Annotated in this window: 103 protein-coding genes and 1 other RNA gene (1 of these 104 only partly in view); 33 read left to right on the forward strand and 71 right to left on the reverse strand. The window is 64.7% G+C overall.

The genetic code is table 11. The features are described 5' to 3' along the window. Positions 1–684, forward strand: partial view of an NAD(P)/FAD-dependent oxidoreductase gene (locus tag QQS38_RS03285; protein ID WP_479643920.1) — the 3' portion only. Its footprint begins 489 nt before the window's first position; only the last 684 of its 1173 coding nucleotides appear in the window; its start codon lies beyond the left edge, outside the window; the stop codon is at positions 682–684. A gap of 82 nt (positions 685–766) precedes the next feature. Here the strand turns inward: QQS38_RS03285 and QQS38_RS03290 are convergent, their stop codons facing one another. Then, the gene (locus QQS38_RS03290) at positions 767–1681 is read right to left on the reverse strand and encodes a LysR substrate-binding domain-containing protein (protein WP_479643921.1); all 915 of its coding nucleotides are present in this window, start codon (positions 1679–1681) and stop codon (positions 767–769) included. A gap of 161 nt (positions 1682–1842) precedes the next feature. Between QQS38_RS03290 and QQS38_RS03295 the strand changes: the two genes are divergently transcribed. Together QQS38_RS03295 and QQS38_RS03300 are read left to right on the forward strand one after the other, a co-directional pair. Then, complete coding sequence (locus QQS38_RS03295; protein ID WP_479644096.1) at positions 1843–2493, forward strand: glutathione S-transferase family protein; 651 nt, start codon at positions 1843–1845, stop codon at positions 2491–2493. Positions 2494–2736: 243 nt separating this feature from the next. Continuing rightward, complete coding sequence (locus QQS38_RS03300) at positions 2737–4776, forward strand: alkaline phosphatase family protein (RefSeq protein WP_479643922.1); 2040 nt, start codon at positions 2737–2739, stop codon at positions 4774–4776. Here the strand turns inward: QQS38_RS03300 and QQS38_RS03305 are convergent, their stop codons facing one another. Next, positions 4777–6696 (reverse strand): DUF3857 domain-containing transglutaminase family protein, encoded by a 1920-nt coding sequence (locus QQS38_RS03305; protein ID WP_479643923.1) that lies wholly within the window; start codon positions 6694–6696, stop codon positions 4777–4779. Positions 6697–6788: 92 nt separating this feature from the next. Further along, positions 6789–7703, reverse strand: coding sequence for a helix-turn-helix domain-containing protein (locus QQS38_RS03310; RefSeq protein WP_479643924.1), 915 nt, complete (start codon positions 7701–7703; stop codon positions 6789–6791). A 101-nt stretch (positions 7704–7804) separates the two neighbouring features. On the opposite strand from QQS38_RS03310, the gene QQS38_RS03315 reads away from it, so the two are divergent. Beyond that, positions 7805–8365, forward strand: a complete 561-nt coding sequence (locus tag QQS38_RS03315) for a hypothetical protein (protein WP_479643925.1) — start codon at positions 7805–7807, stop codon at positions 8363–8365. A gap of 56 nt (positions 8366–8421) precedes the next feature. Here QQS38_RS03315 and QQS38_RS03320 read toward each other — a convergent pair whose 3' ends face one another. After that, positions 8422–9642: an aspartate aminotransferase type Ic gene (locus QQS38_RS03320; protein ID WP_479643926.1), complete on the reverse strand. Its 1221-nt coding sequence runs from the start codon at positions 9640–9642 to the stop codon at positions 8422–8424. 122 nt (positions 9643–9764) lie between these two features. Here QQS38_RS03320 and QQS38_RS03325 point away from each other — a divergent pair, with 122 nt between their 5' ends. After that, the gene (locus QQS38_RS03325) at positions 9765–10625 is read left to right on the forward strand and encodes a LysR substrate-binding domain-containing protein (RefSeq protein ID WP_479643927.1); all 861 of its coding nucleotides are present in this window, start codon (positions 9765–9767) and stop codon (positions 10623–10625) included. Between the two features lie 32 nt (positions 10626–10657). Here the strand turns inward: QQS38_RS03325 and QQS38_RS03330 are convergent, their stop codons facing one another. From QQS38_RS03330 to hutH, 8 genes are all read right to left on the reverse strand, one after another. Continuing rightward, a complete protein-coding gene (locus tag QQS38_RS03330; RefSeq protein ID WP_479643928.1) occupies positions 10658–10963 on the reverse strand; it encodes a HigA family addiction module antitoxin in 306 nt (101 codons plus the stop codon). Positions 10964–11159: 196 nt separating this feature from the next. Next, entirely contained in the window at positions 11160–11963 is an 804-nt protein-coding gene (gene hutG, locus QQS38_RS03335) for an N-formylglutamate deformylase (RefSeq protein WP_479643929.1), read from the reverse strand. A 133-nt stretch (positions 11964–12096) separates the two neighbouring features. Further along, positions 12097–13488, reverse strand: coding sequence for a formimidoylglutamate deiminase (locus tag QQS38_RS03340; protein ID WP_479643930.1), 1392 nt, complete (start codon positions 13486–13488; stop codon positions 12097–12099). Position 13489: 1 nt separating this feature from the next. After that, complete coding sequence (gene hutI, locus QQS38_RS03345) at positions 13490–14755, reverse strand: imidazolonepropionase (RefSeq protein WP_479643931.1); 1266 nt, start codon at positions 14753–14755, stop codon at positions 13490–13492. Between the two features lie 38 nt (positions 14756–14793). Next, positions 14794–15471, reverse strand: a complete 678-nt coding sequence (locus QQS38_RS03350; RefSeq protein ID WP_479643932.1) for a HutD/Ves family protein — start codon at positions 15469–15471, stop codon at positions 14794–14796. 5 nt (positions 15472–15476) lie between these two features. Further along, entirely contained in the window at positions 15477–17165 is a 1689-nt protein-coding gene (gene hutU, locus QQS38_RS03355) for a urocanate hydratase (protein ID WP_479643933.1), read from the reverse strand. Between the two features lie 72 nt (positions 17166–17237). After that, positions 17238–17939, reverse strand: coding sequence for a histidine utilization repressor (gene hutC, locus QQS38_RS03360; RefSeq protein ID WP_479644097.1), 702 nt, complete (start codon positions 17937–17939; stop codon positions 17238–17240). A gap of 21 nt (positions 17940–17960) precedes the next feature. Next, entirely contained in the window at positions 17961–19496 is a 1536-nt protein-coding gene (hutH, locus tag QQS38_RS03365) for a histidine ammonia-lyase (protein ID WP_479643934.1), read from the reverse strand. A 569-nt stretch (positions 19497–20065) separates the two neighbouring features. Here hutH and QQS38_RS03370 point away from each other — a divergent pair. From QQS38_RS03370 to QQS38_RS03380, 3 genes are all read left to right on the forward strand, one after another. Next, a complete protein-coding gene (locus QQS38_RS03370; protein ID WP_479643935.1) occupies positions 20066–20242 on the forward strand; it encodes a hypothetical protein in 177 nt (58 codons plus the stop codon). 491 nt (positions 20243–20733) lie between these two features. After that, positions 20734–21801 carry a LysR substrate-binding domain-containing protein gene (locus QQS38_RS03375; protein ID WP_479643936.1) on the forward strand — a complete coding sequence of 356 codons (1068 nt, stop codon included), beginning with the start codon at positions 20734–20736 and terminating at the stop codon, positions 21799–21801. 133 nt (positions 21802–21934) lie between these two features. After that, positions 21935–22639, forward strand: coding sequence for an ABC transporter ATP-binding protein (locus tag QQS38_RS03380; protein ID WP_479643937.1), 705 nt, complete (start codon positions 21935–21937; stop codon positions 22637–22639). A gap of 325 nt (positions 22640–22964) precedes the next feature. Here the strand turns inward: QQS38_RS03380 and QQS38_RS03385 are convergent, their stop codons facing one another. Next, on the reverse strand, positions 22965–23678 hold the full coding sequence (locus QQS38_RS03385; protein ID WP_479643938.1) for an autoinducer binding domain-containing protein: 714 nt from the start codon (positions 23676–23678) through the stop codon (positions 22965–22967). Positions 23679–24552: 874 nt separating this feature from the next. Here QQS38_RS03385 and QQS38_RS03390 point away from each other — a divergent pair. Then, positions 24553–27684, forward strand: coding sequence for a transglycosylase domain-containing protein (locus tag QQS38_RS03390; RefSeq protein WP_479643939.1), 3132 nt, complete (start codon positions 24553–24555; stop codon positions 27682–27684). Positions 27685–27829: 145 nt separating this feature from the next. Beyond that, positions 27830–28036: a CsbD family protein gene (locus QQS38_RS03395; RefSeq protein ID WP_479643940.1), complete on the forward strand. Its 207-nt coding sequence runs from the start codon at positions 27830–27832 to the stop codon at positions 28034–28036. Positions 28037–28136: 100 nt separating this feature from the next. On the opposite strand, the gene QQS38_RS03400 is transcribed toward QQS38_RS03395, so the two are convergent. Then, complete coding sequence (locus QQS38_RS03400) at positions 28137–29039, reverse strand: LysR family transcriptional regulator (protein ID WP_479643941.1); 903 nt, start codon at positions 29037–29039, stop codon at positions 28137–28139. 144 nt (positions 29040–29183) lie between these two features. Here QQS38_RS03400 and QQS38_RS03405 point away from each other — a divergent pair, with 144 nt between their 5' ends. From QQS38_RS03405 to QQS38_RS03420, 4 genes are read left to right on the forward strand one after another with little or no spacing between them, the layout of a single operon-like run. Continuing rightward, positions 29184–31313, forward strand: a complete 2130-nt coding sequence (locus tag QQS38_RS03405; protein ID WP_479643942.1) for a 3-hydroxyacyl-CoA dehydrogenase NAD-binding domain-containing protein — start codon at positions 29184–29186, stop codon at positions 31311–31313. 38 nt (positions 31314–31351) lie between these two features. Next, a complete protein-coding gene (locus QQS38_RS03410; RefSeq protein ID WP_479643943.1) occupies positions 31352–32560 on the forward strand; it encodes an acyl-CoA dehydrogenase family protein in 1209 nt (402 codons plus the stop codon). A 12-nt stretch (positions 32561–32572) separates the two neighbouring features. Further along, complete coding sequence (locus tag QQS38_RS03415; RefSeq protein ID WP_479643944.1) at positions 32573–33715, forward strand: acyl-CoA dehydrogenase family protein; 1143 nt, start codon at positions 32573–32575, stop codon at positions 33713–33715. A 16-nt stretch (positions 33716–33731) separates the two neighbouring features. After that, entirely contained in the window at positions 33732–34952 is a 1221-nt protein-coding gene (locus tag QQS38_RS03420) for a CaiB/BaiF CoA transferase family protein (protein WP_479643945.1), read from the forward strand. A 110-nt stretch (positions 34953–35062) separates the two neighbouring features. Here the strand turns inward: QQS38_RS03420 and QQS38_RS03425 are convergent, their stop codons facing one another. Continuing rightward, a complete protein-coding gene (locus tag QQS38_RS03425) occupies positions 35063–35932 on the reverse strand; it encodes a helix-turn-helix domain-containing protein (RefSeq protein ID WP_479643946.1) in 870 nt (289 codons plus the stop codon). Positions 35933–36119: 187 nt separating this feature from the next. Here QQS38_RS03425 and QQS38_RS03430 point away from each other — a divergent pair, with 187 nt between their 5' ends. Further along, positions 36120–36488 carry a nuclear transport factor 2 family protein gene (locus QQS38_RS03430; RefSeq protein ID WP_479643947.1) on the forward strand — a complete coding sequence of 123 codons (369 nt, stop codon included), beginning with the start codon at positions 36120–36122 and terminating at the stop codon, positions 36486–36488. Positions 36489–36714: 226 nt separating this feature from the next. On the opposite strand, the gene QQS38_RS03435 is transcribed toward QQS38_RS03430, so the two are convergent. After that, complete coding sequence (locus QQS38_RS03435) at positions 36715–37203, reverse strand: Lrp/AsnC ligand binding domain-containing protein (protein WP_479643948.1); 489 nt, start codon at positions 37201–37203, stop codon at positions 36715–36717. A gap of 100 nt (positions 37204–37303) precedes the next feature. On the opposite strand from QQS38_RS03435, the gene QQS38_RS03440 reads away from it, so the two are divergent. Then, positions 37304–38590: a D-amino acid dehydrogenase gene (locus QQS38_RS03440; protein ID WP_325338447.1), complete on the forward strand. Its 1287-nt coding sequence runs from the start codon at positions 37304–37306 to the stop codon at positions 38588–38590. 192 nt (positions 38591–38782) lie between these two features. Here the strand turns inward: QQS38_RS03440 and QQS38_RS03445 are convergent, their stop codons facing one another. The 4 genes from QQS38_RS03445 to QQS38_RS03460 all read right to left on the reverse strand — a co-directional run bounded on the left by QQS38_RS03445 (position 38783) and on the right by QQS38_RS03460 (position 42474). Beyond that, positions 38783–39718: an electron transfer flavoprotein subunit alpha/FixB family protein gene (locus QQS38_RS03445; protein ID WP_479643949.1), complete on the reverse strand. Its 936-nt coding sequence runs from the start codon at positions 39716–39718 to the stop codon at positions 38783–38785. A gap of 16 nt (positions 39719–39734) precedes the next feature. Beyond that, positions 39735–40484: an electron transfer flavoprotein subunit beta/FixA family protein gene (locus QQS38_RS03450; protein WP_479643950.1), complete on the reverse strand. Its 750-nt coding sequence runs from the start codon at positions 40482–40484 to the stop codon at positions 39735–39737. A 312-nt stretch (positions 40485–40796) separates the two neighbouring features. Beyond that, complete coding sequence (locus tag QQS38_RS03455; protein WP_479643951.1) at positions 40797–41450, reverse strand: methionine ABC transporter permease; 654 nt, start codon at positions 41448–41450, stop codon at positions 40797–40799. Next, on the reverse strand, positions 41440–42474 hold the full coding sequence (locus QQS38_RS03460) for a methionine ABC transporter ATP-binding protein (protein WP_479643952.1): 1035 nt from the start codon (positions 42472–42474) through the stop codon (positions 41440–41442). Before QQS38_RS03460 ends, QQS38_RS03455 begins: the two co-directional genes overlap by 11 nt. Before the next feature lie 241 nt (positions 42475–42715). Here QQS38_RS03460 and QQS38_RS03465 point away from each other — a divergent pair, with 241 nt between their 5' ends. Then, entirely contained in the window at positions 42716–43636 is a 921-nt protein-coding gene (locus tag QQS38_RS03465; RefSeq protein ID WP_479643953.1) for a lysophospholipase, read from the forward strand. Between the two features lie 57 nt (positions 43637–43693). On the opposite strand, the gene QQS38_RS03470 is transcribed toward QQS38_RS03465, so the two are convergent. Both QQS38_RS03470 and QQS38_RS03475 read right to left on the reverse strand, forming a co-directional pair. Then, the gene (locus QQS38_RS03470; protein WP_479643954.1) at positions 43694–44509 is read right to left on the reverse strand and encodes an enoyl-CoA hydratase; all 816 of its coding nucleotides are present in this window, start codon (positions 44507–44509) and stop codon (positions 43694–43696) included. A gap of 97 nt (positions 44510–44606) precedes the next feature. Next, positions 44607–45530 carry a histone deacetylase family protein gene (locus tag QQS38_RS03475; RefSeq protein WP_479643955.1) on the reverse strand — a complete coding sequence of 308 codons (924 nt, stop codon included), beginning with the start codon at positions 45528–45530 and terminating at the stop codon, positions 44607–44609. Between the two features lie 301 nt (positions 45531–45831). Here QQS38_RS03475 and mltB point away from each other — a divergent pair, with 301 nt between their 5' ends. Then, positions 45832–47262, forward strand: a complete 1431-nt coding sequence (mltB, locus tag QQS38_RS03480) for a lytic murein transglycosylase B (RefSeq protein WP_479643956.1) — start codon at positions 45832–45834, stop codon at positions 47260–47262. A 205-nt stretch (positions 47263–47467) separates the two neighbouring features. Here mltB and QQS38_RS03485 read toward each other — a convergent pair whose 3' ends face one another. The 18 genes from QQS38_RS03485 to gyrA all read right to left on the reverse strand — a co-directional run bounded on the left by QQS38_RS03485 (position 47468) and on the right by gyrA (position 67810). After that, complete coding sequence (locus tag QQS38_RS03485) at positions 47468–48499, reverse strand: hypothetical protein (RefSeq protein WP_479643957.1); 1032 nt, start codon at positions 48497–48499, stop codon at positions 47468–47470. Positions 48500–48660: 161 nt separating this feature from the next. Further along, the gene (cysM, locus tag QQS38_RS03490; RefSeq protein WP_479643958.1) at positions 48661–49563 is read right to left on the reverse strand and encodes a cysteine synthase CysM; all 903 of its coding nucleotides are present in this window, start codon (positions 49561–49563) and stop codon (positions 48661–48663) included. A gap of 209 nt (positions 49564–49772) precedes the next feature. Next, positions 49773–50162, reverse strand: coding sequence for a ComEA family DNA-binding protein (locus tag QQS38_RS03495; protein ID WP_479643959.1), 390 nt, complete (start codon positions 50160–50162; stop codon positions 49773–49775). A gap of 73 nt (positions 50163–50235) precedes the next feature. Then, entirely contained in the window at positions 50236–51228 is a 993-nt protein-coding gene (gene rfaD / locus QQS38_RS03500) for an ADP-glyceromanno-heptose 6-epimerase (RefSeq protein ID WP_479643960.1), read from the reverse strand. Positions 51229–51299: 71 nt separating this feature from the next. Next, on the reverse strand, positions 51300–52295 hold the full coding sequence (rfaE1, locus tag QQS38_RS03505; RefSeq protein WP_479644098.1) for a D-glycero-beta-D-manno-heptose-7-phosphate kinase: 996 nt from the start codon (positions 52293–52295) through the stop codon (positions 51300–51302). Then, the gene (locus QQS38_RS03510; protein ID WP_479643961.1) at positions 52282–53688 is read right to left on the reverse strand and encodes a UDP-glucose dehydrogenase family protein; all 1407 of its coding nucleotides are present in this window, start codon (positions 53686–53688) and stop codon (positions 52282–52284) included. The genes rfaE1 and QQS38_RS03510 overlap by 14 nt, the downstream gene beginning before the upstream one ends. 22 nt (positions 53689–53710) lie before the next feature. Continuing rightward, positions 53711–54886 (reverse strand): lipopolysaccharide assembly protein LapB, encoded by a 1176-nt coding sequence (gene lapB / locus QQS38_RS03515; protein ID WP_479643962.1) that lies wholly within the window; start codon positions 54884–54886, stop codon positions 53711–53713. Between the two features lie 48 nt (positions 54887–54934). Further along, positions 54935–55228 (reverse strand): lipopolysaccharide assembly protein LapA domain-containing protein, encoded by a 294-nt coding sequence (locus QQS38_RS03520; protein ID WP_479643963.1) that lies wholly within the window; start codon positions 55226–55228, stop codon positions 54935–54937. A gap of 343 nt (positions 55229–55571) precedes the next feature. After that, positions 55572–55895 carry an integration host factor subunit beta gene (locus QQS38_RS03525; protein WP_277430924.1) on the reverse strand — a complete coding sequence of 108 codons (324 nt, stop codon included), beginning with the start codon at positions 55893–55895 and terminating at the stop codon, positions 55572–55574. Between the two features lie 23 nt (positions 55896–55918). After that, entirely contained in the window at positions 55919–57631 is a 1713-nt protein-coding gene (gene rpsA, locus QQS38_RS03530; RefSeq protein ID WP_277430925.1) for a 30S ribosomal protein S1, read from the reverse strand. A 134-nt stretch (positions 57632–57765) separates the two neighbouring features. Continuing rightward, complete coding sequence (gene cmk, locus QQS38_RS03535; protein WP_479643964.1) at positions 57766–58440, reverse strand: (d)CMP kinase; 675 nt, start codon at positions 58438–58440, stop codon at positions 57766–57768. Positions 58441–58454: 14 nt separating this feature from the next. Beyond that, positions 58455–59759 (reverse strand): 3-phosphoshikimate 1-carboxyvinyltransferase, encoded by a 1305-nt coding sequence (gene aroA / locus QQS38_RS03540; protein WP_479643965.1) that lies wholly within the window; start codon positions 59757–59759, stop codon positions 58455–58457. Positions 59760–59770: 11 nt separating this feature from the next. Continuing rightward, complete coding sequence (locus QQS38_RS03545; protein ID WP_479643966.1) at positions 59771–60706, reverse strand: prephenate dehydrogenase; 936 nt, start codon at positions 60704–60706, stop codon at positions 59771–59773. 38 nt (positions 60707–60744) lie between these two features. Next, the gene (gene hisC, locus QQS38_RS03550; RefSeq protein ID WP_479643967.1) at positions 60745–61857 is read right to left on the reverse strand and encodes a histidinol-phosphate transaminase; all 1113 of its coding nucleotides are present in this window, start codon (positions 61855–61857) and stop codon (positions 60745–60747) included. A gap of 117 nt (positions 61858–61974) precedes the next feature. Further along, a complete protein-coding gene (gene pheA / locus QQS38_RS03555) occupies positions 61975–63057 on the reverse strand; it encodes a prephenate dehydratase (RefSeq protein ID WP_479644099.1) in 1083 nt (360 codons plus the stop codon). A 55-nt stretch (positions 63058–63112) separates the two neighbouring features. Further along, entirely contained in the window at positions 63113–64195 is a 1083-nt protein-coding gene (gene serC, locus QQS38_RS03560; protein ID WP_479643968.1) for a 3-phosphoserine/phosphohydroxythreonine transaminase, read from the reverse strand. A gap of 196 nt (positions 64196–64391) precedes the next feature. Further along, entirely contained in the window at positions 64392–64994 is a 603-nt protein-coding gene (locus tag QQS38_RS03565; protein ID WP_479643969.1) for a DUF2059 domain-containing protein, read from the reverse strand. Positions 64995–65182: 188 nt separating this feature from the next. Continuing rightward, positions 65183–67810 carry a DNA gyrase subunit A gene (gene gyrA, locus QQS38_RS03570; RefSeq protein ID WP_479643970.1) on the reverse strand — a complete coding sequence of 876 codons (2628 nt, stop codon included), beginning with the start codon at positions 67808–67810 and terminating at the stop codon, positions 65183–65185. A 497-nt stretch (positions 67811–68307) separates the two neighbouring features. Here gyrA and ompA point away from each other — a divergent pair, with 497 nt between their 5' ends. The 5 genes from ompA (at position 68308) to QQS38_RS03595 (ending at position 71646) form a co-directional block, all read left to right on the forward strand. Continuing rightward, a complete protein-coding gene (ompA, locus tag QQS38_RS03575) occupies positions 68308–68964 on the forward strand; it encodes an outer membrane protein OmpA (protein ID WP_479643971.1) in 657 nt (218 codons plus the stop codon). Positions 68965–69205: 241 nt separating this feature from the next. Next, a complete protein-coding gene (ubiG, locus tag QQS38_RS03580; protein ID WP_479643972.1) occupies positions 69206–69904 on the forward strand; it encodes a bifunctional 2-polyprenyl-6-hydroxyphenol methylase/3-demethylubiquinol 3-O-methyltransferase UbiG in 699 nt (232 codons plus the stop codon). 86 nt (positions 69905–69990) lie between these two features. Then, the gene (gene gph, locus QQS38_RS03585; protein WP_479643973.1) at positions 69991–70704 is read left to right on the forward strand and encodes a phosphoglycolate phosphatase; all 714 of its coding nucleotides are present in this window, start codon (positions 69991–69993) and stop codon (positions 70702–70704) included. A 119-nt stretch (positions 70705–70823) separates the two neighbouring features. Then, positions 70824–71181, forward strand: a transfer-messenger RNA (tmRNA) gene (gene ssrA / locus QQS38_RS03590). A gap of 102 nt (positions 71182–71283) precedes the next feature. After that, positions 71284–71646 (forward strand): hypothetical protein, encoded by a 363-nt coding sequence (locus QQS38_RS03595; RefSeq protein ID WP_479643974.1) that lies wholly within the window; start codon positions 71284–71286, stop codon positions 71644–71646. A gap of 133 nt (positions 71647–71779) precedes the next feature. Here QQS38_RS03595 and QQS38_RS03600 read toward each other — a convergent pair whose 3' ends face one another. After that, positions 71780–72046 (reverse strand): hypothetical protein, encoded by a 267-nt coding sequence (locus QQS38_RS03600; protein ID WP_479643975.1) that lies wholly within the window; start codon positions 72044–72046, stop codon positions 71780–71782. Between the two features lie 147 nt (positions 72047–72193). Then, complete coding sequence (locus tag QQS38_RS03605; protein ID WP_479643976.1) at positions 72194–73297, reverse strand: substrate-binding domain-containing protein; 1104 nt, start codon at positions 73295–73297, stop codon at positions 72194–72196. A 150-nt stretch (positions 73298–73447) separates the two neighbouring features. Here QQS38_RS03605 and QQS38_RS03610 point away from each other — a divergent pair, with 150 nt between their 5' ends. Genes QQS38_RS03610 through QQS38_RS03625 form a run of 4 tightly spaced genes read left to right on the forward strand, consistent with a single transcriptional unit; the run spans position 73448 to position 78798 of the window. After that, positions 73448–73975: an NAD(P)H-dependent oxidoreductase subunit E gene (locus QQS38_RS03610; protein WP_479643977.1), complete on the forward strand. Its 528-nt coding sequence runs from the start codon at positions 73448–73450 to the stop codon at positions 73973–73975. Beyond that, entirely contained in the window at positions 73972–75534 is a 1563-nt protein-coding gene (locus QQS38_RS03615; RefSeq protein WP_479643978.1) for a formate dehydrogenase beta subunit, read from the forward strand. The genes QQS38_RS03610 and QQS38_RS03615 overlap by 4 nt, the downstream gene beginning before the upstream one ends. A gap of 14 nt (positions 75535–75548) precedes the next feature. Beyond that, positions 75549–78503, forward strand: coding sequence for a formate dehydrogenase subunit alpha (gene fdhF, locus QQS38_RS03620; RefSeq protein ID WP_479643979.1), 2955 nt, complete (start codon positions 75549–75551; stop codon positions 78501–78503). Positions 78504–78555: 52 nt separating this feature from the next. Further along, complete coding sequence (locus QQS38_RS03625; protein ID WP_479643980.1) at positions 78556–78798, forward strand: formate dehydrogenase subunit delta; 243 nt, start codon at positions 78556–78558, stop codon at positions 78796–78798. A 19-nt stretch (positions 78799–78817) separates the two neighbouring features. Here QQS38_RS03625 and QQS38_RS03630 read toward each other — a convergent pair whose 3' ends face one another. Then, entirely contained in the window at positions 78818–80650 is a 1833-nt protein-coding gene (locus QQS38_RS03630; RefSeq protein ID WP_479643981.1) for an FAD-dependent monooxygenase, read from the reverse strand. A gap of 198 nt (positions 80651–80848) precedes the next feature. Here QQS38_RS03630 and QQS38_RS03635 point away from each other — a divergent pair, with 198 nt between their 5' ends. After that, positions 80849–82738, forward strand: coding sequence for a tetratricopeptide repeat protein (locus QQS38_RS03635; RefSeq protein ID WP_479643982.1), 1890 nt, complete (start codon positions 80849–80851; stop codon positions 82736–82738). Between the two features lie 37 nt (positions 82739–82775). Here QQS38_RS03635 and pgsA read toward each other — a convergent pair whose 3' ends face one another. Then, positions 82776–83369, reverse strand: coding sequence for a CDP-diacylglycerol--glycerol-3-phosphate 3-phosphatidyltransferase (gene pgsA, locus QQS38_RS03640; protein ID WP_479643983.1), 594 nt, complete (start codon positions 83367–83369; stop codon positions 82776–82778). A gap of 183 nt (positions 83370–83552) precedes the next feature. Then, entirely contained in the window at positions 83553–85694 is a 2142-nt protein-coding gene (gene uvrC / locus QQS38_RS03645; RefSeq protein ID WP_479643984.1) for an excinuclease ABC subunit UvrC, read from the reverse strand. A gap of 151 nt (positions 85695–85845) precedes the next feature. Here uvrC and earP point away from each other — a divergent pair, with 151 nt between their 5' ends. From earP to QQS38_RS03660, 3 genes are all read left to right on the forward strand, one after another. After that, entirely contained in the window at positions 85846–87012 is a 1167-nt protein-coding gene (earP, locus tag QQS38_RS03650) for an elongation factor P maturation arginine rhamnosyltransferase EarP (RefSeq protein WP_479643985.1), read from the forward strand. A gap of 130 nt (positions 87013–87142) precedes the next feature. Beyond that, positions 87143–87700, forward strand: coding sequence for an elongation factor P (gene efp / locus QQS38_RS03655; protein ID WP_479643986.1), 558 nt, complete (start codon positions 87143–87145; stop codon positions 87698–87700). Between the two features lie 320 nt (positions 87701–88020). Continuing rightward, on the forward strand, positions 88021–89400 hold the full coding sequence (locus QQS38_RS03660) for a sigma-54-dependent transcriptional regulator (RefSeq protein ID WP_479643987.1): 1380 nt from the start codon (positions 88021–88023) through the stop codon (positions 89398–89400). A gap of 121 nt (positions 89401–89521) precedes the next feature. Here QQS38_RS03660 and nagZ read toward each other — a convergent pair whose 3' ends face one another. The 22 genes from nagZ to QQS38_RS03770 form a co-directional block, all read right to left on the reverse strand. Continuing rightward, positions 89522–90550 (reverse strand): beta-N-acetylhexosaminidase, encoded by a 1029-nt coding sequence (nagZ, locus tag QQS38_RS03665; RefSeq protein ID WP_479643988.1) that lies wholly within the window; start codon positions 90548–90550, stop codon positions 89522–89524. Positions 90551–90629: 79 nt separating this feature from the next. After that, positions 90630–91043: a holo-ACP synthase gene (acpS, locus tag QQS38_RS03670; RefSeq protein ID WP_479643989.1), complete on the reverse strand. Its 414-nt coding sequence runs from the start codon at positions 91041–91043 to the stop codon at positions 90630–90632. A 17-nt stretch (positions 91044–91060) separates the two neighbouring features. Further along, positions 91061–91825 (reverse strand): pyridoxine 5'-phosphate synthase, encoded by a 765-nt coding sequence (pdxJ, locus tag QQS38_RS03675; RefSeq protein WP_479643990.1) that lies wholly within the window; start codon positions 91823–91825, stop codon positions 91061–91063. Further along, positions 91822–92763 (reverse strand): DNA repair protein RecO, encoded by a 942-nt coding sequence (gene recO / locus QQS38_RS03680; RefSeq protein ID WP_479643991.1) that lies wholly within the window; start codon positions 92761–92763, stop codon positions 91822–91824. The genes pdxJ and recO overlap by 4 nt, the downstream gene beginning before the upstream one ends. Beyond that, positions 92750–93613 carry a GTPase Era gene (gene era / locus QQS38_RS03685; protein ID WP_479644100.1) on the reverse strand — a complete coding sequence of 288 codons (864 nt, stop codon included), beginning with the start codon at positions 93611–93613 and terminating at the stop codon, positions 92750–92752. Before era ends, recO begins: the two co-directional genes overlap by 14 nt. Positions 93614–93716: 103 nt before the next feature. Beyond that, complete coding sequence (rnc, locus tag QQS38_RS03690) at positions 93717–94964, reverse strand: ribonuclease III (RefSeq protein ID WP_479643992.1); 1248 nt, start codon at positions 94962–94964, stop codon at positions 93717–93719. 127 nt (positions 94965–95091) lie between these two features. After that, a complete protein-coding gene (gene lepB / locus QQS38_RS03695) occupies positions 95092–95985 on the reverse strand; it encodes a signal peptidase I (protein WP_479643993.1) in 894 nt (297 codons plus the stop codon). A 15-nt stretch (positions 95986–96000) separates the two neighbouring features. Then, a complete protein-coding gene (lepA, locus tag QQS38_RS03700) occupies positions 96001–97794 on the reverse strand; it encodes a translation elongation factor 4 (protein ID WP_479643994.1) in 1794 nt (597 codons plus the stop codon). Positions 97795–97946: 152 nt separating this feature from the next. Continuing rightward, entirely contained in the window at positions 97947–98234 is a 288-nt protein-coding gene (locus tag QQS38_RS03705; protein WP_479643995.1) for a glutaredoxin family protein, read from the reverse strand. Continuing rightward, positions 98231–99748 carry a DegQ family serine endoprotease gene (locus QQS38_RS03710; RefSeq protein WP_479643996.1) on the reverse strand — a complete coding sequence of 506 codons (1518 nt, stop codon included), beginning with the start codon at positions 99746–99748 and terminating at the stop codon, positions 98231–98233. The genes QQS38_RS03705 and QQS38_RS03710 overlap by 4 nt, the downstream gene beginning before the upstream one ends. Before the next feature lie 22 nt (positions 99749–99770). Further along, positions 99771–100811 carry a MucB/RseB C-terminal domain-containing protein gene (locus QQS38_RS03715; RefSeq protein WP_479643997.1) on the reverse strand — a complete coding sequence of 347 codons (1041 nt, stop codon included), beginning with the start codon at positions 100809–100811 and terminating at the stop codon, positions 99771–99773. Between the two features lie 4 nt (positions 100812–100815). Further along, complete coding sequence (locus QQS38_RS03720; protein ID WP_479643998.1) at positions 100816–101427, reverse strand: sigma-E factor negative regulatory protein; 612 nt, start codon at positions 101425–101427, stop codon at positions 100816–100818. Between the two features lie 87 nt (positions 101428–101514). Continuing rightward, positions 101515–102114 carry an RNA polymerase sigma factor RpoE gene (gene rpoE / locus QQS38_RS03725; protein WP_277430959.1) on the reverse strand — a complete coding sequence of 200 codons (600 nt, stop codon included), beginning with the start codon at positions 102112–102114 and terminating at the stop codon, positions 101515–101517. A gap of 138 nt (positions 102115–102252) precedes the next feature. Further along, a complete protein-coding gene (locus QQS38_RS03730) occupies positions 102253–102705 on the reverse strand; it encodes a protein YgfX (protein WP_479643999.1) in 453 nt (150 codons plus the stop codon). Positions 102706–102718: 13 nt separating this feature from the next. Beyond that, the gene (gene fabF / locus QQS38_RS03735) at positions 102719–103957 is read right to left on the reverse strand and encodes a beta-ketoacyl-ACP synthase II (protein WP_479644000.1); all 1239 of its coding nucleotides are present in this window, start codon (positions 103955–103957) and stop codon (positions 102719–102721) included. A 158-nt stretch (positions 103958–104115) separates the two neighbouring features. Next, positions 104116–104355, reverse strand: a complete 240-nt coding sequence (gene acpP / locus QQS38_RS03740; protein WP_004197638.1) for an acyl carrier protein — start codon at positions 104353–104355, stop codon at positions 104116–104118. Positions 104356–104498: 143 nt separating this feature from the next. Continuing rightward, on the reverse strand, positions 104499–105248 hold the full coding sequence (gene fabG / locus QQS38_RS03745; protein WP_479644001.1) for a 3-oxoacyl-ACP reductase FabG: 750 nt from the start codon (positions 105246–105248) through the stop codon (positions 104499–104501). A gap of 93 nt (positions 105249–105341) precedes the next feature. Then, positions 105342–106280 carry an ACP S-malonyltransferase gene (fabD, locus tag QQS38_RS03750; RefSeq protein WP_479644002.1) on the reverse strand — a complete coding sequence of 313 codons (939 nt, stop codon included), beginning with the start codon at positions 106278–106280 and terminating at the stop codon, positions 105342–105344. A gap of 88 nt (positions 106281–106368) precedes the next feature. Continuing rightward, positions 106369–107358 (reverse strand): beta-ketoacyl-ACP synthase III, encoded by a 990-nt coding sequence (locus tag QQS38_RS03755; RefSeq protein WP_479644003.1) that lies wholly within the window; start codon positions 107356–107358, stop codon positions 106369–106371. Further along, positions 107359–108462, reverse strand: a complete 1104-nt coding sequence (gene plsX / locus QQS38_RS03760; protein WP_479644004.1) for a phosphate acyltransferase PlsX — start codon at positions 108460–108462, stop codon at positions 107359–107361. Positions 108463–108844: 382 nt separating this feature from the next. After that, the gene (gene rpmF / locus QQS38_RS03765) at positions 108845–109024 is read right to left on the reverse strand and encodes a 50S ribosomal protein L32 (protein ID WP_277430966.1); all 180 of its coding nucleotides are present in this window, start codon (positions 109022–109024) and stop codon (positions 108845–108847) included. Positions 109025–109123: 99 nt separating this feature from the next. Further along, positions 109124–109801: a DUF177 domain-containing protein gene (locus QQS38_RS03770; RefSeq protein WP_479644005.1), complete on the reverse strand. Its 678-nt coding sequence runs from the start codon at positions 109799–109801 to the stop codon at positions 109124–109126. 494 nt (positions 109802–110295) lie between these two features. Between QQS38_RS03770 and QQS38_RS03775 the strand changes: the two genes are divergently transcribed. Further along, positions 110296–110913 carry a Maf-like protein gene (locus QQS38_RS03775; RefSeq protein ID WP_479644006.1) on the forward strand — a complete coding sequence of 206 codons (618 nt, stop codon included), beginning with the start codon at positions 110296–110298 and terminating at the stop codon, positions 110911–110913. Beyond that, positions 110910–111632, forward strand: coding sequence for an SAM-dependent methyltransferase (locus tag QQS38_RS03780; RefSeq protein ID WP_479644007.1), 723 nt, complete (start codon positions 110910–110912; stop codon positions 111630–111632). Before QQS38_RS03775 ends, QQS38_RS03780 begins: the two co-directional genes overlap by 4 nt. Before the next feature lie 95 nt (positions 111633–111727). Here the strand turns inward: QQS38_RS03780 and QQS38_RS03785 are convergent, their stop codons facing one another. The 4 genes from QQS38_RS03785 to QQS38_RS03800 are packed head-to-tail and all read right to left on the reverse strand — an operon-like array spanning position 111728 to position 114850. Further along, positions 111728–112738, reverse strand: coding sequence for a S49 family peptidase (locus QQS38_RS03785; protein WP_479644008.1), 1011 nt, complete (start codon positions 112736–112738; stop codon positions 111728–111730). Positions 112739–112780: 42 nt separating this feature from the next. After that, complete coding sequence (locus QQS38_RS03790) at positions 112781–113182, reverse strand: Rieske (2Fe-2S) protein (protein WP_479644009.1); 402 nt, start codon at positions 113180–113182, stop codon at positions 112781–112783. Continuing rightward, positions 113179–113838, reverse strand: a complete 660-nt coding sequence (locus QQS38_RS03795) for an HAD family hydrolase (protein WP_479644010.1) — start codon at positions 113836–113838, stop codon at positions 113179–113181. Before QQS38_RS03795 ends, QQS38_RS03790 begins: the two co-directional genes overlap by 4 nt. Next, a complete protein-coding gene (locus QQS38_RS03800) occupies positions 113819–114850 on the reverse strand; it encodes an RluA family pseudouridine synthase (protein ID WP_479644011.1) in 1032 nt (343 codons plus the stop codon). The genes QQS38_RS03795 and QQS38_RS03800 overlap by 20 nt, the downstream gene beginning before the upstream one ends. Positions 114851–115017: the final 167 nt, after the last annotated feature.

The raw sequence follows: 115017 nt of genomic DNA on the forward strand, positions 1-115017 counted from the left end.
AAGAAAGCGCAGTCGCTCGGCGCGCGCTACCTTCCGGTCGAAGCCACCGGGCTGCGCCGCGCGGGACGACGCGTCACCCACGTGCTGACGTCCGCGGGGGAAGAGCTCGACTGCGACCTGATGGTCAACGCGGCCGGTCCGTGGGCGCGGCGCATCGCACAAATGCTCGAAGTCGAACTGCCCGTCTATGCGCGCAGGCGCAGCATCTTCAATGTCAGTTCCCCTGCCAAGCTCGAACGTTGCCCGTTGTTGATCGATCCGAGCGGCGTCTATTTTCGGCCCGAGGGCTCGACCTATATCTGCGGCACATCGCCCAGCGCCGAGCACGATCCCAATGACCTGCCGCTCGATGAAGTCGATCACGCGCTGTTCGACGACGTGATCTGGCCGACACTTGCCCACCGTGTGCCGCAATTCGAAGCGCTGCGTGTGCAGCACGCTTGGTCCGGCTACTACGAATACAACGTATTCGATCACAACGCGATCATCGGCTACCACCCCGACATCGAGAATTGCGTATTCGCGAACGGCTTCAGCGGCCATGGATTGCAGCAAGGCCCGGCCACCGGGCGCGGCGTCGCCGAACTGATCTTGCACGGACGCTTCGTCTCGCTCGATCTGTCGCCGCTCGGGTTCGCCCGCGTGCTCGAGAATCGTCCCGTGATCGAGCGCAACGTCGTTTAGCACGGGTTTGCCGCTCGGCCCGGGCGGGCGGTGAGACGCTCGGCGCGATCGAGCGCTCCCTCTGCGAGTGCGCAACATTGCGCTAGCCCCGAGCCGCCTCGTCGTGCAGCCACCGGCGCAGGATGTCGATGGCCGCACGCTTCGGGCTATCGGCGCGCCAGACCAGGTAATGCCCGTAAATGTCGGTGACCTGCCGCTTCCACAGGCGTATCAAGCGCCGCTGCGCCAAATCCGGGCCGACCAATGACGCGCGCGCAAGCGCGATGCCCTGCCCGGCTGCCGCGGCTTCGAGCAAGGCCAGGGCGTCATCGAACACGGGGCCGCCACGCGGCTCGGTCATATCGAGCCCAACCGCCTGAAACCACGGCTCCCACGGCTGCGATCGGTGCCTGAGCAACGTGCATGTGCTCATATCGGCGAAACGACGCGGGCGCACACCATCGCGATAACTCGGGCTCATCACGGGAAAGATCTCTTCACCCATGAAGCGCTCCGCCTGCACCCCGGGCCACGCGCCCGGGCCGTAGCGAAGCGCCGCATCGATACCGTCGCGCCCGTTCAAACGCGCGAGCGCGACTTCCTTGCGCAGGGTAACGGCGATCCGCGGATGCTTGCGCCGCAAACCGTCGAGCCGAGGGGCGAGCCAGCGATCCGCAAACGAGGGCAACACACTCACGGTCAAGTCCACCGTCTCGCGAGCCTGGCCGCGCGTGCGATCGTGGCCGCGCGCGGGGCCGTCGAACGCGCGCTCGAGCACATTCAGCCCTTGCCGGATCTGCAACGCCAGCGCGTGCGCGCGCTGCGTCGGCCACGCGCCGCCGCGCTCGCGTACGAACAGGTGTACGCCCAAGCGCTCTTCTAGCGCCCGCACGTGCTGACTGATCGCGCCTTGCGTCAAGGCAAGCTCGTCCGCGGCGCGCGTGAAGCTTTCGAGCCGCACCGCCGCTTCGAATGCACGCAACGTTTGCAAGGGAGGAAGACGCGATCGATTTTGCATCTATGCATTAGTATCACTAATGCATACCCCATGCAAATATTCGTTTGTGCCGCCGCGCGTTCGGCCAATACACTCCTTCGCTATGAAGGAGCGCGGCTTGCTCATGCGCCTCGTGGCCGCATCGCTCCTCGGTTTCGACTCACTCACCCGATGCCACCCTCATCATGACCTATCGACTCTACTACTCGCCCGGTGCGTGCTCGTTGGCCGTTCACGTGGTGCTCGAAGAAATCGGCGCATCCTTTGCACTGCACGAAGTTTCCGTTGCACGCGGCGAAACTCAGCAAGCGGCCTACCTCGCGATGAACCCGAAGGGCCGCGTGCCCGTGCTCGAAATCCCTTCGGAAACGAAGCCTCTCACGGAGTTGCCCGCGATCCTCGTCTACCTTGCTCGCCGGCATCCCGAAGCGGGGCTGCTGCCTGCGAGCCCGATCGCGGAAGCACGCGTGCTCGAATGGCTCGCCTGGCTCGCGGACTGGGTGCATGGCGTCGGCTACGGCGAACTGTGGCGCCCGCAGCGGTTCTGCGCGCAAGACCCAACGCCGCACGAGGCGCTTCGCGCCAACGGCCGCCGCATCGTGCATGAAGCCTATGCCACCATCGAGCAGAAGCTCGGCGACGGTCGCCAATGGGCCGTGCCGAGCGGCTACTCGATCGCCGACCCGTTCTTGCTCGTGCTTTATCGATGGGGCAATCGGATCGGCATGCAAATGCGCGAGCACTACCCGGCATGGAGCGCGCTCACGCAGCGCATGCTCGAGCGTCCGGCCGTTCAGCGCACCATCGAACGCGAAGCGATCTCGATCGACTAGCGCGCGCCGCATGTCGCGCCGTGCACCGCTTTCGTCTCCGAACGATCACCCGTCAACGTTTTGAAAGCCACCGACACGCACGCGTCTTGCGCGTGTCACATTCCCTTCTCGCATACGTCATCGTCCGCCGTTATCGTCTTGCTCGCACACGTCTTTTTAGATGCGCCGAGGCTTCGAAGGCCCGATCGCCACACCGCTACGTTTCCAGTCCGCGCAGTCGGCTTCAAGTCAACGGAGATGCAAATGAAGCGATACGACAATGTCAGAGGTGGTCCCGCAGTACTACGTTCATGCTTGACGCTCGGCGCGCTTTCGCTCGCCGCCGCCGGCGCCTTGTTCCCGGCGCTGGCCGCAAGCGAGCCGCAACCTTCCGGCGATGCATCGTCGGCGACGGCGACGCCGATCAAACACGTGATCGTCATCGTCGGAGAGAACCGCACGTTCGACCAAGTCTTCGGCGCCTATCGGCCGCGCGCCGGCCAGCGCATCTCGAACTTGTTGTCCAAGGGCATCATCACCGCGGACGGCCGCCCTGGCCCCAACTTCGCGCTGGCCGCCCAGAACACGGCGCAAGCGGTCGATCCGACTCGCTTCGAAATGAGCCCCGGGGGCAAGGCGCCGTACAGCGTTTTGCCCGCGCCCAACACGGGCTCGGCGCCGACTACCGCGAGCGACACGAACCCGCCGCCGTTTGCGACGCTCGCCGCCGCACAGGCGTTCGAAGGCGCCGTGCTCGAACCGCAAGATCTCGCGCAATTGACGACGGGCGCAACGGGTCTGCCCAAGGGCGTGCCCGACACGCGCTTCGGCGCGAATACCTTCACGCTGCCGAACGGGCCTTTCCAAATTTCGCGCGTGGGACCGAGCTACGATCAGTACATCGCGAGCCCGGTGCATCGCTTTTATCAAGCCTGGCAGCAGGCCGACTGCAGCGTGAAGTCCGCCACCACGGCCAACCCTAGCGGATGCGCGATGGACCTCGTCGCCTGGGTCGAGACCTCGGTGGGCGCGGGCACGAACGGCAAGCCGCAACCGGCGAACTTCAACGATCAAACGACGCGCGAAGGCTCGACGGCGCTCGGCTACTACAACGTGCAAACGGGCGACATGCCCTACTTCAACGAGCTCGCGCGCAAGTACACGATCAGCGACAACTATCATCAACCCGTGATGGGCGGCACGGGCGCGAACAGCGTCATGATCGGCACGGCCGATGCGATCTATTACACCGACGGCCACGGCAACCCGGCAACGCCGCCTTCGAATCAAATCGAAGACCCGCGTCCGCAAGCCAGCACCAACAATTGGTACAAGCAGGACGGGTACTCGGGCGGCTCGTACAGCAATTGCTCAGATACGTCGCAACCGGGCGTGGGCGCCGTGCGCAGCTATCTGGACTCGCTCCCCTATCATCCCAAAGCCAATTGCGCGCCGGGCGCGTACTACCTGCTGAACAACTACAACCCCGGCTACAACGGCGACGGCACGGTCAACACGAGCAGTTTCACGATTCCGCCCTCGCCGGTGCGCACGATCGCCGATTCGATGATCGAGCACGGCGTCTCTTGGAAGTATTACGGCGAAGGCTGGAACACGTTCGTCGCCAATTCGCCCACGAGCACGTATTGCAACATCTGCAATCCGTTTCTCTATGAGACGGCAATCATGACGAAGCCCGCGCTCGTCAAAGCGCACCTGCAAGACACTGCCGACCTCTATGCCGACATCTCGCGCGGCTACTTGCCCGCCGTGTCCTTCGTCAAGCCGGGCTGGCTGCTGGACGGCCATCCGGCATCGTCGAAGTACGGCTTGTTCGAAGCCTTCTCGCGCAAGCTCGTCGATGCGGTCCGCAGCAATCCGAAGCTGTGGGCCTCGACGGCGATCTTCATCACGAACGACGAAGGCGGCGGCTACTACGATTCGGGGTATATACAGCCGGTCGATTTCTTCGGCGACGGCCCGCGCATCCCGCTCATCATCGTCTCGCCCTACTCGCGCGGCGGCCGTGTCTCGCATCAGTACAGTGATCACGTCTCGATCTTGAAGTTCATCGAGCGCAACTGGTCGCTCGCGCCCATCACGACGCGCAGCCGAGACAATCTGCCCAACCCCGTGCAATTGCCCGGCAACCCGTACGTGCCCGTGAACGCACCGGCCATTGGCGATTTGTTCACCGCGTTCCATTTCGGCGATCGCGATCATGACGATGGCGATGGCGATGACGGTCGCCACGGGGGGGAGCATCGCAACGGGCAAGGCGGCGCCGGGTGGTGGCCGTTCTAGTCACGGCAGGCCGGGCGCAGGCCGAGCCCGGTTCGCCTTGACGATGATTTGCGCGGATGCATCGCGTTCGATCCTGACGAGCGTCGATCGCATCGCTTCGAACTCCTTGGGGCTGCACACTTGCTTACCGAAGTCTGCCTGCAGCCGGCGCGTCACTTGAACGACGCGAGAAGCGGGATCGAACACGTAGCGCGATCGATATCGAACCGGGGGCGCGTCGATGGTCAGATCCGTCGGCGCATAAACGAGCGTTACGTCGAGCGGCAACGTCATCGTGCTCTGTTCGGCGAAGACGCCGCCGATGCAAACGTACGGCTGCGTGCGCACGGGAAGGGTCAGCCAACTTCGAACGTGCGAGGCGATTCCGCCCGCAAAGCTCGATAGCGACGGCATCGCAGTCATGCCGTCGGTCCACAGCACATGCTCGAGCGCGCCTGTCAGCGCAACCCAAAACGGGCCGCTCGTCGCGCTCGTGTCGGCCGTCTCGATCGAACTCGTGCCGCGCAGCCCCGTTTCGCGCACCCGCTCCTGCGCGATCTGCGCCGCCCGCACGCGGGTGGCCCGCCGAAAGACGTTGCGTTCGAGTTCCGCCGGGAACCCCTCGTCTTCGACACGATAGCTGTAGCGGGCATTGCCCTGTTCGTCGATCTCGAGCGCCAGGCGGCCCTCGCGTGCGTTCGCTTGCGTCGGCGGCGTGCGCGCGAGGATCCCCTCGTCGACGAGCAGCGCCGGCCGGTCCATCACGCCCGGGGGCAAAAAGCCGAACGCGATGCCGCCGCCTGCCGTGGTATCGGCAAAGCGCCCCAGCGTGGGCAGCCAAACGATCACATGATTGATCGCGCCTGCGCCGTAGCCAGGCACCGAGGGAAGCGTGTATACGGGCCCGAGATTGATCAATGCGGGTTCGCTGCGAATGCCGACGGCGGCGAGCAACGCACCGTAGAGCGCCACGTGGTCCTTACAGTCGCCATAGCGGTTGCGAAGGATGTCCGCGACGCGATGCGGCTTCGCGGCTGTCTCGCCGAGAAAAAGCGCGACATAGCGAATGTTCATCCGCGTCCAATCGTAAAGCCGCGCCGCCTTCGTCCAATCGTCGGGGGCATCGCGCGTCAGCGTGCGGGCGAGTTCGACGATTTCGGGATCGCCCGCGCTCGGATCGACAGCGTCTTCGCGGTAACGCTCGGCGAACGCGGCGAAGCTTGGCACCGTCGTCACCATCAAGCGGTCGCCCTCGCTCTCATAGCCGACTGCGCCCTGCTCGATCGGCGCGAAAGGGCCGTGCCGGTAGTCGAATTCGTAGCGCGTGCGCCCGTTTTCGGTGACGGGCGTGCGCGCAACGTACCCGCGCGCATCCGCGTAGAGCGGCAAATCGACCGGCAAATCGAAGATGAGCCGTTGCTCGAGCACTGGCTCGCGCGCCGGCGTCGCGAAATACTGGAACAAGTCCGTCCGGCTCGCTTTGCGCGCCTTACGAAACGTCAAATGCTCACGCCAGCCCGGTTCGATGCCCGGGAAGATGACCGAGCGCAGTACGCCGTCTTCGAACGTCGGTGCGCCCGCGGCCCGCGGCTCCTGAACGTCTCTGATCGCCTCGGCCCCGACCCGATGCACACCGCCTTGCGGGTCGATCGACTCGGCCGATAACGCGAGGATCCGCTCGATGTCTTTGTTGAACCACACGTAACGTTGCGCCGCGGCATCGACGCCGGCCGCCGTGTCGATGCGAAGCGTCGTGTCGTCGTCCTCCACGACGGAGCCATCGTGCTCCACGGTGAACACATGCGTGTCGGACTCGATCGTGACGGGCGCGCGATCGGGCAACATCGACCCCGATGCATCGTCCTGCGCCAACTCAGCCGCGAACGCCCCGGCGCCGGCGCCGGCGGCCAGTCCAACGCCCAAGCCCAAGCAGCAGACCATGCTGATTCTCGTGCCTGCGCGAATGCAGGCGGCCGCGAATCGCTGCTCATGATCGGCGCGCACGGGCATGGTCCTCACCTCAACGCGGTTCGTCAGGGCGACTCATGACGCGATCGTTGCCAATGCCTGCGATAGCCCCGCGGCGCCATACCGAATTCCGTGCGGAACGCCCGGTTGAAATTCGATAGATCGGCGAATCCGCAATCGAGCGCGACCTCGACGATCTTGTCGCCCGCATCGGCCAGTCGCTCGGCGGCCGCGCGCAGACGCGCGCGCAGCACGTATTGATGCGGGGTCACACCGGTCGCGCGTTCGAAGGTGCGTAGGAAATGATAGGGGCTCAAGCGCGCCTGCTGCGCCAACCGATCTAGACCCATATCGGCCTCGGGCGTCTCGTCGATCCAGCGCAGCGTCTCGACCACGCGCGCGAGCGCGCCCGGCGGCAGCGGCTTGTCGCTGCGCGTGTTCGTGCCCTCGGCGAGCCGCACGGCATGCGCCGCCAGTGTCAGCGCGAACTCGTCCCAGGCCATTCGAGCAGCCGTCGTCACGCCGGTGCTCGCAGCCGCTATGTACGGCGACAATGCCCGCGACGGCTCGATGCGCGCCGCCGAAAACGATGCCCGCCGGCGGCGTGCAACGCCTGCATCGGCGAACACGCGTTCGAAGTACTCGGGCTGATAACGAAACGCAATGCAGCGATCGCCCGCGCGATGCCGGTGAGCGCATTCGAAACATTCGCCCGCGTTGCCAAGCATGGCCGCGCCCGGCGTCATGAGCGCCGCCGCGGTCTCCGAGCGATATTCGAACGCTCCCGCGACAACCAGCGCGATACAAAACGCGCTGTGACGCTCTTCGAACGCGTGATCGCCGGGGCCGCAGGTGCAAAGGACGTCGGCGACATTCCAGCCCGGGCCTTGCGCGATCGTGCGCGGCTGAGTCTCACCCTGCGCCGCCTCGCGGGCGCGTCGCGCCAGCGCACGTTTCAGATCGACCGCAATTTTTGCCAAGATTCGCCTCGCTTCGTTGCCTACGATCATGACACGGCGTACACATTCGGCGGCTCGACTGCACACGCCATCGCAATCTCCGCAACCCCTAGGACATCATGATGAACGGCACACACAGCGACATCCCGCAGGCCCTTTTTTCCGCTCTTGCCACGGCGTCGCGCGCGGCTGAGATCGAGCAAGCCGATGACGTCTACGGCTGGCTGGTCGGCAGTTGGTCCTTGCAGGTGCTCCACTACCGAGGGTTCGACCTGCGCGACGAACGCTTGAGCGGCGAAGTCCACGCCGGCTGGACGCTCGAAGGGCGCGCGATTCAGGATGTATGGATTATGCCCGCCCGCGAAGAACGGCGTGCGAAGCGAATGGCGCGCGATCCGCAAAACGACATGTACGGCACGACGCTGCGGACGTGGGACCCGGCGTTGCGCGCGTGGCGCATCGCCTGGAACAACCCGGCGCGCGGCCATCGGGAGACGCAGATCGGCCGGCGCATCGGCGACGAGATCGTTCAGATCGGCTCGCGCCCCGACGGCCAGGCGACACGCTGGCGCTTCACCGACATGACGCCGAACCGCTTCCATTGGATCGGCGAAGCGCTGGACGTCGACGGCAAGACATGGCGGCTCGAGGGCGAATTCGTCGCGACGCGCGCCGGTACGTAACCCGGATCGCGCGCTGCTCGCGGGTGCGGCGAAGGCGCGGCCTCGGATTAGGCCGCTTAGCCCCGCGCGCCTTCGTCGAGCGCCCGACGCAACGAGAGCGCGATGGCCTGCCCCGCCCACTCGATTTCGGCGAGCGACGGACAGCTCGGTGCGATGCGTACGTGCCGGTCGCGCGGATCGGTGCGATACGGAAACGCCGCCCCAGCGCCCGTCAGCACGACGCCCGCTTGCGCCGCAAGCTCGACGGTCCGCTTCGCATGGCCGTCCGGCGTGTACAGACTGACGAAATAGCCGCCTCGGGGCTTGGTCCAAGAAACGCCGGGAACATCGCCGACCCATGCGTGCAAGATCGCGTCGAGCAGGTCGAACTTAGGCTGCAAAATCGCGCGATGGCGGTCCATTAGCTGTTCGAGTGTCGCTCGATCGCGCAAATAACGTACGTGCCGCAACTGGTTCAGCTTGTCCGGCCCGATGGTTCGCGCCGACATATGCCGCTGCCACCACGCGATGTTCGCAGCAGACGAAGCCAGCCACGCCATCCCGCCGCCCGCAAAGGTGACCTTCGACGTCGACGCGAATACAAGAGCCCGATCGGCATGCCCGGCCTCGGCGCAAGCCGCGAGCACGTCGGGACTCTCGAGGCGTTGCGCGGTCAGATGATGAAAGCGATAGGCATCGTCCCAAAACAAGCGAAAATCGGGCGCTGCCGCCGGCATCCGCGCCAGACGACGAACGATCTCGGGCGAGTAGATCGCCCCGGTCGGATTGCTATAGAGCGGCGTGCACCACATGCCCTTGATGGCCGGATCGCTGGCGACCAGCGCCTCGACGCGCGCCATATCGGGACCGTCGTCGTTCATCGGCACGGCGATCATCCGAATCCCGAGCGCCTCGCAAATCGCGAAGTGGCGGTCATAGCCGGGTACGGGGCACAGCCACGCGACATCGTCCGCGCGCCGCCATGGCTCGGCCTGCGGTAAGCCATGCAGCATCGCGAAGGCCAGTGCGTCATGCATCAGTTCGAGGCTCGAATTGCCGCCCGCGACAACTTGCTGCGCGGGCACGCCGAGGCATTGCGCGCCCAGCTCACGCGCCTCCGGTAGGCCCAGTACATGGCCGTAGTTACGGCAATCGATGCCGTCTCGCGAGCGATAACCCGCTTGCGGCGCATCCTCGATGAGCGCCAACGAAAGATCGAGTTGCTCGGGCGCGGGCTTGCCGCGTGTCATGTCGATGGAAAGGCCTAGCGCTTTGAACCCGTCGTAGGTGATCGTCATCGTTGCGTTTCCCCAAAGGGCGTGAATCCGTCCAATAGCGGCGAGTATGCCGACCGAGCTGCCTTCAGGCAAACGCGTTATATTGATTTCACCCTTCAGTTTTTCTGATACCGGAACATTCGATGAAGACGCTCGATTTGGACGTGTTATCGATGGTCGTCGCCGTCGCCGATGCGGGCAGTTTCGTGCGCGGCGCGGCGCTCGTGCATCGATCCCAGTCTGCGGTGAGCATGCAAATCAAAGCGCTGGAGCAGGCGCTGGGTAAGCCGGTTTTCGAGCGGCGCGCGCGCAGCGTCGTGCCGACGCCGGAAGGACGCTCACTCGTCGATTACGCCCGGCGCTTGCTCGCCCTGCGCGATGAGGCCTGGGCCTCGCTCGTCCACCCCGACGTCAAGGGCCGTGTGGTGATCGGCGTGCCGGACGACTACGCGTCCTCGCTGCTGCCGCCCGTGCTGCGCAAGTTCTCGGCGACCTACCCCAAGGTCGAAATGCAGGTGATCGGGCTGCCCAGCCATGCGCTCGCGCCGCTCGTGCGAGAGAACGAGGTCGACTTGGCGTGCATGACGCGCGTCAAAGGCGTGCGGGGAGAACGCCTGAGGCTCGAGCCGACCGTTTGGGCCGGTGCGCCGCGCGCGCCCGAGCTTTGGCGCGAACGGCCGCTGCCGATAGCGGTGTTCGCGGCAGGCAGCGTGGCCCGAGAGAACGCGATCCGGGCGCTCGAGCGCGCGCGCATCGCCTACCGAACGTCGTACGAGAGTCCGAGCTTGCTCGGGCTGTTGGCCATGGTCGAGGCCGGGCTCGCGGTCGCACCGATCGCCCGCTGCGCCGTGCCCGAGCGCTTCGTCCAACTCGGCCGCGCGCAAGGGCTGCCGGCGCTGCCGCCGCTTGAAATCGTGCTCGCTCGCAGCGCGCGGTCCAACCGGCCCGAATGCGAGTTTCTTGCAGAGCAAATCCTGACGGAACTGAGGCTTCCCACGGCATGAGCGCCCGCGATATCGGCCGGCCGCGGCGGGTTTCAGAACAATGAGCGCTGGCGTTGTTGCGCCATCGACACGACGTCGAGCTCGTCCAACCGCTTGCGAGCCTTGGCCAAGTCATGCACTAGTTGCCGCTGCAGCCACGTTTCGGCGCCGCCGCCGAACGCCTTGTCCAGGCGCAGCGCCATTTCGGGAGAGATGCCGGCTTTGCCGCTGAGGAGATTGGTCAGCGCTTGGCGGCTCACGCCCAGCACCGAAGCGCCTTCGGTCACGCTCAAATTGAAGCGCTCGAGGCAAAGCTGACGCACGATCGCGCCGGGGTGATTGGTATCTGTATCGGCCATGGGGCCACACCATAGCCGCTGAAGCAGCCGGCCGTCAACCGACAAGCGCCGGTTGTCGCCTCTACGCATCAGATTGGGGCGCGGCTGTCGAACGCCGAACCCGGAGCGAAGAGCACAGCGCCGCGCTCCGAGCCCACTATCGGCCCGCGCGCGCGTGGCGGCCGGCGCCTGCCTACCCCCTGCGTCGTTGCCGATGTCAAATGCGCGCAAGCGCGACATCGAGCACCGTTTCGAGCAACGCTTCGACGCGCGCCGCCAACGCCTCGTCGTAAGCGTAAGGCCGCGTTTCTTGCATGTAAGTGCGCTGCGACAACTCGAGTTGCACGGCATGGATGCCATCGTCCGGGCGGCCGTACTGCCGCGTGATATAGCCCCCCTTGAACCGCCCGTTCGCCACCCCCGTATAGGCGCCGTCGCGCGTCACGCTCTCGGCCAATGCCTCGGCCATTCCATTCGCGGCGCTCGCCCCATCGGCCGTGCCGAAATTGAAATCCGGCAACCGGCCTTCGAAAAACCGGGGAACCTGCGAGCGAATCGAATGCGCCTCCCATAGCAGCACCGCGCCGTGTCGCGCTTTGAGCTCCGCAAGCGTGCGCGCGAGGGCATCGTGATAGGGCTGCCAATATCGCGCGAGGCGCCGCGCGACCTCGGCCTCGGTCGGCGCTCCGCCCGGATGGTAGAGCGGCGCCTTGTCGAAGGTGTCGACGGGCACCAAGCCCGTCGTGTCCTGCCCCGGATACAAATTCGCGTTGTCGGGCGGACGGTTCAGGTCGATCACGTATCGGGCATGCGACGGCACGAGCAGCGAAGCCCCGCGGCGCGCCGCGAACTCATACAAACGTTCGAGGTGCCAGTCGCAATCGTCCACATGGCGAGCGACCTCGGTCATCGTCGCCAAAATCCCGGCGGGAATGTGCGTGCCTGCATGCGGCATCGAAATCAGCAGCGGCAACGTGCCGGGCCGCAGGTCGAAAATGGCGGGATCGGTAGAGGCGTTCATGGTCTGTCGGTCGAAACTCGAAAGGTCTTCAGATTAGCGCGCACCGGGCGCGGCGTCATGCGCGCCGGCGCGCGTTGGCGTGCTCGGGAACACAGCGTGAAGATACGCTAGCCGAGCGAGCGCCTTGCGGCGCTCATGCCAGCAACTGGGCAGCCGCCTCGCGATAGGCCGCGTACGCTCGCGCTTCGTCTTCATGCCGCCCGTCGCGCACGACACAGCGCCCGCCCGTATGGACTTCGACGATAGGCGAACCGCCATGCTCGCAGAACACGACGCCTGCGAGCCAACTCTCCGGGCGGCGTCCATCGAGTGCCGGATGCGCGGCGTCGAGCACGAGCCAGTCGGCGCGGCGCCCCGGCGCGAGTGCGCCAATGGCGCGGCCGCTCGCCCGCGCGCCGCCCGCCAGCGCCGCGTCGAAGAGCCGCTCCGCCACTTGCGGCCGCGCCTGCGAAGCCAGCACGTTGCGTTGCAGTTTCACCAAGCGCTGCCCATATTCGAGCAGCCGCAGTTCCGAGCGCCAATCGACGGCGATATGGCTGTCCGATCCCACGCCGATGCATCCGCCCGCCTCCAGGTAAGCCTGCGCCGGAAACACGCCGTCGCCCAGATTCGCCTCCGTCGTGAGGCATAAGCCCGCCACGGCGCCGCTCGCCGCAAGCGCTGCCGTTTCGGCCGGGTCGATATGGGTCGCATGGACGAGGCACCAGCGCGCATCGACATCGAAGCGATCGAGCAGCCATGTCACTGGGCGCGCGCCCATCGCGGCAATGCATTCGTCGACTTCGCCCATCTGCTCGGCAATGTGAAGATGAATGGGCGCGCCCGGCAAAAGCGCGTCGAGCCCCCTCAACAACGAACGCAACGAAGCCTCGGATACGGCGCGCAGCGAATGCGGCGCGACGCCGTAGGTGAGCGCGCCATGCTCCGGTCGCGAGCGGCGCAGCGCCGCCAAGAGGTCGAGCAACGCCTCGGGCGTATTGACGAAGCGGCGTTGATCCGGCCTCGGCTCGCGCATGGGCAAGCCGCTGTACTGATAGAGCACGGGCAGCATCGTCATGCCGATGCCCGCCTGCGAGGCGGCGTCCACGACCCGCTGCCCGAGCTCGGACCGGTTCTCGTAGCCGCCGCCATCGCTCATATGATGAACGTAATGAAATTCGCAAACCGAGGTATAGCCCGCCTTGAGCATTTCGACGTAAACCCAGCGTGCGATGGCTTCGAGCCGCTCCGGTGTGATTCGCGCCGCGAACCGATACATGAGGTCGCGCCAGCTCCAAAAGTTGTCGCTCGCCTGCGCACGGTACTCGGCGAGTCCGGCCATCGCTCGCTGAAACGCGTGCGAGTGCAAGTTCGGCATGCCCGGCAAGACCGGGCCACGCGCCCGGGTGGCGTGCGCGGGCGCCGCAGCGTCGGCGGTCACGGCCGTCAGCGTGCCGGCGTCGTCCCACTCGAGTAGCACATCGCGCCTCCACCCTTGCGGCAGGTAAGCATGCGCGGCGAACAATGCACGGCGATCGATCGTCACATCACGCTCCTTCGGGGGAAGCCGCTCGCTCGGCGGCGAGCGTCCAATGCGCCGTGGGGGCGCGATGGACGGTGGCGCCAGCGTGCACCACACGTTGGGCGAGCGGCCGGCCGATCCAATAGGCCAGTTCGGCCAAGCTGCCGATCTGCCAAGCCACGAAGTCGGCCCGCCGCCCCGGCGCCAGTTGTCCATGACGCTGGCTTTGCCCGAGCGCGCCCGCCGCGTGGCGCGTGACGCCACGCAATACCTCGGGCAACGTCAAACGAAACAGCGTGCAACCCAGATTGAGCATCGCGAGCAGTGAGGTTGCCGGCGAGGTCCCCGGGTTGCTGTCGGTCGCGAGCGCCATCGGCACGCCGTGGCGGCGCAGCAAATCGATCGGGGGCAACTGTGTTTCGCGAATGAAGTAGTAGGCGCCGGGCAGCAGCACGGCGACGGTACCTGCCGCTTTCATCGCCTCTACGCCGGCTTCGTCGAGAAATTCGAGGTGGTCGGCCGACAGCGCGCGATAACGCGCCGCGAGCGCCGCGCCGCCCGAGAGGCTCAATTGCTCGGCATGCATCTTCACCGGCAAACCGCGGCGGGCCGCCGCCTCGAACACGCGCTCGCTCTGGGCGAGCGTGAAACCGATGCGCTCGCAAAAAACGTCGACGGCATCGACGAGCCCCTCATCGGCCAGAGCGGGCAACATCCGCTCGCATACTTCATCGATGTAGGCGTCGGCGCGCCCCGCATATTCCGGCGGCAACGCATGGGCGCCGAGAAACGTCGTGTAGACCGAAATCGGATAACGACGCTCGAGCGCGCGCGCGACGCGGAGCATCTTGCGTTCGGCATTCAGTTCGAGCCCGTAGCCCGACTTGATTTCGATGGCGCCGACGCCTTCCGCCAATAGCGGCTCCAAGCGCGCCGCGGCCGACGCAAATAGCGCGTCCTCATCGGCCTCTCGCGTGGCGCGCACCGTGGAGACGATGCCGCCTCCGCGCCGCGCGATCTCTTCGTAGCTCGCACCCGCAAGCCTGAGCGCGAACTCGTCGGCACGGTTGCCGCCGTACACGAGGTGCGTGTGGCAATCGACGAGACTCGGCGTGACCCAAGCGCCTCCGAGGTCCTCGCGCGGCCAAGCGGAGAACTCGCGCGGCAGATCCCGTGCGGCGCCAAGCCACACGATGTCGCCGTCGCGTACGACAAGCGCGGCATCGGCGATCGTCTCGTCCGGATCGCCGCTCGCGCACAGATTCAAGTGTTGCCAAACCAGATCGCTCATGACTTTCTCATAGACATCGGTCGGGACTGCGACGCTTCTCAAACATAGCGCAAGCACACGACGATCGCGACTCCGCCGCCGGTCACCTCGCACGAGACACCGCGGGCAGCATCCAGCACGATCGTATCCATCGACGATAGTTCGATCGACGGCAGAGACGCCGACTGCGAATCGGGCGCTGAAGCAGGCGCGCCCCGTTCGAACCGAACGTCGAGCGAGCCGCCCGCGCAAAACACGAGCGCCGCATCCGCATCGAGCATGCACCCGTGCGCACGCGGTCCTTCCAAGAGCTCGAGCGAGGCGTGCACGCGATCGCGTCGAACCATCAAGTTGAAATCGCACGTCGCGCCATCCACGAGTTGCGCATCGAGCGCCGCCGCGCCGTCGAAGCGCGCGAGCGCCAGCGGCTGCATGAGGGCGAGCGTCGCGCCGTGCGCCTGGCTAAGATGCATGCCCGCCCCCGCGAGCAAAACGAGGGTGCGCTCGACGCCGGGAAACTGCGAGAACGGGCCGGAGCGCTCGACGTCGGCAACGCTGACTCGCCAAACGAACGTGTCGAGGCTCGCGCCGACCGGGTAGGCGGCGATTTCGCGCGTCAAGCCGCCGCCGTTCTTCCAACGCGTGGCCGTCAAGGCGGTGCCGCGCACCACACGCGGCCAAGCCTGCGCTGCCGCGCCGCAGGCCGCATGCCCCGCAGGACGAACCTTGGCCGGCATGGGTATCAACGCCCGAGCATGGGCAGCTTCAGCCCGACCTCGCGCGCGGTCGCGCACGCCAGATCGTAGCCGGCGTCGGCATGCCGCATGATGCCGGTGGCGGGATCGTTGAAGAGCACGCGCTCGATGCGCCGCGCAGCCGCGTCGGTGCCGTCGCAAACGATGACGACGCCCGCATGCTGACTGAAACCCATCCCGACACCGCCGCCATGATGAATCGACACCCAGGTCGCGCCGCCGGCCGTGTTGAGCAGCGCATTGAGCAGCGGCCAATCGCTCACGGCATCCGAGCCGTCCTTCATTGCTTCCGTTTCGCGGTTCGGGCTGGCAACGGAACCCGTGTCGAGGTGGTCGCGGCCGATCACGATCGGCGCTTTCAATTCGCCGCGCGCGACCATCTCGTTGAAAGCGAGTCCCAAGCGGTAACGATCCTTGACGCCGACCCAGCAAATGCGCGCGGGCAACCCTTGGAACGCAATGCGCTCGCGCGCCATGTCGAGCCAGTTGTGCAGATGGGGATCGTCGGGAATCAACTCCTTGACCTTCGCATCGGTCTTGTAGATGTCCTGCGGATCGCCCGAGAGCGCCACCCAGCGGAACGGACCCTTGCCTTCGCAAAAGAGCGGCCGGATATACGCCGGCACGAAACCCGGGAAATCGAAGGCATTGGCCACGCCCATGTCCTGCGCCATCTGCCGAATGTTGTTGCCGTAATCGAGCGTCGCCGCCCCGCGCTCCTGCAGCGTCAGCATCGCGCGCACTTGTCTTGCCATCGATTGCTTTGCCGGCGCGACGATGCTTTGCGGATCGGTTTTTTGCCGTTCGCGCCATTGGTCGATGGTCCATCCCTGCGGCAGATAGCCGTTGATGGGATCGTGCGCGCTCGTCTGATCGGTCACGCAATCGGGCGTGACGCCGCGCGCCACGCACGCTTCGAATACGTCGACCGCATTGCCGACGAGGCCGATGGAGACGGGTTTGCCGCTCGTCTTGGCCGCATCGATCATCGCGAGCGCCTCGTCCAGCGACTTCGCCTTCTTGTCGACGTAGCGCGTCTTCAAGCGAAAATCGATCCGCGTTTCATCGCACTCGACGGCGATCATCGAAAATCCCGCCATCGTCGCCGCGAGCGGCTGCGCGCCGCCCATGCCGCCGAGGCCGCCGGTCAGGATCCAGCGTCCCGACGGGTCGCCGTTGAAATGCTGGTTGGCGACGGCGTAGAACGTCTCGTACGTACCTTGCACGATCCCTTGGCTGCCGATGTAGATCCAACTACCGGCCGTCATTTGGCCGTACATCATGAGACCCTTGCGATCGAGTTCGTGAAAGTGCTCCCAGGTCGCCCAATGCGGGACGAGGTTCGAATTGGCGAGCAGGACTCGGGGCGCGTCCGGATGCGTGCGAAAGACGCCAACGGGCTTGCCCGATTGAATCAACAGCGTTTCGTCGTCTTCGAGGTCCTTCAGTGCGGCGAGGATGCGATCGAAGCAATCCCAGTTGCGCGCGGCCCGGCCGATACCGCCGTAGACGACGAGCGCATGCGGATGCTCGGCCACCTCGGCATCGAGGTTGTTTTGGATCATTCGGTACGCGGCTTCGGTCAGCCAGCTCTTGCAAGTCTTCTCGGCCCCGCGCGGCGCCCGGATCGTGCGCGTCGGGTCGAGGCGCGGGTCGAAGGGTTTCGGATCGTTCATGAATGTCCTCTCTTTCTGCATGCATTGGGTGCAGCTATGGCGGTGCGCAAACGGATGACCGAGGGCTTGCGCTCAGAAATGGCCCGTGAAGCGATAACGGCTGCCGGGATGCCAAAGATCGGCGACCGAGGCGACTTGCTCGCGCGACCACGTGCGCCGATGCAACAGCAAGCACGGTTCGCCCTCGTCCATCGTCAATTGCCGCGTCGTGAAGGGTTCCGGAAGCGCGGCCTCGATGCGATACTCCACGCGCTGCAGCGGTGCGACGCGCATCAAGTATTGGTTCGGCGTAATGCGTGAAAAATCTTGCAGCGCATATTCGGGGGCAACGGCCGGATTGACCCAGCGCGCTTCGAGTTGCACGGGTTCGTCGTTCTCGAAATGCAGCACGCGCGAATGAAACACGGGGCTGCCGGGTTTGATCTGCATCTCGTCGACAAGCGCCTCGCAGGCCACCGTCGCACCGAGTTCGAGCACCTGCGCGCGATAGCGATGTCCGCGCGCCGCGATTTCATCGGAAATACTGCGAATCGCCACCAGCGTCGATTCGTACTTCGGCCGCGCAACGAAGGTTCCCGCGCCTTGCACGCGCGTGAGCACCTGCTCCGCCGTCAACTCGCGCAGCGCGCGGTTCACCGTCATGCGCGCAACTTTGAACTCGCGCGCGAGCTCGTTCTCGGAGGGCACCAGATCGCCCTCGGCCCACTCGCCCGAGTGAATCCGCTCGAGGATGAAATCTTTGATGCCCTGGTAGGCGGGCGCGTTCGCGTTCATCGGTTTGGCAAGGTCCATCGCTCAGGCTGCAACGCTCGCTTCCGACGGAAACGAGAACGGGCTCGCTTGCGCAATCGTGCCTTCTTCCACCAGCCGGGTAATGGCCGCGATATCGGGTGCGAAATAGCGATCCAAGTCGTAGTGCGGCACATGCTTGCGCACCGTTTGCATGACGCGCTCGAGCGCCGCGCTCGTGCGATGCGGGGCACGCAGATCGACGCCTTGCGCGGCCGCGAGCAATTCGATCGCCAAAATATGCGCCGTGTTGCTCGCGATGTCGGCGAGCTTGCGCGCCGCGAACGTGGCCATCGAGACGTGATCTTCCTGGTTGGCGGAAGTGGGCAGCGAATCGACCGACGCCGGATGCGCAAGCGTCTTGTTCTCCGATGCCAACGCCGCCGCCGTCACATGCGCGATCATGAAGCCGGAGTTGACGCCGCCATCTTTGACGAGGAACGGGGGCAGCCCCGACAACGTGGCGTCGATGAGCAGCGCGATGCGGCGCTCGGCGAGCGCGCCGATCTCGGCCGCCGCGAGCGCGAGGTTGTCGGCGGCGAATGCGACGGGTTCGGCGTGGAAGTTGCCGCCCGATAGGACTTCGCCCGTATCGGGGAAGACGAGCGGATTGTCGGAGACGGCGTTGGCTTCGACGAGCAGCACGTCGGCCGCGTGGCGCATCTGGTCCAGGCAAGCGCCCATCACCTGCGGCTGGCAACGCAAACTGTACGGGTCTTGCACCTTGCCGCAATCGCGATGAGACAGATTGATGCTCGAGCCGTCGAGCAGCGCGCGATAGGCCGCGGCCGCATCGATCTGGCCGCGATGGCCGCGCAATGCATGAATGCGCGCGTCGAACGGTTTGACCGAGCCGGCGGCCGCATCGACCGACAATGCGCCGGCCACGAGCGCCGTGCGAAACAAGTCCTCGATCGCGAACAAGTTGTACAAGGCAAGCGCCGTCGAAGCCTGAGTGCCGTTGAGCAGCGCCAGCCCCTCTTTCGCCTGCAATGCAAGCGGTGCGAGACCGGCCAGCTTCAGGCCTTCGGCGGCGCTCATGCGCTCGCCGCGCGCCATGACTTCGCCGATGCCGAGCAGCGTCGCCGACATATGCGCGAGCGGCGCCAGATCGCCCGATGCGCCGACCGACCCCTTGATCGGAATGATCGGCAAGACGTCGGCGTTGAACAGCGTCACGAGCGCATCCATGACTTCACCGCGGATGCCCGAATGCCCGCGGCCGAGGCTCGAGAGCTTCAGGGCGATCAAGAGCCGCACGACCGGCGCGGCCATCGGTTCGCCCACGCCCACCGCATGCGAGAGCACGAGATTGCGCTGCAATAGCTCGAGCTGATCATGCGCGATGTGCGTGCTCGCCAACCGGCCGAACCCGGTGTTGATGCCATAAGCCGGCTCGCCCTTAGCCGCGATATCCGCGACCGCTTTCGCGCCGGCGTCGATCACGGCGCGGCTCGCGGGATCGAGCGTCAGCGTGACGCGCTCGCTCGCAATGCGGCGCAACTGAGGGAGCGTCAAATGGCCAGGCGTAAGAATCATCATGGAAAGCATCCTGTATTTGTCTTCTGCGTTTTGCGGCGAGTCGCAGTGGTCGACTCCGGTTTGAAAGCGAGTCTAGTGCGGTCATCTTGTATATACAACTCGTTTTTGTAGAGAAGTCTCTAGGGATTACCACTAGAAAGCGCACGGCTTCGGGCGCGCCGGGCAGCGGCTTTCGTGCGTGCGCCGATTTGATGGCAGCCGTTACACAGCGGGGAAGTAAGGAAAAATTGCGGTGCCGAGGGGCACGACGGCGAGCAGGCGCAATCTATTACCGGTAGCGCTCGATGTTGTCTAGACAAATCGGTCCGAACGATCCAACCGCGGGCTGCCCGCGTGCGCCAGCCAAACTGGGATGCTGGTGGCGCGTATTCGAGCCTCGTGACGGCGCAAATGGAAAGGCAGCCCAAGGCACCAGCGGGTACGCGTCGTGCTTTATCGAAGGCGGGATGGGCGCAGCGCTAACGCGCCTCTCGAGCCGGATGCCTTCACGAAGCCGCTCGCTCGCCGGTCCCGGCATCCCGAGCGACTTATAGACGACCATGAACACGATGCAAGCACCACGACAGAGCATGGACCTTATCGAACTCGCACGCGAATCGGGCATGGCGGTGCTGCTCGATGCGAAGATAGGCCGCGAGCAATACGTCAGCGTGAGCGGATCGCTTGCCGCGCTCGCTCGCTTCGCGGACGCGGTCCGCAGCGAAGCCGACGAAAGCGGCCCCGACGGCGGCAGCGAGCGCCGATAGTTTCTCCTTACGCACACGGTTGCCGGCGCGTGCGCGGGCCGCCGCAGGCGCAGGATGCATGCATGCGCCTTCGCTCTAGAGCGGCCCATCCCTTGCCCTTGCGTCGAACGACTCGTTAGCCCCCTCGCTCGTTCGATGCTGCCGTCCCCCGCGCGGGCCTTCGCGCGCCGTCGCGCCTCCTCTCTTTCTCTTCAGACGAGCATCAGCACAGCGGCGCGCGGATAACTACGGCCAGTTCCCACACTAGGCACGCCACGGCCTCGGGGCGCATCTAGCGCTTCTCTGACCGAGCGCCTACCAAAGCTATCAGTTACGTATCCGCATACGAATGGCTTAAAACCGGCCACGACCGAATGCATTTTGGCGGGCGCGCACCCGCGCCCGCCGGCCGCCCTTCGAATAGGTCCAATTCGGTCCGATTCGGTCCGATTGGATCGCGCGCTCGGCTGCGGCTCGGCGTTCTTCCCGCAACTTTTCCACGAGGTACTCGCATGGCAACGCCTCTCGTTCGACTAGCACCGCTCGATTTGATCCGCGGCTTCGTCGCCGTCGGCCGCCGCATGAGCGTCACGCTCGCGGCCGAGGATCTATGTCTGACCCAATCGGCCGTCAGCCGACAAATTCATTCGCTCGAAGATGCACTCGGCGTGCCGCTGTTCCATCGCGGCTATCGCTCGATCTCTTTCACCCAGGCCGGCGAGCGTTTGTTCCGCACGGCCGATAGCGTCGTGCGCCAACTGCAGGACACCTTCGAGACGATCATGCGACCGGCCGAACGGCAGCCGGTGACGATCACGGCCAGCATCGGCGCGACGGCCCTGTGGCTGCTGCCGCGGCTGTCCGAGCTGCAGCGCCGCTACCCCGAGCTCGACGTGCGCGTGGCAGCCAACGACAAACTGCTCGACCTGCGCACGGAGGGGATCGACCTGGCGCTTCGCTATGCGAGCGTCGCCAACCCGCCGCGAGGCGCGACGCGTCTGTTCGACGATACGATCGTCGCCGTCGCGCACCCGTCGCTGGCGCTCGACCGGCTCGATGCCGATGCGCTCGGGCGTCATGCGCTGCTCGAGTTCGACGCCTTGCGCCGGCCACTCGCGCGGTGGTCCGATCACTTGGCGGCGCTGGGTTTGAGCGAGGCCCCGCCCCGCGGCATCCTGCACTTCGATCAGTACGATCAAGTCGTGCAAGCGGCGCTCGCCGGCCAGGGCATCGCGCTCGGAACGCTCGACCTCGTGCAACCGCTGCTCGACGAAGGCAGCCTCGTGGCCCTGACCGCGGACCAAAACCACGCCGGGGGGTATGCCTACTGGATCGTGCAAGGCGACGCGCTCGCCCGGCAGGAAGTGCGCGACGTCGCGCAGTGGCTGGCAGAGCAAGCGCGCTTGCCGGCGCCGCCCGCGGAGCGTCCCATAGCGGCCGGCGCCGGTCTCTGCGCGCGCGCCGCGGTGTCTCCTTGCCCGCCGCCCGCCGCGAACGCTGTGCCGGCGTACTTGAGCGCCGGCGCCGCAGCGCGCGCGACCGAGGCTGCATCGGCCGCCGAGCGCGCAGCGCTCTCATAGGCATACGCGCGGGCTGCCCCTTTCCCACTATTTGTGGTAGTTGTGGTCGGATCGGACGGCGGGTGAAATCGACGGCGTCCGCATCCGGCGCCGCCCAAGACGCGCCGGGCGAACACTCTCGAGGTGACACCCGATGCGCATGCCACTGCTGCAGATCGAATCGCTCACCGCCGGCTACGGCAAGAGCGACGTACTAGACGATGTCTCCGTCGCCCTGTTTTCAGGCAGCCTTGCCTATGTGCTGGGGCCGGGGGGCGCCGGCAAGACCACGTTGCTGATGACCATTGCCGGTCTTGTCCGGCCCAAGCGCGGCGCAATCCGTCTCGACGGCGAAGACATTCGGCGCAAGCGCCCGAACGAGCTGCTTGCCCGCGGCATCGCCTATGTGCCGCACAATCGTTTGCTCTTCAGTTCGCTTTCGGTGCGCGACAATCTTCTCGCCGGCGTATGGCGCGAGACCGATCGGCCGCGTATCGAGGCCGACGCGGCGCGTCTCACGGCGCGTTTTCCGTTCTTGCAGACATGCGCCCGCCAAAGCGCGAGCCGCCTCACCAACGGCGAGCGGCAATTGCTGGCGATCGCGCGTGCGCTCATGTCGCGGCCGCGCCTATTGCTGCTCGACGACCCGTTCGACGCGCTGGCCCCCGTCGAGGCCGAACGCGTGGCAGATCTCGGAGCCGAGCTCGCCGCCGACGGAACGGCTGTGGTAATCGCGCAACGCAATGCGACGCCAATCGCATGGCCCGGCGAACAAGCCTATCGGCTCGACGGCGGCCGCCTATGCCAATCGGACTGCCGCAGTGCACCCACTTGGCCGGCGCTGAGGGCTTCGATATGAAACAGCATACCGGCGCAGGAAGTGCCCTCGGCCCGGCTGTCGTCGCGGCGACCTGTGAATCGCAATTCGAGTTGCCGGATTCCTGGTGACCGTGTCATGCATTGCCGCCAACTGCTCGCATCGCGACGTGGCGTAAATGCATGCAAGGTGCGAGACATTCGCGCCCCGTCGCACTTGGCAGACCCATGCCGAACGCGGGAAGAATTGCATTAGCGCGGCATGGCCTCCTATCAGTGCGACGCGCATTAAGCGCTTTTCCGGTCAATTGCGGAACGATTGTGAAATTCGGCAATAAATAGCATTGAATTGCAATCGTCGGCAGCGGTTACTGAAGCAGGCCGAGCATCGCCGCGCGCACGACGGCGGCCGTCTTGTTCGTCGTCTTCAGCTTCGTCACGGCGTTCTTCACGTGGAAATTCACGGTATCGACCGAGATCACGAGAATCTTCGAAATCTCGCCGGACGTCTTGCCATCGGCGGCCCACTTCAGCACTTCGACCTCGCGATCGGTCAGCCCGCGTTCGGGATCGTCCATCAAGGTCGGCATCAGTGCGCGCTTGAGCGATAAATGCGCGGTGCTCACGAGCCACCGCATCTTCACTTCGTTCTCGGCAAGCTCTTCGCTCGTGAGCGGATCACGCGAACGGGCGAGTGTGAGCATGCCGCCTACGCCGCAACTGTCGAACGCCGATTGCGCCCACCCATAGCGCAACCCGTACGACTGCGCCTCTCGCCACAGTTGCGGCACACCGCTAAAAAGTGCGTCGTTCCAGACGATCGGCGCTTGCGAGCGCCGCGCATGCTGCACGGTGGGGTCGATTTCGTCGTAGCGCGCTTCCTGATAGCGCCGTTTCCACGCTTCGGGGTAGTTGCTCAGCAACCGCGTCTTCGGCTTGGACAGCGGCCACGGCGCCCGCAAGCCATATGCGCAGAACTCGAAGCCCAAGCTCCGAGCGGCCAGCGCGATCTTGCTGAAAATCTCCGCATCGGAGCTCGTATGATTCAACTCGTGCAGCAGTTCCTCGGCCCAGCTTTTCATTTATGCCTCCTCGTCGTCGCGCAAGCCATGCGAGCGACCCGCGCGATACCGCAACGGCTCGCGTATCGCGAGCCGAAGTATCGACATCCCGGCATGCGCCTCCCGCGGTACGGCACGACCCGGCCCGCGGCTCTCGACGAGGTGCACACCAAAGGCTCTTCTTCGATTCGATGCAAAGACTTCAATGCGACGACCGCAATTTCAGCACTTCCCAAGGGTGCGGCGCACCGGCGAGGGCAGCAAGGACGAACAAGTCCAACGAGCAATAGCCATTGCGCCGAACGGTGACAGCGGCGGCGAACGCGCAGCGCATCGATTTATTTCCCGGTGGCAGCCCCGCTATTGCCGAATCCATCTATGCTGAGTGTCGACGCTCGAGCGGTCGATAAAACGACACGATCATCGCACATTTTTTGTAATTGGAAATTCGAGGCGACGCTCACTTACGAATAACCGAAATTCCGAAGAAATTAATACCGAAACGATAATCCATCCTGTCAATTTCAGCGTCATATTTACGCGAATCGATGCCCCCATCTTCCCAGTATGCGCTGCGCTGGGCGGGTCGAACCGGCGCCCAGCCTCGATCACCCGGGCAACATCGCAGGCTCGGCGCCCATTGGGCGTGCGGGTTGCTTCTCCACCCCGAGAGGACGCCGCCATCGGGCTGCGGCGCGAATACGAGGCCTTCGGTGCGTTTCTACACACATTCCGCTATGCACAGGGGTTCGGCGCACGATTACACTAGTACGAGCGTTGTCAGCGCGCCATCGTGCCGCAGCGCGACCGCCGCGCCGGCCGGAACCGAAGCGGATGTCGCGACAGCGGCGAACGACGAAGCGCCCGGAGGCGACGCCGCCCAGGGAGCCTCATCATGAATCGCCCACTCGCCCGCCTTCCCTTGCGCTACATCTCCACGATGTCGCTGGGCGCGCGATGGAAGTGGCTGACGCTCGTGGGCATCGCCGCACTCGTCGGCGTACTCGCCTACTTCGTTTCAGTGGAAATGCAAACTTCCCGGCTGCAAGCGCGCTATTTCGCGAAGCTTGGCCGGCAGGTATCGTTTTCAGTTGCTTCGGGCCCGAGTGACAGCGTTTTATTCCCCACGCCCGGCGGCCCTTACGACTGGCGCTTGGGCTATGCCCGGCTGCCCGACTTCGAAGCGCGACTTCGCAAGCGCGGTTTTGCCGTAACGAGCCAAGCGCGCGATTCGTCGATGATGAAGTCGCTCGCCGGTCAAGGGCTGTTTATTCCATATGCGGAAAAGGACCAAGCCGGACTGCGTTTGTTCGACGAGGCGGGCGTGCCGCTATTTAGCGCGCGCTACCCGGCGCTCGCGTACGCCGATTACGATTCGATTCCCCCCATCATCGTCAGTGCGCTGACGTTCATCGAAGATCGCTACTTGCTCGATGCGAGCGAACCCGCCCGCAACCCCGCGATCGACTGGGGCCGTTTCGGCCGTGCCCTGTGGGATCAAGCGCTGCGCCTCGTCAATCACCATCGGCACACGCCCGGCGGCAGCACGCTCGCCACGCAAACCGAAAAATTCCGCCACTCCCCCGGAGGCCGCACCGCCACGCCTCCGGAAAAGCTCCGTCAAATCGCATCGGCATCGGTCCGCGCCTATCTCGGTGGGGAAAACACGATGGCGGCGCGCAAGTCCATCGTCGTTCACTACCTGAACACGGTGCCGCTTGCGGCGCAGCCGGGCGTCGGCGAAATCGAGGGGTTGGGCGACGGGCTGACCGCTTGGTATGGACGCGATTTCGCGCAAGTCAATCGTCTGCTCTCGCAAGCGAGCACCGAAACGGGCAACGGCCCGATGGCGCCGGGCGTTCTTGCCGACGAAGCCGTCGCATTCAAGCAAGTGCTCTCGCTGCTGATCGCGCAGCGCGCGCCGTCGTACTACCTCGTGCGCGACCGCGCTGCGCTGGCGGCGCTGACCGACAGCTACATCCGCGTGCTCGCCGCCAACGGCGTGATCTCGGCGCCCTTGCGCGATGCCGCCCTCGCCGCCTCTCTGCAAACGCACAAGGCCGCACCGCCCCAGCCGGCGATGTCGTACGTCGCGCGCAAGGCCGTCACGCTCGTGCGTTCGCAGTTGCAACAAACGCTCGGCATCGCCAGCTTCTACGATCTCGATCGGCTCGATCTCACAGTGCGCTCGACGCTGAACGATGCTGCGCAACGCGCCGTCAGCGAGCGCCTCGCGCAAGCGGCCACCATCGACGGCGCGAAGGCGGCCGGCCTATATGGCTTCGAAATGCTGCGCCCCGGGGACGATCCTTCGAAAATCTCATTCAGCTTCATCCTGTTCGAACACAAGAGCGGCGCCGATGTCGTGCGCGTGCAAACGGACAGCGTGAATCAGCCGTTCGACATCAACGGCGGCGCGCGCTTGAACCTCGGCTCCACCGCGAAGCTGCGCACGCTCGTCACCTATCTGCAAATCGTCTCGGCGCTGCACGACCGTTACGCCTCCTTGAGCCGCGCGCAACTGAAGCGCACGAACGTCGACCCGCTCGACGGTCTCTCGCGCTGGGCGCTCGACTACCTCGCCGACGCGAAAGACCGCTCGCTCCCCGCCATGCTCGATGCGGCCGTCGAACGCAAGTATTCGGCAAACCCGGGGGAAACCTTCTACACCGGCGGGGGTGCGCAGGTGTTCACGAACTTCGACAAAGCCGAGAACGGACGCATTCTCACGGTGCGCGAGGCGTTCCAGCATTCGGTGAACCTCGTGTTCGTGCGGCTCATGCGCGACATCGTTCATTACGAGATGGTCGAGTCGGCCGGGCCCTCGGCGCATTGGCTCGACGACCCCGCGCTCCGTCATCGCTATCTCGTACAGTTCGCCGATCAGGAAAGCCTCGTCTACCTGCATCGGTTCTACGTGAAGTACCACGGCAAAGCGCCCGACGATGCGCTCGACGCGCTGATCGCGGACATGCGCAAGAGCCCACCGAAGCTTGCCACGGCGCTGCGCAGCATCGCGCCCGATGCGCCATTACCCTGGTTCGCGGCCCGCATGCGTGCCGCGCTCGCGCACACGCCGAGCGCCTCGCTCTCCGACGACGATCTCGCCAAGCTCTATGCGAAGTACGGCATCGACAAGTTCAACTTGAACGATCGGGGCTACATTTCGGGCGTTCACCCGATCGCGCTGTGGATGCTCGCCTACCTGCGCCAGCATCCCGACGCGACCGAGGCGCAGCTGCGCGAGGCGAGCCGCGATGCACGCCTCACGTCGTACACGTGGCTGTTCAAGACACGGCACCATCTGACGCAGGATCGCCGTATTCGCCACATGGTCGAGTTGCAGGCGTACGCCGCCATCGGCAAGTCCTGGCGTGCGCTGGGCTATCCGTTCGAGACGGTCACGCCCTCCTATGCGGCTGCGATCGGCGCTTCGGGCGATCGCCCCGACGCGCTCGCGCAATTGATGGGGATCATCGCCGACGACGGCAAGATGCGCCGGGCGCAAAGCATCGACACGCTCGCGTTCGCCGCGGGCACGCCCTTCGAAACGCATTTCGCACACGCGCCGAGCGCGGGCAACGAGGCCGTCTCGCCCGAGATCGTGGCCGTCGCACGCCAGCTCTTGCACCAGGTCGTGCAAGCCGGCACGGGCAGGCGCCTCGCCACGGGGTTGCCGCTTGGCGACGGGCGCACGCTCGACGTGTACGGCAAGACCGGCACCGGCGATCAACGCTTCGACGTCTATGCGCGCGGCGCGCGGCTCATCGAATCGCGCAAGGTCAACCGCACGGCCACGTTCGTGTTCGTCATCGGCGACCGCTTCTACGGCACGCTAACGGCTTACGCGCACGAGCCCTATGCCGCGCGCTACGACTACACCAGCGCGATGGCGGTGCAATTGCTCAAATCGCTCGGTCCCTCGCTCGCCCCGGTCCTTGCCGCGGACGATGCGCAAACGCAGGCCGCCAGCGCGCAGGCCGACGCCTCGACGCCCGCCGCTGCCCAATCCACGCCCTCCTTCTGACTCGCCTTCGCTCCTGCGCAGGCGCGCCGCACGCATGCTACGAATATTGCGCTCCGTCCCCAAAGCGGCGCGCGAGGGACGGGCACGTGCGTTGCGTCTTCGAACATGTCGCACGTGCGGCACACCGCAACCAAGGAGAGATTAGATGAACAAGGACCAAGTGAAGGGCGTCACGGAAAAGGCGAAGGGCAAGGTCAATCAAGCCGTCGGTAAGGTGACGAACGATCCGGCACGCGAAGCCAAGGGCGATCTCCAAGAAGCGGCGGGAGAGGTCCGTAAGGGCTACGGCGACGCCAAGGAAGACGTGAAGGACGAACTCGAGCGCGAACGCGATGCGAAGAAGCATCACTAGCGCCACAGCTACGGTCAGCTAGCGCTAGCGCGCCCAGCACGAAGCGCTAGCTGGCGGCCGTCGCGACAGGAAGCGAGCGGCCGAAGCCGAGGGGCGGTCCCTACGCGGTCCGCCCCGATTTTTTTGCCTGCGCGAGAATGAAGTCGATAAAAGTCGCCGCCGCACGCGTTTGATGGCGATCCGGCATATAGAGCAGGTACATGCGCGTGCCGAAAATGCTGAGCCGCCACTCGTCGAGCGTCGTCACGACTTCTCCCCGGCGAATGTCGTCCTGCACGACATAATCGGGCACGATGCCGACGCCGAGGCCCGCACGCACCGCTTGCCTCAAGAACAAGAAATTCTCGGAAATCAGCGTGGGCTCGAGCAGGACCTCGTGCCGCTCATCGCCCAGGTAGGCCGCCACGCGCAACTGACGCCCGACCACCGTCGCCGTGATGAGCGGTGTCGCGCCCAACGCCGCCAGTTGCGTCGGCAAACCATGCTCGCTCGCATAAGCCTTGGACGCACAGGCGACATACCGCACCGCGCCCATGTCGCGCGCCACGAGGTTTTGCGGCGGCTCCGACATCACACGCACTGCAATATCGACTTCATCGCGAAGCAAGTCTTCCACGCGGTTTTCGAACACGACGTCCAGAACGATGCCCGGATGCTGCCGCTTGAATTCGAGCAGCCAATCGGCCATCACCAGTTGGCCGTAGCCGCTCGGCACGGACAGCCGCACCCGGCCCTGCAGCGTGCGGCCGAGCGTTTCCACCGTCTCCCGGGCCGCTTCGAGCGCGCGTCGGATTGCGCGGCCATGCTCGACCAGGCGCAGGCCGACTTCGGTCGGCTCGACTCGGCGCGTCGTGCGCCGCACGAGTTGCAATCCGAGCGTGCGCTCGAACTGGTTCAAGTGGTAGCTGACGTTGGCGCGGGTCATCTTGAGGCGGCGCGCCGCCTCGCTCAGATTACCGGCTTCGAGAATTTCGACGAGCAGAGAGAGAGAATTCAGGTCCACGCGTCTCCCAGCGAGGCTGTGGTAAAAGGAATCACGGCATCGTCAAATACGATTTGACAGTCTGTCAACTCATGCTTGGATTGTCAATTGCGGCTATCCGCTCGACAATCGGGCTACCTGTCACCATCGAGTCCCGCCCCGCCCATGACCGCCTCGAGTTCGCCTCCCGTCGTCTCCCGCTCCCTGCACGGCAATGTCCTTGTGGTCAGCATCGATCATCCCCCCGTGAACGCGCTCGGCGCCGACGTTCGGCGCGGCCTGCTCGAGGCAATCGACGCCGCGCAGGCCGACGCGGCCGTGGCCGCGGTGTTGATCGTCGGCGCGGGCCGCAATTTCATTGCAGGCGCCGACATTCGCGAGTTCGGCAAGCCGCCGCAGCAGCCGTTGCTGCCCGCCGTGTGCAACCGCATCGAGGCGTGCACCAAGCCCGTGGTGGCCGCGATCCATGGCGCCGCGCTCGGCGGCGGGCTGGAAATCGCGCTCGCCGCCCATTACCGCCTCGTCGTGCGCGGCGCAAAACTCGGTTTGCCCGAAGTGCAGCTCGGCCTGCTGCCGGGAGCGGGCGGCACGCAGCGCACGCCCCGGCTGATCGGGGCTGGGCCCGCCCTCGATTTGATGCTCTCGGGCCGTCATGTTTCGGCCGAAGAAGCCTGGTCCTTGGGCTTGGTCGATCGCCTCGGCACCTCCGACGACGTCCTCGGCGAAGGGCTTGCTTATGCTCGGGAGCTGCTGGCCGCGCATGCGGGCGTGCGCCCGACGCGCGCCGCCACCGCGCTCGCGAACGAAGGCCCCGAGGCTAGCCGCAGCGCCATCGAAGCCGCGCGCAAGAACGCGGCAGCGCGTCAACGGGGGCTGTTTTCACCCCTGAAGATCATCGAGGCGGTCCAAGCCGCCCTCGGCTTGCCGTTCGACGAAGGCCTCGCGCTCGAGCGCAAGCTATTCCTCGAATGTCTCGAAAGCCCACAACGCGCCGGACTCGTGCATGCCTTCTTCGCCGAACGCGAAGTGGCGAAGGCGCCGGAAACCCAGGTCGCCACGCCGCGCCCCGTAGCGACGCTCGGCGTCGTCGGCGGCGGCACGATGGGCGCGGGCATCGCCGTGGCGGTGCTCGAAGCGGGCTTGCCCGTCACGATGATCGAGCGCGACGACGAAGCGCTCGCGCGCGGCCGCGCACATGTCGAACGCGTCTATGAAGGCCTCGTTGCGAAAGGCCGCATGAGCAGCGAGGGCAAAGCCGCCGCGCTGGCCCGCTTCGCCGGCAGCACCTCGTACGAGGCGCTCGCTCACGTCGATCTCGTCATCGAAGCCGTATTCGAGGACATGGCGGTCAAGAAGGCCGTGTTCGCCGAACTCGATCGCGTGTGCAAGCCCGGCGCCGTGCTCGCGACGAACACGTCCTATCTCGACATCGACGAGATCGCCGCTACTACCTCGCGCCCGGCCGACGTGATCGGCCTGCACTTCTTCTCGCCGGCCAACGTCATGAAGCTGCTCGAGATCGTGGTACCGGCGCGCGTCGGCCCGGACGTCGTCGCCACCGCATTCGCGCTGGCCAAGCAACTGCGCAAAGTGCCCGTGCGCGCTGGGGTGTGCGACGGCTTCATCGGCAACCGCCTGCTCGCCGTCTATCGCACCGCCGCCGACTATCTGATGGAAGACGGCGCGTCGCCCTATCAAATCGACCACGCCATGCGTGAGTTCGGCTATCCGATGGGACCGTATCAAGTGGTCGATCTCGCGGGCGGCGATATCGGCTGGGCGGCGCGTAAGCGGCGCGCGCCGACGCGCGATCCGCGCATGCGCTACGTGCAAATCGCCGATCGCCTCTGCGAGCGCGGCTGGTTCGGTCAAAAGACGGGCCGCGGCTTTTACCGCTACGAGCCGGGCGCGCGCACCGGCGCACCCGACCCCGAAGTGGAAGCGATCATTGAAGCCGAGCGCTCGCGCGCCGGCGTCTCGCCGCGTAGTTTCACCGATGACGAAATCGTGCGCCGCCTCATGTGCGCCATCATCAACGAAGCGGCGAACGTCGTGCGCGAAGGCATCGCGCTGCGTCCGCTCGACGTCGACATCGCGCTCGTCTACGGCTACGGCTTTCCGCGTTATCGCGGCGGTCCGATGAAGTATGCCGACATGCTCGGCTTGCCGAACGTGCTCGCGGAACTCGAACGTTTGTCGCAAGAGGACGCGTTCTTCTGGCGACCGTCGCCGCTCATCGTCGAACTCGTTGCACGCGGCGCCGATTTTTCGAGCTTGAACGAAACGGCGTCCTAGCGCGGGCCCACCGAACGACCACCCTCGAGGGCGACCCGATGGATCTGAATTTCACGGCGGAAGAAGAGGCGTTTCGTGCCGAAGTCCGGCGTTTTCTCGACGAACGGCTGCCGGCGCGCACCGCCCGTAAGGTCAAGCACGGGCTGCGGCTCACGCGCGAGGACATGGCGCAATGGCATGCCATTCTGAACGAGCGGGGCTGGCTCGCCAGCCACTGGCCGCGCGAGCATGGGGGCACCGGTTGGAGCGCGGTCGAGCGCTTCATCTTCGATAACGAATGCGCGCTGGCGGGAGCGCCGCGCATCGTGCCGTTCGGCGTGAACATGCTCGGCCCCGTGCTGATCAAGTACGGCAGCGAAGCGCAAAAACGGCATTTCCTCCCGCGCATTCTCGACGGCAGTCACTGGTGGTGCCAGGGCTATTCCGAACCGGGCGCGGGCTCGGATCTCGCATCGCTTTCCACGCGCGCGCAACGCAAGGTGGACGCGGACGGCGAACACTACCTCGTCAACGGCCAGAAGACGTGGACCACGCTCGGCCACTACGCGAACATGATGTTCTGCCTCGTGCGCACGGCCACCGACGTTCGCAAGCAGGAAGGCATCAGCTTCTTGCTGATCGACATGAGCACGCCGGGCATCGAGGTGCGCCCCATCGTCACGCTCGATGGCGAGCACGAAGTCAACGAGGTATTTTTCACCGACGTGCGCGTGCCCGTGGAAAACCTCGTCGGCGAAGAGAACCGCGGTTGGACCTACGCGAAGTACTTGCTCACTTACGAACGCACCAATATTGCCGGTATCGGGTTTTCGACGGCGGCGCTCGAGCGGCTCGAGCAAGCCGCGGCGGCGGTCATGCATCGCGGGCGCCCGCTGGCCGAAGACCCGCTTTTTGCGGCGCGCATGGCTCGCGTGGCGATCGATCTGGAGAACATGAGGACGACCAATCTGCGTACGATCGCCGCGGCCGCGGGCGGCGGCGCGCCGGGCGCGCAAAGCTCGATGCTGAAAGTGCGCGGCACGCAGATCCGCCAGGAAATCGCCAGCTTGATGCGGCGCGCCCTGGGCCCCTACGCCCACCCGTTCATCGACGAGGCGTTCGACGAGGGATACGACGGCGAGCCGCTCGGCGCGTTCGATGCACCCGACGCCGCCAAAAGCGACTTCAACAACTACAAGCTCTCGATCTTCGGCGGATCGAACGAAATTCAAAAGAACATCATCGCGAAAGCGATCCTTGACCTCTGAAAGGGCTCGACGATGAACTTCGAAGTGACCGACGAACAGCGGATGCTTGCCGATACGCTCGCGCGATTCGTCGCGGAGCAATACGGCTTCGCCACGCGCGAGCGCAACGCGCGCTCGCCCGAAGGATTCGATCGCGCGATGTGGCGGCGCTTCGGAGAGCTCGGCGCGATCGGCGCGCTATTCGCGCCCGAGCACGGTGGCTTCGGCGGCAGCGGTGACGATATCGCCGTCGTCTTCGATCAGTTGGGCCGCGGCTTGGTGGTCGAACCGTTTCTCGGCGCGCTCGTGGCGGGCCGCGTGCTCGCGCTGGCCGGCAACGAAACGCAGCGCGCCGAGCTAGTACGGCTGATCGACGGCGAAACGGTCGTTGCGCTGGCCCACGGCGAACCGGACTCGCGCTACGAGCCGGCGCGCGTCGCCGCCACCGCCATGCGCGCCGGCGACGGCTGGCGCTTGAACGGAGCGAAGGCCGTGGTGCTGTTCGGCGCAGCGGCCGACGGGTTTGTCGTTTCGGCGCGCACGAGCGGCGAGGTGGCTGCCGAGCATGGCATCTCGCTGTTTTGGGTGCCGCGCGGCACACCGGGTTTGGCGCTGCGCGACTACGCGTTGATCGACGGCGGCCGCGGCGCGGAAGTGATGCTCGGCGATGTGAAGCTGGCGTCCGATGCGTTGATCGGTGCGGTGGACGGTGGTTTTGCCACGCTCGAAACCGCGCTGGGCGCGGGTCTCCTCGCGCTTTCGGCCGAAGCGTTGGGGGCGATGCAAACCGCGTTCTGCGCCACGCTCGAATACTTGCGCACGCGTCGCCAGTTCGGCGTGCCGATCGGCAGCTTTCAGGCACTGCAACATCGCATGGCCGATCTCGCGATCGATATCGAGCAAGTGCGCTCCGCCGTCATCAACGCAGCCGCGGCGCTCGACGCCTCGCGCGCTGCCCGCGAGCGGGCGCTGTCGGCGGCCAAGCACACCGCGGGGCAAGTCGGCGCGCGGCTAGCGCGCGAAGCCGTGCAACTGCATGGGGGCATCGGCATGACCTGGGAGTTGCCGCTATCCCACTACGCGAAGCGGCTCGTCATGATCGATCATCAGTTCGGCGACGAAGATCACCACCTGGCCAGATACATTGCACTCGGCCGCACATCGACGCAAGCGTGAGCGAGGACGCCGCGACATGAACGAATCGAACACCCAGGGGCGCGCCGCTCTGCCGCTATCGGGTATCCGCGTGCTCGACCTCTCGCGCGTGCTCGCCGGGCCATCGTGTGCAATGGCTCTGGCGGACCTCGGCGCCGAAGTCATCAAGATCGAACATCCGAAGCGCGGTGACGACACGCGCGATTGGGGCTCGCGCATCGGCGCGACCGAGACCTGCTACTTCAACAGCGTGAATCGCAACAAGCGCTCGGTGACGCTCGATCTGCAGACCGGCGAAGGGGCTCGGCTCGCACGCGAACTTGCGATCAAGAGCGACATCGTCATCGAGAACTTCAAGCTCGGCGGCGCGCGCAACTTCGGCCTCGACTACGAGGCCTTGAGCCGCGTGCATCCCTCGCTCGTGTACTGCTCGATTTCGGGCTATGGGCGCAGCGGGCCGGAGGCCGCGCGGCCCGGATACGACCTCGTCGTGCAGGCCGAGTCGGGCTTGATGGCGATGAACGGCGAGCCCACGCAACCGCCGTTGAAATTCGGCGTCGCGGTCGTCGATTTGGTCACGGGCATGTACGCGGCCCAAGCAATCCTCGCGGCATTGTTCGATCGAGCGCGCACGGGGCGCGGACGCCGCATCGAGATGGCGCTGTTCGATTGCGGCGTGGCGATCACCGCTTACTACGGCCTCGAAGCGCTGCTCGCGGGCGAGGACCCGCCACGCTACGGCAATGCGCATCCGTCCATCGTCCCGTACGGCGTCTTCGATGCGAAAGACGGACCGATCGTCGTTACCGTCGGCACGAACGCGCAATTCGAGCGGTTTTGCCGGGACGTCATCGATCGGCCCGACTTGGCCGAGGACGATCGCTTCAAGACGAACCTCGCGCGCGGCGCGCATCGAGAACCGTTGATCGCTCAGATCAAAGCGGAGTTGGGCAAGCGCGAACGTTCCACCTTGCTCGCGCGGCTGACGGCGGCTGGCATCCCCTGCGGGGAAGTGATGGGGTTGCTGGAAGCGTTGACTTCCCCGCGCGCCGCAGCAGCCGGGCTCGTGACCGAGCAGTCGCATCCGGTGGCGGGCGCGGAGCACGTGCTCGCGCCGCCTTACCGGATCGACGGCGAGCGGCCGCCGGTCCGGCATGCGCCGCCCGTGCTCGGCGAAGGGACGCAAGACGTGCTGCGCTGCGTGCTGGGGTTGGACGCTGAGACCGTCGCGCAGCTTCGACGCAGCGGCGTGATTTAGACGGTTGGTCGGTACATCGAGGGGAGTCGAGTTGCGCCGTGCCAAGCCAAGCCAAGCCAAGCCAAGCCAAGCCAAGCCAAGCCAAGCCGCTCTTAGCGGATGGCGCCGGCTTACGTCACCGCTCCTTCTGCCTGCCGTGCTTGATAGTCGCGCAATGCGGCGGCTGTGGCCGCATCGGCGGGAAAGAAGGCTTCGATGGCCAGTTCCGACAAAGTCACATCGACCGGTGAGCCGAACACCGTCGTCGTACTGAAAAACGACAACACTCCGATGTCCGTGCGCAGACCGAACGGCACGACGACATCGGCCAACGGCGGTGGTTCGCCACCGTGTTCGGCTTTGGCGCCTGCCGGCGCCGGATAGGCTGCGAGCTCCTCGATCATTGCCGCGAGCGTCGCATCCCCGCTCGCTTGCGCCTGCCGCTCGATGCGTTGCAGCGCGTGCGCACGCCAGCCGGTCCAATCGACGATATGCGGCGCGAGGCCGTCGGGATGGAGCGACAAGCGCATGACGTTGACGGGCGCCTCGAGCAATCGCGGATCGGCGCGCGCGACGAGCGGCGCCAACGCGGCGTTGGCCGCCACCATCGTCCAGTGCCGATCGATCGCGAGCGCGGGGTATGGCTCGTGCCCGCGCAGCACGAGTTGCACGGCTTCGCGCGCGGCATCGAGTTGCGGATCGCTCAAGGGCCGCTCGGCATAGAGCGGCGCATAACCGGCGGCGACGAACAACGCGTTACGCGCACGCAGCGGCACCTCGAGTTGTTCGGCCAAATGCATGAGCATCTCGCGGCTTGGCTGTGCGCGGCCCGACTCGACGAAACTGAGATGGCGCGTCGAAATCTGCGCCTCGGTGGCAAGCACGAGTTGGCTCATGCGGCGGCGCTGGCGCCACTCGCGCAGGAGATCGCCGACGGGGCGGCTCCCCCGTTGCGAGGCGGCGCGCGAAGGGGAGCGCGATGGACTGAGGATCGAGTTCATAACGGCGATCATAGCGAAACGCCGCGGTGTTTCCATTACCTCGCACGTAATCGACGCGCCTCGCGCTTTGTCCGAAGCTTCGGTCCAGGCGCTAACCGAATCGACCTGAACGAGGCGAGACGGCTAGCGACCGAGCGATACGGCCTACCTGCGCCGTCAACCTTAGCCTTGAGTTTTGGAGAAAGCCATGACTGCCCATCTCGACCTCGTCGACCGCTATTTTTCCGCTTGGAACGAAACCGATGCTGCCCGCCGCCGCGAATTGATCGCACGGACGTGGGCCGAAGACGCGTCCTATGTCGATCCGCTACTGGCCGGCAAGGGACACGACGGCATCGACGCCATGATTGGCGCCGTGCATGAACGCTTTCCGCAGCACGTGTTCCGGCTCAGCGCACCCGCCGACGGTTTCGGCAATTACGTGCGTTTCTCGTGGGACCTCGTGGCGCCGGGCGGCGACGCGATCGTGAAAGGCTCCGACTTCGGAGTGGTCGATGCCGCGGGCCGGTTCAAGAACGTCACCGGATTTTTGGATGTCGTGCCGCAAGCGGCTTAGGGCTGCGAGTGGAGACATCGACCGAACCTGTCCGCATTTTGTGGGTGAGGCGTTGAACAATGCGTTATCCGCGCGCCTGCGTAGATTTCCGGCCGACCAGGACAGCAAACTGGTTCATCGCTGATTTCCAGTCGAAAGCAGCGCGCACAGTCTTCGCCGGTACATTGCGCAGCGCCAGCCACCCACACAATGACGAATGGGTTCGCTTCGCCCGCCTCGATCCGCCTCAATCGCCTACCGAGATCATCAGCGTTTCCTTGATCTCTTCCATCACCACATAGCTCTTCGATTGAACGGCGCCCGGCAGTTGCAAGAGGATGTCGCCGAGCAGTTTGCGGTAATCGGTCATCTCGCCGATGCGTGCTTTGATGAGGTAATCGAAATCGCCTGAGACGAGGTGGCACTCGAGCACCTCGGGGATCTTTTGAACTTCGCGCCGGAACTGATCGAACATATTGCCGCTTTTGTTGCCGAGCGTGATCTCGACGAATACGAGCAGCGCCGCGCCGAGCTGAGCCGGATCCACGCGGGCGTAATAACCCAGGATCACGCCGTCGCGCTCCATTCGCTTGACGCGCTCGATGCACGGCGTAACGGTCAGCCCCACGCGCTCGGCCAAGTCCTTCATGGCGATGCGGCCGTCCTCCTGCAGCAGCTTGAGAATCTTGTGATCGAGCTTGTCCAGCTTACGAATCGGCTGCCGTTGCGTGCGCATGATGTTTCAACCAAAAATCAAAAAAATACACGAACAAAAACTGCTTTTGTCGCAATAGTATAGCGTCATCAACTGGACTAGTCGGTGTTTGGGAGCAACTATGCGAGTCGTCGTTTTAGGTAGTGGCGTCGTCGGCGTGACAACCGCGTATTACCTGGCGCGCGCCGGTCACGAGGTCACGGTGGTGGATCGCGAAGCCGGTCCCGCGCTCGATACGAGCTTTGCCAACGCCGGCCAGATCTCGCCCGGCTACGCGGCTCCCTGGGCAGCTCCCGGCGTCCCAGTCAAAGCAGTGAAGTGGATGTTCCAAAAGCACGCGCCTCTCGCAATCCGTCTGGACGGCACGCAGTTCCAATTGCGCTGGATGTGGCAGATGTTGCAAAACTGCACCGCCGAGCGCTATGCCGTCAATAAAGGCCGGATGGTGCGCCTCGCCGAATACAGTCGCGACTGTTTGCAGGCGTTGCGCGCCGATACCGGCATCCAATACGAAGGCCGCACGGGCGGTACGCTGCAGGTTTTTCGCACGCAGCAACAGCTCGACGGCGCACAAAAAGACATTGCCGTGCTGAAGGACGCCAACGTGGCGTACGAGCTCTTGAGCCCCGCCGAGCTCGCACGCGCCGAGCCGGCGCTCGCCGCCGTCTCGCACAAGCTGACGGGCGGCCTGCGGCTGCCCGGCGACGAAACGGGCGACTGCCAATTGTTCACCACGCGCCTGGCTGCGCTCGCCGAATCGCTCGGCGTTAAGTTCCGTTTCAACACATCGATCGATGCGCTCGAAACGGCCGGCGGCCGCATTGCCGGGGTGCGTTGCGGCGGGCAAACGTTGCGCGCCGACGCCTACGTCGTCGCCCTCGGTTCGTACTCCACTCAGCTGTTGTCGGGCATCGTGAAGATCCCCGTCTATCCGCTCAAGGGCTATTCCATCACGGCGCCGATCGTCGATTCCGCGAAAGCGCCCGTTTCGACGGTGCTCGACGAAACCTACAAGATCGCGATCACGCGTTTCGACGATCGCATTCGCGTGGGCGGCATGGCGGAAATCGTGGGCTTTAGCAAGACGCTGCGCCAGGCGCGGCGCGAAACGCTCGAAATGTGCGTCAACGACTTGTTCCCAGGCGGGGGCGACACCACGCAAGCCTCGTTCTGGACGGGCCTGCGTCCGATGACGCCGGACGGCACGCCGGTCGTGGGCCGCACACCCGTTTCGAACCTGTTCTTGAACACGGGGCACGGTACGCTCGGCTGGACCATGTCGTGCGGTTCCGGTCAGTTGCTGGCCGACTTGATCTCGGGGCGACGCCCGGCAATCCAGGCCGACGATCTGTCCGTTCATCGCTACCTCGGCGATCGCGGCGCGGCGCCGCAACCCGCTTACGCGTAACGGCTCGCGCATACCTCAGCAGCCGGCAGCAGCACGAGCGGCGCCCCAACCGGGCGCCGCTTGCTTTTTGACCGCACGCCGTCGGCTCACGCTCGAAGCGCGCGCTCCAGCGAATCGATCATTAAAAAAGGGGTGCGGCTAAGCCGCACCCCTCCTCTCCTGCATTCCGCCCGCTTCGCGGAGCCAGCGCGTTTAGCCCAAGGCGCTCACGAGTTCAGGCACCAGCGTGAACAAATCGCCGACGAGGCCATAATCGGCCACGCTGAAAATCGGCGCTTCCGGATCCTTGTTGATCGCCACGATCACCTTCGAATCCTTCATGCCCGCCAAGTGCTGAATCGCGCCTGAAATGCCCACCGCCACATACAGTTGCGGCGCGACGATCTTGCCCGTCTGCCCCACTTGGTAGTCGTTCGGCACGTAGCCCGCGTCCACTGCCGCGCGCGATGCGCCGAGCGCCGCGCCCAGCTTATCGGCCAGCGGCTCTAGAACCTTCGTGTAGTTCTCGCCGCTGCCCAGCCCCCGGCCCCCCGAAACGATGATGTTCGCGCTCGTCAGTTCCGGACGATCGAGCTTCGTCACTTCGCGATTCACGAACTGCGAGATACCGCGATCGGCCGCCGCTTCGATCTTCTCGACGGACGCGCCACCACCCTCGGCCGCCACTGCGTCGAAGCCCGTCGCGCGCACCGTGATCACCTTGATCGCGTCGCCCGATTGCACCGTGGCAATGGCGTTGCCAGCATAGATCGGGCGCTCGAACGTATCGGCCGACACGACGGCCGTAATTTCGCTGATCTGCGCCACGTCGAGCTTGGCCGCCACGCGCGGGGCCACGTTCTTGCCGTAAGCCGTAGCCGGCGCCACGATGTGCGAATAATCCTTCGCAATGTTCAGCACGGTCGCTTCGACGTTTTCCGCGAGGCCTTCGGCCAGTTGCGGAGCATCGGCGAGCAGCACCTTCGACACGCCCGCGATCTTGGCCGCGGCATCGGCCGCGCCCTGCGCGTTGTGGCCCGCAACCAGCACGTGAATGTCGCCGCCGATCTTCAGTGCGGCAGCAACGGTGTTCAGCGTCGCGCCTTTGATCGACGCGTTGTCATGTTCGGCAATCACCAGAATCGTCATTTTCTTTCGTCCCCCCTCACAGCACCTTGGCTTCGGTCTTCAGCTTCTCGACCAGCGTTTGCACGTCCGGCACCATCACGCCGGCGCTGCGCTTGGGCGGCTCGGCAACCTTCAGCGTCTTCAAGCGGGGAGCGACGTCCACACCGAGGTCTTCGGGCTTGATCGTTTCCAACGGCTTCTTCTTCGCCTTCATGATGTTGGGCAGCGTGACGTAGCGCGGCTCGTTCAGGCGAAGGTCGGTCGTCACCACGGCCGGCAGCGCGAGCGTCAGCGTCTCGGAGCCGCCGTCCACTTCACGCGCCACCGTCGCACGGCCGTCCGCAATCGTCACCTTCGACGCGAAGGTCGCCTGCGGCAAGCCAGCCAGCGCAGCGAGCATCTGGCCTGTTTGGTTCGAGTCGTCGTCGATCGCCTGCTTGCCGAGGATCACGAGTTGGGGCTGCTCTTTATCGACCAGCGCCTTGAGCAGCTTGGCCACCGCCAACGGCTGCAGATCTTCGTTCGACTCGATCAAGATCGCACGATCGGCGCCGATCGCCAGCGCCGTGCGCAGCGTCTCCTGCGCTTGCGCCACGCCCGCCGACACCGCCACCACTTCGGTGGCCACGCCCGCTTCCTTCAGGCGCACCGCTTCTTCCACGGCAATTTCGTCGAACGGATTCATCGACATCTTCACGTTTGCAATGTCGACGCCCGTGCCGTCCGACTTCACTCGGACCTTGACGTTGTAGTCGACCACGCGCTTGACTGGCACCAAAATTTTCATGCACTCGCTCCAAAGTTACGAATACGTCAACCCAGCGGCCATTATAGCGACAGCCGGTCCCGCGGCCGCACCGCCCGACGCTCGGCAAACTCCCAATGGGCAAAAACGGCTGTGCCGGAGTGACGAACAGCAGCCCGGCGGGGAGCCACCGCTGGCCTGGACAGGCCGGCCAGTCCAGATAGGCGCGGCCAACACCGCAGCCGGCGTGCCGCGCCGCCGCGCTCCTCATTAACGAACGATCGTTTTATTTTATGAGCAAGCAGCCCGAGCGCCAAGCCCGGCTTTCGACCAACGCCTCTAACGCCCGGCAGCTCATCGATGGCTCAGCCGGCGCACGAGCCAGTCGCCGAACGACTGCACCAACTGCACGAAGACGATCAGGATCACGACGACGGTCACCATCACCTCGGGCAGGAACCGTTGATAGCCGTAGCGGATCCCGAGATCGCCCAGGCCGCCGCCCCCGATCGCGCCGGCCATCGCCGAATAGCCGACGAGCGAGACGAACGTGATCGTGAGCCCCGCGACGATGCCCGGCAACGCTTCTGGCAGTAAGACTTTGAAGACGATCTGGCGCGTCGTCGCACCGAGCGCTTCGGCGGTTTCGATGAGGCCGCGGTCGACTTCGCGCAGTGCCGTCTCGACCAACCGCGCGATGAACGGCGCGGCGGCGATCGTGAGCGGCACGACGGCGGCCGCCGTGCCGATCGACGTGCCGACGATCACGCGCGTGAACGGAATCACGGCCACGAGCAGGATGATGAACGGCGTCGATCGCACCGCATTGACGGTCAACCCCATGAAACGGTTCGCTGCGACGCTTTGCAGCACCCCGCCACGATCGGTCAGGAACAGCAGCACGCCGAGCGGCAAACCCGCGAGCGCGCCGAGAAGGCCGGAGATCCCGACCATGACGAGCGTCTCCCAGAACGACTGAACGAACATCGACGACATTTCACTGAACATGCGAGAGCGCCTCCACGACAACGCCTTGCTCGCGCAAGAACGCGAGCGCGGCGTCAAGCTGCTGCGGCTCGCCGTCTGCGAGCACGGCAAGCGAGCCGAACGCGCGCCCTTGAATCTCGTCCACCTGGCCATGCAGGATGTTGAAGTCGAGCGAGTAGCGACGGATCGTCTCCGACAGAATCGGCCGATCGACGCCGCCGCCGGCGAACGCGAGCCGCAATAGCTGGCCTTCGCCGGCCTCGATTTGCGCCGCGACGCGCGCCTTCACGGCGCTCGGCAGCTCGTGCGCGATGACATCGCCGAGCAACGCGCGCGTGACATCGTGACGCGGCTCGAGAAAGACATCGACGACATTGCCCTCTTCCACGATACGACCGGCATCGAGCACGGCGACACGATCGCATACGTCCTTGATCACCTCCATCTGGTGCGTGATGAGCACGATGGTCAGGCCCAATTCGCGATTGATCCGCTTGAGCAGTTCGAGGATCGAGCGCGTCGTTTCGGGATCGAGCGCGGAGGTCGCTTCGTCGGACAGCAAGACCTTCGGCCGGCTCGCCAGCGCTCGGGCAATTCCGACGCGCTGCTTCTGCCCGCCGCTGATGCGTGCGGGATACCGGTCCTTGAGCGGCGTGAGCCCCACGAGCTCGAGCAGCGGCAACACCGTTCGTTCGATATCGGCGCGCTTCATGCCGGCAAGCTCGAGCGGCAAGGCGACGTTATCGAACACCGTGCGCGAACTGAGCAGGTTGAAGTGTTGGAACACCATCCCGATCTCGCGGCGCGCCTCGCGCAACGCCGCCGGCGCCAGTGCGGTCAGCACCTTGCCGTCGACCACGACTTCACCCGCGCTCGGGCGAGTAAGCAGATTGATGGTGCGCACGAGCGTGCTTTTGCCCGCGCCGCTGCGGCCGATGATGCCGAAGATCTGGCCCGCGGCAATACTCAAGTTGATGTCGTGCAGGGCCTCGACCCAGCCGCTCGGACCGGCGAAACGCTGCGAGAGATGACGAAGTTCGATCATGAATGACGAAACGGCGGCGATGGCCCGCCGGCGCGTGCGCACAGGAACCCATCATCCGCCGTCGCAGTTGCGAGAAAAGGTGACGACGTGCAATTTTATCGCACCGCACAAATAGGCTTTAATAATTAATTGCAAGGCCTTAATGAGTTTTCGAAATTAGAGGACGCCACCGCGGAAGTGTCTCGCGGGCTTCGGGAAGCGACCTTATGATCGCGCCCATGCGCCGAGGAGGGGAACCACGATGTCCGAGACAACCGCACTGCCCAACGCCAACGCCCCCGCTGCCCCCAGTGGCGGCGTTCCAGGTGCAGCCGAGCCGCTCGCTATCGCAACGATTCGCACCGCCGACGGCGTCGACCTTGCGCTGTACCGGTGGCCATGCGCTCACCCCGTTCGCGCCACGGTCGCGTTGCTGCATGGCTTGGCCGAGCATGCGGGCCGTTATGCCGCACTGGCCGAGCGGCTCGGCGCATTGGGCATTGAACTCGTCGCCGTCGATTTGCGCGGCCACGGACGCTCGCCCGGCGAACGCACCTGGGTCACGACCTTCGACGACTATCTGTACGACGCCCGCGCCTTGCTAGACGCCGCGGCGCGCCCCGATGCCCCGCTGTTCCTCATGGGTCACAGCATGGGCGGCACGATCGCCACATTGTTTGCAATTGAGCGGATGGAAGCGTTCGAGCACGCCGGCAAGCGGGTGACGGGGCTGATTCTCTCGAGCCCCGCGCTTGCACCGGGCAAGGACGTACCCCGCTGGATGCTTGCGGCGAGCCGGATCGTGAGCCGCCTCTGGCCGCGCTACCAGGCGATGAAGATCGAGCCTGCGCTGCTTTCGCGCGACGCGGGCGTCGTCCAAGCGAACCGCCTCGACCCGCTCGTGCATCACGGCGCCGTCCCGGCGCGCACGGGCGCGCAGATCCTCGAAGCGATGGCGCGCATCGAGCACGGCCGAGCGTCGCTGCACGTGCCGGTGCTCGTCTATCACGGCACGGCCGACAAACTGACCGAGCCCGATGGCAGTCGCACGTTCATCGAGCACGTCGGCGCCGTCGATCGAACGCTCTTGCTCTATGAAGGCGCGTACCACGAAACCATGAACGACCTCGATGGAGACAATGTCATCGATGCGCTGACGCAGTGGATCCTCGCTCACCTCTGAAAGAATGCCGTTCACGGTAGCTGTCGAACGCGGCGGCGCCGTGGTCCATGCCGTGCGTCAGGCGCGCCAGTTGGGCGTGCGCTTTTCGATGAACGCCTGCATGCCCTCCTGCGCGACTGGGTCGTTCGCATTGCAGGCGATCGTCTGACCGGCCATCTGATAGGCGGCTTCGATCCCCGTCTCCAGTTGCCGATAGAACAGCGACTTGCCCATGCTCACGGCGGCGGCCGGTTTGTCGCAGATGCGTTTGGCCAGCGCGGCGACATCGGTGTCGAGCGCATCGAGCGGCGTCATATGGTTGATCAGCCCGAGTTCGCGCGCCTTGGCCGCATCGATGAAATCGCCGGTCATGAGCATCTCGAACGCCGCTTTGCGAGGGATATTGCGCGAGAGCGGCACGGCCGGCGTCGAGCAGAACAAGCCGTAATGGATGCCCGAAGTCGCGAAACGCGCCGTATCGGCCGCCACCGCGAGATCGCACATGGCGACGAGTTGGCAGCCCGCCGCCGTGGCGATGCCCTGCACGCGCGCGATGACGGGCTGCGGCATTCGCTGAATCGTCATCATCAGCGCGGAACAACGCCCGAAGAGCCGCTGATAGAACTCGAGCGAAGGCGTCGCTCGCAACTCCTTCAAGTCGTGTCCGGCACAATACGCGCGCCCTTCGGCCGCGAGCACGACGACGCGCGCATCCGATTGCGCGATCGCGGAAAGCGCCGCCTGCAACTGCTCGATCAGATCTTCCGAGAGCGCATTGAAGGCGTCGGGGCGATTGAGCGTGACTCGCACGACGCCGGCGAGCCCGTACGCGTCGCGCTCGATCAAGAGCGCTTCCGAAGTGCAAGGCGAAGAAGAGGAAGAGGGGGGATTCATGATGCGCTCGCTCCTGGCAACAAGTAACAAATGCGGTCGGTCGTGGCTTCGTGCTTCAGCGCGCCTGCAGCGCGCTTCCCGGGCGCTCGGGCGGGCTTCAAATTCCAGCCAACGCGCGCAAGTGTGCGACGACGCTGCGGCCGAGCGCCGACAAGTTATAGCCTCCTTCGAGACAGCTAACGATACGGCCGCGTGCGTAGCGCTCGGCGATGCGGCGAATTTGATCCGTGATCCACGTGTAGTCGTCCTCGACGAGTCCCATATTCCCGAGATCGTCTTCCCGGTGCGCGTCGAAGCCGGCCGATACGAAGATCATCTCGGGCTTGAACGCTTCGAGCCGCGGCAGCCACACGAGGTCGATCGCTTCGCGCACCGCAGCGCCCGGCGTGCGCGCCGGCATCGGCAAATTGGCCATGTTGGGCGCTTGGTTGTCGGCGCCGCTGAACGGATAGAACGGGTGTTGAAAGAAACTGCACATCAGCACGCGCTCGTCGCCGGCAAAAGCCGCCTCGGTGCCGTTGCCGTGATGCACGTCGAAGTCGACGACGGCCACGCGCGCCAGGCCGCGCACTTCGAGCGCGTGACGCGCAGCGATCGCGACGTTGTTGAAGAAGCAAAACCCCATCGCACGAGCGGGCTCCGCATGATGTCCTGGCGGGCGCACGGCGCAGAACGCGTTGTCGTACCGCCCGTCGATCACGGCGTCGGTCGCCGCGACGGCCGCGCCCGCCGCCCGCAGCGCGGCCTGCCACGTATGCGGGTTCATGGCGGTATCGGGATCGATCCACGCATGGCCCTCGCGCGGCGCGCTGCGTTCGATGAAATCGATATGTGCGCGGGTATGCACCCGTGCGAGATCGGCCACTCGCGCGAGCGGCGCGCTCTCGCGCTCGATGAATTCGGCGATGCGGCTCGCGATCAACTGATCCTCGATCGCGACGAGACGCTCGGGACATTCCGGATGCCCGCGCCCCATCTCGTGCAGCAGGCAGTCGGGGTGTGAGTAGACAGCGGTGGCCATGATCGTTCGTTTGCCGCGGTCGCGGCATGTCTCCTAGTTAACGTCGTCGGCCGTGCGTCGCAGGTGCGGCCGCGGACCGAACTACGTTACCACAGGCGGCGGTGCGCGTTCCCGGGCGCCTCGTTTGCACGGTGCGGCAACCGGCCTTGACGCGCTATCTCGGCGCGCGCCGCGCTTGCCTGCGGTTCCTCCTGCGCCGACCGTTCGCTATACTGCGCCGAACGCCAAGACGAGTTCGCGGTCGCGCACTTCGGTGCGCCTCCGAACCCGAGCGGTCCGTCGCCCCCTTTCGCTCTCTTTTATGACCGGTCAACTTGCATCGCCCGCTGTGCCACGCCGGCGCCTCGCCGTTCTTCTCGCCCTGATGCTGGGCGCCGCCGTTTCGTCGCAAAGCGGCTACGCCCAGAACGCTCACACCACCAAGCACCCAACTCATCTTGCGCAAGGTCGGCAGCCACAATCGGCCTCGCCCGGCACGACCTTCGAAGAAGAGATCATTCCCCAGCGCTACGCAGCCAACGCGGACGTCAACGCGTTCATCGACGACATGGTGGCGCGCTACGACTTCGACGCCGCGGCGCTGCACGCGTTGTTCGCCGGCGTGAGCTACTCGGCTACCGCCGTCAAGCTCGTCACGCCAGCGCCTACGCCGTTCGTCAAGAATTGGCATGTCTATCAGGCGCGCTTCCTCGATCCCGTGCGCATCAACGCGGGCGTCAAATTCTGGCGCGAGAATCGCGCAACGCTGCAACGCGCCTACGAGCAATTCGGCGTGCCGCCTGAAATCGTGGTCGGCATTATTGGCGTCGAGACGATATACGGCCGCTACATGGGCAACTTCCGCGTGCTCGACGCGCTTACGACGCTCGCGTTCGACTATCCGAACACGCCGAACCGCGCCGAGCGCGAAATGACTTTTCGCAAGAACCTCGTGGACTATCTCGTCTGGACGCGCGACGCCCAGATCGACCCGACGACGGTGCTCGGTTCGTACACGGGCGCCATCGGGATTCCTCAATTCTTGCCAAGCAGCATCGTCAAGTACGCGGTCGATTTCGAAGGCAACAAGCGGATCGATCTGCGCACGAGCAAAGCGGACGCAATCGGCAGCGTGGCCAACTATCTGAAGGAAAACGGCTGGGAGAGCGGGCAGCCGGTCGTATGGCAGATCGCGCACGACGCCGGCAGCATCGGCGTCGCGCAGGCCGCCGCCGATGGGCAGCCGCAGCCGCATTGGCCGCTCGCGCAACTGCTGCGCGCCGGCATGCTGCTCGATCAGCCGGGGCTCGATTCGACTTCGGAAGCCAGCACGCCCGTCACGGTGATCGATTTGCCGACACCCGGCGAACCGACCGAGTACATGCTCGGACTGCAGAATTTCTATGCGCTCACGCGCTATAACCGCAGCTTCTTCTACGCGCTCGCCGTGTACGAGCTCGGTCAGCGCGTCAAGGCCCGTATCGAGCAAGAAGATGGAGGCGTCCCGGGCTCCGGTTCGACTTCGCCTTCGACTTCTTCCGCACTGGCGCCGACTCGAACTGCAGGTCCGGCTGCGGCGCCCAACCCCCAAGCAAGCCCGGCTGCGCAATCCGGTGCCTTTGCGCCGACTGCGCCGGCATCGGCACCGTCTGCTTCGTCCGATCCATGGGTCGGCGCTCAGCCGCCACAAGCGCCGCAACCACCACAAACGCCGCCAATGCCGCAAGGAACGCCGCAAACTCCGCAGCAATAATTGCGGCAATAACAGCGGCACGACCGGCCAGCCGATCGCGGCGGCGCAAGCGCGCTTTCGTCCGCCGCTGCATCTGCTCGTGTACCGCATCCGCTGCATCCGCCGCTAGCGCGGCAATGACAAACGCCGCAACAAGAGCGGCAGGCCTGGCATCGCCCGTGACCAGGACTACCCGTGACCCATTGTCGCGCCCGAGCGCTGCGCGTCAGAACGTTAAGCTCGCACTCGTCGGCGTCACCGTGACGCCATAGTTGCAAACGGGCGCGCCGTTTTGCAGCAGCCCGCTCGCGGCCCAGTGAACTTTGCCGATGCGCTTCTTTTCGACATCGAGCAGCGAAATTTGCGTAAAGTCGACGAAGCCGTTGCTCGAGTATTGGTCGCATGCCCCAACCCCGTAGACTTCGACGACGCCCGCAAACGCCCAATCGAACCTTTGCCCATAGCTGCTCGTTTTCCTCAGGGTGGAAGAGCGGCCGTTCGTCTTATCGATCGTCGCGATATCCCACGTCGAGCACACTTGCCCCGCCGGGCAGTCGCCGGCGATCTTGCCGACGATCGAATCGCCCGTTGCGACCGGCTCCGGCACGCTGTGGTCGACGTTGCCGCCCCGGCAGCAATTCCAACTCGTGATGGTCCATGCGTGGTCGTTGAAGCCATTCCAACCGAGCACCGGCTGCAAAATGCTGACGATGTTCTCGTAGTCCTCCAGCCCGGGAAAGTAGTACAGCACTTGGCCGACATCCGACGCCGGTGCGGACGGCACGAACCAGTGCGAGCTAACTCCGCCGAACGTCGCTTTGTCGTGGTACCAACTCGCTTCGAGCCAACCGTCCACTCGTGGCGGTAGATTTGCGCTGCTCGCGGGCGGCGTTACCCCCGGCGCCGTCGACATGCCGGGCTCGATCCGGTTACCGCTTTTGCCATAGCGTGCATAGCCGCAGGTGTGAGCCGGCGAACGGGTGCCGTCGGCATGCTGGACCCGCCCGTCGGCGAGCACGATGTCGGAGCGGCCGACCGTACGCACGCAGGAAGGGTGAAAGTAGCCGAAGGGGGTAATGACATAGTCTCGAGGCACGTCGCGGGGTGCATCATGCGCAAGCGTTAGCGTGGGCCCCGACGCAGCCGAGGCCACGTCGGCCCAGCCTGCGGCCGGCACGGCGCAATACAGAACGATGCCTAAGAAGAGGAAAGCGAGTGCGCCGATTCGTGCGATCGGCGTCTTAATGCAATGTCCCATATCGGCTCCGGTCGAGCGGTCGAGATCGTCGCGCCCTCGTGGGGCGCGACGCGGTGGCTCTGGTCGACTGGCAATATAGGACGCGCCTTCAGCGAGACATAGCTATCCAGACGAATAGGTGCGCATTCGATGGGAAACGCAATTTGCGGGGCGCACGCCCGTCAAGCCGGAAACACGCCTGTCGATAGGTACCGATCGCCGCGATCGCACACGATGAACACGATCGTCGCGTTCTCGACTTGACGCGCCACGCGCAGCGCAACCTCGCACGCGCCGCCCGACGAGATTCCGCAGAAGATCCCCTCGACGGCGGCCAAGCGTCGCGCCATGGTCTCGGCGGCAGCCTGCGAGACGTTCTCGGTGCGATCGACCGCCGCGCGATCGAAGATTTTCGGCATATAGGCCTCGGGCCACTTACGGATGCCCGGAATGCGCGAACCTTCCTCGGGCTGCGCCCCGATGATCTCGATTGCCCCGTTCTGCTCTTTCAAATAGCGCGAGACACCCATGATCGTGCCGGTCGTACCCATCGACGAGACGAAGTGAGTGACGCGCCCTTCTGTATCGCGCCAAATCTCAGGCCCCGTCGCTTCGTAATGCGCGGCCGGATTGTCGGGGTTCGCGAACTGATCGAGAATGATGCCGCGTCCGTCGCGCTGCATTTGTTCGGCGAGATCGCGCGCATATTCCATCCCACCTTTCACCGGCGTCAACACGATTTCGGCGCCGTAAGCGGCCATGCTCTGGCGCCGCTCGACCGATAGATCCTCGGGCATCAGCAAGACCATCTTGTAGCCGCGGATCGCCGCCGCCATGGCGAGCGCGATACCGGTGTTGCCGCTCGTCGCTTCGATCAGCGTGTCGCCCGGCTTGATGCGGCCGCGCGCCTCCGCTTTCTTGATCATCGACAGGGCCGGGCGATCTTTCACGGAGCCTGCGGGATTGTTCCCTTCGAGCTTCGCGAGCACGACGTTGTTGCGGCTGCGGATCTCGTCGTCGGACACGCGGACGAGTTGGACCAGCGGCGTATTGCCGATCGTGTCTTCGATGGTTTTGTAAGGCATAGGCGTGACGCGCGACGCGCGCTCATCTCTGGCAATGGGAATGAGCCGATTGTAAAGCACGCGGCGAGCAACCGCCGCGTAGGGTCTTTTGGCACACGCGGCAACCGCGCCCATCAGCAAAAAACCCGCGTACGAACGCGGGAAACCGTCAAAGCCGCATGACGGCTGAAGGAGCCGGTAGAGCGCCTCCCGCGCCCGACGACGAACGCTCAGCGCTTGATAGAAACCGGATCGGCCGCGATGCGCTCGCGTCGCGCGACGCCGGCGGTCTCGGCGCCTTTGATCTCGCGACCGGTCGATGCCAATGAGTCCGAGGCCCGTTCCCAGTGCGTTTGCGAGCCGACCGTGAGCCCTTGGGCGCGCAGGCGCTCGACCGTTTGGCCGCCCATGCCTTTGACGCGGCGGCTCAGATCGCCTGCGTCCAGGAACGGACCGCCCGTGGCGCGTTCTTCGACGATCGCTCGCGCCTTGACCGGACCGATGCCCTTGATCGCGCGCAACGCCGCCTCGTCGGCGGCATTGACCTCGACAGCGTGAGCAAAAAGGGAAACGAATGCTGCGACGAGGGGCGCCGCGAAAAAAAGAACGTGCTTGAACATGGGACCTCCGTGCAAAATGCCGGGCGGCGAGCGCCGACCGAGAAGCCCCAGTCTAAGCAGTGCGCGCCGCCGATTACAGCTGGCCGGATAGCCAACGTACATAGCGGTCGACGCCTTCTTGCACGGTTAGGAAAGGCGCGTCGTAGCCGGCCGCGCGCAAGCGTCCGAGGTCCGCCTGCGTGAAGCATTGATACTTGCCGCGCAGTGCATCGGGGAACGGCACGTATTCGACGAGCCCGCGCTGGACCATCTCGGCCAACGAAAGCGCCGGTTGACCCTCGAGTGCGCGCAGCGTGTTCACGACGGAGGAAGCGATATCGTTGAAAGGTTGAGCTCGGCCGGTGCCGAGGTTGAAAATGCCCGATTTCTCGGGATGGTCGAAGAAAAATAAATTGACCTTCGCGACGTCCTCGACGGAGACGAAATCGCGCGTCTGCTCGCCCGCGGCGTAACCGTTGTATTCGCCGAACAGCTTGACCTTGCCCTCGGCGCGAAACTGGTTGAAGTTGTGAAACGCGACGGATGCCATGCGGCCCTTATGCGCTTCGCGCGGGCCGTACACGTTGAAGTAGCGAAAGCCCACGATTTGGCTGTGCGCAGCAGGCATGACGCGACGCACTATCTGATCGAAAAGAAACTTCGAATAGCCGTAGACATTGAGCGGCGCTTCGACCGCACGCTCTTCGACGAAGCGGCTCGAGCCGCCGTAGATCGCCGCCGACGACGCATAGAGAAACTGCGCCCCCTGCGCCAGGCACGCGTCGAGCACGGCGCGGCTGTAGCGGAAATTGTTCTCCATCATGTAGCGGCCGTCGGTTTCCATCGTGTCCGAACATGCGCCCTCGTGGAATACGGCCCGCACTTTGCCGAATTCGCCGCGCGCGAAGCGCTCGACGAATTCGGTCTTGTCGAGGTAATCGTCGATTTCGCAATCGACGAGGTTCTTGAATTTGTCGGCACGCGAGAGGTTGTCGACGGCGATGATGCGAGTCTCGCCGCGCTCGTTCAGTGCCTTGACGAGATTGGCGCCGATGAACCCGGCGGCTCCGGTGACGATGAGAGTCATGATCGTGGTAGCGGTTATTCGATAACGGTGATGGGCGCAGGCCTCTTGCGGCGGTGTGGGCTAGCCGGTAATTAGCGCGGGTCGGCGCCGAACAGCTCGTCGTAATCGACGGTGGCCGTTCCGAGCTTGCCGACGACGATCCCGGCCGCCCGGTTCGCCAGCGTGACGGCGGCCACCAGCGGAAGCTTCGCCGCGAGCATGACGGCCAACGTGGCGATGACGGTGTCGCCGGCCCCGGAGACGTCATACACTTCGCGCGCGACGGCCGGTGCGGTCAACACGGCGCCGTCGGCCGTAAACAGCGTCATGCCCTCCTCCGATCGCGTCAGCAACAACGACTCGATGTCGAGCGATGCACGCAATGCGTCGACGCGCGAGCGCAAATCGTCTTCCGATTTCCAGTGACCCACCACCTCGCGCAACTCGGCGCGATTCGGCGTGATCAGCGTGGCGCCGCGATAGCGCTCCCAGTCGTCGCCTTTCGGATCCACGAGCACCGGCTTGCCGGCTGCGCGGGCCTTGGCGATCATCTGCGTGACATGGGTCAAGCCGCCCTTCGCGTAGTCGGACAGCAAGATCACGTCGTGCGAGGCAAGCAGCGCGTCAAAGCGCGCAAGCCCCGCCAACAGCGCTTCGTGCGTCGGCGTCTTCTCGAAATCGACGCGCAGTAGCTGCTGCTGGCGCGAGAGAACGCGCAGCTTGATCGTCGTCGGCAATTCGGGATCGCGCTCCAAATGCGTCGCTACACCCGTCGCTTTGAGGAGTTCGACGATGCGCTCGCCGGGCTCGTCGTGGCCGACGACACAGAGCAGCCCAGCGCGCGCGCCGAGCGCCGCCACATTGCGGGCAACGTTCGCCGCGCCGCCCAAGCGGTCTTCCTGCCGCTGGACATGCACGACCGGTACCGGCGCTTCGGGCGAAATGCGATTGACGTCGCCGAACCAGTAGCGATCGAGCATGACGTCGCCGACGATCAGCACCCGGGCCTCGCCCAGCTGTTCGCGCGACACGCGCGCGACGCCGGCCTCGCGAGCAGCCGGCTCTGTCGATGGCTCAGACCCGTGCATCGCTTGCGGTATTGACTTGGACATAGGGACGTCCGATTGCGTAGTAGTCGATGCCGAGCTCGGCCATCGCCAACGGTTCGTAGAGGTTGCGGCCATCGAAAATCACGGGCGCTTTCAGCACGGATTTCAAGTGCGCGAAATCGGGGCTCTTGAACTCCTTCCACTCGGTGACGATGACTAGCGCATCGGCGCCCGAGAGCGTCTCGTCCTGCGATTTCGCGAACGTCAAGCGCGCGAGCGCGTCCGGCGCATCGGCCAAATCGAGCGGGAAGACGCGGCGCGCCTCCTCGATCGCGACAGGATCGTAGGCCTGCACCTTTGCGCCGCGCGCGAGCAACGCCGCAATCAAGCGCCGGCTCGGCGCTTCGCGCATATCGTCCGTATTGGGCTTGAACGCGAGCCCCCAGACGGCGAACGTGCGGCCGGTCAGATCCGCGCCGAGGCGCTTGACGATCTTTTCGACGAGCACTTGCTTTTGATCGTGATTGACTTCTTCCACCGCTTCGAGAATGCGCAGCCGTTGTCCGTTCTCGCTCGCCGTGCGCACGAGCGCCTGCACGTCCTTGGGAAAGCATGAGCCGCCGTAGCCGGCGCCCGCGTAGAGGAAGTGGTAACCGATACGCGGGTCGGAACCGATGCCGCGCCGCACGGCCTCGATGTCGGCGCCCACGCGATCGGCCAGATTCGACATTTCGTTCATGAAGGAGATGCGCGTCGCGAGCATGGCGTTGGCGGCATACTTCGTGAACTCGGCCGAGCGCACGTCCATATACAGCGTGCGCTCGTGATTGCGGTTGAACGGCGCATACAGCCGCTTCATCTTCTCGCGTGCGATGAGTCCCGCATCGTCGTCGTCGATGCCGATGACGATGCGGTCAGGCCGCATGAAATCGTCGACGGCGGCCCCTTCTTTCAGAAACTCCGGGTTCGATACGACCGAGAAGCAATGGGCCGCGCTCGCACCCAAGCCGCGCGCATCGAGTTCAGCCGCAATCACGGCCCGCACGCGCTCCGCCGTGCCCACGGGCACCGTCGATTTGTCGACGACGACCTTGAACCCGTTCGAATAACGGCCGATATTGCGCGCCGCTTCGAGCACGTATTGCAAATCGGCGGAACCGTCCTCGTCGGGCGGCGTGCCGACCGCGATGAATTGCACGTCGCCGTGCTCGACGCTCGCCTTCACATCGGTCGAGAACGTGATACGGCCGTGGGCGCGCGTACGCGCGATGATTTCTTGCAAACCCGGCTCGTGAATCGGCACCCCGCCCTTGTTCAGGATGTCGATCTTGCGCGGATCGACGTCGAGGCAGAAAACGTCGTTGCCGATTTCGGCCAAGCAAGCGCCCGTGACGAGACCGACGTAGCCCGTGCCGATGATGGTGATTTTCATACGCGTTCCGATGGTGGATGCTTCAAGCTTGCGCTGCAATGGGCTCTATGCGGCGTGGCGCATAGGTTTCCCAGCCGCTGCAGCCGGGGCACTGCCAATAGAACAGACGCGCCCGGAAACCGCAATTTTGGCATGTGTAACGTGGCAGATTTTTGGTGCGCTGCTTGATCAGCGTGCGCATCAATTCGAGTTCTCCGCGTCGCGGCTCCTCGGCCGATTCGATTTGCGCATCGAGCAAGCGCGTCATGCCCGACAGGTTCGGCGCGGTCTGCATCTGCGTGCGCGCCAGCGCATGCGCCACTTCGGTTCCGCACAGCTGGGCGACATGCGGATAAGCGACATCGAGCAAATCGCTGGAACCGTATTGCTTGACGTAGCCTTCGAGCAAGGCGGCGCCTTCCTGCGGGCGCGAGAGCGCCGCATACGCCTTCATCAGCTTTTCGGCCACGAGCGGCAAGTACGACGGATTCTGGGATTCGACGCGGCGCCAGGCGTCGATCGCCGCATCGTAATCGCCGCGCGCCTGCGCGACGTCGCCGCGCAGAATCGTCGCCCGCACATTGCTCGGATTGGCCTCGAGGGCTAAATCGAGCTGACTCGATGCCTGCGCGGCGTCCTTGCGCTGCAAGGCCTCCTGAGCAAGCTCGCAATGAAATTGCGCGACCTCCTTGGCAAGCGAATCCGCGCCCATCGTCTCGAGCCGCCGCGCGGCGTCGATCGCCTTGGTCCAGTCTTTCTCGATTTCGTAGATCGTCAGCAGGGCGCGTTGCGCGTCGCGTGCGTATTCCCCGGCGTCGAGCCGGCTCAACGCCTCCTCCGCCCGATCGAGCAGCCCGGCCTTCAAGAAATCCTGCCCCAACTCGAACAACGCGTGATCGCGCTCGCTCACCGGTAAATCCGCGCGGCTCAACAGGTTCTGATGAATGCGGATGGCACGGTCGGTTTCGCCGCGACGACGAAACAGATTGCCGAGCGCGAAATGCAGTTCGATCGTCTCCGGATCGAGCTTCACGACTTCGATGAACGCGTCGATCGCCTGGTCCGGCTGTTCATTCAGAAGAAAGTTCAAGCCGCGAAAGTAGGAGCGCGGCAAGTTGGCGCTTTCGGACAACAGCGTCTTCAAATCGTAGCGCGAGGCCATCCATCCGAGCGCGAAAGCGACGGGGACCACCAGCAGCCACCAAAAATCGAGATCCATGCGAAGGTCGAGGAAGCGAGGATGAGAGCGCGCGTGCGTGCCGCGCGCTTAGATAACGGGGGGCATCGGCGGCTCGACGACAGCGGGCGGCGTGTTCTCGCTGGCTGCGCGCAACGCTCGCCGCAAGCGGCCATTTTCCAGCCGAAGCCGTACCACCGCGGGTAGCGCCGAGACGAGGCCGGCCAGCAACCCCACGAGGAAAAACGCGAGGCCGATCAAGATGAGCGGCGCCTGCCACGCATATCCGGCAAACGAGATCGACGTGTTCTGGGTATTGCCCATCGCGAGAACGAGCAGGACGACGAACACGAGCACACGGATCAACCAGACGATAAGTTTCATAAGCGTTCTCTTGGCGGCGACTGCGATTGTCGTGCCGGCGTCGATACCTTCGCTGCCGGCGCTGCGCCTGGCGCCAAGGCGCCCGACGCCCGGACAAAAGTGCCCGTATTGTAATGGAAACGATGCTGACCAGGCCGCGCCGCGCGGCTGCGTCGCCCCGGGGAGCACCGAACCCGCGCAGCCAGCCCGGCGCCAGCATGAAGGGGGCGCAAGAAATAAAAAAGCGCCCGAAGGCGCTTTTTGTACCGTTTTGCCGGTTCTCACTGTCGGCCTTGGCGTCGACGACGCCATCGACAATCGCGATCTTCGCGTTGCGAACGCCACCTCGGGGGCGGCATGGCACTCAAAGATCGTCGTCAGCCGAATCGAGCTTCAGTGGCTCGCCGGCCCGGCCGTCCACCCGCTCGCGCAGTTCCTTGCCGGGCTTGAAGTGCGGCACGTGCTTTTCGGGCACGTGCACCTTCTCGCCCGATTTCGGGTTACGCCCGACGCGGGACGGGCGACGGTTCAGACCGAAGCTGCCGAAGCCGCGAATTTCAATGCGATGCCCTTTGGCCAAGGCCTCCGACATCGCATCGAGCATCGTCTTGACCGCGAAATCCGCATCCTTGAGAACAAGTTGCGGAAATCGCGCTGCCAACTGGGCGACCAATTCCGATTTGGTCATACTGCGGCAGACCTCTCAAAGGCTTACTGATTCTGGCCGTCGAGCTTGGCCTTGAGCAACGCGCCGAGATTGGTCGTGCCCGTTGCCGCCGAACTCGTATCGGCCGCCAGGCCGCGAATCGCTTCTTGCTGCTCGGCCGAATCCTTGGCCTTGATCGACAGGTTGATGCCGCGCGACTTGCGATCGATGTTGATGATCATCGCGTTGACCTTGTCGCCTTCCTTCAGCACGTTGCGAGCATCTTCCACGCGATCTTGCGCGATTTCCGACGCGCGCAGGTAGCCTTCGACGTCCGCCGTCAGCGCAACCACCGCGCCCTTGGCATCCACCGACTTCACCGTGCCGTCGACGATCGAACCCTTGTCGTTCATGGCAACGAAGTTGCTGAACGGATCGCCTTCGAGTTGCTTGATGCCCAGCGAAATGCGTTCCTTCTCGACGTCGATGCCGAGCACGACCGCTTCCACTTCGTCGCCCTTCTTGTACTTGCGCACGGCTTCTTCGCCGGCTTCGCTCCACGACAGATCCGACAGGTGAACGAGACCGTCGATGCCGCCGGGCAGACCGATGAACACGCCGAAGTCGGTGATCGACTTGATCGCGCCGCTGATCTTGTCGCCCTTCTTGAAGTTGCGGCTGAAGTCATCCCACGGATTCGGCTTGCACTGCTTCATGCCGAGGCTGATACGACGGCGGTCTTCGTCGATCTCGAGCACCATGACTTCGACTTCGTCGCCGAGCTGAACGACCTTCGACGGAGCGACGTTCTTGTTCGTCCAGTCCATTTCGGAAACGTGAACGAGGCCTTCGATGCCCGATTCCACTTCGACGAACGCGCCGTAATCGGTGATGTTCGTGACCTTGCCGAACAGACGCGTGCCCGACGGGTAGCGGCGCGAAATGCCTTCCCACGGATCGTCGCCGAGTTGCTTGATACCCAGCGAAACGCGGTTCTTCTCTTGATCGAACTTGAGGATCTTGGCCGTGACTTCTTGGCCGACCGACAACACTTCGCTCGGATGACGCACGCGACGCCATGCGATGTCGGTGATGTGGAGCAGGCCGTCGATGCCGCCCAGATCCACGAACGCGCCGTAATCGGTGATGTTCTTGACCACGCCGTTGACGATCGCGCCTTCCTTGAGCGTCTCGAGGAGCTTCGCACGCTCTTCGCCCTGCGTCGCTTCGATGACGGCGCGGCGCGACAGCACGACGTTGTTGCGCTTGCGGTCGAGCTTGATGACGCGGAATTCGAGCGTCTTGCCTTCGTACGGGGTCGTATCCTTGACGGGACGCGTATCGACGAGCGAACCCGGCAGGAACGCGCGGATGCCGTTGACCATGACGGTCATGCCGCCCTTGACCTTGCCCGTGATCGTGCCGGTCACGAGTTCGTTGTTGTCGAGCGCTTTTTCCAGCGACAGCCACGAAGCGAGACGCTTGGCCTTGTCGCGCGACAGAATCGTGTCGCCATAACCGTTTTCGAGCGCGTCGATCGCGACCGAAACGAAGTCGCCCGCCTGCACTTCTACCTCGCCCGCGTCGTTCAAGAACTCTTCGAGCGGGATGTAGGCTTCGGACTTGAGACCTGCATTGACGACCACGAAGTTGTGGTCGACACGCACGACTTCGGCGGAAATCACTTCGCCGGCGCGCATGTCTTGCTTGGTCAACGACTCCTCGAAGAGGGCCGCAAAAGATTCGGTGTTCGGGTTGGAAGTTTGCAGGTCGGACATAAAAATCGTAAATGCATGGCTTCGCGAGTGTCAGTGCCGGCGACTAGGACCGGACACGCTGCGACATGGATGCGAACGCCATACGGGGTTAAGGGTTAACACCACGCTTGGGGCCCACGGGGGCACCCAAGCACCTACCGCTCTCGATACCACTGCACCACGGCTTCGACCGCTTGATCGATCGACAGCGCAGAAGTATCGAGCAGCTTTGCGTCTGCCGCGGGCTTGAGCGGCGCGACGGCGCGCTGACTGTCGCGCTCGTCCCGCTCTCGCAAATCCCGGAGCAAGTTATCCATATTAGCAGAAAAGCCTTTTTGGATCAATTGCTTATGCCGCCTGGCCGCGCGCGCCTCCACACTGGCCGTCAGGAACACCTTGAGCATGGCGTCCGGGAAGATCACGGTGCCCATGTCGCGGCCGTCGGCCACGAGCCCCGGTTCCTTGCGAAACGCCCGCTGGCGCGCCACCAGCGCGGCCCGCACGTTTTGATGGACGGCGATCGCCGAGGCCCGGTTGCCGATTTCCTCGGCGCGAATCTCGCTCGACACATCGGCGCCGTCGAGCTGCGCGCAGCCTTCCCGGAACGTGATGTGCAACTCGCTCACGAGTGCGGCGAGCGCGTCGGCGTCATCCGGCGCGACCCCATAACGTACGCTTGCAAGGGCGGCAAGCCGGTAAAGCGCGCCGCTATCCAACAAGTGAAAGCCGAGTCGCGCGGCGACGAGCGCCGCGACCGTGCCTTTGCCTGAAGCGGTCGGGCCGTCGATCGTGATGACGGGAGTTTGGTGAAAGGGGCGAGTCGGTTTCATCTAATAAAGGGAGGTCACGCGCGAACGAGCGTCTCGAAACGGGCGAAATAATCGGGAAACGTCTTGCCGACGCACTTCGGATCATTGATCCGCACGGGAACGCCGCCGAGCGATACGAGCGAGAAGCACATCGCCATGCGGTGATCGTCATAGGTGTCGATCGCCGCGTGGGGCGTCAGTTTCGCAGGGGGCGTCACGACGAGAAAATCTTCGCCCTCCTCGACCGTCGCGCCGACTTTGCGCAGCTCGTTGGCCATCGCGGCAATCCGATCCGTCTCTTTCACGCGCCAACTGCCGATGTTGCGCAGCGTGGTCGTGCCGCGCGCGAACAGCGCACACACGGCGATCGTCATCGCCGCATCGGGAATCAAATTGAAATCCATGTCGACCGCTTCGAGCTGGCCGTGATCGTGGCCTACGCCGCGCACCTCGATCCAGTCTTGCGCCATCGTGACGTTGGCGCCCATCGCGGTCAGTGCGTCCGCGAACGCGACATCGCCCTGGATACTGTCGCGGCCGACGCCGACGACGCGCACAGGACCGCCGCCGATCGCGCCGGCCGCGAGGAAATACGACGCCGACGAAGCATCGCCCTCGACCATGATCGCGCCCGGCGATCGGTAACGCACGCCGGCCGGCACCGTGAAGCGCTGCCACCCCTCGCGCGCGACGGTCACGCCGAAGCGCTCCATCAACTTGATCGTGATGTCGATGTAAGGCTTCGAGATCAACTCGCCTTCCACTTCCACCACGATCTCGCCGGTCTTGGCGCGCACGAGCGGCAGCGTCATCAGCAGCGCCGTCAGGAACTGGCTCGACACGTCGCCGCGCACGCGGATCGGCGCCTCGATCGCGATCGCGCCCGGGCGAATGCGCAGCGGCGGGTACCCCTCGTTTTCTTCGTAATCGATGCGCGCGCCGATCTGGCGCAGACCATCCACGAGATCGCCGATGGGCCGCTCATGCATACGCGGCACGCCATGCACGCGATAGTCGCCGCCGTTGACCGCGAGCGCAGCCGTCAGCGGACGGATCGCCGTGCCTGCGTTGCCGAGAAATAGATCGGCCGTCTTCGCCGTGAATGCGCCGCGGGTGCCCTGAACGACACAGCGCTCGTCCTCGCGCGTCATTTTGACGCCGAGCTTCTCGAGCGCAGCCAGCATGACGCGCGTGTCGTCGGAATCGAGCAAGTTCGAAACGGTCGTTTCGCCCTCCGCCAGCGCAGCGAGCAGCAGCACGCGGTTCGAAATGCTCTTGGAACCGGGCAGGCGCACCGTGCCTTGCGCGCGCGAGTAGGGTCCGAGATCGAGGTGATCCATAACATGTCCTTTCATTTCGGAGCGAGATCGGCAGGCGCAGCCGCTTGCCCCCCGCGTTCTTGCCATTGCGTGCGCGCCTCGCGCGAACGCGCGAACACCGCCTCGAGCGCGGCGCCGTCTTCGGCGACGATCGCAGCGCGCAAGCGTGCGAGCACCGTCATATAACCGTCGAGTTCGTCGACGAGGGCATGGCGGTTGGCCAAGCAGACATCGCGCCACATTTCCGGATTCGACGCCGCTATCCGCGTGAAATCGCGGAAACCGCCGGCGGCGAACGAAAACTTCAGCGCCGCGTCGGGCGCATTCAAGATGCGCTCGACGAGCGCGAACGAGAGCAGATGCGGCAAGTGGCTAACGGCCGCGAACACCCGATCGTGCTGCTCGTGCGTCATCGTGCTGACGATCGCGCCGGTGGCACGCCAAAGCGCCTCGATGCGCGCGACGTCTTGCGCACGGTTCTCCGGTAGCGGGCACAGCACGACGTTGCGGCCGACGTAGAGGTCGGGCAGCGCCGCCTCGATGCCGCTCGATTCGCGGCCGGCGATCGGGTGGCCGGGCACGAACTGGCCGGCGCGCTCGGCGAGCGCTGCGCGCGCGGCGGCGACCACGTCGGACTTCGTGCTGCCGGCGTCGGTCACGATAGTGTCGGCGCCGAGAAACAGCGCGATGCGCTGTAGTAGCGGCAGCGTCTGCGCGACCGGCGCTGCAAGCAGCACGAGGTCAGCGCCCGCCAACGCGACGGCTAGTTCGGCGTCGTCATCGAGCGCCGCTGCTTCATCGACGACGCCAAGCTGGCACGCGCGCTCGGCTGATGCGCGCGAACGGCCCACGCCGACGATGCGGCCGACGCTCGCCGCACCGGCGCGCTCGCGCAGCGCACGCGCCAACGAGCCGCCGATCAGGCCCACGCCGAAAATCACGAGTTTGTCGAAAGAAAACGAAGTCACGAATCGCTCGCAGGCTGAAGGTCGAAATTGGCCGCGCCTCAAGGCCGCGCGAGCGCCGTTTGAAGGGCGGCGAGGAACGCCTCGTTCTCCTGCGGCAGGCCGATCGTCACACGCAACCATTGCGGCAGCCCGTAATTGCCGACCGGACGCACGATCACGCCTTGCTGGAGCAGTGCGAGGTTCACACGTGCGCCCGCATCGTCGTCGTTGCCCACGCGCACCAGCACGAAGTTGCCGAACGAGGGCACGTACTCGATGCCCAGCGCATCGAACGCCTCGGTCAAGCGGCGATAGCCGGCCGCATTCAACGCCGCGCTCTTCTCGAGGAACGCCGTATCGCTCAGCGCCGCGACCGCCGCCGCTTGCGCGACCGTGTTGACATTGAACGGCTGACGCAACCGGTTCAGCAGATCGGTCAATTCCGGCGGCGCGATGGCGAAACCCACGCGCAGGCCCGCGAGGCCAAACGCCTTGGAGAACGTGCGCGACACCATCAGATTCGGATAGCGGCGCACCCATGCGAGGCTATCGTAGCGATGCGAATCGTCGAGGTATTCCGTGTAAGCCTCGTCGAGCACGACCACGACGCGCTTGGGGACCCGCTCCAAAAACGCTTCGAGCGACGCGGCGCCGATGAAGGTCCCGGTCGGATTGTTGGGGTTGGCGATGAACACCAGGCGCGTATCGTCTTCGATTGCCGCGAGCATCGCCTCGAGGTCGTGCCCGTACTTCACCGCGGGAACGACGATGGCGCGCGCGCCCAGGCCTTGCGTGGCCAGGGCATAAACCGCAAACGAGTACTGCGAATAAACGACCGACTGCCCTTTCTCGACGAACGCATGGGCGGCCATCTCGAGGATGTCGTTGCTGCCGTTGCCGAGCGTGATCCATTCGGCCGGAACGCCGTAGCGCGCCGCCAGGGCAGCCTTCAGTTCGAACGCGTTGGAATCCGGGTACCGGCCCAGTTCCGCGGCGGCCCTCACCATCGCGGCCCGCGCCGATTCGGGCATACCGAGCGGGTTTTCGTTCGAGGCGAGCTTGACGATGCGCGCCTCGTCGAGGCCGAACTCGCGCGCGACTTCCGAGATCGGCTTGCCGGCGACGTACGGCGCGATGCCGCGCACGTAGGACGGGCCGTATTGCGTTGTCATGTCTGTCTCCAAAGCGGACCAAGCCGATTCGTTGCACCGGCCGTGCGCCGCGCGGGTGCACGCGCCGATGCGCTGGCTCGCATGGCGAGCTGCGTCGAGCGCGCGAACCGCGCCGCGTCAGCGCGAGCGCGGATACGAGCCGAGGATCTTGAGGAACGCCGCCTTCTGTTCGAGCTCGGCGAGCGCCGCGGCGACGGACGCGTCTTCTCGATGACCTTCGACGTCGATGTAAAAGTAATACTCCCAGGTGCCCACGCGCGCCGGACGAGACTCGAAGCGCGTCATCGATACGCCGTGGCGCGCGAGCGGTTCGAGCAGCTTGAACACGGCCCCCGGCTCGTTCTTCACCGACACGATCAGCGAGGTCTGGTCATGGCCGCTGCGGCCCGCCGGCGCGTTGCCGATCATGACGAAGCGCGTGCGGTTGTGCGGATCGTCCTGGATCATCGGATAAGCGACCAGCAGCCCGTAAAACGACGCCGCACGGTCGCTCGCGATCGCGGCGACCGTCGGATCCTGCGCCGCCAGGCGCGCCGCCTCGGCATTGCTCGTGACGGCCTGCCGCTCGACGTGCGGCATGTGGGTCGCGAGCCAGCGCTGACACTGCGCCAGCGCTTGCGCGTGGGCGCAGACGCGAACGATGCCGGTCACCGCGCCGCTTCGGGTCAACAGGTTATGGCGAATCGGCAACGCAAGCTCGCCGCCGATCAGCAACTGCGATTGCAGCAACAAGTCGAGCGTGCGCGAAACGGCGCCCTCGCTCGAGTTCTCGACCGGCACGACGCCGAACTCGGCGCCGCCGGCTTCGACCGAGCGGAACACTTCGTCGATCGATAGACACGGCGAGCCTTCGATCGAATGACCGAAGTACTCGTACATCGCCTCTTCGCTATAGGTGCCGGCCGGCCCGAGATAGGCCGCGGTGACGGGGCGCTCGAGCGAACGGCTCGCCGCCATGATCTCGCGCCAGATCGCGCTGATGTGGTCGCCCGCCAACGGTCCCGCGCTCATGTTCTGCAAGCGCGCGATGACCTGCTGCTCGCGCTCGGGCCGAAACACGGGCGCGTTGTACTGCTTCTTGACCTCGCCCACTTCTAGCGCGATCGCGGCGCGCTGGTTGAGCAGCGCGATGAGCTGCTCGTCGATCGCATCGATTCGATCGCGCAGCGGCTTCAGCTTTGAATTGAGTTCGTCATCCATGCGTAAAACGGCCGTATCGAAAACGGGCGGCGTCATGCCGCCCCGCCCGCGCGACTTAAGCGCGAGTCCGTTCGAATTCCAACATGTACTCGACCAGCGCCTTGACGCCTTCGAGCGACACCGCGTTGTAGATCGACGCCCGCATGCCGCCGACGGACTTGTGGCCCTTGAGCTGCATTAGCCCGCGCGCTTTCGCGCCGGCAAGGAAATCTTCGTTGCGCGATTCGTCGGCGAGAAAGAACGGTACGTTCATTCTCGAACGCGAATCGCGCTCCACTTTGTTGATATAGAAGCTGCTTGCATCGATCGTGTCGTAAAGCAGCTTCGACTTCTCGAGGTTGCGCGCCTCGATTTCCTTCAACCCGCCTTGCCGCTTGAGCCACTTGAAAACGAGGCCCGCGATGTAGATCGCATAGGTAGGGGGCGTGTTGAACATGGAATTGTTCTCGGCGACGATGCGCCACTCGAATGCAGACGGGCAAATCGCGAGCGCGCGATCGAGCAGGTCCTCGCGCACCACGACGATCGTCAAGCCCGCCATGCCGATGTTCTTTTGCGCGCCGCCGAACATCACACCGTATTTGGCCACGTCGAGCGGGCGCGACAGCACGTGCGAAGAAACATCGGCAACGAGCGGAATATCGCCGAGATCGGGGATATCGAAGGTCTCGACGCCGTGAATCGTCTCGTTGGTGCACAGGTGGACGTAGGCCGGATCGCTCGACAACTGCCACTCGCTGCGTTTGGGCGCGCGCGTGAAACCATCGGCCGTCTCGCCGGTCGCGGCCAGATGCGGCTTGCAGTACTTGGCCGCCTCTTTGAACGACTTTTGCGACCACGAACCCGTAACGATGAAATCGGCGACATCGCGCTTGCCCAGCATATTCATGGGCACGATCGCGTTCTCGCCTAGACCGCCGCCTTGCAAAAAGAGAATGCGATGGCTGGCCGGCGCCTGCAAGAGCTCGCGCAGATCGGTGAGCGCTTCTTCGTGGATCGACATGAACTCGCGCCCGCGATGGCTCATTTCCATCACGCTCATGCCGCTGCCATGCCAATCGAGCATTTCGTCGGCCGCTTGGCGCAGCACTTCCTCGGGCAACGCTGCCGGCCCCGCCGAGAAATTGAAGACCCGCATCGTGAGACTCCCCGAACAATGAAATGGAATGAAGCGTGGCGCGCCTCCGGTGACGCCTCACAGCGGACGCATACCGCAAATAGTAATGGCCGTTCGCGCGTTTCGCGCAAACGGCCATTATCGCACCGCCGATCGAAAACCGCTCGCATAGGCCCGAACGCGGGCCTATGCCGACAAGCCCGAAGGGCTTTGCGGCTTACTTGCCGGGCTTGACCGCGGCGACTTCCTTATCGGCTTGCGTGCGCGTTGCCTGGATCGATTGCGGCATGTACTTCTGCATCAATCCACCCACGACATCGCGGCCGACTTGATCTTGCACCTGGATGAACTTACGACCCGTCGGGCTCTTGTAGAACGTCGTCAGATCTTTGATTTCCTGCGTCGAGTAGTACTTCGCATAGGCGTCGTACTGCGCTTGCATCGCGTCTTGGCGGAACGCATCCGTCGCAAACACTTGGCCGGCGGAATCGACGAGCTTTTGCACGGCCGTCTTCTGCAACGACGGCACTGCTGCTTGCTTTTGCTTATCCGTCAGCGTTTTGTTTTCCGAAAGCGCTTCGGACAGGATTTCCGGAACGTACTGGCGCGCTTGCATCTGCGCGCTGTTGCCGATGGCGCCGACGAGCTTTTGCGCGTCGATCGCTTCGAGCAATTCCTTGATTGCAGCCTGCTTGGCCGGGTCGACCGGAGCAGTTGCAGCAGCGGAAGCCGCCGGCGCTTGAGACTGGAGCGCTTGCGCCATTGCGAAAGTCGGCACGAAAGCGGCCAGCAGCATCCATTGCTTGAATCGTTGTTGCATCTTCACTCCCTCTAAAAAATGAGTCGTTAGCGCGCAGCCGTCGGTTCGTTGCGCCGCCGTCGCACGCGGCGGCAGGTCCCAACCTATAGCACGATCGCTCGCGCGCTTCGTTGTCTTTCGTCAAAAACCGCAGCCATGCCGCGCGGCTCGCAAAGCACACGGCCGACTGCGGTCGGCCGCGCCGATACTTACTGCTGCGCGCCGTCTTCGCCGTCCTCGCCGGCTTCCTCTTCAGGCGCCGCGCCTTCGACGTCAACTTCGGCTTCCGCGATCTGCTGCAGGCCGGAGAGCTTCGTCCCCTCATCGAGGCTGATGAGTGTAACACCCTGCGTTGCCCGCCCCATCTCGCGGATCTCCGAAACCCGCGTGCGAATCAACACACCCGTGGTGGTAATCAGCATGATTTGGCCTTCGGCGTCGACGAGCGTGGCCGCTACGACCTTGCCGTTGCGCTCGGACGTCTGGATCGCGATCATGCCCTTCGTTCCGCGCCCGTGACGCGTGTACTCGGTGATCGGCGTGCGCTTGCCGTAGCCGTTCTCCGTGGCCGTCAGCACGGACTGCGTCTCGCTGCCCGCCACGAGCATGGCGATGACCTGCTGCCCCTCTTCGAGCTGCATGCCGCGAACGCCGCGCGCCTCGCGGCCCATCGGGCGCACGTCGTTCTCGTCGAAGCGCACCGCTTTGCCTGCGTCCGAGAACAACATGACGTCGTGCTGACCGTCGGTGATCGCTGCGCCGATCAGGTAATCGCCATCGTCGAGACCGACCGCAATGATACCTTTACGCAATGGTCTGCTGAAAGCCTCGAGCGGCGTCTTCTTGACCGTGCCGAGCGAGGTCGCCATGAACACGAACTTGTCCGCCGAAAACTCCTTGACCGGCAGCACGACGTTGATCTTCTCGCCTTCCTGCAGCGGGAACATGTTGACGATGGGGCGGCCGCGCGAGTTGCGCGAGCCCTGCGGCACCTCGTACACCTTGACCCAATAGACGCGGCCGCGATTCGAGAAGCACAGAATATGATCGTGCGTGTTCGCGATGAACAGCGTATCGATCCAATCGTCTTCCTTCATCTGCGTGGCCTGCTTGCCTCGGCCGCCGCGTTTTTGCGCGCGATACTCGGACAGCGGCTGCGACTTGACGTAGCCCGCATGCGACATCGTCACGACCATGTCTTGCGGCGTGATCAGATCTTCCGTGTTCAGTTCGGTCGCGTTCAGCTCGATCTTCGAGCGCCGCGCGTCGCCGAACTCGGTCTTCACGGCCGTGAGCTCGTCGCCGATGATGGCCGTGATGCGCTCGGGCCGCCCGAGGATGTCGAGCAGATCGGCGATTTGGGCCATGACTTCGCGGTACTCGCCGATGATCTTGTCTTGTTCGAGGCCCGTGAGGCGTTGCAGGCGCATCTGCAGAATTTCCTGCGCCTGCGTATCGGACAGCTTGTAGAGGCCGTCGCCCTGCATGCCGAAAGCGGGATTCAAACCTTCCGGGCGGTAGGCTTCGCGCCCGCCCGCCGCCGAATTCTCGCTTTCGGCCCGCGCCAACATCTCGCGCACGAGCGAGGAGTCCCACGCGCGCGCCATCAATTCTTGCTTCGCGATCGGCGGCGTGGGCGCAGCCTTGATGATCGCGATGAATTCGTCGATGTTCGCGAGCGCAACGGCCAGCCCTTCGAGGACATGGCCGCGTTCGCGCGCTTTGCGCAGCTCGTACACGGTGCGCCGCGTCAGCACCTCGCGCCGATGCGACAGGAACGCGTCGAGCATCTCCTTCAAGTTCAGGAGCTTGGGCTGGCCGTCGACGAGCGCGACCATGTTCATGCCGAACGTGTCCTGCAGCTGCGTCGCTTTATAGAGGTTGTTCAGGACGACCTCGGGCACTTCGCCGCGCTTGAGCTCGATGACGACGCGCATGCCGCTCTTGTCGGACTCGTCGCGGATGTCGGAAATGCCCTCGAGCTTCTTTTCGTTGACGAGTTCGGCAATGCGCTCGAGCAGCGAGCGCTTGTTGACCTGATACGGCAGCTCGTCGACGATGATCGCCATGCGCTGGCCGCGATCGATTTCCTCGAAGTGCGTGGCCGCGCGCATGACGACGCGGCCGCGCCCGGTGCGGTAGCCGTCCCGCACGCCGGCCACGCCGTAGATGATGCCGGCCGTGGGGAAATCAGGGGCCGGTATGATTTCGATGAGTTCGTCGATGCTCGCCTGCGGGTTCTTCAGCAGGTGGTGGCAGGCGTCCACGACTTCGTTCAGGTTGTGCGGCGGAATGTTCGTGGCCATCCCCACCGCGATGCCCGACGAGCCATTGATCAGCAGATTCGGGATGCGCGCCGGCAAAATGAGCGGCTCGCTTTCGCTGCCGTCGTAGTTCGGCCCGAAGTCGACGGTTTCTTTGTCGATGTCGGCCAGCAGCTCGTGGCCGATCTTGGCCATGCGGATTTCGGTGTACCGCATGGCGGCGGCATTGTCGCCGTCGATCGACCCGAAATTGCCTTGACCGTCGACCAGCATGTAGCGCAGCGAGAAATCCTGCGCCATCCGAACGATGGTGTCGTAGACCGCGGTGTCGCCGTGCGGATGATATTTACCGATGACGTCGCCGACGATACGCGCCGACTTCTTGTAGGCGCGGTTCCAGTCGTTGTTCAGTTCGTGCATCGCATAGAGCACGCGGCGATGCACCGGCTTCAAGCCGTCCCGCACGTCGGGGAGCGCCCGTCCAACGATTACGCTCATCGCGTAATCGAGATACGAACGACGCATTTCCTCTTCGAGGGAGATCGGCAGAGTCTCTTTGGCGAATTGATCCATTATCCGTATCGATTTCGGGCGCGAGCGGAGCGAAAACCCAATCGGACCGCCACCCCCGCCGACCCGGCAGGAGGCGCCGGGCATCACGCGATTCTAACATGCCCGCCCTTGCCGCCCGCCACCCGGCGCGTACTCCCCCATGCACCCGAACGCCGGACACCCGCGTCGACCGATTTTTGCGGTGCGCGAAGGCAATTGTTGCGGGGATGCTGGCACGCATCGTGCGACCTACCACCCCCTTCGGAAGCCCGCCTGGCTTCCCTGTTGCGGGAGCACCACAATCGAAACGGGCGATTTGGGACGGCGGGATTTTTTTTTCGTAAGAAGGGAACGATATGGCAAAATGCCAACGCACTTGGTTAGACGCTGCTCGAAGTGTCCACAGGGTCGCCGTTTTTTGTGCCGCACCAATGTTATACTTCGAGCAATGTATGACTTGTCTACGTCATCCAGGCTCGCAGTAAACCTGCGGTAATCTCAATTTCGAGAGGAGAAATATGAATAAATTTTCAAAGCTCGCGTTCATTGCAGCTACCGCAGTTGTGGCTGCATCCGCATCGGCACAGTCGGTGCCGGCGTCGCGACAAGCTACGAACGACAACTGGGTGAATGGTACCGGCGAATACGTGTGGATGAACGGCACGAACGAGCTTTGCTGGCGCGATGCGTTCTGGACGCCGGCCACGGCCAACGCGAAGTGCGACGGCGCGCTCGTCGCCCAAGCCCCGACGCCGCCCGCTCCGGTCGCCCCGGCTGCTCCGGCTATCTCGAGCCAGAAGGTCACGTATCAAGCCGATACGCTGTTCGACTTCGACAAGGCTGTGCTGAAGCCGGCCGGCAAGCAAGCGCTTGACGATCTGGCCACGAAGATCCAAGGCATGGATCTGGAAGTCGCCGTTGCAACGGGCTACACCGACAAGATCGGTTCGGACAAGTACAACGATCGTCTGTCGCTGCGCCGCGCGCAAGCTGTCAAGGCTTACCTCGTCAGCAAGGGCGTGCCTGCCAACAAGATCTACACGGAAGGCAAGGGCAAGCGCAACCCGGTCAAGACGGATTGCAACCAGAAGAACCGCAAGGCGCTCATCGCTTGCCTGGCTCCGAACCGTCGCGTGGAAGTCGAAATCGTCGGCACGCAAAAAGCAGCGCAGTAAGCTGCCGTTTTCGGCGTCACGAAAAAACCCCGCTGCGGCGGGGTTTTTTTCTGCCTGCGGCATACAGCGCAGGGGCAACCGCAACGCAGTCCAACCACGCGAACCGGCGCTTCGCAGAGCGCGGCGAACCGGTCTTGCCCGCGATAGTTTGGCGCGCTCCGAGCGCCCCGGCGGTTTTGCCGCAGCGCGCAACCCTCGATATACTCAGCCTAATTCTCGCCCACTCCACGTTTGCAAGCTTATGACGAATGCCGATCCCCACGAGCTACGGAAATTTAGCGACCTTGCGCACCGCTGGTGGGATCCGAACGCCGAGTTCAAACCGCTGCATGAACTAAACCCCATCCGCCTCGCGTGGATCGATGCGCACGCTCATTTGCCGGGAAAACGGGTGCTCGACGTCGGCTGCGGCGGCGGCATCCTATCCGAATCCATGGCCGGCCTCGGCGCGCAAGTCAAAGGCATCGACCTATCCAATCAAGCGCTCGGTGTAGCAGACCTGCACAGCTTGGAGAGCGGCATCACCGTCGAGTACGAAGAGATCGCAGCCGAGGCGCTCGCCGTCCGGGAGCCCGCCAGCTACGACGTCGTGACCTGCATGGAAATGCTCGAGCACGTGCCCGATCCCGCGGCGATCGTTCGCGCCTGCGCCACGCTCGTCAAGCCCGGCGGCTGGGTGTTCTTCTCCACGCTCAATCGAAACATGAAGGCGTATCTGTTCGCCGTGATCGGCGCGGAATACATCGCGCAGATGCTGCCGAAAGGCACGCACGACTACGCGCGCTTCATCCGTCCGTCGGAGTTGGCCGGCTTCGCCCGAGCGGCCGGCTTGCGCGAGGCGCAAGTCAAAGGCATCACCTATCGCCCGCTCGGCAAGCGCTTCGCCTTGTCCGACGACACGAGCGTCAACTACTTGTTCGCCTGCCGCCGCGACGATTGACCGAAACCGAGCGGCGGCCGTCATCGGCACCGCTCATCCTCGCATCGCGCGCCCTGCCAGCCCCCTCCTTCCTCCGCTTTCGACTCATGAGCCAACCGTCGTCCCCACCCGCGCGTCAAGACGACGCGCCGCAGATCGCCCGATGCCGCGCCGCCCTGTTCGACCTCGACGGAACGCTCGCCGATACCGCACCGGATCTCGTGGCCGCCGTGAATAAGATGCGCCGCGACCGAGGGCTCGAACTCGTCCCCGTCGAGCAGTTGCGACCGTTCGCCTCGGCCGGTGCGCGCGGCCTGATCGGCTCAGCCTTCGGCATCGGCCCGCAGGACCGCGAGTTCACCCCGATGCGCGAGGAATTCCTCGCGAATTACGAGGCCGACCTATGCATCGAGACGACGCTGTTCCCAGGTATCGCGCAACTGCTCGACGCCTTGGATGCACGCGGCGTTCGTTGGGGCATCGTCACGAACAAGGTCGGCCGCCTGACCCTGCCGCTCGTCGCGCAGCTTGGGCTTGCGGCACGCGCAGGCTGCGTCGTGAGCGGCGACACGACGCCGCATTCCAAACCCCATCCGGCACCGTTGCTTCATGCCGCCGAAACGCTCGCGCTGCCGCCCGAGCAAATCGTCTACGTCGGCGACGATTTGAGAGACGTGCAGGCGGGATTCGCCGCCGGCATGGCGACCGTGGCGGCGGCATACGGCTACTGCGGTGCCGATCTGCCGCCGGCCATGTGGCATGCGCAGCACATCGTCGACACGCCCGAGCAGCTCGAGCTGTTGCTCGCTGCGCTTGGGTGACGCGAGGCCGGCGCGTCGCACCGAGTCCGAGCGGCGGCCCTTGGCGCATCCGCGCCCTCTTGATTTTTCGGCCGGCCGCACCATCTTGCTTTCTGTGGGATAATTCCACCTAACCTAACGGGGCCGACCTGGTTTCGACGTGGGTAACGAAGCAGTTCAGGGCATACCGAGGACCCGTCACCTCGTAAATCAATGGGACTTAAGTAACCGCAAACGATAACTCGTTCGCCGTAGCGGCTTAACCCCCGCTCGCCTCGCACTAGCTCGCTGACGGGCTAGGGTCGCAAGACTAGCGAGGTCATTTACGTCAGATAATCCTCGGTGGTGTCACGACGCCGGGGCCGAAAACCTAGTGACTCGCCGTAACGAAGCGTGTTCGTCCGCGTCGGTGCGGTTAAATCAAACGACTGAACTAAGTATGTAGAACTGGCTGTGGACTATTTGCGGACGCGGGTTCGATTCCCGCCGGCTCCACCAGCATTGCAGGGCCAACCTTCGGGTTGGCCTTTTTCATTGGTGCGCTCCGCGCGCGCAGTTACACTGGCCCACCCGATCCATTGCCAAGCAGGCCTCTCACCGATGAAAAGATTGACGCTCGCAACCGCCGCCCTAGCCCCCGCCGTGCTGCTGATCGCATGCGGATCCACCACACCGCAAAACTCGGCGAACACGCGCGACGCCAGTGCGCCGATGGCGTTCTCATCGTCACGCTCTCCCCGCGCCATCGCGAACTGCCTGACGGGCCGCTTGTCGGGCGTGCACCGGCGAACCGGCGCCGGTTACACCGAACTGGGGGTCGGCCGCTCTGCCGACGGCTACGCCTGGCTCATCACGTTGGCGCCGTCGACCGCGGGCTCGAACGTGCGCGTCGAACAAACTCGCGGTGACGATTCCGTCTCCGAACCCGAGTTACGCTTGGCGATCGCGCGCTGCACGACCTAGCCGCCGCAGGTGCGCGAGCCGCGCACAACCCTGCCCTCGAACGTAACTCGAAGAACGCATCGCGCACACGCAGCACACCAGCGCTCGCTAGTTGCTCACACCGCTATGACGCGATTGACCGAACACCCGCCCTCTATTGCACGTCGTCCGGGCATTGCAAGTTGCAGCCATTGGGATCGCCGTTGTCGCCGCGCTTGCGCAGCTGCGAGCGGCGCGATTGGTACTTCTTCGACGGCGCCGACGCGGCAAATTCCAATTGCGGATGCTCTTGCAACCGGAACTGATCTTGCAAGATGCCTCCCGGCACCCCGGGGGAATTCTGCGCGAAAGCGAGCGTTGCGACCGTGGCCAGCGTACCGGCAGCCGCGAAGGCGGCGCAGAAGTTGACGAGTGATTTCATAGCAATTTACAGCGCCGTGCGGCGCATTCCGAGCCAGTCCGAACGAGAAACCAGCAAGAGTAACGCAGAATCGCCGGCACTTGCAGCGGAACCGGTTAAGGCCGTAATCGCCGCCGCGGTGGGGGCCGGCCCAATCCGCCCAGATCGCTATCGCTTGACGGGCGAAACTTCCCCGTGCGGCGAGCCGCGCAAGCCCGCGGCCACGTCGATCAGTTCACCGCAATGCGTGGGGTCGTAACCTTCGAGCGACGCAACCTTCGCACGAAAGCCGTCGCTTCGCAGCACCCCGAGGGCGGATGCCGACGGCTGCGTCGATAACCGGCTGCGATCGCAGGCGAAGTAGTAATCCTCGTCGACGATCGGCAGAAAATCGAGTCCGAAATGGTGCGCGGCCGGCGCCACCCCGAAGCCCGCGTCGGCCATGCCGCTCGCAACGAAGGCGGCGATCGCCGTATGCGTGAGTTCAGTCGATGCGTAGCCGTTGATACGGTCGGGATCGATGCCCACGCTGTTCAACGCCAAATCGAGCAGCAGCCGCGTACCCGATCCGGCCTGCCGATTGACGAACCGGATATCGGCGCGTGCCAGATCGGCGAGGCCGCGCACGCCCTTAGGGTTGCCTTTTGCGAGGAAAAGGCCTTGCTTGCGCCCGGTCAGATAGACGAGCACGTGCCGCCGAGGGTCCAGCCAGCGTCGGTAAATATCGGCGCAGAACTCGCGAAACGCCCCGCGGGGCAGGTGAAAACCCGCGAACTCGCATTCACCGCGCGCAAGCGCCGCGACGGCTTCGGCGCTTTCCCGATACTTGATCTCCACGGCGTTCGCATCGAGCTCGTTCATCTGCGCCACCAGCGCGGCCACCGCATACCCGTGCGAAGCATGGATGCGCATCGTGCCGCTCGCGCCCAGTTGCCGGTTCAATTCGGCCGCAACTTCGGCAGCCAATTGCTGCAGCGGCCCGTCGAGCCGCTCCGCGCAGGTGCGTTGCGCCTGCACGACGGCACGCCCCAGCGACGACAATGCCGAGCCTTTGCCGCGCTCCTTCGATATCAGCTCGCCGCCAAGCCGCGCTTCGATCGCGCGCAACAACCCCCAGGCGTGCCGGTACGAGAGCTGCCGCTCGCCGGCCGCTTGCGCGATGCTGCCCGTTTCGCCGATCGACGCCAAAAGGGGCACGATGTCCGTCAAGCTCATTTCCCGGCCCGCACTGTCGCGTACGATCAATTCCGCGACGCATTTGATGTCGATCATTTATGCAGTCCGATTTCCTATTGCACAAGATGCGGCCCGCGCCTATCGTGGCATCACAACGGCCAGAGCCGAGCATATATGCACAGCATATGACTAGCAAGTGCATATAGCCTCGCCATACAGGAGCCGGAGCTTAAGAGGAGCCCCACCTTGGAACAGGTCAGCGCCGCGGCGCCGGACGAGCTCGTCCGCCGACACGCTTCGCCGGGCGCATCGCTGCTTGCGGTGCTGCACGCCATACAGGACGAAATGGGCTTCGTCCCGCCCGAGGTCGTCGCGCCGCTTGCGCGCGCCTTCAATCTTTCTCGCGCCGAAGTCCACGGCGTGCTCACCTATTACCATCACTTCCGCACGCACCCGCCCGCGCAGGTCGCGGTCGCGCTGTGCCGTGCCGAAGCCTGCCGCAGCATGGGCGTCGAAGCGCTCGCGCGGCACATCGAGGGTCGCACAGGATGCCGCTTCGACGCCTCCCGCGAGGCTGGCGACCCAGGCGAGCACGGCGTGCAGCCGGTCGAGCTCGAATCGGTCTACTGCCTCGGCCAGTGCGCGTTGTCGCCGTCGATGACGATCAACGGCGAACTGCATGTGAAGGTCACGCCGGACAAATTCGATGCCCTGTTCGACGAGGCGCGCACCCATGCGGCAGCGCCGCTCGCCCGCGCCAAGGAGAACGCATGACCACGCGTGTTTTCGTCCCCCGCGATTCGTCGGCGCTTGCGCTCGGCGCCGATGCGATTGCCGAGGCGATCGTGCAAGAGGCCGCGCGACGCGGTACGTCGGTGGAACTCGTGCGCAACGGTTCGCGCGGGCTGCTCTGGCTCGAACCGCTCGTCGAAGTGCAGACGCCCCAAGGGCGGATCGGCTACGGCAACGTGCAGGTGCACGAAGTCGCATCGCTGTTCGATACCGGCTTCCTGACCGGCGGCGCGCACGCGCGCTCGGTCGGTCTCGTCGATGAAATCGACTATCTGAAGCGCCAGCAACGTCTCACGTTCGCACGGTTGGGCGTGACCGACCCGCTCTCGGTCGACGACTACCTGGCGCATGGCGGCCTGGCAGGGCTGAAGGCGGCGCTCGAGATGAGCGCTCAAGCCGCCTGCCAAACGGTGTTGGACTCGGGCCTGCGCGGCCGCGGCGGCGCGGCGTTTCCCGCCGGCATCAAATGGCGCACCGTCCAAGAAGCGAAGGCTGCGCAAAAGTATGTCGTCTGCAATGCGGATGAAGGCGATTCGGGCACCTTCTCCGATCGACTCGCCATGGAGGGCGACCCGTTTGCATTGATCGAAGGCATGGTCATCGCGGGCGTGGCGACGGGCGCCACGCGCGGCTACATCTATGTGCGCAGCGAATACCCGCATGCAATCGCGATGTTGAACGCCGCGCTCGGCAAGGCGCGCGCGGCGGGCTGGCTCGGCGAGCGCGTGCTCGGCTCGAACCACGCTTTCGAGCTCGAAGTCGCCAAAGGCGCGGGTTCGTATGTCTGCGGGGAGGAAACGGCGCTGCTCGAGTCGCTCGAAGGCAAGCGCGGCATCGTGCGCGCCAAGCCGCCGGTCCCGGCGCTCTCAGGCCTGTTCGGTCAACCCACCGTCGTCCATAACGTCATCACGCTCGCGACCGTGCCGATCATCTTCGCGCGCGGCGCCGCGTTCTATCGCGACTTCGGCATGGGCCGCTCGCGCGGCACGCTGCCGTTTCAGTTGGCGGGCAACATCAAGCGCGGCGGCCTGGTCGAACTGGCCTTCGGCGTCACGCTGCGCGAGCTCGTCGATGAGTTCGGCGGCGGCACGGCAAGTGGTCGTCCCGTGCGTGCCGTGCAGGTGGGCGGGCCGCTCGGCACTTATCTGCCCGAGAGCCAGTGGGATATTCCGCTGGATTACGAAGCCTATGCGGCCGTCGGCGCGGTAGTCGGCCACGGCGGGCTCGTCGTTCATGACGACAGCTCGAACCTCGCGGAACTCGCACAGTACGCGATGCACTTTTGCGCCGTCGAATCATGCGGCAAATGCACGCCTTGCCGCATCGGCTCGACCCGCGGCGTCGAAGTCATCGCGCGCATCCGCAACGGCGACACCTCCGAAAAGCAAATTCAATTGCTGCGCGACCTGTGCGACACCATGGTGTCCGGTTCGCTCTGCGCGATGGGCGGCATGACACCCTACCCGGTCTTGTCCGCGCTGGATCATTTCCCAGAAGACTTCGGTCTTCGCCCCGTTCAGCCGAAAGCGGCTGCGGCTTGACGATGGAGCCTCTCATGTCCGATGCGCCCGCCCGCACCCCTGCCGCCCCGTCAAGCTCGGGCGGTTGCGGTTCCGCACACTGCGCATGCCGATCGAACGCCGCCGCGCCGGCAAGCGATATCGATTACGGCACCCCGCGCCGGCACGCCGACACAGATGTCACGCTCGAGATCGACGGCGTCGCGATCACCGTGCCCGCCGGCACGTCGGTCATGCGCGCCGCGATCGAAGCCGGCGTCAACGTGCCCAAGCTGTGCGCGACCGATTCGCTCGAGCCGTTCGGATCGTGCCGCCTTTGCCTCGTCGAAATCGAAGGCAAGCGCGGGTATCCGGCCTCGTGCACCACGCCCGTCGAAGCGGGCATGCGCGTGCGCACGCAAAGCGACCGGCTGCAATCGCTGCGCCGCAACGTGATGGAGCTCTATATCTCCGATCACCCTCTCGACTGTCTGACCTGCCCCGCCAACGGCGACTGCGAATTGCAAGACATGGCCGGGGTCGTGGGGCTGCGCGAAGTGCGCTACGGCTTCGACGGCGCGAACCATCTTCGGGACGCCAAAGACGAGTCCAATCCGTACTTCACGTACGATCCGTCCAAGTGCATCGTGTGCAATCGCTGCGTGCGCGCGTGCGAAGAGACGCAAGGCACTTTCGCGCTGACGATCGCCGCACGCGGGTTCGAATCGCGCGTGGCGGCAAGCCAAAGCCAGCCGTTCATGGAGTCGGAGTGCGTCTCGTGCGGCGCCTGCGTGGCCGCTTGCCCGACCGCCACGCTCGTCGAGAAGACGATCGAGTTCGCAGGCCAACCCGAGCACTCGGTCGTCACCACCTGCGCCTATTGCGGCGTGGGCTGCTCGTTCAAAGCCGAGATGAAGGGCTCGCAAGTGGTACGCATGACGCCTAACAAGAACGGGCAGGCCAACGAAGGCCATGCTTGCGTCAAAGGGCGCTTCGCGTGGGGCTATGCGACCCACAAAGATCGCATCACGACGCCGATGATTCGCGCAAAGATCACCGACCCATGGCGCGAGGTGTCGTGGGAGGAAGCAATTGCCTACGCCGCCTCGGAGTTCCGCCGCATCCAAGCGAAGTACGGTCGCGATTCCGTCGGCGGCATCACGTCCTCACGTTGCACCAACGAAGAAACGTACCTCGTGCAGAAACTCGTGCGCGCAGCCTTCGGCAACAACAACGTCGACACCTGCGCACGCGTATGCCATTCGCCGACCGGCTACGGCCTGAAGACGACGATCGGCGAATCGGCCGGCACGCAGACGTTCGCGTCCGTCGAGAAGGCCGACGTCATCATGGTCATCGGCGCCAACCCGACCGATGGGCACCCTGTCTTCGGCTCGCGCTTGAAACGGCGCTTGCGCGAAGGCGCCAAGCTCATCGTCGCGGACCCGCGCCGCATCGATCTCGTCGATGGTCCGCACGTGAAGGCGGACTATCATCTGCAACTGCGCCCGGGCACCAACGTCGCACTCGTGAACGCGCTCGCACATACGATCGTGACCGAGGGCCTTTTGGCGGATGCGTTCATCGCGCAACGGTGCGAGCCGCTCGCCTTCGAGCAATGGCGCGCGTTCATCGCGCAACCGGAGAATTCGCCGGAGGCGACGGCCGACGTCACGGGCGTGCCGGCCGAGCTCGTGCGCGAAGCGGCCCGGCTCTATGCGACAGGCGGCAATGCCGCGATCTATTACGGCCTGGGCGTCACCGAGCACGCCCAAGGCTCGACCATGGTCATGGGCATCGCCAACCTGGCCATGGCCACCGGCAACATCGGGCGCGAAGGCGTCGGCGTCAATCCCTTGCGCGGCCAAAACAACGTGCAGGGTTCGTGCGACATGGGCTCGTTCCCGCACGAATTGCCCGGTTATCGCCATATCGGCGGCGATGAAGTCCGGCATGAATTCGAAGCGGCGTGGGGCGTGCAATTGCAACCCGAGCCCGGCTTGCGCATCCCGAACATGTTCGACGCGGCGCTCGACGGCAGCTTCCGCGGCCTGTATTGCCAAGGGGAGGACATCGTCCAATCCGACCCCGACACGCAACACGTGGCCGCCGCGCTCACGGCGATGGAATGCATCGTCGTGCAGGACATCTTCCTGAACGAGACGGCCAAGTACGCGCACGTGTTTCTACCGGGGTCGTCGTTCCTCGAAAAGGACGGCACATTCACGAACGCCGAGCGACGGATCTCGCGCGTGCGACGAGTGATGCCGCCCCTTGCGCGCTACGCCGACTGGGAAGTGACCCTGATGCTCTCGCGTGCGCTCGGCTACGAGATGGATTACGCACATCCTGCGGAGATCATGGACGAAATCGCGCGACTGACGCCGACCTTCCATGGGGTCTCCTACGCGCTCATCGATCAGCTCGGCAGCGTGCAGTGGCCGTGCAACGAGCAAGCGCCCGAAGGCACGCCGACGATGCACGTCGACCAATTCGTGCGCGGCAAGGGCAAGTTCGTCATTACGCAATTCGTCGCCTCGCGCGAGAAAGTCACGCGACGCTACCCGCTGCTGCTGACGACGGGACGCATCCTGTCGCAATACAACGTGGGGGCGCAGACGCGCCGCACCGAAAACTCGCGTTGGCACGAAGAGGATCGTCTCGAGATCCATCCGCACGACGCGCAGGATCGCGGCATCAAGACGGGCGATTGGGTCGGCATCGAATCGCGTGCCGGTCAAACGGTGCAACGGGCGCTCGTCAGCGAGCGGATGCAACCGGGCGTGGTCTACACGACGTTCCATTTCCCGGAATCGGGCGCGAACGTCATCACGACGGACAGTTCGGACTGGGCGACGAATTGCCCCGAGTACAAAGTCACCGCGGTGCAGGTGCAGCCCGTGCAGCAGCCGTCCGAATGGCAGCGGCAATACGAACGGTTCAACGAAACGCAGCTAGAGTTGTTGCGCGAGCGTGAACGCGCGCTGGCTGGCGCGACGAGCGGGAAGTGAGCATGCGCACGACGGTTTGCGGCGCGACACTGACGAAGGAAGGCGGGCGGGGATGAATCTCGAGCATTTGATCGAAATGGCAAATCAAATCGGTGCGTTCTTCGCGTCGATGCCCGATCGCGAGGAAGCGCTGACCGGCATTGCCGATCACATCCGCCGCTTCTGGGAACCGCGCATGCGGCGCACGATCCTCGCTTCGCTCGACGATCCGGCAGCAAGTGCCGCGATGTCGCCGATCGTGCGCGAAGCGCTGTCCCGCGCTCGCGAGGCGCTTACGCCGCACGCGCTCTCGTAACGAACGCTGGCCGCAGCGTTCAGGGCGCGGCGCCTTGGCCGCCGAACCACGTCTCGCAATGCCGCATGAGCGAGTTCGCATCGGATGCGGGGCGTCCGCGCGCGCACAGATAGCCGTCAGGACGCAAGAGGTAGAACGCCGGACGCGTGCGCCCGTATGCATGCATGAGCGACGGTGCGTCGCCGTCGCTCGCATCGGTCACACGCCAAATGCGCACTGCGCCAGGCAACGCGGCTTCTACCGCAGCGCACAGACCATCGACGTCCGAATCCGCCGCGACCTTCGGCGCGACGAGCGTCCCGGTCGCGTCCAGCGCCGCTTGCGCGCCGCCGGGCAACGCCACCAGCACGAACAGCGTGAAGAACGCCGGATCGTGCAAATCGTACAAGCGCGCCGTGCCGGGAGCTCGGCCAAGCGGACCGTCGATCACATGCACGAGCGCATCGGGCGCCCTCTCCCCGGCTCGCGGCCCGCCGTCCAAGACACGCTCGAGCGTGAGCGGGCTGCGCCGGTATTGAATCGCAAGCTCGCTGACCATGAGCCGCGCAGCGTCGCGCAGCGGCCCGAAAGCGGCCAGCAGCGGCATGACGCGCTCGCGCAGCAGTTTCATCGGTCCGCGTTCCGCCTCGGCCAATTGCGTGATGAACGCCGTTTGGCGTAGAACGTCGCGTTCGATGGGATGGCGCTCGAGCTGGTAGGTGTCCAATAGCGCCTCGCCGGCTCGGCCTGCCATGTGCCGTGCCAGTTTCCAACCCAGATTCAGCGCTTCCTGAATGCCCGTGTTCATGCCCTGCGCACCGGCGGGACTATGCACGTGCGCCGCATCGCCCGCGAGGAAAACGCGCTGCATGCGCAGCCGCTCGACCATGCGGCTATTCAGATGGAAGAGAGAGGACCACCCCAACGCCGACAGTTGCAGCGGATGTCCGATCCGCCGAGCGGCGATGGCGACGCATAGATCGAGAGAAGGCCTGTGATCGCCGCTATCGGCGGCCGGCGCAGGCTCTAACCGGTGCGGCAAGTCTTTCAGGCGATGTTCGGCGGCCGCGTTTTCGCGTGCATGCACCGTCATCCGCTCCTGGGTAGGTGTTGCCGCCGCCGGCGATGCCTGTTCAGGGCCGCCGACGCCGTTCGGCTCATCCTCGTCATCCACGCCATCGACGTTATCGGCGATAAAGCGGTGACGCCCTCCCCCCATCGGAATGACGGCAGCCAACCCGTCGCTCGATGCAAACAGATGAAGCTCGTCTGCCGACAAGTCGGAATCGACTTGCAGATCGGCAAGCAGGAAGGTCTGCTCGAACGTTTTACCCGAGAAGCCCAAGCCGAGCAGGTGACGCGTGGTGCTGTGCGCGCCGTCCGCGCCGATCACGTAAGCCGCGCGGCACGTCTCTTGCCTGCCGTCGGCGTGCAGCAACTGCGCCTCGACCTGCGACGCATCCTGTTTCAGGCCGACGAGCGCAACGCCGCGCTCGATCCGTACGCCAAGCGTGGCCAGATGCTCCGTCAACAGCCGCTCGGTGATGGATTGATCGAGGCAAAGCAGATAGGGATAACGCGTGTGCAGCGGGTCGAAATCGAGCCGCGCGAGCCGATGCCCGTTCGAGTACAGGTTTGCCGCGCGCAGTCTGTGGCCCAACGCGAGAAATGGCTCGACCACGCGGTGTTGTTCGAACAGCTCGAGCGTGCGCGCTTGAATGCCGATCGCACGCGAAAAGGCGGCGGGCGCGAGCGCTCGGTCGATGAGGCGCACGTGCGTATGCGCACGCGCCAAGCTCATTGCGGCGGCGAGTCCGGTCGGCCCGGCCCCGACAATCAATACCGGCAGCGCATCGATGGTAGCGGCGGCCATGCTTGTCCTCCGGCGAACCACGAGATCTTGCCAAGTGTACGCCGCCTCGTCGGGATCGGCGCTCGAACTCGACCGCGCAGGTCGGCCGTCCCCAGCGATGGGCGAATGGCCTCCCGGCGCCGGCGCCCGACGCCCGACGCCCGACGCCCTACTATCCGAGTATGGGACAATGTTGCGTTTGCGCAATTGCCTGCCGTCATGGAATCCTTGTTCGCGCGCGCCTATGCGGCGCATCGTGACGGACGCCTCGCCGATGCCGAGCGCGACTATCGCGCGGCGATCGAGGCCGACCCCGTCCACACCGACGCCCTCCATCTGCTGGGGGTGCTCCGCCACCAGCAAGGGCGGCACGAAGAAGCGGCCGAGCTCGTCGGTCGCGCGGTAGCGCTGCGCCCTGGCGATGCGGCCCTGCAACTGAACCTCGGCAATGCGCTGAAGGCGCTCGGGCGCCTCGACGGCGCAATCGAGCGCTTTCGCAATGCCCTCTCGCTTGCCCCCGAATTTCCGCTGGCCCATTACAACCTGGGCAATGCCTACGCACAGGCAGGGCGCCACGAAGATGCCGTCGACGCGTTCGACCGTTCGTTGCGGCTGCAACCGAACGACGCATCGACCTACAACAACCTTGGTAACGCGCTGCACGCGTTGGGCCGGACCGAAGAGGCGATCGCTGCATTCTCGCGGGCGCTGGCGCTGCGCCCGGGCCACGCGGGGGCGCACAACAACCTCGGCATGGCGCTGGCGGCGCTCGGGCGCGCAGATGAGGCGATCACGCATTTTCGCGCTGCTCTGGCTGCCGAGCCGCGCTATGTCGCCGCGCATTTCAACCTTGGCAATACGCTCGACGCCGTGGGTCTTCATGCGCAGGCCGCCGCGGCATTCGAGGCGGCACTGGCATTACAGGCCGCGTTCCCGCCCGCGTTGCTGGGGCTGGGCAATGCACTGGCGGCGCTTGGCCGGCACGAAGAAGCGATCGCCCGCTACGAACGCGCCGTCGGCCTCGACCCACGGTTGGCTCTGGCCTGGCTAGGCCTGGGCAATGCGCACCACGCGCTGGGCGCACACGAGGCGGCGCTGCGCGCATTCGATCAGGCGCTGCGGCTGCGTCCGGACCTCGCTTCGGCGCAATTGAATCGGGCGCTTACCTTGTTGACGCTGGGCGATCTTGCCCGAGGCTTGCCCGCCTACGAATCGCGGCTCGAGATCGCAGCCGCAGCGGCAGCGAACGAGCACGCGGCGGCGGAGGGGGCAGCCCTACCGCGCTGGCGCGGCGAGCCGATCCCCACGAAAACACTGTGGATCGAAGCGGAGCAAGGTTTCGGCGATACGCTCCAATTTCTGCGCTTCGTGCCGCTTGCGCAAGCGCGCGCCGGCCGCGTCATGCTGACGGTGCAGCGCGAACTCGCCCCGCTCGTGGCGCCCCTCGCGAACGCATGGGGCGTTACATTGGGCATCACGGGCGAGCCGGCGCCGCAAGCGCACTTGCATTGCCCTTTGCTGAGCCTGCCGCTCGCGCTGGGAACGCGGCTCGAGACATTGCCCTGCGCTCGCCGCTACTTGGAGGTCCCCGCCGCCTACCGCCGCCATTGGCGCGGTTCGCTCGGCGGGCATGCGAAGGTGAAGATCGGCTTGGCCTGGTCGGGCCGCATCCAAGCACAGGAAAACCGCGCCATGCCGGTGGCGACGCTTGCCCCGCTGTTCGCGTTGCCAGGCATCGATTGGCTCGTGCTGCAGCCGAATTTGAGCGACGACGATCGGCGCTCGCTCGATCTGCACGCGCGCACCGCGTCGCTTCACCGTCTCGACGCCCGTATCCGCGATTTCGCCGATACCGCCGCTATCGTCGATAAACTCGACGCCGTCGTCTCGATCGACACGTCGATCGCCCACCTCGCCGGCGCACTGGGCAAGCCGCTGTGGCTCATGCTCCCTTTCGCGGCGGACTGGCGCTGGTTCACGAGCACCGACCGCAGCCCCTGGTACCCGAGTGCGCGGCTAGTGCGGCAACCCGCGCCGGGTCAATGGGCGAGCGTCGTCGAAGAAGTGGCGCGCGCCGTTTCGAGCGAATTTCCGGACGAAGACCGATAGATAAAGAACGGCGCCGCGCGAATAACGCTTCCCGCGATCACTGCGCGCCGCCGCGTTCGCGGATTTGCGGCCACGCGAGTTTCATGTAATAGAGCATCGACCAAATCGTGAGCACGGCGGCGAGGTAGATGAGCCAGATGCCCCACACGCGCGTATCGATGGCGAACGACGAGCCGAACGGGATCCTGCCGTAATAGAGCAGCATGGGAATCGCGATCATCTGGCACGCCGTCTTGAACTTGCCTAGTTGGTTGACGGCGACGCTCTTGGACGCGCCGATATGCGCCATCCACTCGCGCAACGCGGAAATGGCGATCTCCCGGCCGACGATCACGAGCGCGATCGCCGCTTCGATGCGCGACAGTTGCACGAGCACGAGCAGCGCCGCGGTCACCATCAGCTTATCGGCGACCGGATCGAGAAACGCGCCGAACGCCGAAGTCTGATTCCACTTGCGTGCAAGAAACCCGTCGAACCAATCGGTCAGCGCGGCCAGGACGAAGATCGCCGCCGCCGCCATGTTGCGATCGACGGAGCTCATCATCGAATCGGGGACGTAGAAGACGCCGACGACGAGCGGAATCAGCACGATCCGCAGCCATGTCAGAAAGATCGGAAAGTTGAACGGCATGGACGAGTGCGGGCGTTGGAGTGAGGAACCGGTCTAGGGAGACGCCATTGTGCCGCGTCGCCGTACCCGCCACAAGCCAAGCGCCACCGCGACAGCCCATTCATGCCGGTTCCGGGCCTGCGCCGGCAGAGGAATGTCTCATTCGACCCGGGATCGTACCCTCGGCGGCGCCCGGCCGGTGGCTCAATGCAGTTGCCGGTAGATCTGCTCGGCCAGCGAGCGCGAAATGCCTTCGACGCTCGCCAGGTCCTCCACGCTCGCCGCGACCACGCCGCGCAGCCCACCGAAGCGCGCGAGCAGACGCTGCCGCCGTTTCGCGCCGATGCCCTCGAGTTCTTCGAGCCGCGACGTTTGACGTGCCTTCGCCCGTTTCGCGCGCATCCCCGTGATCGCGAAACGGTGCGCTTCGTCGCGGATCTGCGCGACGAGCATCAGTGCGGCGCTTTCCTTGCCGAGTTCGAGCGCCGCGCGGCCATCGGCGAAGACGAGCGTTTCGAGGCCGACCTTGCGACCCTCGCCTTTGGCGACGCCCACCAGCATCGAACGATCGAGGCCAAGTTCGGTGAAGACCTGCCGGGCAACCTCGACCTGCCCTTTCCCGCCGTCGATCAGCACGATGTTGGGCAATGCGCCCGCCGCGGCCACCGGTTCAGGCGAACCCGCCGCTAGATCCGGATCGGCCCCGGCTTTCGGCTGCGGCTCGCTCGCGCGCGCGTCGGCATTGCTCGCAGCGAGTTCCACCAGCTTTTCGTAGCGCCGCGTAAGCACCTGGCGCATGGCGGCATAGTCGTCGCCTGGCGTGATGCCGGTGATGTTGTAGCGGCGATACTCGCCCGGCTGCATTTTATGGTCGCGGTAGACGACGCAAGACGCTTGAGTTGCTTCGCCCATCGTATGGCTGATGTCGAAGCATTCGATGCGCAAATGCGCGAGGTCGTCGCACTCCATGTTCAACACGTCGGCCAGCGCGCGCGTGCGCGCCTGCTGCGATCCGCGCTCGGACAACAAGCGCGTCAGCGCGAGCCGGGCGTTTTGCTCGGCCATCGCCAGCCAGACGCGTCGTTGCCCTTGCGGCTGGCGCACGAAGCTGACTTTGTGGCCGGCCTGCTCGGCAAGCAGATCGACCAGCTCGCGATTGGCGGGCGCGTGACTCACGACGAGCACGGGTGGAATTCGATTGCCAAGATAGTGCTGGGCGATGAACGCTTCGAGCACTTCGGTCTCGATGCCGGAATGAAGACGATTCGCTTGCTCGGTCTGAGCTTGTTCGGTCTGAGCTTGCTCGGCCTGCGCAGCGTCGGTCGTCCGCCCCTCGAGCGGCGCCTGCGCTTCTATCGCTGCCTCGCTCACCGTCGAAGCGTGCGCCGGCTGCACCCCCTCCAGGCCTTCGGTCTCGCCCTCCCACGCCTCGTCCAAAGCCGCTTCGTCGACTGCAATGGCGCTTTCGAGATGCGCGGGGAAGTACGCTTTGTCGCCCAGATGCCGCCCGCCGCGCACCATGGCGAGATTCACGCAGACGCGTCCCCCCTGCGCTACGACAGCGAGAATGTCGACATCGCTATCGCCCCCAACCTCGATCGCTTGCTGGTGCAGCACCGTGGAAAGCGAACTCATCTGATTGCGCACGGCTGCAGCCTGCTCGAACTTCAGTTCGGCCGCGAACGCATGCATTTTGGCTTCGAGCTCCTTCATCACCTCGCTCTGCCGCCCGAGCAGGAAGCGCGAAGCATTCGCAACGTCGCGCGCGTAGTCCTCCTCGCCGATCGCGCCCACGCACGGTGCGGTGCATCGGCCGATCTGATGCAGCAGGCAGGGCCGCGTCCGATTGCTGAACACCGAGTCTTCGCAAGTGCGTAGTTGGAACACGCGCTGCAGGATCTGAATGCTTTCGCGTACGGCCCACGCGCTCGGAAACGGCCCGAAGTACTGGTTCTTTTTGTCGACCGCGCCGCGGTAGTAGGCCATGCGCGGAAAGCGATGCCCCGTCAGCTTCAAATACGGGTACGACTTGTCGTCGCGAAACAGGATGTTGTAGCGCGGCGCCAGCGCTTTGATCAGATTGTTCTCGAGCAGCAGCGCCTCGGCCTCCGAGCGCGTCACCGTGGTTTCGATTCGCGCAATGCGCGTGATCATCATCGCGATGCGCGGCGACAGTTGCGTCTTCGTGAAGTAGCTCGACACGCGCTTTTTCAGATCCCGCGCCTTGCCGACGTAGAGCACGCTGTCCTGCGCGTCGTAATAACGGTACACGCCCGGCAGGTGCGGCAATTGGGCTAGGAGCTTCTTCGGTTCGAAAGGCGGCTTCGGAGTGTGGGAATCGGTCATGCGTATAGGAGGCGAAACGCCGCACGGCTAGTGGCGGCGTGCTTTAGAATCGCCAGTTTAGACCATTTGCGCAACGGTTCGCGCCGTCCGGCGCATCGCGCTTCGCGCGGTTTCACGGTCTGCTCGCCCACCCTCGCCCGTTGCCCGCGCCATGAGTCCCGCTCGCCCCGACACGATTGCCTGCGACCTGTTTTGCGCCGTCATCGACAATTTCGGCGACGTCGGCGTATGTTGGCGCCTGGCGCGACAGCTTGCCGCCGAGTACGGGTGGCAAATGCGCTTGCTCGTCGACGATCTGCATACCTTCACGCGGCTTTGCCCCACGCTGGACGTCGGGCTCCCGCGGCAGCGCGTCGAGGGCATCGTCGTCGAACATTGGGGCGAGATGGCGCACGCGGGCGACCCGATCGCCGTGCCCGATATCGTGATCGAAGCTTTCGCCTGCGAACTGCCGCCCGCTTACGTCGCGGCCATGGCCCGCCGCGTTCGGGCGCCGGTTTGGCTCAATCTCGACTATTTGAGCGCCGAAGACTGGGTGGCCGACTATCACCTGAAACCGTCGCCGCACCCGCGCCATGCGCTCACCAAAACGTTCTTCTTTCCCGGCCTCGGCCCCGGCACCGGCGGCGTCGTGAAGGAACGCACGCTCGATGCCGAGCGCGTCGCCTTCGAAACCTCCGAAGACGCGCGCAACGCCTGGTGGCGACAGGCCACCGGAGCGCCGCGTCCCGATCCGGATACGACCGTCATTTCCCTGTTCTGCTACGAAAACCCGGCCATCGATGGCTTATTGGAGCAGTGGCGCGATGGGCCCGAGCCGATCGCGTTGCTTGCGCCCGAAGGACGCATCTCGGGCGCGCTCGCCCGCTTTTTCGGCGCCTCGCGGTTCGGCGCGGGGACCCATGCCGAGCGCGGCAACTTGCGCGCGCATTCGTTGGCGTTTCGGCCACAGCCCGAATTCGACCGCCTGCTATGGGCGAGCGACGTCAACTTCGTGCGTGGCGAAGATTCCTTCGTCCGCGCTCAATGGGCGCACCGGCCCTTCGTCTGGCATATCTATCCGCAAGCCGACGCGGCGCATTTGCCCAAACTGGACGCCGCTCTGTCGCACTATGCGGCGGCGCTGCCGGCGCCGGCGCGTGCGGCGCTCGGCCGCTTTTGGCATGCATGGAACGGCGCCGACGCGCCCGATTGGAGCGACTTTTGGCGCCATCGGGAAGCCCTTCGAGCGCGCGCCGACCAATGGGCGGAGGAACTCGCGTCCGTGGGGGACCTAGCCGGCAACCTAGCCGAATTCGCCCAATCTCAGTTAAAATAAACGGTTATCCGACGGCTTAGCGCATTGAGAAGCATTGAGAAACATCGGCAATGCGGGACTGATTAAACGATCGATGTCGATGCCGTTGAGCAACAGATCAACCACCTTATTCGCATAGGATCGTTTTTTTATGAAGATTGCACAGGAACTGCGCACGGGCAACGTCGTGATGATCGGCAACGACGCCATGGTCGTGCTAAAGACCGAGTACAACAAATCGGGCCGTAACGCCGCCGTCGTCAAGATGAAGCTGAAGAACCTGCTGACCGGCGCAGGCATGGAATCGGTGTACAAGGCGGACGACAAGTTCGACGTCGTCGTGCTCGATCGCAAGGAAGTCACGTATTCGTACTTCGCAGATCCCATGTACGTCTTCATGGATGCCGACTACAACCAGTTCGAAGTCGAAGCCGAGTTGATGGGCAACGCGCTCAACTACCTCGAAGACGGCATGCCTTGCGAAGTGGTGTTCTACAACGAGAAGGCCATTTCCGTCGAGTTGCCCACCACGCTCGTGCGCGAAATCACGTACACGGAACCGGCGGTGAAGGGCGATACGTCGTCGGGCAAGGTGCTCAAGACCGCGAAGATCAACACGGGCTTCGAACTGCAAGTCCCGCTGTTCTGCAACATCGGCGACAAGATCGAAATCGATACTCGTACCGACGAATACCGTAGCCGCGCGTAACCGACCTACCGCGCACGCCCTCGCTGGGCGTATGCGGCACGTTATGCCGACTGAAGGCGCCCCACGGGGCGCTTTTTTTTTCGTATGAGTAGTGTATGGTTGAGCAATCTTTACCGGTCGTTTTTGCACTATCGCGTGGCCGGTACGGCCGCTCTTGCCGAGTGACGCCCGCAAGTACTTGTTCTAAAAAGGAGAATGATCTGGCACGCGATATGCTTTGCTTACGCCGCCTGTTTCGCCGTCGAAAGGCGTTTTCCGTGCATGGCGTTTTTTTACACGGCGCCGACGGGCTCTCGACTCCTTGATTGATTACGCCAGCCATGCCACATGCCCTGATTGTCGAAGACGATCCCAATAGCTTGTCCGGCCTCAACGCTATCGTCGCCGCGGACGGCTTTTCCGTCGACACCGCCGCCACGCTTGCGGAGGCACGCGCTGCGCTGACGCGCTTCATCCCCGATGTCGTGTTGATCGACCTCAATTTGCCCGACGGTAGCGGGCTCGAGCTACTGCACAATTTGCCGGCTCAACCGGACGGTGTCGTTCCCGTCATCGTCATGACAGGCAACGCAACGGTCGAAAGCGCCATCGAAGGCTTACGCCACGGGATTTGGGATTATCTGCTCAAGCCCGTCAATATCCCGCGTCTGCGCAGCTTGCTTGCGCGCATCCCCCGTCCGTACGAGCTGACCGAGGAAGTGCAAACGCTGCGCACGACGTTGCGCCGGTTGGGCCGCTTCGGGCCGATGATCGGCCGCAGCAATGCGATCCAACATGTCTACGATTCCATCGAACGGCTTGCGCCCACCGAGTCCGCCGTGCTCATCTGCGGAGAAGCCGGGACCGGCAAGGAAGTCGCGGCCCGCACGCTGCATGAGATGAGCCGTCGCCGCAAAGGTCCGTTCGTGGTGTTCGACTGCCGTGCGTTCGCTCGGGATCCTGCCAGCGAGCGGGGGCTCGACAGCATGCTGTTCGGCCAGGAAAGCGCCATCCCCGCCATCGAGCGACGCGAGCCGGGCCTGTTCGAGCAAGCGGCGGGCGGCACCCTCTTCTTGGACGAAATTGCCGAGCTGCCATTGCCGCAGCAAGAAGCGCTACTGCGTGCACTCGATTCGCAAACCTACATGCGCGTGGGCGGCAGCAATCAAGTCAGCGTCGATTGCCGCATCGTTGCCGCTTCGCGCAAGCCGGCCCGCGACGCCGTCGCGCAGGGCATCTTGCGCGAGGATCTATGGCTGCGGCTGGACGCGGCATCGGTCGCGCTACCGCCTCTGCGCGAGCGCGACGACGATGCCGTGCTGATTGCGGAGGCGCTTGTCGACGAGCTCAACCGTGAAATCAACGCGAGCGGGCTCGCCACGGTGAACAAGCGCATCGGGCCGAATCTCGTACGCGAGTGCCTGACCTACGATTGGCCCGGCAACGTACGTGAATTGCACGAACGCGTGCGGCGCGCCTATAACGCGTCGGGCGAAATCGTCGATTCGCTACGCGCCGACGAAACCAACGGATCGACCGGGCGGCGTTTGAATGGAGGCAGTGTGCAAGTCACCGTCGGCACGCCGCTGTCCGACGTGGAGGATTTGTTGATTCGCGCCACGCTAGACGCCGTGGGCGGCACGCGTCACCGCGCCGCCACGCTGCTCGGCATTAGTCCAAAGACGCTCTACAACAAGCTGCAACGGATGAAGATGGCCTGAGACAGAGCACGCGGGCGCGACGTGGCGCGGCCAGCCGCTCGCCCGCCGCGCGCTCGGACGTCTCGCGCACCCGGCGCCGCACACAGCCCATCGCGTCGCACACGGCGTTTCTTCGCGAGCCCTAGCGCAAAGTCGCGCGCAGTAGGGCCAGGGCGTCTCGATACGTCGGCCGGCCGGCCAATTTGCGCCAGGTCGGCGCGGAACCCCGCGGGCGCAGTTGCTTGATCCTGCGCACGCTTTCCTTCGACGGCGTATATCTCAATTCGTCGAGCACCGCCCCTGCGGCGTCGGGCTGATTGCATATGAGCACCATATCGCAACCGGCCTGAAGCGCCGCCTGCGCCGCCTGCGTCAACGTGCCGCCCGCCCGCGCCGCTTCCATCGACAAGTCGTCGCTGAAGATCGCGCCGGTGAAACCCACTTTGCCGCGCAAGATGTCCTGGAGCCAAATGCGTGAAAATCCCGCGGGCTTCGCATCGACTTTCGAGTAGATCACATGGGCCGGAATGACGGATGCGAGCGCCATGCCGAGCCAGTCGTAGGGCATGACATCCTCGCGCAGGATGACATCGAGGTCGCGCTCGTCCACCGGCAACGCCACGTGCGAATCAGCCGAGGCGAAGCCATGCCCCGGAAAATGCTTGCCGCAGTTGCTCATGCCGGCCAGCGCCAAGCCATGGTTCAAACTCTTGGCAAGCAGCGTCACGACGCGCGGGTCGCGGTGAAACGCACGATCGCCGATCACCGCCGACCGCCCGTAATCGAGGTCGAGCACGGGCGTGAAACTGAGGTCCACGCCGCACGCGCGCAATTCGGAGGCAAGCACGTAGCCCGTCGCCGTGGCGACCTTGGTCGCCAGCAGCACGTCGCGATCCCACAGCTCGCCAAGGCGTCGCATCGCCGGCAGCACCGTGAAGCCATCGGTGCGAAAGCGCTGCACGCGCCCGCCCTCGTGATCCACGGCGATCAGCAGATCGTCGCGCACATCCCGAATCGCATCGGTCAGCGCGATCAGTTGCTCCCGGCTCTCGTAGTGACGCGCGAACAAAATCACGCCGCCGGTCATCGGGTGCGATAAGCGGCGTAGGTCGTCGTCAGCGAGCACGGGCCCCTTGACGTCGAGCATCACCGGTCCGATAGATTTTTTCATCGAAGAATGGGAAAGGAAAAAGACGAAGTGTCGAGGGCCGAATGCGCGGCACCCACCGTCCCGGGTGAGGGCCGCTCGGTCAGGTTGCGGGCGTCGCCGCCTGCGTTTCGGCGATGACGAACGCCACGGCGTAATCGCGCTCGTCGCTGATGCTCACGCGCGCCGTGATGCCTCGGGTCGCGAGCCATTCGGCCAGTTCACCCGAGGCCTTCACCACGGGTTTGCCGCTCGCCTCGTTCAGCGTTTGCAGCGCGCGCCAGGTCATCGGCCAATGCATACCGAGCCCGATCGCTTTGGAGAATGCCTCCTTGGCCGAAAACCGCGTCGCCAGAAACGCGAGACCGCGCGCCTGTGAGCGCGTGTTGCGCGCGTGGTAGACGCGCAGTTCGTCCGCGCCTAGCACCTTCTCGGCGAAGCGCCCGTTCGTGCGCGACATCACTGCCGCGACGCGGCTCACTTGAACGATGTCGGTGCCGATTCCGTAGATCGCCATGCGTATGCCGTATGTGGTCAGTGCGTCGCGCCAAGACGCGCGGCCACCATAATGGCCTTCATCTCGCGCACCGCGTTATCCCACCCAACGAAGATCGCATGCGCGACGATCGCGTGGCCGATGTTCAATTCGACGATGCCTTCGATGGCTGCAATCTGCTGCACGTTCGTGTAATGCAGGCCGTGGCCGGCGTTGACCTTCAGGCCGAGCGACACGCCCAATTCCACTCCGCGCACGATGCGCTCGTACTCGCTCCGCTGCTCGGCTTCGTCGTGCGCATCGGCGTAGCGCCCCGTGTGCAGTTCGATGACGGGCGCGCCCGCTTCGTGCGCCGCACGAATCTGGGCCTCGTCGGCATCGATGAAGAGCGATACGCGCGAACCGGCATCGGCCAGTTGCCGGCAAGCGGCGCGGACGGCTTCGAAGTGGGCCGTCACGTCCAACCCGCCTTCGGTCGTCAGTTCCTCACGTTTTTCCGGCACGAGGCAAATATCGTGAGGGCGCACCGCACAGGCGATATCGAGCATTTCCCGGGTGACTGCGCACTCGAGGTTCATCCGCGTGGACAGTTGCGTGCGCAGCGAATGCACGTCGGCGTCGACGATATGACGACGGTCTTCGCGCAAATGCAGCGTGATCGCGTCGGCGCCTGCCGCCTCGGCGGCAAGCGCTGCACGAATCGGATCCGGGTAGCGCGTGCCGCGCACGTTGCGCAGGGTGGCGACGTGGTCGATGTTGACGCCGAGTTCGATGACGGTCGGCGACGTCAAAAAGAAGCTCATAGGTTCTGCAGATCGAGAAGAATTTGTCGGGTGGCGAGCGGCGCACCGCCAAGATAAGTGTTGAGTAGGAAGCGCATCAGCGTTTTGCTTTGCGCGACGGTCTGGGCACGATGGTAATCGTCCCGCTCCATGTCGAGCAACGTCTGCCCCGACACGACAGGCCAGTGCGCGGGCAACTCGCTCACGGCCTCGCGCACGCCGCGCTCGGGGTCGAACACATAACGACCTTCGGGCGTCACCGGTTTGCGCGCCACGGTGCGATCGAGCGCCATGGCGTAGCCTGTCTCGCGCAGCAGCACCCGCTCGAACGAACGCAGGACCTGCACGGGCGGTTCCTCGTGCGCGAGCCGCGTCAGGGTGACGACGTAGTGATGAAACAATTGCGGATGGGCGTCTTCGCGCGCGCAGAACTTCACGAGCAATTCATTGACGTAAAAGCCGCAGAGCAGCGCGTCGCCCGTCAACGGCAGCATGCCGCCCACCCACTCGGCCCCGGTCAACGTGCGCATCTCCGATTTGCCCGACCACGACATCGACAACGGCTGAAACGTCTGCAACACGCCGCGCAACGCCGAGTGCGGGCGCTTCGCGCCTTTCGCGACGAGCGCCAGGCGGCCGTGGTCGCGAGAGAAGACGTCGATGACGAGACTCGTCTCGCGATAAGCGTAACTGTGAAGAACGAAGGCCGGCTGCTCCGCAATGCGATGCGACGGCTCGCGGGCTATGCGGCGCTCGGGCGCCGGCATGCCCTCCTCACCCGCGTTCGCGTCCACTCGACGCGCGCGTCGACGCTCCTTCGCGTCAGGCTCGGTCGAAGCCGATCTTGCCGGCACGGCGCGGCGCTTGGCCGCGCTGCGCCGATCGGCGTGCTCGTCGGTTTCGTCGCCGACGCGGTGAAGCGTCACCGCCTCGTCGCGGATCCCATCATTCGTACCCATAGGCACGCAGCCCGGCTTCGTTGTCGGCCCAGCCGCTCTTCACTTTGATGAAGGTTTCGAGATAGACGGGACCGTCGAAGAGCCTCTCCATATCGAGGCGCGCTTCGGTGCTGATCTGCTTGAGCTTCGCGCCCTTATGGCCGATGATCATCGCCTTGTGAGCGTCCCGGTCGACGAGGATCGTCGCGAAGACACGGCGCAGGCGTCCTTCCGTTTCGAACTTGTCGATGAGCACCGTGCTCGTGTACGGCAATTCATCGCCGGTCCAGCGAAACACCTTTTCGCGCAGGATCTCGGCGGCGAGGAAACGCTCGCTGCGGTCGGTCAGATCGTCTTCGCCGTAAATGGGGGCGCCCTCGGGCAGATACGGCTTCACCGTCTCGAGCAAATGCTTGACGTCTTCGGCACGCTTGGCCGAAAGCGGCACGATCTCCTTGAACTCGCGCAACGTGCCCATGCGCTGCAAGAACGGATAGAGCGTCTTTTTATCGTTGACCCGATCGAGCTTGTTGACGACGAGCAGCAGCGGTGCCGAGGGCGGAACGAGATCGAGCACCCTCTGATCGTCGGGGCCGAAGCGGCCGGCTTCGATCACGAACAGCACGGCGTCGACGGCCGTCAGGGTCGAGGTGACGGCGCGATTCAACGAGCGGTTGAGCGCGCCGCTGTGCTGGGTTTGAAAGCCCGGCGTATCGACGAAGATGAACTGGGCATCCTCGAACGTGTGGATCCCCGTGATGCGATGACGCGTAGTTTGCGCCTTACGCGAGGTGATGCTGATCTTCTGACCGACGAGCGCATTCATCAACGTCGATTTGCCGACGTTGGGGCGGCCGACGATGGCGACCATGCCGCAGCGAAAGCCGGAGGAAGTGGGGGTATCGATCATGCGGAACAGGCGGTTCGAGAAGAGGCGGCGCGGCGCACGCTTGGCGCCGGGGACGCTAAAGAGATCATGGGTGATCGGGCTCCGGCGCGCGCGCACGCGCGGCGCCGGCTATGTCGGAGATCAGCTCCGCTTCGCCGCCTGACACGGCGCCGCCGCTCATCGACGTTTTCGCGCTGGCACCCGCTTCGGTCTTGCCTTGGGTGTCCGCCTTCAGGTCCGGCTTCGGCGCGGGCGCGTCGGACATGACATCGGGCTTGCCGTCGGATTTCGCTTCGGCCCGGCCCGCCGGCTCCTCGACCTTCGCAAGGGCCGCATCGGGCTTGGCCGACTGAGCCTCGGCCTTACCGGACGCGTCCGCCTTCGCGGGCGCTTCCTGTGCACGCGGCACGCCCTTGTGCTCGACATGCGCCGCGCGAATCATGGCCGGCGGCACGGTCGCGGCGCTACGTTCGGCGGCTTCAGCCGCCGCACCCGCTTTCGCGGCTTCGCTGCGGCCCGCTTTGTCCTTCTCGGCCTTGCGCTCGGGCGCTCTGAGGTCGAGCGCCGCTTGGATGCCCTTCACGCCCGGCACGACCTCGGGCTCGCCCGCCTTGGCCGCCCGCGCACCGCGTGAGCGCTTGGGCTTCGTTGCGAGCGCCGGTTGCAACAACATGACTTCGTCCAGCGCCTTTTTCGCCGCGGCCTGCTCGGCGGCCCGCCGGCTCGCGCCCGAGCCCGATACTTTCACCTCGAGCTTGGGCACCGTGCATTCGACCTCGAACTGCTGATTGTGAGCGGCACCGTGCGTCGCCACGACCGTATAGGTGGGCAATGCGATCTTGTGCCCTTGCAGATACTCCTGCAGCAGCGTCTTGGAGTCCTTGCCCAACGTGCGCGGATCGATGTGATCGAGGATCGGCACGTACAAACGCTTGATGACGGTCTGAGCGACATCGAAGCCGCCGTCGAGGAAGATCGCCCCGAGGATCGCCTCGAACGCATCGGCCAAGATCGACGGCCGCCGGAAGCCTCCGCTACGCAGTTCCCCTTCGCCAAGCCTGAGGGACTCGGAGATATTGAGGGCCTGAGCAATCTCGTACAGCGACTGCTGTTTCACGAGGTTGGCGCGAACGCGGGACAGATCGCCTTCGTCCAATTTGCCGAATCGCTGATACAAAAGCGCAGCCACCGCGCAATTTAGAACGGAATCGCCCAAAAATTCGAGCCGTTCATTGTGCGAGGCACTATGACTGCGGTGAGTTAACGCCTGGCGCAACAATTCCGCATTGCGAAATTCGTAGCGCAACCGGCTTTCCAGCGGAGATAGCGGCATGTGCAGAGTATAACGCGCGCGCCTTACCCGACGGTTTGCGGGGGTAAGGCGCGAAAAACATAGCGAGCTGGGGGTGTGTCAGCGTCGACGAGGGCGAAGGCGGCGCGCAAGCGCAGCCCGTCTGCGCTCAGTTGAACGAACCGATGCGTTTCAGATTGCTGAAGTTCATCCAAATGAAAAACGCGCGGCCCACGATGTTGCGATCGGGCACGAAGCCCCAGTAGCGGCTGTCGGCGCTATTGTCGCGGTTATCGCCCATCATGAAGTAGTGCCCTGGCGGCACCTTGCAGACGACGCCCGCGCTGTTGTACGAGCAGTTGTCGCGATACGGATAGTCTTCGGCGCCGATCACGAACGGCGGCACGGCCGGATTGTTCAAAATGCCATGCTTGCGCCCGTCGAGCGACTCCTCGAACTGCTTGGCGTAGCCGATGCGCTCTTCGTCGAAGTAATCGGGCAACGGCGTCTCGGCAACGCTCTTGCCGTTGATCGTCAGGCGCTTGTTCTCGTAAGCGACGACGTCGCCCGGCACGCCGACCACGCGTTTGATGTAATCGACCGATTCGTCCTTCGGATAGCGGAACACGACGACGTCGCCGCGTTGCGGCGCTCGCCCCTGCGTGATCTTCGTATCGGTGATCGGCAGGCGCAGGCCATACTCGAATTTGTTGACGAGGATGAAATCGCCGACGAGCAGCGTGGGCACCATCGAGCCCGACGGGATCTTGAACGGCTCGACCACGAACGAGCGCACCAGGAATACGACGAGGATGACGGGGAAGAAACTGGCGGTGTATTCGAGCCACCAGGGCTGGCGCAGCTTCTCGTCGCGCAGCCGCGCGCGCGTTTGCGGCGCATTTTCGTCGGCGAAGCGCTCGCCGATGCGGGCCTGTTGCCGGTCGAACTCGTCGACGGCGGCGTCGGCCGCTCGCCGTCGTTGCGGCAGAAACACCAATTTATCGGCAACCCACGCGATGCCCGTCAACACGACGAGCACAAAAAGAATCAGCGCAAAGTTCATGTAGTAGAGGTCCTGTTATTTGTCTTCGACGCGCAAGATAGCGAGGAAAGCCTCTTGCGGAATCTCGACGGACCCGACCTGCTTCATTCGCTTCTTGCCTTCTTTTTGCTTTTCCAACAGCTTCTTTTTACGCGTGATGTCGCCCCCGTAACACTTGGCGAGCACGTTCTTGCGCAGCGCCTTGATGTTTTCTCGCGCGATGATGTGCGCGCCGATGGCGGCCTGAATCGCGACGTCGTACATTTGGCGCGGAATGATCTCGCGCATCTTGGCCGCCACTTCCCTGCCGCGGTATTGCGACTGCGTCCGGTGGACGATGACGGACAATGCATCGACTTTGTCGCCGTTGATGAGCATATCGACCTTGACGACATCGGACGGACGATATTCCTTGAACTCGTAATCCATCGACGCATAGCCGCGCGACACCGATTTGAGCCGGTCGAAGAAGTCGAGCACGATCTCGGCCATCGGGATCTCGTAGGTGAGCTGAACCTGGCGGCCGTGATACTGCATGTTGATCTGGTTGCCGCGCTTTTGCGTGCAGAGCGTGATGACCGAACCGACATAGTCCTGCGGCATATACAGGTTCACGGTGACGATCGGCTCGCGAATCTCCTCGATCTTGGACGGATCGGGCATCTTCGCCGGGTTCTCGACCATGATCGTCGTGCCGTCGCGCTGCACGACCTCGTACACGACGGTAGGCGCCGTCGTGATGAGGTCCATGTCGAACTCGCGCTCGAGCCGCTCCTGCACGATCTCCATGTGCAAGAGGCCGAGAAAACCGCAGCGAAAGCCGAAACCCAGCGCTTGCGACACCTCGGGCTCGTATTGCAGCGACGCGTCGTTGAGCTTGAGCTTTTCGAGCGATTCGCGCAGCGCGTCGTATTGATTGGCCTCGACGGGATAAAGCCCCGCGAACACTTGCGGCTTGACTTCCTTGAAGCCGGGCAGCGGCTCTTGCGCCGGGCGCGAGGCGAGCGTGACCGTATCGCCCACCTTTGCCGCCGTGAGTTCCTTGATACCGGCGATGATGAAGCCCACCTGCCCCGCCGCGAGTTGCTCCAGGTCCTTCGACTTCGGCGTGAACACGCCGATGTGCTCGACCGGGAACTGCGCGCCCGTGGCCATCAGCTTGATCTTGTCTTTCGGGCGCAGCGTGCCGTTCACGATGCGCACGAGCATCACGACGCCGACGTAGTTGTCGAACCACGAATCGATGATGAGCGCCTGCAACGGCGCGGCCGGATCGCCCTTGGGCGGCGGCACCTTCACGATCAGCGCTTCGAGCACGTCTTCGACGCCCAGGCCCGTCTTCGCGCTGCAGCGCACGGCGTCGGCGGCGTCGATGCCGATGACGTCCTCGATCTCGGAGATCGCGTTCTCGGGGTTGGCCGCAGGCAGATCGATCTTGTTGAGCACCGGCACGACTTCGACGCCCAGTTCGATCGCGGTGTAGCAATTGGCGACCGTCTGCGCCTCGACGCCTTGGCTCGCGTCGACGACGAGCAGCGCCCCCTCGCACGCCGAGAGCGAGCGGCTGACTTCATAGGAGAAGTCGACGTGGCCCGGGGTATCGATGAGGTTCAGGTTGTAGATCTTGCCGTCGCGAGCCCGATAGTGGAGCGCGGCCGTTTGCGCCTTGATGGTGATGCCGCGCTCGCGCTCGAGATCCATCGAGTCGAGCACTTGCGATTCCATTTCGCGGTCGGACAAGCCGCCGCACAGTTGGATGATGCGATCGGCGAGCGTCGACTTGCCATGGTCGATGTGGGCAATAATCGAGAAGTTGCGTATGTGATCCATTCAGGGCCGATCAAGCGAAAAAGGCGCGCTCGTACGACTGCGGAGCACGCCTTGTAAGTACGTGAAAAACCGGGCTATTTTAGCCGAAGTGGGCCTGGGCCGGGACATTTTGCGGTGCAGACGGCCGATGCGCTCGCCCGCGGCAGGCTCGCTCACGCTGCGCGATTGGCCAATGCCGCACGCACGCGTTCCGCGTCGAGGCGGTAACGGCTCAACTCGACGCCTTCGTACACGAGCACCGGCACGAGCTCGTCGTAACGTTCGACCAGGGCAGGGTCGGCATCGACGTCGACCACGTCGATGCGCGCCCCGACAGCGCGCGCGAGCGGCTCGAGCTGGGTCAACATCTCTTCGCAAAGATGGCACCAAGCCCGCGAGTAGAGCGTCAGCGACGGCAACGTCGAGGCCGGCAACGGCGCTGCGGCGGGCGTATTTTTCATTTGGCTTGCGTGCGCGGCTTTATCGGCACGAACTGCGTGTTCTCGCCGCGGCGCACGAGCACCGGCACCATCTTCTGCGGATCCACGCGCGCCGCGACTTGGTCGAACTGCTTCGCGCTCGTCACATCGGTATCGCCGACGCGCAAAATAATGTCGCCCTTTTGCAGTCCGACGCGCGCGGCCGGGCCGTCGACAGCGTCGACTTGCACTCCGCCCGTGTGCAGCTTCATCGCCTTGACTTGGTCGGCCGAGAGATCGGACACCGTCACACCCAGCGCATTCGACGGACGCGCCTTGGGCGCGGGCGCCTGCTGCTCGTCTGCCTTCGCCAATTTCTCGGGCTGCGTTTGCACCACCGTGATCGGCAACTCGCGCGATTGCCCTTTGCGCCAAATGGTCACCGTGGCCCGGGTGCCGGGCTTGGTGTCGCCCACCATGCGGGGCAAGTCCGTATCGGCTTCGACCGGCACACCGTTGAATTTGAGGATGATGTCGCCGGGCTGGATGCCTGCCTTGTCGGCCGGACCGCCGGGCTCGACGCTGCTCACGAGCGCGCCTTGGGCGCGCGGCAAACCGAGCGAATCCGACACATCCTTCGTCACCTGCCCGATCGAGACGGCGATGCGGCTGCGCACCACCTTGCCCGTGGACTTCAGCTGCTCGGCCACGCGCATCGCTTCATCGATGGGAATGGCGAACGCGATGCCCATGAAGCCGCCCGTGCGGCTGTAGATCTGCGAGTTGATGCCGATGACCTCGCCTTGCATGTTGATGAGCGGGCCGCCCGAATTGCCTGGATTGACGGCCGCATCGGTCTGGATGAACGGCAAATAATCGCCCGTCTCGCGCCCTTTCGCGCTGACGATGCCTTCCGTCACCGTGTTGTCGAGCCCGAACGGCGAGCCGATCGCGAGCACCCATTCCCCCACGCGCAATTTGTTCGAGTCCCCGATCGTGACGGCGGGCAGACTCGCCGCGCTGATCTTCACGATGGCGATATCGGTGCGATCGTCGGCTCCGATCAATTTCGCCTTGAACTCGCGCTTGTCGGTAAGCGTGACGTAGATGTTGTCGGCGTCGTCCACGACGTGCGCGTTCGTCATCACATAGCCGTCGGAAGAGATGATGAAGCCGGAACCGACGCCGCTGTTCTGCTCGCCGCCATCCCCGTTGTCGGACGGGTCGGGGCTGCCGCCGCGATCGCCGCGGTCCCCTCGGCCGCCGCCGCGCGGCGTATTCGGCGCCTGCGGCAAGGGAATGCCGAAAAAACGCCGGAAAAACTCGGACATGTCGCCGTCGCCCATCCCCGGCGGGGCGTTGCGTTGGCCGCTCGCAGTCGGCACGCGAGCGGTCGTACGGATGTTGACGACGGCCGGGCCGACCTTATCGACGAGGTCGGCGAAGTCGGGCAAGGCCACCCCGGCCGGAATGGCCGATGCCGTATGGGGCGCGAACGACAGACACGCCATGGCCGCGGCGGCCGCGAAGAATTTGCGCACCGAGAGATTCGTCATAGGAAGGGCAGCAGAAAAAGCGTTACTTGGTAGCTTTGTATTCTATGGCAGACGCGAAGCGCTGCAGCGTTGCTAGGGGAACTTCCCCTAGCACGGTGACCCAGTAATCGCGATATTTCGTGACTAGCACATGCGTGGCGCCGGTGCTGCCCACTCCTTCCTTGCGCGAGCTTTTTTCGGCAGGCTCGACGAAAACGGAAATCGTGGACAGTCCGTCGGAAAACACGGCTTGATCCACGGGGATCGGCGGGGCACCGGCCTCGCGCGCCGCCATCGGCCGGCGCAGCTCGCGGATTTCGTGGAAACCGGGGACATCGGGCTTGATGCGCCAGCCTTGCGCTTGCATGTCGATCGGGGAGACGGGCGGACGCACGAGCGTCCAGCCGCTGGTGTTACGCATGCCAGCGGCGATGCTCGACTTTTGCGCGGGCACGCCCAACCGCACCTGCGTAAAAGCCGTCTGCTCCAACACCTGCCCAGAGGCGTCGAGCGTCTGCACGCGCAGCAGCAGCCCAGTCTTCGCCTCCGCCCAAAGCTTATAGGCGAAGCGGTAAGCGTCTTTCGGGTCGAGTTCGATGACCTGCGCGTCGAGGCCTGCGACGCGATCGCCGCTGAGCAGCTTCGGATCGTACACCGACAACACTTGCTCGCCCTTCTCGCTCATCAGCGCCGGAAACGCATCGCGGTTCAGCCGTTTTTCGACGACGCACAAATGGCGCTCGGGCACGAACGTGTAAAGATCGTCGTCATGGCGCAGCAGCTTGCGCGGCTGGCCATCCAGGCTTTCGAGCGATTCGAACTCGCCTTCACCGCGCACCGCGTAATGCGCGATACGAGACGATTGCACGAAATTGCCGCGCTGATAGACGAAAACGCCTTCGTAATTCTCGCGTTGCGCAGCCTCGTGAATTCGATCGAGCCACGCCGCAGCCTGCTGGCGGACCGACGGATCGGCTTGTGCGATTGCGGCGCGCGGGGACGCCGAGAGCAACGCAGCCGCGCAAATCAGCCACGCCGCCCATTGCCCCCGGGCGGCGGCGCGCATCGAGCGCAAGGTCTGCATCGACTTATTGGCCTTCCGAAGTCTGAACGGCCGCGCGAATCAACGGCATCGAGCCCGGCATCATGGGCTGTTGAGCGAATTGCTGATGGGCTTCGAGGTATTGGTCGAGGCTGGCATCACGGATGATATTGGCCCCTTGCGCCCCGGTATTCTGAGCCAATGCAACGGTATGCACCGCATCGGCTCGCCCGTTCGTGGATGCCGTTTGAACGGTGCCTTGCGATGCGCCGCCGTGCTGCAACTGCGGCAGCACGATCCAACTGAGCGTGGCAGCCGCGGCCGCTACCGCGAGTGCCGGCGCGATGCGCCGTCGCAGCAGGGCGAGCGGCGCGCCGCTGCCCGCGCGAGCCGGAGCGAGGATGTGCGGCTCGGCCTCGAGCCGGGCCGCGAAACCGGACAAAAAGGCGCGGCTCGTTGCCGGATGGACCGCCAAATCATCGGAGCGCAATGCGTCGCCGATCAAGTGGTAGGCCGACCATGTCGAGCGATCCGCATGGTCGAACCCGGCCAGCATTTCGTCGAACGACGCGCAGGCGTCGAGTTTCTCTCCATCGACCAATGCGGACAAACGCTCGCTGCGCGAGCTTGCTTGCGACTCCATCGAGACCGACCCCATGACGCTCCCCATCTTACAAACCCCGTAGTGATACCACTTGACCCGTTCTCATCGCACCCCCGAGCCTTGCGCCGATGGCGGCAGGCGCTACCAGCGCTTGCCTTCCGGCGTATCGAGCAACGGACGCAATTTTGCCGCAATCGCCTCGCGAGCGCGAAAAATTCGCGACCGAACCGTTCCGATGGGGCACCCCATCATTTCCGCGATTTCCTCGTAGCTCAAACCTTCGATCTCGCGCAGCGTAATGGCAACCCTCAGTTCCTCGGGCAACAGCGCCATCGCGGCATTGACCGTCTGCGCGATTTGCTTGCTCATCAACATCGACTCGGGCGTGTTGATATCCCTTAGTTGATCGGCGTCCGAGAAAGTTTCCGCCTCCTCGGCGTTTGCCTCCGTGGAAGTGGGCGCGCGCCGGCTTTGCGTCGCCAGATAGTTCTTCGCCGTGTTGACGGCGATCCGGTACAGCCACGTGTAGAACGCCGATTCGCCGCGAAACTGCGGCAGCGCGCGGTAAGCCTTGATGAACGCGTCTTGCGCGACGTCCTCGACCTCGGCCGGGTCGCGCACGAGTCGCGAGATCAGCCGAATGATCTTGCGGTGGTATTTCGAGACCAGGAGTTCGAACGCGGCTTTATCGCCCTGCTGCACGCGCTCGACCAGAACCTGATCGATTTCTTTTTCGCTCACCTGTTGGGGTCCGTTCACTTGGGAGGGGTGCGTCGCGGACCGCTATTGTAGCGTCCCCATCACACCGTCATGCGCCATGTGTAACCGCGGTTACGGCCGTTACAGATCGGTAGGCGCGCACCACGCGCCGTCGAGCCCTCAATGCGCGGCGTGGCGAGCGCGCACGGCAAGCTCCCGAAAAACGGGCGCGGGCACGGCGTCGGCCGCGACGACCAAGGTCTGTTGCCGGCCATCCACGCCCGCGACGGCCAACACCAGCAACCGTCCCGCCCACTGCGCCGCACCGGCGATACGCCCTTGCAGCAGCGCACGGCCGGTATCGTCGAATGCCGCAACGCCCTCGGACGTCAACTCGATCCACGCCGGCTGCCTGCGTTCGTAACACATGAACGAGACGCCGAGCGCCGCACAGGCCGCGACCGCGAGCCAGACGGCATCGGCCGCCGCAAGGTGCGCAGCCGCGGCGAAATGAACGGCGACCGTGCAAACGAGCGCGAAGGCCAACACGGCCAAGCGTACGGCGAGCGAGCGCCGCAGCGCGATGCGCCACGGCTTGCCCGCTCCCCGATCGCCGCCGGCGGCCTGCGTCAACGAACCGCCCCGCTCAGACGCGCTTGAAGACGAGCGTGCCGTTCGTGCCGCCGAACCCGAACGAGTTCTTCAACGCGACATCGATCTTCATGTCCCGCGCCGTGTTCGCGCAGTAATCGAGATCGCACTCGGGGTCTTGATTGAAGAGATTGATCGTTGGAGGCGACACTTGATGATGGACGGCCAGCACCGTAAACACCGACTCGAGCCCGCCGGAGCCGCCAAGCAAGTGGCCCGTCATCGACTTGGTCGAATTGACGACGACCTTTTTCGCATGCTCCCCGAGCGCGCGCTTGATGCCGGTCGTCTCGGCCAAGTCGCCGAGCGGCGTGGACGTGCCGTGCGCGTTGACATAAGCAACCTCGTCGCCGTTCATGCCCGCGTTGCGCAGTGCCGCGGCCATGCAGCGCCGCGCGCCGTCGCCGTCTTCGAGAGGCGCCGTCATGTGGTACGCATCGGCGCTCATGCCGTAACCGGCAACCTCGGCGTAGATCTTCGCGCCGCGCGCCTTCGCATGCTCGTATTCCTCGAGCACCATGACGCCCGCCCCCTCGCCCAGCACGAAGCCGTCGCGGTCCTTGTCCCAGGGCCGGCTGGCCGTCGCGGGATCGTCGTTGCGCTGAGACAGCGCGCGCGCCGCGGCGAAGCCGCCGATGCCGAGCGGCGAAACGGTGGCCTCGGCGCCGCCGGCCAGCATGAAGTCGGCATCGCCGTATTCGATGAGGCGCGCAGCCTCGCCGATGCAGTGCAGCCCCGTCGTGCAAGCCGTGACGATGGCCAGATTCGGCCCCTTCAAGCCGAACCTCATCGACAGATGGCCCGAGATCATGTTGATGATCGACGCCGGCACGAAGAACGGCGAAATGCGCCGCGGACCGCGGTTGAGCAGTTCCGTTTGCGTCACTTCGATCATCGGCAAACCGCCGATACCCGAACCCACCACGACGCCGGAGCGCTCCGCGTTGGCTTCGGTGATTTCGATGCCGCTGTCCTGCATCGCTTGGATGCCGGCCGCCATGCCGTAATGGATGAACGTATCCATGTGGCGCGCTTCTTTGGCAGGCATGTAGTCTTCGACGTTAAAGCCTTTCACTTCACCGGCGAAGCGCGTCGAGAAGTTCGTTGCATCGAACTTCGTGATGGTCGCGATGCCGGATTTGCCGGCGAGCAAATTGGCCCACCCGTCGGCAACATTATTGCCAACAGGCGACACCAGCCCTAAGCCTGTAACAACAACACGGCGACGGCTCACGGTAACCCCTTTTCCATAAATGACAAAAGCAAAAGCCACAGCGGCCACAGGAAACCGCCCCTGTGAGCCCTGTGGCTAAGAATTCGGCACCAGCATCGGCATCCGACGTGAAAACGCGTCAAACGCGGCCAGCGCAAACACGCTAGGCGCGAAAGGCGTTATGCCTTGACGTTGGCGCGAGCGTAATCGATCGCTTGCTGCACAGTCGTGATCTTTTCCGCTTCCTCGTCCGGAATTTCCATGCCGAACTCGTCTTCCAGCGCCATCACGAGTTCAACCGTGTCGAGCGAGTCCGCACCGAGGTCGTTCACGAACGAAGCTTCGTTCTTGATTTCAGCTTCGGCGACGCCCAGTTGTTCCGCGACGATCTTCTTGACGCGCTGTTCGATGTTGTCCATTACCCCTCCGAGGGAAAAAGTTCAAAATTGCAAGTGCGCGCATTTTATCAGGTTTGCCTGCTCAAAAAGCGCGCTCAACCAAGGTTCAAGCTTCGCGCCGGAAGCGTTCGGCTACCGCCGGCGCGGATGGTAAACGAAATTCGTCAAGACATGTACATTCCGCCGTTCACGTGCAACGTCGTGCCGGTGATGTATCCGGCCTGCGGCGAAGCAAGAAAGGCGACGGCGTGGCCGATGTCCTCGGGGCTGCCCAGACGGCCGAGCGGGATTTGCGTCTTCAGCGCGGCCTGCTGTTCCTCGGGCAGCACCTTCGTCATATCGGTATCGATGAAGCCCGGCGCCACGCAGTTGACCGTGATGTTGCGGCTGCCGATCTCACGGGCGAGCGCACGCGTCATGCCCGCCACGCCGGCCTTGGCGGCCGCGTAGTTGGCCTGCCCGGCATTGCCGGCGGAGCCGACGACCGACGTGATGTTGATGATGCGTCCGCCGCGCGCCTTCATCATCGGGCGCAGCACGGCGCGCGAGAGGCGAAACACGGCCTTCAGGTTCGTATCGATGACGGCGTCCCACTCGTCGTCCTTCATGCGCATCGCAAGCTGATCGCGCGTGATGCCGGCATTGTTGACGAGCACGTTCAGCGCGCCGAATTCTTTGACGAGGGTTTCGATGAGGGCGTCGATCGCTTGTGCGTCGTTGACCTCGAGGACGACCCCGCGCCCGGCCAAGCCCTCGGCCGCCAGCGCTTCGGTGATGCCGGCCGCGCCGGTGTCGCTCGTAGCCGTGCCGATGACCGTCGCGCCTTGGCGCGCGAGCACGAGCGCAATCGCCCGGCCGATGCCGCGCGAGGCGCCCGTCACGAGCGCAACTTGTTTATCGAGAGCTTTTTCCATGATGGTTCGGATGTTCCGCGAGTTTGCGGCGAATTCGGGCGAAATCGCGGTGGTTCTTCGTATCGGCTAATGGCGGGTGCGAAAGCTCGCGCATCAAACGCCGAGAAGCTTCATGGTTTCCTCGAGCGAAGCCGGATCGGTGATGGCCGCCCCGACGAGATTGCCGTCGATGCGCTTGCTCAAACCGGCCAGCACTTTACCGGGGCCGCACTCGATCAAATGGGTGACGCCTTGCTTGGCCATCGCCTGGACGCACTCGACCCAGCGCACGGGCCCGGCGGCCTGGCGCACGAGGGCATCCTTGATGGCCGCAGGCTCCGAGACGATGGCGACGTCGACATTGTTGACGATGGGAATCTGCGGCACTTTGACATCGACGCTCGCCAGATACTCGCGCAGGCGGTCGGAGGCCGGCTGAAGCAGCGAGGAATGAAACGGCGCCGAGACGGGCAGCGGCAGCGCACGCTTGGCGCCCTTCGCTTTGGCCAGTTCGCATGCTTTTTCAACGGCGGCCTTGTGCCCCGCTATCACCACTTGGGCCGGCGCATTGAAGTTGACCGCCTCGACCACGCCGGCGCTTTCGCGCGCCGCTTCCGCGCACACCGCGCGAACCGTATCGTCTTCCAGGCCGAGGATGGCCGCCATTGCGCCCACGCCGACCGGCACGGCCGTTTGCATCGCCTGCGCCCGAAAGCGCACGAGCGGCACGGCGTCACGAAAAGACAGCGCCCCAGCGGCGACGAGCGCCGTATATTCGCCAAGGCTATGACCCGCGACGAGAGCGGGCGCGGCCCCGCCGGCGTCACGCCAAGCGCGGTACATCGCATAGGCGGCCGTCAGCATGACGGGCTGGGTATTCGTAGTGAGATTGAGCTCTTCGGCAGGACCTTCGGCAATCAGCTTGCCGATATCCATCTCGAGCGCGTCCGAGGCTTCCTGCAGCGTTTCGCGCACGACCGCGCGGTCGGCAAACGCATTGAGCATCCCGACCGACTGCGATCCTTGGCCGGGAAAAACGAACGCAAATTTCATATCGTCCCCAAAATGTGAGCATATTGGCGCAAGCGGCGCGCACGGCCCCTCCGGCCGACGGCCGGACGCGGCGCCCGCTCGCTGCCGATCAGTAGCGGATGACCGAGGCGCCCCAGGTGAAGCCGCCGCCGACACCTTCGATGAGCACGTTCTGGCCGCGCTTGATGCGTCCGTCGCGCACGGCGACGTCGAGCGCGAGCGGGATCGAGGCCGCCGACGTGTTGCCGTGTTCGCCGACCGTGACGATCATGCGCTCTTGCGGCACGCCCAGCTTGCGGCAGGTGTGCGACATGATACGGATATTGGCTTGGTGCGGAATCAGCCAATCGATCTGGTCCGCCGACAAATCGGCTTTGTGGAGCGCTTCGACGGCAACCTTCTCCAGGACGTTGACGGCCAACTTGAAGACGGCTTGCCCATCCATATGAAGGAAGGCGCTACCCGCGACGACCCCGCCATTGACATGGCCCGGGGTGCAAAGAATGCTGGCGTAGCTACCGTCCGCGTGGAGCGCGCTCGCGAGCACGCCCGGCTCGTCGGACGCTTGCAGGATCACGGCGCCGGCGCCGTCGCCGAACAACACGCAGGTCGTGCGATCGTTGAAATCGAGGATGCGCGAGAAGGTTTCGGCGCCGACGATGAGCGCCGTGCGATGCTGCCCGGTGCGAATCAAGGCGTCGACGGTTGCGACGGCATAGGCGAAACCCGAGCACACGGCCTGGATGTCGAACGCGGCGCCGCCATTCTTGATTTGCAGTTTGTCCTGCAACAAGCAAGCGGTGCTCGGAAACACGAAATCGGGCGTGGAGGTGGCGACGACGATCAGATCGATGGCCTGCGGATCGATGTTGGCCGCTTCGATGGCGCGCTGCGCCGCGACGAGCGCAAGCTCGCTCGTCGTCACATCCGGGTCGGCGAAATGCCGCGCGTGAATGCCCGTGCGCGCGACGATCCATTCGTCGCTCGTCTCGATGCCGCGTTCGGCGAGCCGATCCGCGAGCGCTTGATTCGTAACGCGGGCGGGCGGCAGATAGCTGCCGGTGCCGAGCACGCGCGAGTAGATAGTCGATTGAGCCATTTATGCTTTCGGAGATACCGCGGCGTAAGGCTCGGCCGGGCGGCCGGCGAGATTCGCGTGACCGGCGCCGCCCGCATCCCGCGCTACTTGCGCGAGCGGGGCCGCATTCTCTTGCATCGCTCGCGCCAGGCGTTCGAGGACGCCATTTTTGACGGCATCATACCCGCGTTTGATGGCCCACTCAAACGCATAGGCATCGGCCGAACCGTGGCTCTTGATCACGAGCCCCCGCAAACCGAGCAACGCCGCGCCGTTGTACTGACGATGATCGACGCGCTTCTTGAAGCGCATCAGCACCGGCATCGCCAACAACGCCATCAGCTTGGTCAGCACGGAGCGACCGAACTCCTCGCGGATGATCTCGGAGAGCATTTGGGCCAAACCTTCCGATGTTTTCAGCGCAACGTTGCCCACGAAGCCGTCGCACACGATCACGTCGACAGTGCCCTTGTAGATATCGTTGCCCTCGACGTTGCCGCGGAAATTGAGCGTGCTCGCGCGCAACAGCTCGCCTGCGCGCTTGATGGTCTCGTTGCCTTTGATGACCTCTTCGCCGATATTCAAGAGACCGATCGTAGGACGATCCTTGCCCTCGAGCGCGGAGACGAGCGCATGCCCCATCTCGGCGAATTGCAGCAAATGCTGCGGCTCGCAATCGACGTTCGCGCCGAGATCGAGCATCATCGTGTAGCCGCGCGAATTGGGCAGCGGCGACGCGATCGCCGGCCGTTCGATACCCGAGAGCGTCTTGAGCACGTAGCGCGATACGGCCATCAGCGCGCCGGTATTGCCCGCCGAAATACACGCCTGCGCCGCCTCGTCCTTCACGAGATTCAGCGCAACGCGCATCGACGAGTCCTTCTTTTTGCGCAATGCGACTTCGACCGGATCGTCCATGGCGACCACCTCGGACGCCGGAACGACCGTCAGCGCTCGCTCATCGAGCGCCTTGCATTTCTTCAGTTGAGCACGAATCGGAGCTTCGAGGCCGACCAGCATCAGCTCGGCGTCGGCATGCGAACGAACGAAGCTGACGGCAGCGGGAACGGTCACGGCCGGGCCGTGGTCGCCTCCCATGCAATCTATCGTGAGCTTTATGGTCATGGACTGCGACGAATTTTCAGGCGCTGTGCATAGAGCCGGAGCCAGCGCTGACCCGCTGGTTCCGATCCGAGCGCACAGCATGGGACCGGAGTAAGCGCGCCGCGGCGCGCCGAATCGGGGGCCGAGGCGCTCGGCCGACTGCGACCGGAGCACCCGTTTGCGCTTGCCATGCCGCGAAGCATGAGGCCTGCGCCAGCCGAAGCACGAACGCTAGCCGCACGCGAAGCGCGGACTCGGAACGAGTCCCCGATGCACGCACTCTGGCCGACGCAAAAAAGCGGCAGTTGAATGCCGCCTTTTCTGTTCGAGCCGGAAGGATGCCCAGCAAGCTGCTTGTCGCGCACAGATCCACCGGGCTCGGCGGCGCCGCGCGCCGATGCACTTAGTCGTTCTTCGTCTTGACGACTTTCTTGCCGCGATAATAGCCGTTCGGGCTGATGTGGTGGCGCATATGAACTTCGCCCGTGCTCGGCTCGACCGCGAGCGGCGTCGTAGCCAGGAAATCGTGCGAGCGGTGCATGCCGCGCTTCGACGGCGACTTCTTGTTTTGTTGGACTGCCATGGTAACTCCTAAAAATTTTCGGGATTCTAACACAGCCCGATCGGCGTAACGCCAGTGGCCAAACGGCCGGCGCGCCGCATCGTGCTACTCATGCAACGATCAATGTTTCTTGCCGCCCTCGCCGTCGCGCTTGAGCGCTTCCAGCACGGCGAACGGATTGGGCTTGCCCGCGGCGGGCTCGTCCGGCTGCGCGCCGCCCGACGACTGCGGTTCGCCCTCGCCCTCTTCCTCGCCTTCGGCCAAATCGACCGCATACTCGCCGGCCGCACCCGAGACGAGACTCTCGTGCACCGCAGGACAGACTTCGTGCTTCGGCACGAGCGGCAACGACAACAGCAGCTCTTCCTCGATCAGCTCGACGAGATCGAATTGGCGCGAACCGACGATCACATCGAGTTCCTCCTCGTCGAGGGGGAATTCCTCGGCTTGCGCTTCTGTCGCCACGATGCGGTACGCCGCCTCGAGATCGAACGGCTGCTCGTAGGGCGCGAGGCAGCGCTGACATTCGAGCCAGGCCGCGCCGTGCAACGCCAACCTCAAATAAGGCTGCGCCGCCTCGGTGCCGTCGTCTTGCAACTCGGGCTGCGTCGAGCCTTCCGCCTGCCACGTAAATAACGTGTCGCGATCTGGCGCGGCCGCCGGGACTTCGTTTAACATGCGCGGCAGTTGCGAAAGACGTACGGCACCGGCCGCCTGGCGGCCACTGCGCGCGAATTCGAACACGTCGAACGCATGCGGATCGATCAGCCCGCTCGCCTTGCCGGAATGTTGGGACATATTGACTCCTCGCTCCGCTCGAGCAGCCGTGTGCAGACGGGCCGTCTCGCCGGCAGCGTTTGCTTTGGCCCACGATGGTCGGCCCGCTGCGTTTGGGTTCGTCCCGGCCCGTTTTCCGGCCCGCTTGTTGGTTCGCCGCGCGTTCGCTCGCTTGGTCGCCTATTCGCTAATTCCGACGTTCGCATCGCGCCTCAGCTTCGATCGCCTGAGCGCGCCAGGCGTAGATCGGGCACATGCTTGAGAACGTGGAATGCCGTAGAACGTGTAAGCACCGCCACTGCACCGGCGCTCGATTCGCCCTCGATTCGCCCTCGAACCAGTCGCGCCCAGCAACGAGTTCGAGCCGCACCACCGCGCACCACTGAACAACCGCACCACGAAAAGCCCGATACTGTATTCGATTTACCGTTATCAGTCAATCACTTAAATGATCCGATGCGAACCGCCACGCTCGACCCGCGGTTCGTCCTTGCCCTAAATCCCCTCGTCCGACCATGCTCGATTCCAGCACCCAGCCATGCCGGCTGATTCTCGCCTCCAGTTCGCCCTACCGCCGTTCGCTGCTCGAGCGGTTGCGCATTCCGTTCGACGTCTGCGTGCCGGACGTGGACGAAACGCCGCACCCCGGCGAAACGCCCGCCGACACGGCGCTTCGGCTCGCGCAAGCAAAGGCGCACGCGGTCGCCGCACGCGAGGCGGCCGAACCCGTGCTCGTCATCGGTTCCGATCAGGTAGCGACTTTCGACGGCCTGCAGATCGGCAAGCCCGGGACCCACGAAAAAGCGTTGCAGCAACTGCGCGCCATGCGCAACCGCATCGTCGAATTCCATAGCGCGCTGTGCCTGTTCGACAGCGCGCGAGGCCTCGCGCAAACGGAGGATGTGGTCACACGCGTGCGCTTTCGCGATCTGCCCGATGCGGAGCTGGACGCCTATTTGCGCGCCGAGACGCCTTACGACGTGGCGGGCAGCGCCAAATCCGAGGGCTTGGGCATCGCGCTTTTGGACGCGATCGAATCGGACGATCCAACCGCCCTCGTCGGCCTGCCGCTGATCGCGCTCACGCGCATGCTCCGGGCGGCCGGCTATCCGCTGCTAAGAGGTGCGCGATGAGCGGCGTGCTCTATTTGATTCCGAACGCGCTGGGCGAAGGCGACACCGCGGCGCTCGCGACCGTGCTACCCGCCAGCGTCATGGCCCGCGCCGCTTCGCTCGGTTATTTCATCGGCGAAAATGCGAAAAGCACGCGCGCGTTTCTCAAACGCGTCGGCCTCGCTCGGCCAATTCAAGAGATCGACATTCGCGAACTGAACGTCAACACGCCGCCCGCCGAAATCAAGGCGCTGCTCGCACCGATCTTGGACGGCGCCGACGGCGGGCTCGTCTCCGAGGCCGGCTGCCCCGCCGTGGCGGATCCGGGCGCGCTGCTCGTGCGCCGCGCGCACGAGCACGGGGTCAAGGTGGTACCCCTCGTGGGGCCGAGTTCGATTCTGCTGGCCCTGATGGCTTCGGGGCTCGACGGCCAACGGTTCGCGTTTCACGGCTATCTGCCCGTCGACTCGGCCGAACGGACGAAGACCCTGCGCGAGCTCGAGCAACGCTCGCGCAAAGGACGGGAAACTCAGATCTTCATCGAGACGCCGTACCGCAACCGCACTTTGCTCGAGGCGCTCGTCGCGACCTGTGCGCCCTCGACGCTGCTCACGGTGGCCGTCGATCTGACGTTGGAATCGGAGCGAATCGCCACCCGCACCGCCAGCGATTGGAAGAAACATGCCGGGGCGTTCGACATGCACAAACGGCCGGCAATCTTTTTGATACTGGCGAACTGAGGCCCCGCGGCGTCGCGCCCGGCGCCCATTGCTTTCGGTGACGCAACGCCGACACCGCGCCGGAGCCTAGCCGCGACGGTGCGCAGGCGCTCGCGTCAATGCACGGTCACCCCGCCAAGCGCGAGCGCGTGGACGGCGCCTGCGCCGACTGCCGCGCCGAACTTGCGCGCGATGCGATCGGAAATGCCCTCCTTCTCCGTATAGTCGACGATGTCGGGCGCCTTGATCACCTCGCGCGCCACGTAGCCGGTATCGCCGAAACCGTCGGCAAGACCGAGTTGAACACTCTTCGCACCCGTCCAGAACAGGCCCGAGAAGAGGTCCGGCGTCTCGTGCAACCGCTTGCCGCGCCCCTGCCGGACCGCGTCGATGAATTGCTGGTGGATTTCGTCGAGCATCGCCTGCGCATGCGCGTCCATGGCCGGCGTCTCGGGCGAGAACGGATCGAAGAAGCCCTTGTTCGCGCCGGAGGTATGCAACCGCCGCTGGACGCCGAGCTTGTCCATGAGACCCGTGAAGCCGAAGCCGTCCATCAGCACGCCGATCGAACCCACGATGCTCGCACGGTCGACGTAGATCTTGTCGGCCGCCGCCGCGACGTAATAGCCGCCCGACGCGCACATGTCGCCGACCACGACGTACAACGGCTTGGCCGGGTATTTCGCGCGCAGCCGGCGAATTTCGGCATTGATGATGCCCGCCTGCACGGGCGAGCCGCCCGGGCTGTTGATATAGAGCACCACACCGGCGGAATCGGAATCGGCGAATGCGCGCCGCAGCGAGCGATCGATGTCTTTGGCGTTCGCATTCGTATTGGCCGCGATTTCGCCTTCGAGGGAAACGAGGGCAGTGTGCCGCCCCGCGGCCACGACCTTCTCGTGCGACACGCTGAACAGACTGGCGACGATCAACAACACGACGGCGAGAAACGCAAATCGAAAGAAGATCTTCCAGCGGCGCGCCGCCCTTTGCTCGGTAATGGCGGCAAGCGCAATGCGCTCCAACGCCGCGCGCTCCCAATGCGGCTCCTGCATCGTCGCGCCCGCGGCGGGCTGCGGCTGCGGTTCGAAAGGTTGCTGCGGTTCGGGCGTGTGCTGATCGGCCATGGGCTCTCGGTCGTCGTTGTTATCGGAAAAATTTGGGCAAACTCACTCGGCGCTCGGCACCGCCGGGTGTAAATCGTCATCGGGCAGCCAAAACACCGCGCGCCCCTCGGGCGTGTCGCGCTCTTGCACCTGCACCGGCCGCAAGCGTGCACCGCGGCAGGGGCCTCCGACGCAACGACCGCTCTCGGGGGCATAAATCGCGCCATGGGTGGCGCACATCAAGTATAAGCCGGACGAATCGAAGAACTGCCCCTCGACCCAGTCGAGCTCCATCGGCACATGCGCGCACCGGTTCAGATAACCGTGCACCTGCCCATCGTAGCGGATGAAGAAAACGACGGCGTCGCCATTCAGGTAGCGCGCCGCCCGGCGCACGCCTGGGCCGCCGTCGACGAGTTCGTCGGCGGCACACACGCGCACGGCCTGCCGCTCGGCGCCGCTCATGCGTGTTCCCGCAGCCAATCGGCCAACGCGGCGACATCGTCGGCGATGAAACGCGGTTCGAGCTTCGCCAGCGCATCGGCCGGGTGTGCGCCGTAAGTGACCGCAATCCCCGCCGCCCCGGCATTGCTCGCCATGGTCAGATCGTGAGTGGTGTCGCCGATCATGACCGTGCGCATCAAGTCCTGTCCCAGCTCACGCGTGAGTTCTTGAAGCATCGCCGGATGGGGCTTCGAGAAAGTTTCGTCGGCGCACCGTGTGCCGTCGAACACGCTCGTGAGCCGCGCCTCGGCCAGCGCGCGATTCAGCCCGACGCGGCTCTTGCCCGTCGCGACCGCCAACAGGTAGCCGAGCGAACTCAGCTCGCCCAACAGCTCGCGCACGCCGGCGAACAATTCCGTATGCGCATCCTTGACTAGATAGTGGTAGCGATAGCGCTCGGCCAGGCGCGGATAATCGGTCGGGTCGAGCGAGGGAGCGGCAATCTGCAGCGCATCGCGCAGACCGAGACCGATCACGAAGCGCGCGGCTTCATCGGCCGGGACGGGCAGCCCCAGATCGCGGCAAGCTGCTTGGATGCTGCGGGCGATGTGCGCCGTCGAATCCATCAGCGTGCCGTCCCAATCGAAGACGATGAGGTCAAATTGCTGTCGGGGCATCGGGTTGCGCCTCGTTGCGCAAGTCGGTGAGTTGGTCGAGGAAGCGCCGGCACTCGTCCGGCAGGGGCGCGCTCAATTCCAGCGCTTCGCCGGTGATCGGATGCGTCAGGCGCAAGCGATGGGCGTGCAAGAACATCCGTTTGAACGATGGCCGCGCGCCCGCGCGCGCGAGCGCCTTGTTCAGCGCGAAATCGCCGTATTTCGCATCGCCCACGATCGGCAAGCCCAGGTGCGCCAAATGGACGCGGATCTGGTGTGTGCGCCCCGTTTTGAGCTCGGCCTCGAGCAGCGCATAGCCAGGCCAGCGCTCCAGGAGGTTGAACACCGTGTGCGATGGCAGGCCGTCGGCCTGCACGCGCACGCGCCGCTCCCCTTCCGGCGTCAGGTATTTGTAAAGCGGCTCCTTGACGGCGCGCCGCCGCCCCCAGTCGCTCGGCCATTGCCCGTGGGCGCAGGCGTAGTAGCGCTTGTCCATCCGGCTTTCGCGAATCTGCTCGTGCAAGCCGACGAGCGCCGCGCGCTTCTTGGCGAGCAGCAAGACGCCCGACGTTTCGCGGTCGAGCCGATGCACGAGCTCGAGAAACTTGCCGAGCGGACGGGCCTCGCGCATTTGCTCGATCACGCCGAACGCGATGCCGCTGCCGCCGTGAACGGCGACGCCAGCCGGCTTGTTGATCGCGAGCATGTGCTCGTCTTCGAAGATGACCTCGAATTGCGCCGGCGGCGCGGCCATCGCCATGCGGGCCTCGGGTGCGTCCGATTGCGCGACGCGCACGGGCGGCACGCGTACGATGTCGCCCGTCACCAGCCGATATTTCGCATCGACGCGGCGCTTGTTGACGCGCACCTCGCCGCTGCGCAGGATTCGATAGATGTGGCTTTTCGGCACGCCTTTGCAGACGCGCAGCAAGAAATTGTCGATACGCTGGCCGGCGACCCCGTCGTCCACCTGTATCATCGAGACCTGGTCGGGTGCGACCGATTTCTGGGATATTTTGCCTAACTCATTCATTCTGAATATAATTTGCCCCAGCTGTCCGTGCGCGCCGCGCTTTTTTTCGCGGCCCATCGCCCGGATTGCCCAGGGTGAAGCAAGAACCTGTTATTTTACTTGCTTGGCGTACCCAAGGGCTGGTTGCTCGCCCTAATTTAAGTAGCAACGAGTTGCACGCACGGCAT

It is taken from the genome of Trinickia sp. Z7 (assembly GCF_056498045.1).

Bases quoted from the DNA above. Each gene is read 5' to 3' on its own strand.
- rfaD (WP_479643960.1), bottom strand. From the start codon at position 51,228: ATGACTCTCATCGTCACCGGAGCCGCCGGGTTCATCGGCGCCAATCTC.
- QQS38_RS03495 (WP_479643959.1), bottom strand. From the start codon at position 50,162: ATGTTCAAGCACGTTCTTTTTTTCGCGGCGCCCCTCGTCGCAGCATTC.
- QQS38_RS03625 (WP_479643980.1), top strand. From the start codon at position 78,556: ATGAATCTCGAGCATTTGATCGAAATGGCAAATCAAATCGGTGCGTTC.
- QQS38_RS03635 (WP_479643982.1), top strand. From the start codon at position 80,849: ATGGAATCCTTGTTCGCGCGCGCCTATGCGGCGCATCGTGACGGACGC.
- gyrA (WP_479643970.1), bottom strand. From the start codon at position 67,810: ATGGATCAATTCGCCAAAGAGACTCTGCCGATCTCCCTCGAAGAGGAA.
- QQS38_RS03770 (WP_479644005.1), bottom strand. From the start codon at position 109,801: ATGTCCCAACATTCCGGCAAGGCGAGCGGGCTGATCGATCCGCATGCG.
- hutH (WP_479643934.1), bottom strand. From the start codon at position 19,496: ATGATGATTCTTACGCCTGGCCATTTGACGCTCCCTCAGTTGCGCCGC.
- QQS38_RS03605 (WP_479643976.1), bottom strand. From the start codon at position 73,297: ATGATCGACATCAAATGCGTCGCGGAATTGATCGTACGCGACAGTGCG.
- QQS38_RS03710 (WP_479643996.1), bottom strand. From the start codon at position 99,748: ATGACGAATCTCTCGGTGCGCAAATTCTTCGCGGCCGCCGCGGCCATG.
- lepB (WP_479643993.1), bottom strand. From the start codon at position 95,985: ATGAACTTTGCGCTGATTCTTTTTGTGCTCGTCGTGTTGACGGGCATC.
- hutC (WP_479644097.1), bottom strand. From the start codon at position 17,939: ATGAACGCGAACGCGCCCGCCTACCAGGGCATCAAAGATTTCATCCTC.
- QQS38_RS03385 (WP_479643938.1), bottom strand. From the start codon at position 23,678: ATGAAAAGCTGGGCCGAGGAACTGCTGCACGAGTTGAATCATACGAGC.
- fabG (WP_479644001.1), bottom strand. From the start codon at position 105,248: ATGGAAAAAGCTCTCGATAAACAAGTTGCGCTCGTGACGGGCGCCTCG.
- QQS38_RS03380 (WP_479643937.1), top strand. From the start codon at position 21,935: ATGCGCATGCCACTGCTGCAGATCGAATCGCTCACCGCCGGCTACGGC.
- ompA (WP_479643971.1), top strand. From the start codon at position 68,308: ATGAATAAATTTTCAAAGCTCGCGTTCATTGCAGCTACCGCAGTTGTG.
- QQS38_RS03300 (WP_479643922.1), top strand. From the start codon at position 2,737: ATGAAGCGATACGACAATGTCAGAGGTGGTCCCGCAGTACTACGTTCA.
- QQS38_RS03350 (WP_479643932.1), bottom strand. From the start codon at position 15,471: ATGCCGGCCAAGGTTCGTCCTGCGGGGCATGCGGCCTGCGGCGCGGCA.
- QQS38_RS03330 (WP_479643928.1), bottom strand. From the start codon at position 10,963: ATGGCCGATACAGATACCAATCACCCCGGCGCGATCGTGCGTCAGCTT.
- uvrC (WP_479643984.1), bottom strand. From the start codon at position 85,694: ATGACCGATTCCCACACTCCGAAGCCGCCTTTCGAACCGAAGAAGCTC.
- QQS38_RS03305 (WP_479643923.1), bottom strand. From the start codon at position 6,696: ATGGTCTGCTGCTTGGGCTTGGGCGTTGGACTGGCCGCCGGCGCCGGC.
- QQS38_RS03395 (WP_479643940.1), top strand. From the start codon at position 27,830: ATGAACAAGGACCAAGTGAAGGGCGTCACGGAAAAGGCGAAGGGCAAG.
- QQS38_RS03425 (WP_479643946.1), bottom strand. From the start codon at position 35,932: ATGAACTCGATCCTCAGTCCATCGCGCTCCCCTTCGCGCGCCGCCTCG.
- fabD (WP_479644002.1), bottom strand. From the start codon at position 106,280: ATGAAATTTGCGTTCGTTTTTCCCGGCCAAGGATCGCAGTCGGTCGGG.
- QQS38_RS03320 (WP_479643926.1), bottom strand. From the start codon at position 9,642: ATGACGATCACCTACGACGGGTTCAAAGCGCTAGGCCTTTCCATCGAC.
- hisC (WP_479643967.1), bottom strand. From the start codon at position 61,857: ATGACAACGCAATACGGCCCGTCCTACGTGCGCGGCATCGCGCCGTAC.
- QQS38_RS03445 (WP_479643949.1), bottom strand. From the start codon at position 39,718: ATGACGATTCTGGTGATTGCCGAACATGACAACGCGTCGATCAAAGGC.
- nagZ (WP_479643988.1), bottom strand. From the start codon at position 90,550: ATGAAAAAATCTATCGGACCGGTGATGCTCGACGTCAAGGGGCCCGTG.
- QQS38_RS03565 (WP_479643969.1), bottom strand. From the start codon at position 64,994: ATGCAACAACGATTCAAGCAATGGATGCTGCTGGCCGCTTTCGTGCCG.
- QQS38_RS03430 (WP_479643947.1), top strand. From the start codon at position 36,120: ATGACTGCCCATCTCGACCTCGTCGACCGCTATTTTTCCGCTTGGAAC.
- QQS38_RS03715 (WP_479643997.1), bottom strand. From the start codon at position 100,811: ATGCAGACCTTGCGCTCGATGCGCGCCGCCGCCCGGGGGCAATGGGCG.
- rfaE1 (WP_479644098.1), bottom strand. From the start codon at position 52,295: ATGCACGGGTCTGAGCCATCGACAGAGCCGGCTGCTCGCGAGGCCGGC.
- gph (WP_479643973.1), top strand. From the start codon at position 69,991: ATGAGCCAACCGTCGTCCCCACCCGCGCGTCAAGACGACGCGCCGCAG.
- cysM (WP_479643958.1), bottom strand. From the start codon at position 49,563: ATGCCTTACAAAACCATCGAAGACACGATCGGCAATACGCCGCTGGTC.
- QQS38_RS03435 (WP_479643948.1), bottom strand. From the start codon at position 37,203: ATGCGCACGCAACGGCAGCCGATTCGTAAGCTGGACAAGCTCGATCAC.
- recO (WP_479643991.1), bottom strand. From the start codon at position 92,763: ATGGGTACGAATGATGGGATCCGCGACGAGGCGGTGACGCTTCACCGC.
- QQS38_RS03390 (WP_479643939.1), top strand. From the start codon at position 24,553: ATGAATCGCCCACTCGCCCGCCTTCCCTTGCGCTACATCTCCACGATG.
- pdxJ (WP_479643990.1), bottom strand. From the start codon at position 91,825: ATGAGCTTCTTTTTGACGTCGCCGACCGTCATCGAACTCGGCGTCAAC.
- cmk (WP_479643964.1), bottom strand. From the start codon at position 58,440: ATGAAACCGACTCGCCCCTTTCACCAAACTCCCGTCATCACGATCGAC.
- plsX (WP_479644004.1), bottom strand. From the start codon at position 108,462: ATGACCATAAAGCTCACGATAGATTGCATGGGAGGCGACCACGGCCCG.
- QQS38_RS03460 (WP_479643952.1), bottom strand. From the start codon at position 42,474: ATGATCGAACTTCGTCATCTCTCGCAGCGTTTCGCCGGTCCGAGCGGC.
- QQS38_RS03450 (WP_479643950.1), bottom strand. From the start codon at position 40,484: ATGAAAATTTTGGTGCCAGTCAAGCGCGTGGTCGACTACAACGTCAAG.
- lepA (WP_479643994.1), bottom strand. From the start codon at position 97,794: ATGGATCACATACGCAACTTCTCGATTATTGCCCACATCGACCATGGC.
- QQS38_RS03325 (WP_479643927.1), top strand. From the start codon at position 9,765: ATGAAGACGCTCGATTTGGACGTGTTATCGATGGTCGTCGCCGTCGCC.
- efp (WP_479643986.1), top strand. From the start codon at position 87,143: ATGAAGATTGCACAGGAACTGCGCACGGGCAACGTCGTGATGATCGGC.
- lapB (WP_479643962.1), bottom strand. From the start codon at position 54,886: ATGGATCTCGATTTTTGGTGGCTGCTGGTGGTCCCCGTCGCTTTCGCG.
- QQS38_RS03465 (WP_479643953.1), top strand. From the start codon at position 42,716: ATGTCCGAGACAACCGCACTGCCCAACGCCAACGCCCCCGCTGCCCCC.
- rnc (WP_479643992.1), bottom strand. From the start codon at position 94,964: ATGCCGCTATCTCCGCTGGAAAGCCGGTTGCGCTACGAATTTCGCAAT.
- pheA (WP_479644099.1), bottom strand. From the start codon at position 63,057: ATGGATGACGAACTCAATTCAAAGCTGAAGCCGCTGCGCGATCGAATC.
- QQS38_RS03600 (WP_479643975.1), bottom strand. From the start codon at position 72,046: ATGAAATCACTCGTCAACTTCTGCGCCGCCTTCGCGGCTGCCGGTACG.
- QQS38_RS03705 (WP_479643995.1), bottom strand. From the start codon at position 98,234: ATGAAAAATACGCCCGCCGCAGCGCCGTTGCCGGCCTCGACGTTGCCG.
- mltB (WP_479643956.1), top strand. From the start codon at position 45,832: ATGACCGGTCAACTTGCATCGCCCGCTGTGCCACGCCGGCGCCTCGCC.
- QQS38_RS03410 (WP_479643943.1), top strand. From the start codon at position 31,352: ATGGATCTGAATTTCACGGCGGAAGAAGAGGCGTTTCGTGCCGAAGTC.
- QQS38_RS03290 (WP_479643921.1), bottom strand. From the start codon at position 1,681: ATGCAAAATCGATCGCGTCTTCCTCCCTTGCAAACGTTGCGTGCATTC.
- QQS38_RS03510 (WP_479643961.1), bottom strand. From the start codon at position 53,688: ATGAAAATCACCATCATCGGCACGGGCTACGTCGGTCTCGTCACGGGC.
- QQS38_RS03800 (WP_479644011.1), bottom strand. From the start codon at position 114,850: ATGAATGAGTTAGGCAAAATATCCCAGAAATCGGTCGCACCCGACCAG.
- QQS38_RS03755 (WP_479644003.1), bottom strand. From the start codon at position 107,358: ATGGCTCAATCGACTATCTACTCGCGCGTGCTCGGCACCGGCAGCTAT.
- QQS38_RS03595 (WP_479643974.1), top strand. From the start codon at position 71,284: ATGAAAAGATTGACGCTCGCAACCGCCGCCCTAGCCCCCGCCGTGCTG.
- QQS38_RS03520 (WP_479643963.1), bottom strand. From the start codon at position 55,228: ATGAAACTTATCGTCTGGTTGATCCGTGTGCTCGTGTTCGTCGTCCTG.
- QQS38_RS03420 (WP_479643945.1), top strand. From the start codon at position 33,732: ATGAACGAATCGAACACCCAGGGGCGCGCCGCTCTGCCGCTATCGGGT.
- hutI (WP_479643931.1), bottom strand. From the start codon at position 14,755: ATGAGCGATCTGGTTTGGCAACACTTGAATCTGTGCGCGAGCGGCGAT.
- QQS38_RS03375 (WP_479643936.1), top strand. From the start codon at position 20,734: ATGGCAACGCCTCTCGTTCGACTAGCACCGCTCGATTTGATCCGCGGC.
- fdhF (WP_479643979.1), top strand. From the start codon at position 75,549: ATGTCCGATGCGCCCGCCCGCACCCCTGCCGCCCCGTCAAGCTCGGGC.
- QQS38_RS03485 (WP_479643957.1), bottom strand. From the start codon at position 48,499: ATGGGACATTGCATTAAGACGCCGATCGCACGAATCGGCGCACTCGCT.
- hutU (WP_479643933.1), bottom strand. From the start codon at position 17,165: ATGAACGATCCGAAACCCTTCGACCCGCGCCTCGACCCGACGCGCACG.
- QQS38_RS03525 (WP_277430924.1), bottom strand. From the start codon at position 55,895: ATGACCAAATCGGAATTGGTCGCCCAGTTGGCAGCGCGATTTCCGCAA.
- QQS38_RS03785 (WP_479644008.1), bottom strand. From the start codon at position 112,738: ATGGCCGATCAGCACACGCCCGAACCGCAGCAACCTTTCGAACCGCAG.
- QQS38_RS03780 (WP_479644007.1), top strand. From the start codon at position 110,910: ATGAGCGGCGTGCTCTATTTGATTCCGAACGCGCTGGGCGAAGGCGAC.
- QQS38_RS03470 (WP_479643954.1), bottom strand. From the start codon at position 44,509: ATGAATCCCCCCTCTTCCTCTTCTTCGCCTTGCACTTCGGAAGCGCTC.
- acpP (WP_004197638.1), bottom strand. From the start codon at position 104,355: ATGGACAACATCGAACAGCGCGTCAAGAAGATCGTCGCGGAACAACTG.
- QQS38_RS03660 (WP_479643987.1), top strand. From the start codon at position 88,021: ATGCCACATGCCCTGATTGTCGAAGACGATCCCAATAGCTTGTCCGGC.
- QQS38_RS03630 (WP_479643981.1), bottom strand. From the start codon at position 80,650: ATGGCCGCCGCTACCATCGATGCGCTGCCGGTATTGATTGTCGGGGCC.
- earP (WP_479643985.1), top strand. From the start codon at position 85,846: ATGAGTCCCGCTCGCCCCGACACGATTGCCTGCGACCTGTTTTGCGCC.
- QQS38_RS03415 (WP_479643944.1), top strand. From the start codon at position 32,573: ATGAACTTCGAAGTGACCGACGAACAGCGGATGCTTGCCGATACGCTC.
- QQS38_RS03370 (WP_479643935.1), top strand. From the start codon at position 20,066: ATGGACCTTATCGAACTCGCACGCGAATCGGGCATGGCGGTGCTGCTC.
- QQS38_RS03790 (WP_479644009.1), bottom strand. From the start codon at position 113,182: ATGAGCGGCGCCGAGCGGCAGGCCGTGCGCGTGTGTGCCGCCGACGAA.
- QQS38_RS03315 (WP_479643925.1), top strand. From the start codon at position 7,805: ATGAACGGCACACACAGCGACATCCCGCAGGCCCTTTTTTCCGCTCTT.
- pgsA (WP_479643983.1), bottom strand. From the start codon at position 83,369: ATGCCGTTCAACTTTCCGATCTTTCTGACATGGCTGCGGATCGTGCTG.
- rpmF (WP_277430966.1), bottom strand. From the start codon at position 109,024: ATGGCAGTCCAACAAAACAAGAAGTCGCCGTCGAAGCGCGGCATGCAC.
- hutG (WP_479643929.1), bottom strand. From the start codon at position 11,963: ATGAACGCCTCTACCGATCCCGCCATTTTCGACCTGCGGCCCGGCACG.
- aroA (WP_479643965.1), bottom strand. From the start codon at position 59,759: ATGGATCACCTCGATCTCGGACCCTACTCGCGCGCGCAAGGCACGGTG.
- era (WP_479644100.1), bottom strand. From the start codon at position 93,613: ATGGTCGCCATCGTCGGCCGCCCCAACGTCGGCAAATCGACGTTGATG.
- QQS38_RS03455 (WP_479643951.1), bottom strand. From the start codon at position 41,450: ATGTTCAGTGAAATGTCGTCGATGTTCGTTCAGTCGTTCTGGGAGACG.
- serC (WP_479643968.1), bottom strand. From the start codon at position 64,195: ATGCGGGTCTTCAATTTCTCGGCGGGGCCGGCAGCGTTGCCCGAGGAA.
- QQS38_RS03775 (WP_479644006.1), top strand. From the start codon at position 110,296: ATGCTCGATTCCAGCACCCAGCCATGCCGGCTGATTCTCGCCTCCAGT.
- QQS38_RS03795 (WP_479644010.1), bottom strand. From the start codon at position 113,838: ATGCCCCGACAGCAATTTGACCTCATCGTCTTCGATTGGGACGGCACG.
- QQS38_RS03720 (WP_479643998.1), bottom strand. From the start codon at position 101,427: ATGGGGTCGGTCTCGATGGAGTCGCAAGCAAGCTCGCGCAGCGAGCGT.
- ubiG (WP_479643972.1), top strand. From the start codon at position 69,206: ATGACGAATGCCGATCCCCACGAGCTACGGAAATTTAGCGACCTTGCG.
- rpsA (WP_277430925.1), bottom strand. From the start codon at position 57,631: ATGTCCGACCTGCAAACTTCCAACCCGAACACCGAATCTTTTGCGGCC.
- QQS38_RS03440 (WP_325338447.1), top strand. From the start codon at position 37,304: ATGCGAGTCGTCGTTTTAGGTAGTGGCGTCGTCGGCGTGACAACCGCG.
- acpS (WP_479643989.1), bottom strand. From the start codon at position 91,043: ATGGCGATCTACGGAATCGGCACCGACATCGTTCAAGTGAGCCGCGTC.
- QQS38_RS03615 (WP_479643978.1), top strand. From the start codon at position 73,972: ATGACCACGCGTGTTTTCGTCCCCCGCGATTCGTCGGCGCTTGCGCTC.
- QQS38_RS03405 (WP_479643942.1), top strand. From the start codon at position 29,184: ATGACCGCCTCGAGTTCGCCTCCCGTCGTCTCCCGCTCCCTGCACGGC.
- QQS38_RS03475 (WP_479643955.1), bottom strand. From the start codon at position 45,530: ATGGCCACCGCTGTCTACTCACACCCCGACTGCCTGCTGCACGAGATG.